This is a genomic window from Pseudomonas sp. EA_65y_Pfl2_P74 (assembly GCF_963970575.1).
Taxonomy (GTDB): domain Bacteria; phylum Pseudomonadota; class Gammaproteobacteria; order Pseudomonadales; family Pseudomonadaceae; genus Aquipseudomonas; species Aquipseudomonas baetica_A.
In genome coordinates this window covers 1-90430 of record NZ_CAXAOQ010000032.1, presented here as the reverse complement: position 1 = coordinate 90430, position 90430 = coordinate 1, and the positions used below count along the sequence as shown (strand labels likewise).

The window sequence follows — 90430 nt, the reverse complement described above, 5'->3', positions numbered from 1 at the left end:
GTCAGTATTTCGATGGGGAAAGCGGGCTGCATTACAACCGGCACCGGTATTACGACCCACGGCTGGGCAGGTATCTGACACCGGACCCGGTGAAGTTGGCGGGTGGGTTGAATCAGTATCGGTATGTACCGAATCCGACGGGGTGGGTGGATCCGTTGGGGTTGAGTTCCAATTGTCCGCCGCCGAAGAACCAGGGTTGTGAGCTGCCGGGTGGGGTTGGTGGCGCTAAGGTCGATGAGGGTGAACCACAATTACCGGACTTGATTCATGGCGTTGACCCACATTCAGTGAAGCGAACGCATGCAATTATGGGAAAAAAATCAACTAAACACGTCGAAAAAATAAGGGATCAAATGCGAGCAGGCGGCTACGATGTCAGCTATCCCATAGACGTAGCAGAACATCAGGGCAACTTCTATATTCTGGATGGACATCACCGTGCAGCAGCTGCAAAACAAACAGCAACGCCTATAACTATAAAACTGATCACAAACATCAGAGAGCACAAAGGAGAGCTCAATACGATCGAAGAAGTCATTGAATCAGCTAACAATGTCGGACACGACCGATTGGAGCATCACAGAAGAAGATGAAAAAAGACGATAAAAATCTTGGGGATCTGATAACTGACTTTCTTTCAAAAGTTGAAAGTGGAACAGAACTACTACAAAAAAAATTTGGCACTCGGAATATTTTAAGACTTTGGCGGAGCAAGCAAATCGAACGCTGCGGTGAAATAACTGATGAAATTCAGTATGAACTACACGGCATAGGGTGCGCCATTCACTTCCCATCAGAATCAGTGGACTTTGATTATGGTTCGGATAACAGAATCGACGGCTTTGATGTATGGCGCCTTTACATTTACGCTAGCGATAGGCCATCTAAATATAAAAAATACTGCGACAAAAAAACAGTTGAAAAGGAATTTCAAGAATACATCGCATCAGGTCGAATAGAAAAAATGTCGACATCAGATAACCTTTACGTACTCGTCAACCCTGACTTAACTGCCAAATAACAATATTTTTTGTCGGTTTGCTTTCGTCCGCCTTTACGTCTGTTTTACCGACCGTGACGTCGCGAGCAAACCGATCCGAATCAAAGGGCCTGAAGTACAGGCCCCGGATATTTAAATTCAGTGTGCTGCCGTTCTCGACTCTCAAGACAACTTATTGCTCATCCTCATCCTCCTCAGACTCCATATCTGCCTCATCCGAATCATCCAACGGCACCGTCGCATCATCCATCAGCGACCCCGGATCCTCATTCCCCGGATCATTGATATACGGCAGCCCACTCGGGCCTTTCTCTTCCTTGCCTTCAGTTTCGGGAGTCATGGCAAACCTCATGAATTCGGGGGAGTCTATGACGTTCGAAAAGCCCCAGGGCCAATCGTTCCAAAGACTGACCAGCAGAAACGAGAAACCCGGCACACGGCCGGGTTTGTGTTGAATCGTCAATCAATGATGTCGGTTTTTATGTTTGTTCTTATGTTTATGACCACCACCGGAATGAGACTTCCCACCATCGTCACCCAGATTATTGCCGACCGCACCACCCGCCGCGCCACCCAATCCTGCACCGATGGTTGACCCCGCGGAACCACCCAGGCTGTTACCGATCACCGAGCCGCCGGCTGCGCCGAGGCCTCCGCCAATGGCGGCTTCCGTACGATTGCGTTTATTCGCCCCGACGGCACTGCCCGCCGCGCCGCCAACGCCCGCCCCCACAGCCGCGCCTGTACTCCCGCCGAGTTGCCCGCCGACCACGTTGCCCAACGCACCACCCAGCCCGCCCCCTACAGCCGCCGTACCGTCGCCGGCAGCCATTACGCCTTGCGAAACCAGCAATCCGAAAAACAGTGCAGATAATGACAGTCGCATATGAACCTCACAGTTCCCGAATCGGGATAATCCGCCCCAAAGAGGGCCTATGTGAGATTGGAGCCGCCTGCGGAACAAACGTTCACCAACGAAAAAGCCCGATGGGGTGCACCGGGCGTTTAGGTGGAACAGGATTAAACCTATTTCAGGACGAAGACAGACGATCAGTCTCAGTGACGCTTGTGACCTTTCGACAGATTGCTGCCCACCGCACCGCCAGCCGCCCCGCCAAGACCTGCACCGATGGTCGCACCGTTCCTGCCACCGAGGCTGTTGCCGATGATCGAACCGCCGGCCGCACCGACACCGCCGCCAATGGCTGCTTTGGTCCGGCTGCCTTTACGCGCCGCCATTGCACTGCCTGCGGCGCCTGCCACGCCAGCACCAATCGCTGCACCATTGCTGCCGCCCATTTTCTGGCCGACCACATTACCCAGAGCGCCACCCAGGCCACCGCCGAGCGCAGCTGTGCCATCTCCAGCAGCCATCGCACTTTGAGCGACCAGAAGCCCAAGAACCAGAGCAGGCAGTGTTAAACGCATGACAAAAACCTCAAAAAACGCGATGAAAAAATTGGCCGGCATTCAATGCTGTCGGCACGCATTCGGCGCCGATTGGACAGCGATTTCGCAAAAGGTTTTATCGCAGGCAAAAAAAAGCCCGCTGGGGAGACGGGCTGGAGACTTGCTTTCTAACGGATGGCTTCACCCTACTTTGATAGACGTGAAAAGTTTGTGAAAGCATTGCCAAGCCACCCGTCATCTGTAGGAAATTTCCAGCCTACTCGTCAGACGCAAAAAACCCCGCTTGTTGGCGGGGTCGCTCGCTGCAGACTATTTTCGGGCACGAGTCGCGACCCTGGGCAGGAACTTCGCCTTCGGCCCTTTGGGTGCCGTGGACTTGATCTTGCCGATCTGAACCGGATCCTCGCCAAAGCCAGCCTGATAATCGGTCTGGCCGCATCGTACACAATTGTTCAATGGAAACTCAGCACCATCGTCTTCGATATACGGATCAGTCATACCTTCGCCCCTGAGAAATGGGTCGACACCAGCAAAGCGCTTTTGCCTGAAAAAATATCGACCTCCAAGACTTTTGAGACTAGCTGGTCATTCCTGGACTTGCGGTTCAGATCGACCCATGCCCGACGAGCGGCCTACACCCACTGACAACAACTTGAACACGGTGACAGCGAAATCTATCGGCCACCGAGTTTGGGCCGATAATCAGCGCAACTTGACCGCTGTCCCTGTTGCGAACACCACAACCATACCGCCCTTGCCCGCAGGCATGCTGATCTCGAAGTCCACTCCAACCAAAGCGTCCGCCTGCAAGGCACGCGCTCGTTCCTTGATCTCGTCAGTTGCCTGGATACGCGCCTCTTTCAACGCGCGCTCCAGGGTCTGGGAGCGCCCACCAAAAAAATCCCTCATCCCCGCGAACATGTCGCGAATCACGTTTACGCCCTGCACGGATTCGGCACTAACGACATCCAGATAAGCCGTTATCTGACGCCCCTCAATTGAGGGCGTGGTGGTGATAATCATCCGATCAATCCTTGTCATACTTGAAAAAAAGCGATTATCAACTGAGTCGAGCTTGAGCGCTTGCTCTGTTGATCATCACGCCTAATGCTAGGTCACGAGAAAAGTCGCTTGGATCATAACCCCTGCCTTTGCTGCCTCAGAGATATACAAAGCCGAGAACAAACCTAAAGAAGCCGGGCGCCAAGGCACTATCCTAGGTGGTGGGGCCGCTGGTGGCGCGTTGGCTGGACAGAGCATCTCGATGCTATGCGGCCACGCGCTTTCAACTTTGCGCAGGTACTGATCAATCATCGCTTTGGCAGTGGCGCCCTTGCGGCTTGCCCGCTCGATCGCACCAGGCTCATCGAGTTCCGACTTACGCGCCTACGCCTGCGCAGCCTGTTTTCGGGCGAAGGTCTGGCTCTCTTGGTAGACTTGCACCCCATCACGCTTGATGCGGATCTGAGCGGTGTAGCTCACAGACCCATCCGCCAGTTTTCTTGCCCTGATAGCTGCCATATCGAAAGTGGTACGCGTCAGTTTTGAAGTGGTACATCGTACCACCGAGACCTGAAAAACGCCTGAAAACGCCCTAAAACACGCCGAAAACACGTTGAGTAAAATGGTACAGAATCAGAGCCTTAGCCCAGTAAAACCAATGCCTACGCTGTCTCGCCGCTTCAGCGTGGCCCCGATGATGGATTGGACTGACCGCCATTGCCGGTTCTTCCTACGCCTGCTGTCGAAGAACGCCCTGCTCTACACCGAGATGGTCACCACCGGCGCGCTCCTTAACGGCGATCACGAACGTTTCCTCCGTCACAACGAAGCCGAGCATCCGCTGGCGTTGCAGTTGGGCGGTAGCGTTCCGCTGGATCTGGCCGCTTGCGCGCGGATGGCCCAGGAACACGGTTATGACGAGGTGAATCTCAATGTCGGCTGCCCAAGCGATCGTGTGCAGAACAACATGATCGGTGCGTGCCTGATGGGGCATCCGCAACTGGTGGCCGATTGTGTGAAGGCGATGCGCGATGCAGTGTCGATTCCGGTGACGGTGAAACATCGGATCGGGATCAATGGGCGCGACAGTTACGAGCAGTTGTGTGATTTCGTCGGGACGGTGCGGGATGCCGGGTGTACCAGTTTTACAGTGCATGCGCGGATTGCGATTCTGGAGGGGTTATCGCCGAAGGAAAATCGCGACATCCCGCCGTTGCGCTATGACGTTGCCGCGCAGTTGAAGGCGGATTTTCCGGCGTTGGAGATTGTACTGAACGGCGGGATCAAGACGATAGAGGCTTGCCATGAGCATTTGCAGACCTTCGACGGGGTGATGCTAGGGCGTGAGGCTTATCACAATCCGTATTTGCTGGCGGAGGTGGATCAGCAGTTGTTTGCTAGTTCAGCGCCGGTGATCAGCCGCGCTGAGGCGCTGGCGCAGTTGCGGCCTTATATTGCCGAGCATTTGCAAGCCGGGGGCTCGATGCATCACATCACGCGGCATGTGCTGGGCTTGGGCACCGGGTTCCCGGGGGCGCGCAAGTTTCGTCAGTTGTTGTCGGTGGATATTCACAAGGCCAAGGATCCGCTGGCGTTGCTGGATCAGGCGGCGGAGTTGCTTGAAGGCCGTTGATGCCCTCCCCTCAAACTGGCCAGGCGAGCTGATTCGCCTGGCTTGATCCTCATCCCGCCGCTGCCGCCGTCCAGTTCACCCAGCCGAACAGCCACGTTGCCAGTATCAGCAAGCCAAACGCGATCCGATACCAGGCGAACGCGGCGTAGCTGTGGTTGGCGATGAACTTGAGCAGGCCGCGCACGGCGATCATCGCGAAAACAAACGCAGTAACGAAGCCGAGGGCGAAGACTGGCAGGTCACTTTGCTGAAACAGGTCGCGGTACTTGTAGCCAGAGTACACGGCGGCGCCGACCATGGTCGGCATGGCGAGGAAGAACGAGAACTCGGTGGCGGCTTTGCGCGACAGACCGAACAACAGGCCGCCGATGATGGTCGAGCCGGAGCGCGAGGTGCCTGGAATCATCGCCAGGCATTGTACGAAACCGACCTTTAGCGCGTCAGACCAGTGCATGTCGTCGACGTGATCGACACTCACGACGTGATTACGCTGTTCGGCCCACAGCATCACAACACCGCCGACGACCAAAGCCACAGCGACGGTGATGGGGTTGAACAGGTATTGATGGATTTTGTCAGCGAACAATACTCCCAGTACAACGGCGGGGAGAAAGGCGATCAACAAGTTGAGGGTGAAGCGCTGAGCATTACGCTCAGTGGGCAATCCTTTGGCGATGGCGAAGATCTTCGGCCGGAACTCCCAGACGACGGCAAGAATGGCCCCCAGTTGAATAATGATGTTGAAGGCCATCGCACGTTCGCCGCCGAAATCCAGCAAGTCGGCGACGATAATCTGGTGGCCGGTACTTGAGATAGGCAGGAACTCGGTCAGGCCCTCTACCGCACCTAATATCAACACCTGGAAAAGGGTCCAGAAATCCATTAATCCTCCGTCAGAGTGCTCGTGGCGAGCGACCCGTTAAAACTGCACTCAGAAATTGAGTATCGGTATTGAAACAATTGCCGTATCGTCCCATTGCTGAGTAGGCGACGCAGAATATGCCTTATCAAAAGACACACTCAAGCCATGTTAGTAATCGTCCGCGTACGAACTACTCGAAAAATATTCAGGCACTTTAATAGAAAAAGTTTGCCAACCGGGAAAAGTGTGATCAATATCACACTCTCTTCGATGGCTAGATAATGGCAAAAGGACACAGGCCAGTAATGGCCACTGATTCAAAATAGTGGCACAATTTCATATTGCCACCATCTGGCAGCTAGTTCAGCACCTCGAGAAAATCAACTAAAAGCATGGAATGCTTAATTATTGTTATAAAACTCGGGAGCCACGTCTAAAAATCGCGTGAATGTTACCAATTGTCAGTCACAGATGAGAATTAGTGCTTTAACATCCCGATGTCAGCACTTAATTCGAGTCAATGCATGATGCTCTCAGGGAACTTGGCGACTAGAAGTCCGCGCCCGACAAACGACGAACCCGGCGTTCTCACTCTGGGTCGAACCCGTGGCGTGGCTGAACACTTTAGAGCGCTGATCGCCCGGCACATACGAAGCGATATGGCACTGGATGCCAACGCCTACACTAGTTCATATGAGCAGAATGAACACCCTGGTTCGTATCGAGCCATCTTCATTGTCATCGACAGCCCCCAGGCTCTTGAAGAGAATCTTGCGCTGGTGGAGAGCCTGCGCACTGACAACTTGAAACCTATCATTTGTGCGGTCATCACCGGTCGCGGCGCCTTCAACAAGATCAAGTATTTTCTAGCCGGGGCGGACTTTTGTATCAAGGTCAACACTCCTTGCGACGATGGCGCCGAGTCACTTGGCGAATTCTTCAACAGTGAAGAATGGCAAAGAGAAGTCAATCTGACACTCGACCCCACTCGTATCTGCCTGATGGATACCAGCAAGAAGCTGGATATTTCTTTCGCTGAAATGAAGATCCTGGAAGCCTTTGCGCAAACCAGTAATCACATCCTCAGCCACGATGAAATCGCCGATATCATGGGGCTCAATACCAATTTCTACGATCCCAGGGCGCTGGAAAAATCAATCAGCCGCTTGCGTGGAAAAATCAAGGACATGTATGGTACGAACGCGATTCAGAGCATCCGCGGCTACGGCTATCGCCTGATGCGCGGTCTGATATCGACTGCCTGACTCAAGGGCACCCTCCCTTTTGCATACTTACGAAGGATCGTCTGATGCAACCATATAGCTCTAGTTATACCTCACGCCTACTAATAACAAAGCGCTTGAATGAGCACGCCAACATAATAATAAATTCAACAACATAGCAGCAGATCGAGTGGAATTCATCGAGAGCTATCATTGGGCCCAGACCCTGCCTATCGATTACTTCCAAGGAAGTCATTGCTCGCCTGCCGATTTATCTTTTAGCCATTTTTGGTGTGTATTTAGGAGAGAGACATGGAAACTAGTACAACCCTCCCAAGAAAATATTTTGTTGTCGTGACTCACAGTACAAGTTCTCAGCGTGAACTTGAGAGCATGCTGTCCAGCAAGCGCTTCAATTCGTTTGGTACGTCTCAGGCACAAATGTTTATTGAAGGTGCTACTTCGCCCTCTTCCGCCCCCATGCTGATGGAGTTCACCTACGCAAACGGCACCCGAAGAAACGTCGCCCGCACGATTGAACATGACACACAGCGAATATTGGCCACTCTTGAGTCCGAATGGCTGGCTGCACAGTCGGCGAATCCATTTCACAGCGTTCCGGCAAACACGCCTCCAGTCATCATGGACGACACGCCTTGCAGCGAAACCTGGCATCTTGATGATGATCAGGGCGCACTGAGCAAAGAAGGCGTCGAAATCAGTCTGACTGGCCTGGAAACAGCATTGGTCAAGAAAATGCTTAACCATGAAGAGCGTGTTGTCAGTCGCGATGACCTGATCCTCAGCATCGGCCGAGAGCCGGAGCAGTATCGCGGCCTGGAGATGTGCCTGAGTCGCCTGCAAGACAAATTCAAAAGCGCCAGCAAGGGTGAGCGATTGTTCCGTGCCGTAAGAAATCGCGGTTATTGCCTCATCCAGGAAATCGTCGCGTAAACACGGCGACCGCTCCATACAAAGCAAACAGATAACAGTGCGATTACAAAAACAAGAAGAGCACTCTGTTTGACTTTACCTCCCTTCGCCAAATAAGACATCCCTGCCTCCACCCGACAACAGTAACAAAAACGACATCACCTATTCACCCCCTCCTCCACGACCTTTTCTAACACCCCTCTATTTAATTATTAAAGAGTTGGCACTATGCCACCTTGTTAGAACTCGTCAGACACCATCCCCGACAATAACTTAGTCTATTGATTGACGACAGTTCGGCCTATCGACGTTGTTACCTCAGGACACTCGTTAAAACAAAAACAATAACTCTGACTAACAACTCGGTTTTCAACTGTTGAAACCTGAATGGACGTCTTTTGGGGATATCGTATGGATCTTTCTCTTAGTATCAATCGAAGCGCAGGCCTCAAAGGACTGACCTTTTGGGGCCAATGGGCGCTGGCACAGGGCTTTGTTGTAACGCTGTTGTTCATGCTCGCTGAACAGCACACCGGTACCGTGGCGTTCTACTACCGAATGTGCGCAACGCTGGCGGTATTGGCCTCGGTCCCGGCTTACACGTTTAGCGGCGTTTATCGCAAACGCGACAATTACCTGACCGGGTTGGGTCGGCTGTTGATGGGCTGGTCCATGACCATGGCGGCGCTGGCCTTCATCGCCTTTGTCTGCAAGGCCGATGAACTCTTCTCACGACAGGTGATTCTGAGTTGGGCGGTGTATGGCTTCCTGGGTCAGGCACTGCTGTACGCGCCGCTGCATGCGTTTTCGAAGTTCTATCAGCGCTCACGTAAAAGCGAGCACAAGACCCTGATTGTAGGAACAGGCGAACTGGCACTGGGCTTGGCGAAGAAGCTCAACCAACTGGAGAACCTGCCGTTGGTGGGTCTGGTCAGCAACGGTGATCTGCCGGCCCTGGACTCGGACGCACCGCGCATCGTCGGCGCTCAGGAAGAGTTGCTGACGCTGATCGAGGCCCATGACATCCGCCGCTTGTACATCACGCTGCCGCTGTGCGAAGCGGCGAAAATCGAAGCGATGTATGTCGATTTGCTGGGGGCCAACGTGGACGTTGTCTGGGTGCCGGATCTGAACAGCCTGACGCTGCTCAATCACTCGGTGAAAGTCGTGGACGGTCTGCCGGCGATCTACCTGAACGAGAGCCCGCTGACCAGCCGCCCGACGGCGGCCCTGAGCAAAAGTCTGATGGAGAAAAGTGTGGCGCTGCTGGCCATCATCCTGCTGAGTCCGGTGCTACTGGTCATTGCGCTGGCGGTCAAACTCAACTCGCCCGGCCCGGTGTTCTTCAAGCAGGATCGCCATGGCTGGAACGGCAAGGTGATCAAGGTCTGGAAGTTCCGCTCGATGCGTATGCACGATGACCATGAAGTGAAACAGGCCAGCCGTAACGACTCGCGTATTACGGCGGTCGGCCGCTTTATCCGTCGCACATCGCTGGACGAGTTGCCGCAATTGTTCAACGTGCTGCAAGGGCATATGGCCCTGGTGGGGCCGCGTCCCCATGCTGTCGCGCACAACCATTTTTACTCGGGGAAGATCCTTGCCTACATGGCGCGTCACCGGATTAAACCGGGGATCACCGGGCTTGCTCAAATCAGCGGCTGCCGAGGCGAGACGGACACCATCGACAAGATGCAAAAGCGTGTTGAGATCGACCTGCAATACATCAATAGCTGGTCATTGTGGCTGGATCTGAAGATCCTGGTGAAGACACCGTTTACACTGCTGTCGAAGGATATTTACTGAGGTTGAAGGCTTAACACCGCGAGGGGACGAAAGTCCCCTTTTTTGTGCCTGTTGTTTTTTTTGGGGGGGGCAGGCGACATCGATGTTGAATGTGCCGACGCCTTCGCGAGCAAGCCCGCTCCCACAGGGATTCTCGGCGGGCAGCGGGGTTGGGGTTCGGCAGATAACACGGTGGGAGCGTGGCTTGCCCGCGATGGCGGTGGGTCAGGCAACATTAATGCTGGATGTGCCGACGCCGTCGCGAGCAAGCCTGCTCCACAGGGGTTCCCACCGGTTTAGCGAGGGTTACTCGGTGATCTTCTCGAAGTTGCGATAGAACATGTCCCCTTCCCGGCTATCGGTCATTGAGTGCAATTGATAGCTGCGATTGAGCCTTGCGCCACCGTCACGAGTCAGTGGCGCCCACACCAGGTTGGCGCGGCGCATGGTGGACATGCTCATCATTTCGTCGAACGGAATGGACAGGTAGATGCCTTTGTCGAAGCTACCTTCACCGTACTCGGCACTGCCGGCGGTGGTGATCGTCGCCCAGGCCCCAAAGCGTACGCCGTTGAAAAACTCACGCGAGATGTCCAGCGTGCCGCCCCAGTCGCCGGCCAGGTATCGGCCGACGCTGACGGCCGCCAGCGTGTCGTAGGGCAGGTCGGTGTAGCCCGTGATGTGCCCGGTCACTACCGAGTAGTCACGCAGCGCGAAGCCCTGATCAAAATCGCGCTGACGCACGTAGTTGAGATCCGCTCCCACCGACCAACGCTCACCCGTCGGACGGAACAGTACTTCCCCGCCAACCCCGGCAAACATCGACTCCAGATACCCGCCGTACACCATGCCATACAGGTCTTTATCCAACTGTTCGGCATGGCTGACCTGGAACAACGGCATGGTCACTTCGGAGGTGGTCAGGTATTGACGTAAATCCGTGCGCACGCGCGGCAAGCCGCTCGGCGCATCGTAGGAAAACTTGTCGAAGTTGTTCGCCAGGTTGGCGCTGAGCAGGCCGCTCCACCAGGTGTTGCGGTTGAAGCGGTATTCGGCGTCCGCATCGGCACTGAACTGATAGAGCAAACCATCGGGGCCGCCAACGTTCTGTTTGAAGCCCAATCCAACGCCATAACTGAAGTGCTGCGGTGCTTCGGTGTAGAGAGTCTTCTCGTTGCGCGGCATCGCCGGGTTGATCTCGGTGGTGCGGTGCAACGACTCCAGCGGCTCTTCGTTGTTGATCACTTCACGGAAGGTCTGGCGCGGTACGCTGGTTTCTTCCAGCGGCAGGTCGTAGCGTTTGTTGACCAGGGTGAACCAGTCGATGTCGTCGTTGACGCTGTTGTCGAGAACCCGGCTCGCACGGCCGACCGCCTTGGACGAATGGAAGTAGCGCTGTTGCTCGCCATACACGATCAACTCGCGATCGCGCTGGCTGATGCGCTCGACCTTATAGCCGGCATTCTGCTGCAGGCGTTGCGACACGTCGGCCCAATTGACCTGTTCCATCGACGTGGTCGGCATTTTTGCCGGCAACGGCTCTGGAGTGGGATCGTACGTTTTGGCCGGGGCTTTGCGGCTGACGAAATTGGTGTGGAACGTCACGCCAAACATCGCTGTATTACCACGCTCCCACGCTGCACTGAGGTCGATCGAATCGGTGACCTTGAACACCGCACCGAGGTTGATCGGCGAGTCCTGTTTGATCACGTTGTCCTTCGGTTCGCTTTTGTAATCGTTGCCTTCGTATTCGAGTTTCAGGCTGAGGCGATCCCAGGGCGTCTGGTAGCTCACGCCGCCAAAAAGCGAGGGGCTGCCGCGAAAGTACGAACCGGCGTTGACGTCACCAGTACCTTCAGTTGCCGGGCGGGTTTTGAAACGGTCATCGGCGTAGCCCAACGGGTTGTCGAAGTCGCCGCGATTGCCGATATAGCCCCACGCGATACCGGCGCTGAAATCGAAGTTGTCGTAGCGCTTGTTGGCGACGAAAAACTCACTGGAGAACAAACCCGTACCCCCGATATCCCGGAAGCCCAGCGCCACTTCGGGCGCCCAATGACTCTCCTGCCACAGCCGGACCTTGGCGTCGACCGCCTTATCCTTATAGCTCTGGCTGCCACTCAGCGCCTCGGAGCCGTATGGCCGGTTGGTGATTGCGGTGTAGCGAAAGGAACCTTCGAGCCAATCGAGCGGCTGCAACGAAACGCTGTAGCGGCTGTAAGGCTCGGTGCGGTTGGCGTTGACGCTCAACTCGCCGGCCGGCGCCATGCGCGCCGTCGGCGTTTGCAACAGCCCCGTGCCACCGAAGTCATTCTGGGTAATGCGCGGCTCGGCATGAACCAACCCGCATGGCAATAACAACACAGCTGCAAACCGTAAATTCAACGAACCACCTCAACCAACTGCGTGGCAATCAATTCAGCCAACTGCTGATTCAGCTCAGGAACAGGCGGATCAAGATCATCATTTTTTACCGGTACAAAAATCTTGCTGCCGGCAACGGGAAGCTGGCCGCTTTCGCGATTCCAGTGGGCAATGCCAACGCGCCGCGAAGTGCCGTTGGGCTGGATCAGCCACAGATAGTCGGCCTCGGCGTCGGCCAGAATCGTGCAGTCTTGCAGGTAGTCGCGAGCCTCCTGCAAGGGCTGATACGGCAAGTGGCAAGGCTCGGCGACTGCACCAAGCACTTCAACTTCGTCGACCCGCTTCGGGTAGATCAGCCGATCACCGTTGTCGAGACGAATGTTGCGCGCAAAGCCAACTTCCAATGCCACCGGATCAAGATCGGCGATCTGCCGGCCAGTGACCGGCATCTGCCGAACGTCCTCGATCAACCGCGCAGCCAGCGCTGCGCGACCCGGTCGATCGAAGAGCAAGGCCATACGCCGCAACACATCCAGATCAAACAGCACACCGGCCTTGAGCCGCGCCTGCTCTTGCAGCAGTGACTGACGCAGCAGCACACCCGCCAGCCAATAACCCTCGGCATTGGGCACGGCCTCGTTGATCACATCGAGCAAGCGCCCATTCGCCGGCAACTCGACCGGCCCGGGATTGGCGACATCGCCACTGACGGTGACGGCGGCGTGGCTCATTGCGCTGATCAACATCAGACTCGCCGATAACATACCGAGCCGCTTCACGGGATGTGCCTGCGGTCAGGCGTCAGTTGCACAATCTTCACGCGTAACTGCGAGGTCAGTTGTTGCTCGCTCTGCATAATGAAACCGTCACGCGGATCGACCCAATAACGATTGGTCGCCCGCAGGCCGATGGCCGGGGCATCAATCTGCTCATCGACACGCAGCACGGTGTAGTCCTTATCAAGAATTCTGAGGGTTTGCGTGGATCGGCGGGAGAAGCGGCTGTTGACGATGACGCCGACCTCCTGGCCTTTGTAGAGGTCGATCCAGCGCCGCGTGGTGTAGCCGTCCGCAACCTGATGCAGGCCTTGTTTGAACGGCGAATCGTCGGACTGACGCATGCCATCCAGATCGCCCTCCAGGCCCAGGCCAACGCTGCGCACGGCGAGGCCGTTACGAAGCAGCAACACCTGCTTGCCGGAGGCGACCCAGAACTGCAGATCCTCACGCTCGCGCACCAGCGCCAGCACCCCGGAGCCGGACGGCGTGGTCAGTTTGAGTTGCGGATAATTGACCCCGGCCACTTCGGCCGCCGACACGTCCACTTCATCCGGGCCGATGACCGCCGCTTTGAGGTTGTTCAACGAAGCGCTCATCAACGGGTTGCAGCCACACAACAACGTGGCCGCTATCAGGCAGACGCCCACTTTCAAGGTGTTCACAGTCGGCGGCCTTATTTGGTGTTGCTACTGTATTCGCTCCAGTTCTTCGCAGCGGAAGCGCCCGTACCGACAATCGATGCCGATGGCACCAATTGGCTGATGAAGCGGTTCCAGCGAGTCACGTTGGCAGGTCCGACATAAACAACATCCTGAGGACGCACCTGGAAGTGCGAAGCGAGCGCCATGGCGGTCGGCGATTGGGCCTCCAACTGGTAGATCTTCGCCGGCTCGACATCGAGGTTTTCCACCCCGCGAATGACGTAAACCGCGTTGCCGTTGGAGGTGGTTTGACTCAAGCCTCCGACCGAGCCGAGCACGTCCGAGAGGTTCATGGTCGAGGTCTTGAAGCTCAGTGCACGGGGCTGATTGACCTCTCCCATGACGTAGATGCGCTTGTTGTCGTTGTACGGCAGATAAAGCTTATCGCCACCCTTGAGGTAGACGTTCTGCAACTCGGAATCCGGCTGGTTGAGCGAGTCGAGATTGAGCGGATACGTTTGCCCATGGCGCGTCAGCAACAGGCCGGACAAGTCAGCGTTGCTGGTGTCGATGCCGGCTGAGCCGAGGGCCTCGACCACACTCAGTGGAGTGGTGGAAATCGCTTGTGGGCCGGCCTTGGTCACCGCGCCGGTCACCACGACTTTCTGGCTGGCGAAACGCAACACCGCGACATCCACTTGCGGCTCGGCGATGAAGGCCGACAGCCGCTGTTCGATGTCTGAGCGCAGTTGCTGAATGGTTCGCCCGGCGGCCTGGACTTCCTTGATGTAGGGGTAATAAAGCGTGCCATCGGAACGCACCAGACGGCCATTGGCGTCGATCTGTTGTTGCGCGCCGGACGGGGCCGTCAGCTCTGGGTGATCCCACACCGTGATGTACAAGACATCGTTGTTGCCGATGAGGTACTCGGACGGCGTTGCCAACAGTGCCGCCGGCACCGGCTCACGCTTTTGCGTGGCGCGGTTCATGGCAATCAGTTTGGGGGTGATCGGAATCAGCTCGACCCGGCTACTTTCACTGGCCCCTTGGCGGGTGATGTCACCGGTGCTCAGGTATTGGCCGGGGGAAAACATGCAACCTTGCAAAGCGAGACTTGCCAACATTAAAAGAGAAAAACTACGAGTCATAATGGCACTACGCTATTCAAGGGCGAATCCAAAAACAAAGTCACCCGACTTACGTCGGGCGACCTTGTACTGCACTAACAAATGTTCCTGTTAGTTGTGCGTGCCGGTGGTACCGGTGGTACCCGTCGTACCGGTGGTACCGCCGTTGGCACTGCCACCGCTGTTGGACGCCGCTACAGCACTGGCAACCATTGCAGTACTGGCTGCAGGCGCTTGAGAAGCCGCTACATTGCCACCTACATTGGTTACCGCTGTCAGCGGCGCTTCAGCGGCGGCTGCCCAGTTGCTCAACATCGTCAACAGGGCAATTGCCATCACTTTTTTCATATCAACTCCTTTCTAACATTCAACCTGATCGAAATCGGGTGTGTGCTAGAGGTGGTAGAGTTCAAGTCCGCAAAAAGCGCGAACAAGATCCGTTGTTCTTTCACAGTCTTACCCAACTGATAAAAGTCGAACGGCAGGTTTATATCTACGGACTTGCAATAAGCATTGCCAGTGTAATTTCCCGACGTTATCTAACAACCTGACTGAAAATAACATTGGGTTAAATAGCCATCATCGCAAGTAACCCTTGGGATGATTCGATTGCCAGCGCCAAGTGTCGGTGACCATGTCCTGCAAGTTGCGCGTGGCTTTCCAGCCCAGTTCTCTCGCCGCCTTGGAGGCATCGGCCCAGCTCTCGGCAATATCGCCCGAGCGACGCGGCATGACCCGATACGGAACGGGCTGCCCGCTCGCCTGCTCGAAGGCGTGCAGCACTTGCAGCACGCTGTAACCGTCACCAGTGCCCAGGTTCCAGGTATGAATGCCGGTGCGCCCGGTGATGGACTGCAAGGCCTTCAAATGCCCGTCCGCCAGATCGACGACATGGATGTAGTCGCGCACGCCCGTGCCGTCGACGGTGGGGTAATCGTCGCCGAAGATCGACAACTCTTGCAGGCTACCGACCGCCACCTGGCTGATGTAGGGCAGCAGATTGTTGGGGATGCCGCTGGGGTCCTCGCCCATATGGCCGCTGTCGTGGGCGCCGATCGGGTTGAAGTAACGCAACAGGGCGATGCTCCAGCGCGGCTCGGACTGACACAGGTCGCGCAGCACGTTCTCGACGATCAGCTTGGATTGGCCGTAGGGATTGGTCGGATTGCCGGTGGGGAAATCTTCGCGGATCGGCATTTGCTCAGGCTCGCCATACACCGTGGCCGATGAGCTGAACACCAGGTTAAACACCCCCGCCGCTGCCATCGCCTGGCACAGCGTGATGCTGCCGCTGACGTTGGTTTCGTAATACGCAAGCGGCTTGCGCACGCTCTCGCCCACCGCCTTGAGCCCGGCAAAATGCAGCACGGCCTCGATCGCGTGCTCGCGGAAAATCCGGTCGAGCAAGGCTCTGTCACAGACATCGCCTCGAATCATCCAGGCACTTTTGCCGCAGATGGCTTCTATCGCATGCAACGCCGCTTCACTGCTGTTGCACAGATTATCCAGCACGACAACTTCATAACCTGCTTCAAGCAGCGCAAGTGTGGTGTGCGAGCCAATATAGCCGGCACCACCGGTTACCAGAATTTTCATAGCGCGGTCCGTTATTGAATAAGTGCCAAGTAGCGTGTCAAGCCTCATTGTTGGATTTTGTGTGGTACACCACACAAACAAGGCGACAACAACCGAAAACAAAACTGGTTCAATGACTGGCAATAAATATCTTTGCAGGTCACACTCTATTGCCCGGTACTTATTAGCACTGCAAGTGTGCTTGTCACTATCAACAGATACCGACTAAAAATAACTAATAACGCGCTGACCGACATCTCATAACATTGCCATGTTTTACCCCCTCGATTCATTGCCATTAACAACCTGACTCAGGTATTAAAGTAGACCTTCAATCATCATTGAAACTTGCAGCCATTTGTTATGGCCTGCCATCGTCGCCTGTGTTCCATGACTGTCCAGGATACTTTTATGATTCGTAAATGTTTGTTCCCCGCTGCCGGCTATGGCACGCGTTTCTTGCCGGCCACTAAAGCGATGCCCAAGGAAATGTTGCCGATCGTCAACAAGCCGTTGATCGAGTACGCCGTTGAAGAAGCGCGGGACGCCGGTCTGCAACACATGGCCATCGTTACTGGCCGCGGCAAGCGCGCGCTGGAAGACCACTTCGACATCAGCTACGAACTCGAACACCAGATTCGCGGCACCGAGAAGGAAAAATTCCTCGCCGGCACCCGAGCGCTGATCGACACCTGCACCTTCTCCTACACCCGCCAGGTGGAAATGAAGGGCCTGGGCCACGCGATTCTCAGCGGTCGGCCACTGATCGGCGACGAACCGTTCGCCGTGGTACTGGCCGATGACTTGTGCCTGAACCTGGAAGGTGACGGCGTACTCAGCCAGATGATCCGGCTCTACAAAAAATTCCGCTGCTCGATCGTCGCCATCCAGGAAGTCCCGGCCGACCAGACGCACAAATACGGCGTGATCGCCGGTGAGTTGATTTCCGATGGCATCTACCGGGTCAACAACATGGTGGAGAAACCTGCGCCGCAGGACGCCCCCTCGAACCTGGCGATCATCGGCCGCTACATTCTGACACCGGACATCTTCGACCTGATCGCCGACACCCAGCCAGGCAAAGGTGGCGAGATCCAGATCACCGACGCGTTGATGAAACAGGCGCAGAACGGTTGCGTGCTGGCCTACAAATTCAAGGGTTTGCGCTTTGACTGCGGCGACGCCGAAGGGTATCTGCAGGCGACCAACTTCTGCTATGAAAACGTGTACCTCAAGGGCCGCTGAACCGGCCACATCCCCCGCCCACTCTCCACTTCAGGCAGACAACCATGAACATTGCACAACATTCGGCAGACATTGAACGAGAAGTGGGCAACCAAGGGGTGATGAGCTGGTTGTCACGCCATCAGCCATTGCCCAGCGCCAATGAGTCGTGGCTGGGCACGATTTTGCTGGTTGAGCGCATCGGCATGTTTCCTTCGTCCGGTGATATTCGCCGGTCGATGTCCGATCCCTATCCCCTGCTCGCGCATTTGAAAAGCATCTATGGTGAGCAGGCACTGGAGATGGATGACCGCGATGGCCTGAAAGTGATACTCAGCGACTGGCGCTTTCGCGTACGCATCTGCTGCAACGATCCAGGGATCATCATCAACGTGGAAACCCGTTGTGATACGCGGTTGATGCCGCAGAAAACCGCCGAACTGTTGAGTCAGTTGGATGCGTTCGAAAAAGCTTGAACACACAACGTTTCAAGCTGATCAAAGTGGGTTACAGGGCAGGTGTTTCGTTGCAGCTGCCTTCCCTGCCACCCACGATCCAGCGGTAGAAATAATCGGCAATCACCTTGCCGCCCGTGGCGGGCTGCGGATGGATCCTGTCCGGGCCGATCATCGTAGCGGCGTAGCGTCTGACGTCGGCGCCGAACGCACATTGCAGGTTGGCGTAACCCAGATGCTGTTCCCGTGCCCAAGGCGCTAAAACCTGTGCGTAAGCCGACATCGGATAGGCACTGGAGCGCGTGGTGTCCTGCCGCATGATCAGGTTGATGCTCGCCGCCGGTTGAATCTCGCGGATCATCCCCACCAGGCCCTGAACGTTCTGCAGATACTGCGCAGGCGTCACGCCAAAGCCCTGATCGTTGCCACCGAGCATGATCAGGTAAATATCGGCAGGGATCTTCGCCACCACGGCTTTCCACTGCATCTGCCACTGTGGATCGCGGTGATAGAAATCGGCGGACGCTGCGCCGGACGCCGCCAGTTTGGAGACGCGAATGCCGTTCTGATCGTTGCTCATCCAGACGCCGAACAGCGTGGGCGCGCCTTTCACCACTTCCAGTTTGAATGCCCAATCAGCCGCGGCCGGTGTGCCCGGCAATGGCACCTCCTGAACCCCGACACCTGCGAGCGTCAAGGGTCGCCAGTTCTCGGATGGCGTCCAGCGGTAGCGGATTTCACTGGATTGACCGTTGCCGAGGTAAAGCAACTTTGCCTGAGTAATCACGGTGTCGATGGCCGGTGTCGGGCGGGCGTCTATTTGCAGCCATGAACCGGGCCGACCGGTGAGGGTGCGGCTATCCGGGCTGGCCTGACCGAGGCCAGACACCCGCCAGTCACCACCAAAGTACTTTTCACTGCGGCGGGTGTATTTGAAATGCGTGCCGCCCAGTGCTGCGCCATGGTTGAAACCAACGTAGCCAGGCCCGGCGAAACCGACCTCCCCGGCTACTCGCTGCACCAGTTTGTTCAGATAGAAATCCTGCCCGGCGCTGTAGCTGTCGCCGATCACCGAGACCGACAACACTTTGCCGGCCTGGCCTTCTCGCCACTTTGCAAAGCGCTCGCGCGCATCACCGACCTCTATCACCGACGCCGCAACAGGCTGGCCGTCATCGACTGCAACCATGGATCAATTCCTTCAGTCTGAGATGCCCGCGAAGCTTCTAGCGATTGATCTGCGCAACCGGTGCGATGGTCGCCACCGGTTTCTTCACCGCCGCCCGCTCACCCAAAAACAGCACAGACGTGAAGTTGAATCGACTGAAAACCAGCGACAGCACCACCGGCCCCAGCAAGCCACACGCAACGCCGCCGAGTACCAGAAGGCTTTCATCCTTCACGCCCAACCGTCCCAGTACGAACCGCGACGTGGCGGCGAACAGCACATGGAACAGGAAAATCGCATAGGAATAGCCGCCCAACCACGTCAGCCACTTCGAGCGCATGTCACTCGACAACAGTGCCAAGCAAGAGACGCAGCCCACGGTCAACCCGATCAGGCTGCGACGGTCGACGATCAACGCCCGGTCCTCCGCCGCCACGTACAGCAAGGCCAGCGAAATCAGCACGAACACCAGCGGGCCGATCACCTTGAATGTCTGCTTCAACTGGCTGACGTTTGCCTGACCAATCATCCCCGCCACAAAAAACGGCAACAGGTAAAGGGCGCCATTGATGCCGAAGGCATCGAACGTGAACGGCGGCAGCAAAAACACCGCCGCCGCGAAAGCAAACAGCAGGTACAAGCGCGTTGCCGAACGCAGCAAGCCACGCCACTCCAGCAAGCCGACGAACATGAAAATGATGAACACCGCCTGCAGGAACCAGAAGTGGTTGATCGGCACCCAGAACGACAACAACGCGTCTATCACGCCGACGTCCTTGTTCACCCCAGGCCCCACCGCTTGCAATACCGAGAACGGTACGCCCACGCAGAACAACGGCACGATCAGCCGCCGCACCTTACCGGCGAAGAACGCGGAAAAGTCATTGCCGCGAATTTTGTAGAGGGCGTAGATGTATCCGGAAATGAAGGTGAACAGCGGCATGCGCACATACACCATCGAGTCGGCGATCACTCGAAACGGCGAGCCGATGTCTATTTTCAAACCACCGCCCAACGGACCGATGACGTGATAGAGCACCAACAGCAGGCATGCCAGGCCGCGCAGGGTTTCGATCTCCAGGGACTTTTTCTTGCTCGACATAAAGCACCTGCCTCAATTCAGAATTCTTGATTCGACCTGCACGGGTTTGTTGGCCCGCAGCATCAATCCCAGACCGACAAACAGCACCGGCACCACCATGGAGAAGTGCCGGGCGAAGGAACCGAAGTCCGGTTCGAACAGGCCCTGCACCAGCAAAAACGCCAGGGGTATCGCGATCAGCTCCTTGGGTTTGGTCTGGATCGGCGCACCTTTGTAGTCGGTCGAAGTGATGACTTTGAACAGCAGCAGCGCGGTCATGATCATCAATGCGACGAAGATCACCTGCCCCGGTCCGGACAACAGAATCAACTCCACCGGGAACGACAGCCGGAAGAAGATGATCATCGAGTCCAGCGCCTGCGAGACGAAGTCACCGCCACTGAGCCAGGACACGATCAACGATTTCGACCCCTCCTCGCCCGCCGTGCGCAACTCGTTGTTGCTGGCACGGATCGACGACACCGGAAACCCGAGCGCCACCTGAATGGCCATGGCGACGGCCAGGTAGAACAGGAACAGCATCAGGAAAAAAGTGAAGCGCGAGACGTACTTCTTCATCACGCAGACGCCGACCCAGGACAGCGAAAACAGAATCCAGTAGGGCCGGATCAGCACGCCGTAGATCACCGCCGACAGAAAAAACCCGCCACGGTATTTGCGCGTCAACGAGCTGAGCAAAATACTCAACACGGCCACCGACACGATGATTTCCTTGGTCAGGTTTTCCAGGAAAAACGAGCGAACGATGCCCCACAGACACAGGGTGCCGAAAATCGCCAGCGGCATGCGCCGGAACACCACCACCGGAATCGCCGTGAGGAAAAAATTGCAGAACATCCCGTAGGCCCAGGCGTTGGTCAGGTTGATCCCGGTGGGCCGCAGCAGGAACGCCGAACATTCGTAGGACGAACGATCCGGCGAGAACGGGTTCCAGAAATTGCAGTTGTCGGCACGGGCGTAGGACGACCACAACGTCATCGCATCCGGCCCCGGATCGCGGGGGATCAGCAGCGGCATGGCCACCGACAGAAACAACCCGGTGAACAAAATCAGGAACGAGATCGACGAATCGAGTTTCTTGCCACGAAACTCGATGCACGGCAGCTTCAGGCCCATGACAGCGCGGCCTTTTTCGCCCGGGTCACACGGGTCAACACGGCAATGACGCCGAGCTGAACGATGACCGCAAAGACGTTGCCCCACGCGGCGCCGTAGATCGAATAGTGCTTGATCAGCACGTAGCTGACCGGCACCGAAATCAACAGGCAAATGGCTGCACTGAGCAGTGATACGCGGCTGTTCTTCGAAGCGATCAAACCACCCCAGACGATGTCGCCAATGGCGCGCAACGCAAAGGAAAAAATCAGTACGCCGAGGATCGCGTTGTCTGGACGCGGCACAGGGGTGGCGACGTAATCGAGCACCACGTTAAAGAACAGATAAATCGCCACCGCGACCGCCGCAGACACCAGCAGCGAGCGCATCACCCATTTGTTCACGAACAATTGCTTGACCGTGAACGGCTGTTGATCGGCCTGAAACCGCTTGGCCAGTACCGGAATGCCCACCACCGCCACCACCGCGTAAGACAGAGCCTGCAAGGTGTTGGCCGCCGACCACGCGTACACGTATTTACCGAGGCTGGCGTAGGGTTCCAGATCAATGATCAGAAAGCGTTCGGCGTACTGACTCAACGCGATCAATCCGGTGCCGAGATAAAACGGCAACCCGGCCTTCCACACGGTTGCCGTGGCTAGCGTGCCGCTCGTCCGGCCTTTGTGAACGTTCACCACTATCAGGTAACCGGCGACGATCACCAGCACGTTGGCGGCAACCCACAGCCACAACACACTGACAATCCCCGAGATCCAGCCGAGCATCATCCCGCCCACCGCCAAAACCGCCCACAGCCCGGTTTTGATGAAAAACAGCAGCGCGCCCGCCGTGGCTTTCTGCGCGGAAAACACGAAGGCGTTGAGTTCAAACGACAGGTGTTCAGTGAGCAACACCAGCGTCACGCAGAGGATCAGCGCGCTCGTCGCCTCGACCTGCTGGTACAGTGAATAAATCCCCACGGTCACCAGCGACAACACCAGCCCCACCGCCAGATACAGCAGCAAGACATTGTCGACGACCCGGCGCGAACTGCCACCCACGCTGATCAACCGATTGATCTCGGAACTGAAACCGACGCTGTAGAACTTCGACGCGATCAACGAGGCCGCCACGACCACGCCGTAAAAACCCAACGCCTCGTAACCGAGGAAATGGGTGATGGCCAGCACCAGCAAAAACTTCGCGCCCAATGCTCCGCCGCGAAGCAGTAGCCGAAATATCATCGAACGACACCTTTGATGATGTCGTCCATGGCCACGGTTTTCGCCTCGATCTCGCGGCAGGTGTCAGTCAGGCGCTTGCCAAAATTCGCCAGTGCGTTCGGCGCGTAAACCGTGTCGAGGATGGTGTCGACATTGATGTCGCCACCGTTGATCACCCAGTCTTCCACGCCCATGTCCTGATAGGCGCCAAAGCCTTTGCGCTCGTAGCTGATGTGATACGCCGGAACGCCGCTGAGCAGCGATTCGATGGCGCCATGCAAACGCACGGAGATCACCAGATCCGGCTGATATTTGGCCAGCGTCGCCTTCAAGGGCAGCAGGTCTTCGGTAATGCCCAGTTCGCGATAAAACGCGCCGTCATCGTTGCCGCGAACGGCGCTCTGGACGGCGCAGACGACCTTGCTTTTGCCCTTCAACCGCTGCAGCAACAACTTCAGGTTGGCCACGTAGGCGATTTTCTTTTCCTTGCTCCACTGCGGCGGCTTGCGCAGCACCACGCAGACGGTTGCCGGCGACGACGCGCAACGGGTGAATTTCGGCTGCTGCAGGATTTTGCTGGCCAATGACTGCACCGCCAGATCCGGCGCGCGGTACACGTTTGCACAGGCGTCGAACATCGCCGAGGAGCGGTTGTCGCGCACGAACACCGCATCGGCGCTGGCGTAGTGCTCGACGATCTTGCGGCTCTCGCCATGGAAGGGCCCGATGCTTTGCGGCAGATAAATCGAAGGGACGTTACTGAGGATCGCGGTTTCCAGTTGCTTGGCGTGGCCCAGTTTCAACTTGATGTGCTCGAAGGCACTTTTGGAGCGCATGTAGCCACCGCCGACGCCGACAATCAGATCGGTTTTCTTCAGCAGGTCAGCAAGGCCTGCGTAAGACTGATTGAGGAACACAGCTTGCTTGACCCGCCCCAATCCCTTGGCCGCCATCACTGGCGCGTCAAAACGCGGGTGTGGCAGGTAGCTGAAGGACTCGGGATCGGAGGCCACGACACTGATCGCCGTGTCGTCGCCAAAATTGCGCTGCACCAGGGCAATCGCCAGATCCACGAGCAGGCCGTCACCGGAGTTGGACGCACTGTAGCCATGCAAAATCGTTACGTTCATAAGCTGAGTTCTACTTAATAAGTGGGGGCGCAATACACGTCGTAGGTCTGGCGGATCATCAACGTGGCGCTGAAGCGCTCACGCACGATGTTGCGACCTTCGTTGCCGAGGTCGAGCAATCGGGGCTTCTGGATTTTCCCCAGCACATCGGCCAGGGCCTGGTGATCTCCGGTCGGGAAGACGTAACCGGACACCTCGTTGGTAACCAGTTCGGGCAGTGACGTGCAGTTACTGGCAATCACCGGCAAGCCCATGGCCATGCCTTCCAGCGGCACCATGGCAAACCCTTCCCAGCGACTGGGCACAATCAGCGCATCGGCTTTCTGGTAGAGCGCCTGAACTTCGCTGGGCGTGACCCAAGGCAGGTATTCAACGGCGTCCATCGGTGGGCATTCGACCGAATCTTCATTAACCGCACTGCCGACCACCGTCAGTTTCAAATCGCTGCGTTGCACCTTGGCGAAGGCCTTGAGTAATACGTCGAAGCCTTTTTGGTAGTCGAGACGGCCAACAAACAGCAGATGAATCGGCTCCGGACTATCGACTTTCGGTACTTCGTCGCGTTGATGAATGCCGTTGTAGATCAGCGTCATGCGCTTGCGCTCGATGCCAAATTTCGCGGCGCTATCCAGCTCGTACTGGCTCACGCAAATGATCACGTCGGTGACCTTCTGCAGCACGCGCTCAATCCACGCATAGGCCTTCTGCTTGATTGGCGAACTTTCCATCAGGAACGAAAAGGCGTGCGGGCAGTAAACGATTTTCGGCTTGCGCCATGGCCTCAACAGCACGCACACGCAACGGCCGATCACCCCGGAAAAAGTGCTGTGCAAATGCACCACGTCGGGTTTTTCCTTGAGCATCACCTGGGCCAGACGCCAGGCGAAACGCAGCAGCGACGACACATTGCGTCCGGTTCGGGCGAAGGTGCGAATCTGAGGCGCGGGAATGCCGTGCAATTCTTTTTCCTGATCCTGCGGGACCAGGTAAACCCGTTGGTAGTTCGCCGCGTCGCCTTCGGGCGATGCCGAGATCGTCCGAATGACGGTCGCGACGCCACCTTTGATCGTCTCTGCTACGTGCAGTATTTTCTTCACAACTCACCCACTTCAAACATGTAAGGACATCTCAGGATTTGTCGGACGCGTATTCGTAGTTGTAATAGCCGTAGCCGCCATTGCCGTAGTAACTGGCTGCGCGCTTCTCGACGCCGTTGAACACCGCGCCCTTCAACTCGATACCGTTCTGGGCAAAGCGGCGAATGGTCAACTCGATCTCTTTGGCCGGGTTCACGCCAAAGCGCGTGACGATCAGGCTGATGCCGGCTTCACGGCCGACAATCGCCGCGTCGGTCACGGCCAGTAGCGGCGGCGTATCGATGATCACCACGTCATACATCTCGCTGAGTTGCGCCAGCAGTTCGCGGAAGTTGACGTGCATCAACAGCTCGGAAGGATTGGGCGGCACCTGCCCGCGACTGATGAAGTGCAGGTTGTCGACTTCGATTTTATTGATCGCCTGCTCGATGCTGCAGCGCTTGACCAGCAGGTCCGACAGACCATTGCTGATCGGGGTATTGAGGGTTTTGTGCAAATGCCCTTTGCGCATGTCGGCATCGATCAGCACCACACGCTGACCGCTCTGGGCCATGACTGCGGCGAGGTTGGAGGAGACGAACGTCTTGCCGACTTGCGGGCTCGGCCCGGAAATCATGATGCGGTTGTTGGTCGAATCCAGCCCGGCGAAGTGCAGGCAGGTGCGCAGGCTGCGGATCGACTCGATGGACAGGTCCGTGGGGTTGCGCAGGGCCAACAGGTACGCCGGTTTATCGACGCCATCACGCGCGCGACCTTTCTTACCGTCCTCCTCCTGCTGCAGGGTGCTGTAAGGGATCGACGCGTACACCGGCAAACCGAGTTGTTCAATGGCTTCTGGCCCTTCCAGGCCGCGACTCAGCGACTTGCGCAGCAACACCAGCGCGACGCCGACAAAGGCGCCCAGGAAAGTGGCGATGAGCACAATCAGGGCTTTTTTCGGTTTGACCGGACTGGTCAGGTCGACGTCCGCCGTGTCGATCAAGCGCACGTTGCCTACCGCACCCGCGCGGACGATGTCCAGCTCCTGGGATTTGTTCAGCAGTTGCGTGTAGATCTGCGAGGCGACTTCAACATCGCGGGTCAGGTTCAACAACTCCTGCTGTGTGGCCGGCAGATCGCCGACTTTGCTCTCCAGCGACTTCTGTTGCTGGGTCAGTTCGGCGATCTGCGACATCAACGCACGGTAGGCCGGATGCTGTCGGGTGAACTTGCGATCCATCTCCGCCTGCTGCATTTTCAATTCGGAGATGCGCGTGTCCAGCGCAACGGTCTGGCCCAGTACCGATTGGGTTTCCAGGGAGATGTTCACCGTTTTGCCGCGGGTCTGATAGGCGTTGAGCGCATCACTGGCCTTGGCCAGATCGCGCTTGACCTGAGGCAGTTGGCTCTGCAGGAAGGCCAGGCTCTGCGCCGCTTCCGCCGAGGTGCGCTGCACGTTCTGCTGCACATACAGCGCCGCGATCTTGTTGAGGATTTTTACGGCCTCGGGCGCGTCGGAGCTGGCCAGGGCCAGACGAATAATCCCCGACTCCTTGCCTTGCTCGGAGATATCCAGCGCATCCTGATAACCCTGGATGGTCACGATTCGAGGGTTGCGCACCACTTCGAAGCGCGTGCCGGGGTTCGCCGAGAGTTGTGCGATCAGCCCTTCAACGCCCTCTTCAACGAAGGCTTCGCCAGCCACGCCTTGCGCCAGCAGGTTGTCGTTATCATCGAACAACTGGAAACGCTGCTGTTCGCCGGCGATCAGCGTGAGCTTCTTGCCCAGCAACGCGTTCGGCAGCGTGAGCCGAGCGATCTCCACGCGTTCACCGCCCCAGGCGTAGCTGTTCAGGCCAAAACGCGGTGGCGCCACGCTGAACGCCGTCTCGCCGCGATAACGGCGAGCGAGAAAAGCGCCAATCAGCGGGAAGGTCTTGGGGGTGACATCGATATCCAGACGCAGATCGTCGACGGTTTTGCCAATCACGGCGCGGGATTTGATGATGCCGATTTCGGTCACCGACGGCGATTGCCCACCGAGCATGCTGTTGAGATCGGCGAAACCGAGCATGTCGTTCTTTTTCGGCTCGACCTGAACCAGCGCGTTCGCCAGATACACCGGCGTGGCCAGCACTGCATAGGCAACGCCGGTGACCATAAAGGCGCCGGTCAGTGCGCCAATCAACCATTTCTGGTCAATCAGACTGCCGAATATGCCGAGTAGATCAATACTGTCTTGATCATTGCTTCGGGTGCCGATTACTGACGGTAACTGCATAAGTCTGTTCTTACCATTCATTGATCTGAAGAATATTCATCAACGCGCGAGACGTTGTGCCCAAGAGCTGACAGCATCTTCAATCAATGCATGGGCATGAATAAAAGCGGCCTTGCCTTGACGGTACGGATCTTGTATTTCGCGCTCGCTCTGCCACTTACCGAGCAAAAACACTTTGCCTCTCGCATGAGAGGCCATGTTCAATACTTGTTTTACATGCTCTTTTTCCATCACCAGAATAAGGTCTGATTCATTAACGATGTCCGAGGTCAGTTGCCGCGCCTTGAAACCCTCGGCGCAATGCCCGTGGTCTTCCAGCACCTGACGGGCCGAGGCCTCTATGGATTCGCCAACCCGCGCGGCGAGGCCGGCGGAGGAAACCGTGATTGATGAGGGGGCCAGCGCGTTACGCAGCATGAGCTCTGCTGTCGGACTTCGGCATATATTGCCCACGCAGACGACAAGGATCTTTCTGAACAAGGTGTACTTTCCTGTGTAATATCAAACTGCCAACATCTAGAGCGGTTTAAATGAACCCGCTAGATCTTCCCGCACTCAGAAATAGATTCGCCCTGTTAATACAGCGTATTAAGTACCACAGCCCTAAAAGCGCCCCAACCAGAATTACCGGACCAAAAATAACTGTGATTTTCAGATAATGAATTACTGACAAAAAATAACACTCACGCACTTAGCGCTCTTGTTAGTTTCAAAACGAATGTCACGAGATCACTATTCGCTGTTGTCACTTCTCATTGGAGATCAGACATGAAATCCGCCCATCTCATACGATTCAGTGCCTCGGCGTTATTGGCGCTCAGTGCCGCCACTCACGTGCAGGCCAGTGATCTGTTTCCCAACCTTCCCGCCAGGACCATCGGTGTTCAGGTGAAGATCCAGAACTTTTCCGCCGACGACGCTGCACACATCAAAGCCGCAGGCTTCAGCTTTGTGCGTTTCGGTGTGTGGAGCGACAGTCTCAGCGCCAGGGCGTATCAGCAGCAGGTCAGCGATGCTTTTGCGGCGGCCGGTTCCGCTGGTTTGCCGGTCCTGTTGACCGTGCGCGCGATCAAACCGCTGACCGCGACGCCCGGCAACACCCGTCAACTGAAGGCCGCCGGCGATTCGTTTGCCAATGTGTTGGCGGGCCTGGAAGACGCCTACAGCGCGCAACTGGTCGCGACTGAAATCTGGAATGAACCGGACCTCGAAACCTACTGGCCGACGCGCCATTTCGACACAACATTTGTGCCGTTCATGAGCGCGGTGTGCAAATCCCTGCAAGGCAAACCCCAATCCACGCCACGGGTCGGTTACGGCTTCGCCCGCGCGCCAACGGCGGGATCGGCTTCGACCGTTGCGCTAAACCGCATCGTCAGTGAGTACCCCAAATGCCTGAACGCCATTTCCTATCACCCCTACGGCATGACGCCGGCGCAGATCAGCAACGCGCAGGCCTTTATTCAACAGAACTTCCATTTGCCGGGCGTTATCAGTGAGTGGGGTATATCGGCACTCACCTCCAACGGTGGGAACGCCGGACAAGCCAGCAAAATCAGTGCGTTCATCGCCGATGTAAAAAAGCTCAACATCCCGCTGACATCAATATACGAATGGAAGAACAGCGATTCGGGCAGCAATGATCGCGAGAAGAACTTCGGTTTTCTGACCTCGGGCGGTCAGCCGAAACCGGCGAAAACGGCCGCCGCAACGCTCTTGAATGCTCAGTAGGCGTGGCGTAACCGATCTGTGCGCAGGTCGGTTGCTTTGAACCTGTGGGCGGTTTCGCTATCGAACTCATCGATACCGCGCCCTACCTTTCAAACAATCGTTTTCAGGTTGTTGCCGCAGGGGCCGTCGATACACGCACCCGCCCTTGAGTGGCTGTCAGCGCTCGGGTAATGTCGTCAAACCCACAGGACAGAGCACACACATGACTTCCAAGCTGGAACAACTCAAACAAATCACCACCGTGGTTGCCGACACCGGCGACTTCGAAGCGATCGCCCGGGTTAAACCGGTCGATGCCACCACCAACCCATCCCTGCTGCTCAAAGCGGCAGCCATCCCCGCTTATGCCCAATTGCTGAATGCTTGCGTCAGCGACTGCAAGGGTGATGTCGGCCTGGCCAGCGACCGTTTCGGCGTCGCGGTGGGCCAGGAAATTCTCAAGGTTATCCCGGGCCGTATCTCCACCGAAGTGGATGCGCGCCTGTCGTTCGATCAGCAAGGTGTACTCAAGCGTGCGCATCGCTTGATCGAGTTGTATGACAAGGCTGGCATTGGCCGCGATCGCGTGCTGATCAAGATCGCCTCGACCTGGGAAGGTATCCGCGCTGCCGAGGTCCTCGAAAAGGAAGGCATCCAGACCAACCTGACGTTGCTGTTCTCCTTCGCTCAAGCGGCGGCATGTGCCGATGCCGGCGTGTTCCTGATCTCGCCGTTCGTAGGCCGCATCTACGACTGGTACAAGAAGGCCAACGGCAACGACTACACCGGCGCCGACGATCCGGGCGTGCAGTCCGTGACGCGCATCTACAACTACTACAAGGCCAATGACTACAAGACCGTGGTCATGGGTGCGAGCTTCCGCAACCTGAACCAGATTGAGCAACTGGCCGGTTGCGACCGTCTGACCATCAGCCCGGACCTGATCGACAAGCTGGCGGCGGACTCTGGCAAGCTTGAGCGCAAACTGGCGCCAGGCAATGCCGGTGAAGCACGTCTGAGCCTGAACGAAGCGCAATTTCGCTGGTTGTCCAACGAGGACGCGATGGCGACCGAAAAACTGGCCGAAGGTATTCGTCAGTTCGCTCGCGACCAGGAGAAGCTTGAGGCGCTGTTGCAAGCCAAACTGTGATTTGACTGAGTGAAATGCAAAAAGGGCGAACCCTAACAGGTTCGCCCTTTTTCATTGCACCAGCACTGGCAAATGTAACGTCAGATTTGACGCTTTCGCGAGCAAGCAAACTCCCGAAGGTCTTTTTTTGCTCGACACAGATCAAAAGTGGGAGCGGGCTTGCTCGCGAAGGGGCCTGGCCAGGCAACCTGATTTCAGAGGATCAATGGCGTTCGAGGGCATTCACCAGGTCATGGAAAGCTTCACGGTTGGAATCGTTCAGCCCCATGAGGATCTTGTGCGCTTCAAGCACCTTGATCCGCACCACCTCTTCCGACTGATCCTGATCAGGCAGATCGTCCAGGCACTCCGGGCAAGGCACCGGGTGATTGACGATGTTGAACACCTGCTCGAAGCCCATCGATTGCAGCAGTCGGGTGATGTCATCGTGGGTGGTGACGACGGTCGGCAGCAGGCCGACCTTCTGCCGCGACAGGATCGACAGTTTGGCCAACAGCCCCAACGTGGTGCTGTCGATGCTGCGGGTTTCGGTCAAATCGATCACGATCGCGTTGAAGTTCAGCGCGGTGAAGATTTTCTCAATAGTCGCATCCAACGCCGAACACAGGGTCAGGCGAACTTCACCGACGAACTTCAGGACGAAGGTGCCGTCCTGCTCGGCGAACTGGATTCTACCGGTACTCATTGAAGGTTCCTGCTCAACACCAACAGGGCGATATCATCCGGCATCTCCCCTAGCGTGGCCAATCCAAACACTTGCCGCAGACCATCCAGGCTGCCGCCCGCTGACTTCACCCGCTCGGGCAAAGCCGCTTCTTTTTCTTTGAGCGTAGGTTCTGGCAAAAGGTCCAGAATACCGTCAGACATCAGCGTCAGGCTGAACGTCGGTGGCAGCTCAAGTACGTGATCTTCGTAGGCGGCTTCATTGAAAAGGCCTACCGGCAGACCACGCCCTTCGAGGTAACGAACACTGTCAGGCGTGTACAACACAGGCAAAGGCAGATGGCCGCCAATGCTATAGGTCAACAAACCGGTCTCCTCGTCGATGACTCCACCGACCATTGTGACGTGTTTGCCCAGCTTACAACTGATCAGCCCCCGGTTGATATGACCAAGAACCTGCGAAGGCTTGAATTCCGGCAACGTGCCGTTGCGCTTGGACTCGAACAGCAGACGCGTGGTCATGAACTTCAGCAGCACCGTCACAAACGCTGAAGAGGCGCCATGACCTGATACATCTGCCAGGTAAAACGCGACCCGGCGCTCGTCGACACGGAAATAGTCGACAAAATCACCGGACAGGTACAGCGACGGAATGATCTGATGAGCAAACCTGAGCTCGTCAATGCTCCACGGGCTTTCCGGCAGCATGTTCATCTGCACCTGGCGACCGGCGTTCTGGTCTTCCTGGAGCAGACTCAGGCTGGCCTCAAGCTCGCGATTGGCCTTTTCCAGCTTCTCGCGGTAGCGCTGATTTTCCAGCAGCAGACGCGCGCGATCCAGGGCCCGGCGCACGGAGTGCTCGAGCACGGCCAGATCTTCGAGAGGCTTGATCAGGTAATCCGCCGCACCGAGACGCAGGGCCTCGACAGCGTCGTTCATCACGCCGGCACCGGACACCACGATCACCGGTGTTTGCGGCGATAGCTCGGTGACCTGACGGATAAGTTCGAGACCACCCATCTGCGGCATGCGCAGATCGCAGATGACCAGGTCGGGCGTGTCTTGCTCGAATACCTGAAGACCCTGTTGGCCGTTACTGGCCTGCAGGACGCTGAAACCACTGTCTTCCAAATAGGCGGCGAGGCTCGCGCGCACTACTTCGTCATCATCGATTATCAGCAGCGTGGCACTGGTTTTTGGCATGTGGGCAAACGGCGCCAGAATTAGGTTGGCGTAGCGGGCGGGGCTACAGCCCTGCACTGACTACTGGATTCGCTTTCTAGCCTCTCTGCTGCATCGCTTTCGAGCGTTTGCTCTGCACGACGATTACACCAGAGGTGCCCTTCTAAGGCGCAGACGGTACTCCCATCCGCGGGGTGTTTCAAGCATGTGCCGATGGTCGCTTGACGACTTTACTTGTCAAATCACAGAGAGTTATAAGAACAGCTCAAACCGTAACCCAATGGAAGGACGAAGCCATGAGTCAAACCGGTCGGGACTACAGCGAAAAGCGCGATTTCATCCGTATGCGGGTCGATGCCGATGTCGTATTGATTCACGCAGGTGATCAGGTGTCAGCGGTATGCATCGACCTCTCCAGCAGCGGCATGCAGGTAGAGGCGCCTAGGCAATTTGCGGTCGGCGACCGATTGAGCGTGCGCATCGACTCCGAACATGCCGCGCTCAGCGGGCTTGAAGCCGAGACCGAAGTGGTCTGGGTCCGGGCACAGGATGGCGGCGGCCAAAAGCTCGGTTTGACTATTCTGCAGATGAAATAAGCGCAAACAAAAAAAGGCGGCCCACAGGCCGCCCTCTTCATTTTATCGGTCGAGATTAAAAATCGTCGACGACCTTACCATCCTTCACCTTGAACTCGCGGTTCTGCAGGTAAGCGTTGCGAATGAAGGTGTACTTGTCGCCGCTGATCAGCTTCTCGCTCGACAGCAGGCTGGCACGGGTGTCGACGATGTTCAGGCCGAACACTGAATTACGCACCGGCACATCGTTGATGTAAGGGTAAGGACCGGTATAGCCGTCGACGTATTTAGCAGGCGCGTCACGCAGTGTGCTTGGGCCGAGCAGCGGCAGCATCACGTACGGGCCACTGCCAACCCCCCAGTAGCCGAGCGTCTGGCCAAAATCTTCGTCGCTGCGGTTCAGCCCCATCTTGGTCCCGACATCGAAGAAGCCGAGCAACCCGAACGTGGTGTTGAAGATCAGGCGCGCAGTATCAACGCCCGCCGCTGCCGGTTTGCCCTGCAGAATGTTGTTCGCCAGGTTGGTCACGTCACCCACGTTGCGGAACATGTTGTGGATGCCATCTTCCAGAAATTGCGGCGTCACGAACTCATACCCCTGCGCCAGAGGCTTCAGCGCGTAAGTATCGACGAAGTCGTTGAACCGGAAAATTGGACGGTTGACGCTTTCCCAAGGGTCTTCTTCCGTTGCAGCCTGAGTGGCGAACGGAGCCAGCAGCAGGCCGGCATATACACAAAGCTGAGCGAGCGGGTTGCTCCAGCGCATAGAAAAACTCCTTGGATTTATACTGGCGCGGGCTTCAAGGCCTAGGCGTTAAGAGCGCTAGTATAAGCGCAAAAGGTCTTTTGGGCAGTCTGCGAATGAAGCGACCTGTAGGACGATTCCTGCAACGGCTTTAACGCAGCTGTCATCCAACTGTCACCGGCAGGTCCTAGCCTTACCGCTATTTCAGGGACGTTGCCATGTCACATGCCGAAACTTTGCCCCTCAGCGCGCCCGGCCTGACCGCCGTGCTGTTCGGCCTCAGCGGATGTCTGGTGGATTTCGGTGCCCGTGCCCGCCGACAGGCGGCCATCCTGCCAGAGCACGCCGAGGCCACCCCTGGAGCAATCGATAGCCTGCACAGCTTGCAGCGCCAGCAGATACCATGCGCGTGGCTGGATGAGCTGTCCCCTGCCCTGGCGCAATCGCTGTCAGCCGCCTTACCGAACTGGATCAAACCCGCGCAACATTCAGCAACAATCAATCCATGGCCGGCGCCCAACGCTTGCTGGCAAGCGCTCATGGATTTGAATGTCCACAGTCTGGACGGATGCGTACTGGTCAGCGGCGAGCCACGACTGTTGCAAGCCGGCCTGAATGCCGGGTTATGGACAATCGGTCTCGCCTCCTGCGGCTCGTTGTGCGGCCTGGCGCCGGGGGATTGGCAAGCCTTGAGCCAAAAAGAACGGGAGCAGTTGCGCGGCAAGGCGACCATGCAGTTATTCGGACTCGGCGTGCACTCGGTGATCGATCATTTGGGTGAGCTCCAAACCTGTCTGGCGGACATCAGCCTGCGTCGCCTCAAAGGCGAAAAGCCCTGATCGGGATCATGCAGGCTGGCCGAGAGTGGATTAATCTAAAGGCCAGCCATAGACCTTTGGCGCGCGGCCGCGGTCTATGCCAATGCCTCTCGATAAAAGGAAACCACCATGCCCGCCCGCGAACTGCAAGAACAACTCAATACCCTGCGCGAGCAACTGGAGCAGAATCCACCGCTGTCTGAACATGAGCGCGCTAACCTGCACGACCTGATGCAACAGATCGAAGCGGAACTTGAACTCGAAACCAAAACCCAGGATTCCAACATCGCCGACGGCGTGACCCTGGCGGTTGAACGCTTTGAACTCAAACACCCCGGGATCGCTGGCACGCTGCGCAACATCGTTAATGCGTTGGGCAGCATGGGGATCTGACGCCCTAAACGCAAAAAGCCCTGCCAGCAATGGCAGGGCTTTTTCGTTTTCGCGATTTGAAATGCAGCCTGTTACCAAACGGGATGCTTACTGACGCACCAGTCGATGGTTCGGCAGTTGCACACTCTCAGTGCTGCGATACGGGTTGATATCCAGCCCACCGCGACGCACGTACCGCGCAAATACCGTCAATTTCTCCGGCTTCAGCAACCGCTGCAGATCGAGGAAGATCCGCTCCACGCATTGCTCATGGAAATCCGAGTGCTGGCGGAAGCTGACGATGTATTCCAGCAGACTGGCATGATCCAGCGCCGAGCCACGGTACTCCACCACCACACTGCCCCAGTCTGGCTGACTGGTCACCGGGCAGTTGGATTTGAGCAGATGACTGTGCACGCTCTCTTCGACCATCCGCGATTCATCACACCGCAACAACTCCGGCCGCGGATGCTCGTAGTTGCTGACGCTGATATCCAGATCGTCGATGCACACACCCGGCAGCGCGACGACGCCTTCGGTTTCTACGTCTTTGAGGCTGCGAACCCGCACGCCCACCGGTTTGCCGGCAGCAGCGGACAGATCTTTGGCCAGCGTTGCTTCAAGCGTGGCCACATCAGCGAACGGCGTCTGGTTCAGCGAGTTCAGGTACAGCTTGAACGACTTGGACTCGATGATGTTTGGCGAATCCGCCGGGATACTGAACTCGCCGATCGCGACCACAGGCTTGCCCGAGGGCAGCAGCCACGACAATTCGAAGCAATTCCAGAAATCCACACCTTTATAAGGCAGGGTATCGGCGGTCAGGCCCAGTTCGGCCCATTTCGCGGTGCGCGGAATCGGGAACAGCAACGACGGCGTGTAAGTGGCGATGTATTCGCTGGATTTACCCAGCGGCGAGTGTTCGGCTGCGGGATGCATGGCGGAAACCTGACTGAAGAATCAGCGGATTCTAACAGCCTTTGCTTGCACCTTTGAGTGCTTACTGACTGACAGTCAGTTTGCCGACCATCCCCGCCTGATAATGGCCGGGGATATTGCAGGCAAATTCCAGGTTGGTGGCTTTACTGAAAGTCCAGGTCAACTCAGCGGTTTTGCCCGGCTCGACCAACACACTGTTCGGGTCATCATGCTTCATGCCATGGCTCATCGCCCCGTGATCCATGCCCGCCATGTCGTGGGACATTTCTTTCATGCCGGTAGGCGTGAGCATGCCGCTTTGTTGCATCTGCAACATTTCCTGCTGGTGTTTGGCGTGCATCGCCGCGTCGCCCAGGTTGAATTCGTGCAGCAACTGGCCTTTATTCACCAGCACAAAGCGAACGGTCTCACCGGCCTTGACCTGGATCGTCTTCGGGTCGAACGACAGGTCAGCCATCACCACTTCGATGCTGCGCGTGGCTTTGGCGGCAGGCGCGGGTTCGCCGAAGGCATAGGCGTGTGCCGGCGCGGCCCACACTGGCGAGCTCAACGTCAACAGACACGCGGTCACCGCCAGGGATTTACGCAAAAACATGGTCGTACTCCAACAAGAGAGGGTTCAGCCTGTGGGAAACTTTAGCCGGCCTGCGCTGGCATCTACCTGACAGGCAGATTACAACTTTGTCAGGTTCGCGCTTACCGAGATGCCCCACGGTATAAAGCTTTCGTTCCTACACCCCGAATCAACCCGAGTCGCCCATGAAACTGTTGATCGTCGAAGACCAAGCAAAAACCGGCCAATACCTGCGCCAGGGCCTGACCGAGGCGGGGTTCAATACCCAACTGGTGGCCGACGGCAACAGCGGCCAGCAACTGGCCTTGAGCGGCGACTATGCGTTGCTGATCCTCGATGTCATGCTCCCGGGGCGCAACGGCTGGCAAATCCTGCAAGCGGTACGCAGTGCGGGTCTCGACACACCTGTGCTTTTTCTGACGGCCAAAGACGCCGTGGAAGACAGGGTTCACGGTCTCGAACTGGGTGCCGACGATTACCTGGTCAAGCCTTTCGCCTTTTCCGAGTTGCTGGCCAGAGTGCGCAGCCTGTTGCGTCGCGGCAGCGCCACCGCACAGGAGACCAGCCTGCAATTGGCGGATCTGCGCCTGGACCTGATCCGCCGCAGGGTCGAGCGTAGCGGCCAACGCATTGACCTGACTGCCAAGGAATTCGCCCTGTTGGAAATGCTCCTGCGCCGCCAGGGCGAAGTGCTGCCAAAATCGCTGATCGCCTCGCAGGTCTGGGACATGAATTTCGACAGCGACACCAATGTCATCGAAGTCGCGATTCGCCGCTTGCGCCTGAAGATCGACGACGAGTTCCCCAATAAACTGATCCACACCGTACGCGGCATGGGCTATGTGCTTGAAGAGCGCTCAGCCTGATGCGCCGGTTGTCTTTGAGCTCGCGACTGGCCTTGCTGTTTGCTGCTTGTACCGCCGTGGTGTCGCTGTGTGCCGGGGTCCTGTTCAACCACGCCAGCGAGGCACACTTCGTCGAACTCGATCAGCAGTTGCTGGACGGCAAGCTCATCGGCCTGCGCCGCGCCCTGCAGGATGTTCAACCCGGCCAACGCGAAGCGCGCCTGACCGATGAACTGAGCCGTCAGGCTGATCTGTCGCTGCGCATCAATGGCAGTGACGGCCAACACTGGTACGACAGCTCGACACAGATCCCCAAGCAATTACCGTCACACCTGGGCCTGTCGACGATCCGCAATGATGGCACTGACTACCGCGTACTCAACGCCCCACTCTACCCGGACAACACCGATTCACCGCAACTGACCCTGTTGCTGGACATCACTCATCACCAGCACTTCCTGCAACGCATGCAGCATTTGATCTGGCTGACCGTCGGCCTCTCGGCGCTGGCCACTGCGCTACTGGGCGCCTGGGCCGCACGCAGCGGCTTGCGGCCACTGCGGCAGATGAGTGCGGTGGCCCGTGGGATATCGGCGCAATCGCTCAATGCCCGACTGCCGGAAGCGCAAATGCCGCCAGAGCTTGCGGAAATGGCCCACAGCTTCAACGCCATGCTCGCACGTCTCGACGACTCTTTTCAGCGCCTCTCGGCGTTTTCTGCCGACATTGCCCATGAACTGCGCACGCCGCTTTCCAACCTGCTGACCCACACCCAGGTCACCCTCACCCGCCCACGGCCGATCGAGGATTATCGCGAAGCGCTGCACAGCAACCTCGAAGAACTGCAATGGATGGCGCAACTGGTCAACGACATGCTGTACCTGGCCAAGGCTGACCACGGCTTGCTGATGCCCAAGCGTCAACCGTTGGAACTGGCGGAAGAAGCGGATGCGTTGTTGGAGTTTTTTGCGCCGCTGGCAGAAGACGCCGGGGTGCAATTGAGCCGCGAAGGGAATGCGCGAATCGAGGGTGACCGCAGCATGTTGCGCCGGGCGCTGTCGAATCTGCTGGATAACGCGCTGCGGTTTACGCCGGCCGAAGGCCATGTACGTCTGACCATACTGGATAAGACGAATGTTGTGCGGGTGTCCGTCGAGAACAGTGGTGAAGAGGTTTCGGCTGAGCTGTTGCCACGCTTGTTCGACCGGTTTTATCGGACGGATCCGGCGCGACAGGAAGGTAGCAGTGAACATGCGGGGCTGGGGCTGGCGATTACTCAATCGATTGTCCGGGCGCATGGTGGGCAGATTCATTGCGAATCGGATCAGGGCTGGACGCGGTTTGTGATTGAGTTGCCCAAGAAAGACTGAGATTCATCGTTCCGGCCCCTTCGCGAGCAAGCCCGCACACACTGGATCTGCGTCGTACACAAATCCTCTGTGGAGGCGGGCTTGCTGGCGAAAGCGATATAACAGCTTACGAATATCTCAGCGCATGAGCCGGCTCGATCTTCGCTGCCCGCCACGCCGGATACACCGTCGCCAGGAAACTCAGGATGAACCCGGCGGAACAGATCAACAGCACATCCCCCGCCTGCAATTGCGACGGCAGATTGCTGACGAAATACACATCGGAACTGAAGATGTGCTGCCCAGTCACCCGCTCGACCCAGCCGACCATCTCACTGACGTTCAGCGCCGCGATAACGCCCAGCACGCCACCCATCAGGGTGCCGACAATCCCGATCACCGTGCCCTGCACCATGAAGATTGCCATGATCTGCCGGGGCGTAGCGCCGATGGTACGCAGGATCGCGATGTCCGCGCCCTTGTCGTTCACCACCATGATCAGGGTTGCGATGATGTTGAACGCCGCCACCGCGACGATCATCAGCAACAGCAGACCGATCATGGTTTTTTCCATTTTCATGGCACTGAACAGACTGCCTTGAGTGTGGGTCCAGTCGTCAGCCTTGAAATCGGCGCCCAGACCGGCGGCGATGTCCGCAGAGACCTTCGGCGCCGCGTACAAGTCTTTGACCGCCAGACGCACGCTCTGCACCTGATTCGGCTGCCAATGCTGCATGGTCGCCGCATCGGCGACATGGATCAGCCCCATGGAACCGTCCAGTTCAGCGCCAACCTTGAACACGCCAACCACGTTCAGGCGCTGCATACGCGGAGTGATCCCCCCCGGTGCGGTGCTGACTTCCGGCACGATCAGGGTGATCTTGTCGCCGACATTCAAACGGAAACGGCGGGCGGTGATTTCGCCGATCACCACGCCAAACTCACCGGGTTTCAAGGCATCGAGGCGGCCCTGGACGATGTGCTGGGCAACAATCGACACCTTGCCTTCCTGAGCAGGATCGACGCCGCTGATCTGGATCGGCTGCATCAAGCCCTTGTAGGAGAGCATGCCTTCCATTTCCGTGAACGGCACGGCGGCGGTCACTTCAGGATTTTTCATCGCGGCGGCGGCTACGGGCTGCCAGTCGTCAATCGGCTTGACGCCAACGATGGTCGCGTGAGGCACCATACCGAGGATGCGCGAGCTCATTTCACGCTGGAAGCCGTTCATCACCGACAGCACAACAATCATCGCCAGCACGCCGAGGGCGAGGCCGATCATCGAGGTCATCGAAATGAACGAAACAAAGCGATTGCGGCGCTTGGCTCGGGTATAGCGTGCGCCGATAAAGATCGATAACGGTCTGAACATTCGCTGGGGCACCGTATAAAAATAATAGACCCGACGCCTTTCAGACGTCGGGTTTGGGCCCAATCAGATGGGCGTCAGGCAACCTTCCTGCAAATGCAGGACGCGATCCATCTGGCGAGCCAGGTTCATGTCGTGAGTCACCACCAGAAACGCCGTGCGCATCGAAGTGCTGAGCTCCAGCATCAAATCCTGAATGCCTTGGGCGGTATGGGAATCGAGGTTGCCGGTCGGCTCATCGAGCATCACCAGGCCGGGATTGTTGACCAGGGCGCGGGCGATGGCGACACGCTGACGTTCACCACCGGACAGTTCGGCCGGCTTGTGCTCAAGACGATGACCCAACCCTACCCGCTCCAGCAACGCCGTGGCGCGCTGACGTGCTTGCGGGATCGGCGTCTTGCCGATCAACAGCGGCATGCAGACGTTTTCCAGTGCGGTGAATTCCGGCAGCAGGTGGTGAAACTGGTATACGAACCCCAGCGCACGGTTACGCAGCAGGCCGCGCTTCTTCTCGCTCAGCGCCGAGAGTTCTTCGCCATCGAGCCAGACGCTGCCCTGGGTCGGCGTGTCGAGGCCACCCAACAGGTTGAGCAAGGTACTTTTGCCCGAACCCGAGGTGCCGACGATTGCGACACGCTCGCCCGGGTGCAACTCCAGTTGCAGACCGGCCAGCACTTCTACCGACTCCGGACCTTCCTCGTAGGATTTGCCCAGGTTGCGGCAGCTCAAGATTGCTTGTTCACTCATGCCCGACTCACTCATAACGTAGCGCCTCCGCCGGCTGGGTGCGCGCGGCACGCCAGGCTGGATACAGGGTGGCGAGGAAACTCAGGACCAACGCAGCGGCGCAGACCATGACCACATCCTGGCTCTGCACCTGCGACGGAAGATAATCAATGAAATACACGTCAGCATTAAGGAATTTGTGGCCGATCAGGCCTTCAAGGGCCGAAATCGCAGCACTGACGTTAAGCGCGGCCAGGATTCCGACCACCGCGCCAATGGCGGTGCCAACCACGCCGATCACCGTGCCTTGCACCATGAACGTGCGCATGATGGTGCCCGGTGTCGCACCGAGAGTACGCAGAATGGCGATGTCGCCCTTCTTGTCGTTCACCACCATCACCAGCGTGGAAATGATGTTGAACGCCGCAACAGCGACGATCAGCAGCAACAGCAGCCCGATCATGGCTTTTTCCATACGGATCGCCTGATACAGATTGCCGTGGGTGCGCGTCCAGTCGCGAGCGTAGTAATGGTCTTCGCCAAGTTGCTGGGCGATGCTCCATGCCACGCGCGGCGCCTGGAACAGGTCGTCGAACTTCAGACGGATACCCTGCACCTGATCAGGTTTCCAGCGACGCATTTTCGCCAGATCCTGCAGGTTGGTGACGCCCAGAAAGCCGTCCAGTTCACCGGCGCCGACATGAAAAATGCCCACCACGGTGAAGCGCTTCATGCGCGGGAACATCCCGGCCGGGGTCACGCTGACCTCCGGCGCAACAAAGGTGACCTTGTCACCGAGGCCCACACCAAGCTTGGTGGCGGCCTTGTCGCCGATAACGATGCCAAAGCTGCCCGGCGTCAGGTCGTCGAGTTTGCCCTGCTTCATGAAGTTGTCGATGATCGACACGTTGCGCTCAAGCGCAGGGTCGATGGCATTGAGCAACACCTTGGAGATTTGACCGTTGTTGGTCAGCAGGCCCTGCATCTGGGTAAACGGCGCAACCGCCGCCACCTGCGGGTTCTGCTTGACCTTGGCGGCCAGGCTTTGCCAATCGTTGATCGGCTCGGTGGATTCGATGGTCGCGTGGGGCACCATGCCCAGCACGCGGGTGCGCATCTCATGATCGAAGCCGTTCATCACCGAGAGCACGACGATCATCACGACCACGCCAAGGGCGAGCCCGATCATCGAGGTCAGGGAAATGAATGACACAAAATGATTGCGACGCTTTGCACGGGTATAACGCGTGCCGATAAATACGAAGAGAGGTCTGAACATGTCGGGGCTTGTTCGGAGGGAAAAGGAACGTCCTTGTGGCGGGGGTCGATAACCAGCTTTACACTCAGACCACCGCCGCTACCATGGGTTCGCCATGTCGACATTAGATGAAGAAGATCGCCGCGAATACTACCGTATCGAGGACACGATCGCACTGGAAATTAGGCCTCTGTCTGCTCCCGAAGCCGCAGGCCAGGAAGTGTTGCAGGATGCTTCCCCACTCTTCAACCTGCTCAGCGAACTGCACCTGAGTGAATTCGAGTCGCAGCACCTGTTGCGCCAGATCAGCGAACGCGACAGGGCCATCGCTGCGTTCCTGAAATCGCAGAACAAGCGCATCGACCTGCTTAGCCAGGTGGTCGCCCTGACCGTGCTCGGCCACATCGGCGAGCCGCAACCGGTGATCATCTCCGAAGGCGGGATCGACTTTCAGTACCCGACGCCGATTGCGGTCGGTGCGCACCTGTCGGTGAAACTGGTGCTGATGCCTCAGGCGCTGGGCCTGCTACTGCGCGCCCGCGTCACCCATTGCGACCGCAAGGGTGACGGCTATGACGTCGGCACCGAGTTCGAACACCTGACCGATGCCCAGCGGCAGTTGCTCGCCCGCTATATCTTGCAGAAGCAGGCTCAGGAACGACGTCTGGCCCGCGAACAGAACGAGTCTGGCATTTAAATTAAGGAAGCACCGTGACCCTCATCTACGGCCACCGCGGCGCCAAGGGCGAAGCACCGGAAAACACCCTGACCAGCTTTCAGGAATGTCTCAAGCACGGCGTACGCCGTTGCGAACTGGATCTGCACCTGTCCAAGGACGGCGAGTTGATGGTCATCCATGACCCGACGCTCAAGCGCACCACCGAGCGGCGCGGCAAAGTGGTCGAACACACTGCCGCCGAACTGGTGACCTACGACGCGCGCAAGGGCGGCCCGGGCTGGATCAAGCCGTGCCCGATTCCGACGATGGAAGAGTTGTTCGAGAAATGCGATTTCGAACACTGGCAACTGGAAGTCAAAAGCGCTTCACGCACCCGTGCCGCGACCACGGTACTGGCGATTCGAGAAATGGCTCAACGCCACGGTTTGCTGGACAAGATCACGATTACTTCGAGTTCGCGAGAAGTATTGAAAGCGGCGCTGGATCTGGTGCCGGACGTGTCGCGCGGCCTAGTAGCCGAGTACGCCTGGCTCGATCCGTTGAAGGTCGCCCAGAATTATGGCTGTGAGATTCTGGCGCTGAACTGGACGCTGTGTACGCCGGAACGCCTGCAAAAGGCGCAGCGTCAGGGGCTGCATGTGTCGGTATGGACCGTCAACGAGCCTGCGCTGATGCGCAGACTCGCCGACTTCGGCGTTGACAGCCTGATTACAGACTTTCCCGGTTTGGCCACTGCCACCCTCGAGAATTGCTGAAATCGGTCTCCCCGGCCGGCTCAGGCCACCGGCCGGAGCCCGTCAAAAAAGCCGGTTGAGGCCATCGTACGCCGCTACCCGATAGGCTTCGGCCATGGTCGGGTAGTTGAACGTCGTGTTGACGAAGTACTTCAGGGTATTCAACTCGCCCGGCTGGCTCATGATCGCCTGACCGATGTGCACGATCTCCGACGCCTGATAACCAAAGCAGTGAACGCCCAGCACTTGCAGGGTTTCACGGTGGAACAGGATTTTCAGCATGCCTTGCGGCTCGCCGGCAATCTGCGCTCGCGCCATGCTCTTGAAGAACGCTTTGCCGACTTCGTACGGCACTTTGGCCTGGGTCAGTTCCTGCTCGTTCTTGCCGATCGAACTGATCTCCGGAATCGTGTAGATACCGGTCGGCACGTCATTTACAAAGCGCCAGCTACCATTATCAACGATGCTGCCGGCCGCCGAACGACCCTGGTCGTGGGCGGCACTGGCCAGGCTCGGCCAGCCGATCACGTCGCCCGCACCGTAAATGTTCGGCACGCAAGTGTGATATGCCTCGTCGACTTCGATCTGACCACGGCTATTGACCTTCACGCCGATGTTTTCCAGACCCAACTGATCGGTGTTGCCGGTACGGCCGTTGCACCAGAGCAAGGCGTCGGCCTTGATCTTCTTGCCGGACTTGAGGTGCAGGATCACGCCGTTATCGACGCCTTCCACACGCTCGTAGTCTTCGTTGTGGCGCACGGTGATGTTGTTGTTGCTGAAGTGGTAGCTCAACGCCTGGGAGATTTCCGAGTCGAGGAAGCTCAGCAATTGACCGCGGTTATCCACCAGCTCAACCAGTACCCCCAGACCACTGAAGATCGAAGCGTATTCGCAACCAATCACGCCCGCGCCGTAGACGATCAGTTTGCGCGGTGTGTGGCCGAGGCTGAGGATGGTGTCGCTATCGTAGATACGCGGGTGGTGGAAATCGATGTCGGCCGGGCGATAAGGACGCGAGCCGGTGGCGATGATGATGTGCTTGGCCACCAGTTTCTCGACCACACCGTTGGCGCAGACCACTTCGATGGTTTGCTCGTCGGCGAAGCTGCCAGTACCAAAGAACACGTCGACGCGGTTACGGGCGTAGTAGCCGGTACGCGAGGCGACTTGTTTGGCAATGACTTTTTCGGCGCTTTTCAACACATCCGGGAAGGAGAACCAGCGCGGCTCACCGATCGCCCGGAACATCGGGTTGGTGTTGAACTGCATGATCTGCCGCACCGAGTGACGCAGTGCCTTGGACGGGATGGTGCCGAGGTGGGTGCAGTTGCCGCCGACCTGACGACGGCTGTCGACCATCGCGACCTTGCGCCCTGCTTTGGCGGCGTTCATTGCCGCGCCTTCTCCCGCTGGGCCAGAACCCAGTACCACCACGTCGTAGTTGTAGACAGCCATGCGTACTCCTCAGAACAGGCCGAGGTGCCAGCAGCACCTGCGGCTAAATCACGCCGAATGGCGGCGCGAAGGAACAATTGGGGGCCAGTAATGAACCCGGACACAGTCTATAGAAGCGTCACCGCCGCGCACATTAACCCTTGGTCGCGTCGTAGGCTACTTTTGCCTGCACTACAACGCCAGCTTTCGTACTGTCCTCAGTCAGTTTTTGTGCCACTGAGCCGCTCGAAAGCCTGAGTGGTGCGTATGACGAAACCTGTATCGGCACGCATTACAAAGAATGCAGCAATGTCATGTTTTTCGGCATAGTCCCACGCCCTTTCAGGACCGAGAATCAGCAACAGTGTCGATAGTCCATCGGCCATCAACGCTGAAGGATGAATCACCGTGACTGACGCGAGGTCATGTAGGACCGGCGCACCGCTGCGGGCATCGAAGGTGTGGGAATAGCGCCTGCCATCGTGCAGAAAATAGTTGCGGTAGTCGCCGGAGGTGGAAACGCCGTAGCCATTGACGTTGATGATGCGCTCGGCGACTTGTTGATCATCGCGAGGCTCTTCCAGTGCGATGCGCCAGGGCGAGCCGTCGAGTTTTTTGCCCTTCGCCTTCAGCTCGCCCGTGGCCTCGGCGAGGTAATCGTGGATGCCCATGGCATCCAGCCTGGCAGCGATCGTGTCGACGGCGTAACCGGCAGCGATGCTGTTGAAGTCGACTTCAACAGCGGCGTCCTTGCACAACTGATCGCCCTCAATGCGCAGATGCTGATGGCCGACCCGCTGCATCACTTCAGCCAATGCAGCGGTGTCGGGGATTTTTTCTTCGCGACCTTGCGGGCCGAAACCCCAGAGATTCATCAGCGGTTCGACGGTGAGGTCGTAGGTGCCTTCACTTTGCTCTGCCAGTTGTTCGCCGACCCGAACCAATTCGAGCACCGACGCGGGCACGGCTCGGCAACTGTCAGCGGGCAACGCGTTGAAACGCTCGATGTCCGAGTCGCTACGGTAAGTGGACAGTTGTTGATCAACTTCGCTGAGGATGCCTTCCACTTCGCTGCGAACTATCGCCGGTTCGGCAAGACCGGCGTGGCGCACATACTTGACCGACCACGTGCTGCCCATGGCCGGGCCGCCGAAGCTTTCCATGGAATCGCCGTTGCCGCAGCCGGACAAAATGCCAGCCAGCACCACGAGCCACCCCCAGCGTCCAATTAACAATTCTTCATCTCCCTGCAAAACCGCGCCAGCCATTATGGGCTACAGACCCCGCTAGCTCCCAAACGAACGCAACGACTTCATAAAAATTCAATAGTGAGTACCTGCACATGTCCTCTACAACGGGCAAAGGCAAAGCGATTTTTCGCGTTGTCAGTGGCAACTTCCTCGAAATGTTCGACTTTATGGTCTATGGCTTCTACGCCACGGCCATCGCCAAGACCTTCTTCCCGAACGACAGCGCCTTCGCCTCCCTGATGCTTTCGCTCGCCACCTTTGGCGCCGGCTTCCTGATGCGGCCACTGGGCGCGATTTTTCTGGGCGCTTACATCGACCGCCATGGTCGTCGCAAAGGCCTGATCATTACCCTGGCGATGATGGCCGCCGGCACCGTGCTGATTGCCTGCGTACCGGGATACGCAACGCTCGGCGTCGCCGCACCGTTACTGGTGTTGTTCGGACGCCTGCTGCAGGGCTTCTCGGCGGGTGTAGAACTGGGCGGTGTCTCGGTTTATCTGGCGGAAATTTCCACCCCGGGGCGCAAGGGCTTTTTCGTTAGTTGGCAATCCGCCAGCCAACAAGCGGCCGTGGTATTTGCCGGCCTGCTTGGCGTCGGCCTCAACCACTGGCTGAGTCCGGAGCAAATGGGCGAATGGGGCTGGCGCGTGCCGTTCCTGATCGGCTGCATGATCGTTCCAATAATCTTCGTCATTCGCCGCTCGCTGGAGGAGACCCCGGAATTCCAGGCGCGCAAACATCGCCCGACCTTGCGGGAAATCGTCCGCTCGATCAGTCAGAACTTTGGCATCGTCCTCGCCGGCATGGCGCTGGTGGTGATGACCACGGTTTCGTTCTACCTCATCACCGCCTACACCCCGACCTTCGGCAAAGCTGAACTGCATCTGTCGGATCTGGATGCATTGCTGGTGACGGTGTGCATCGGCCTGTCGAACTTCTTCTGGTTGCCGGTGATGGGCTCTGTATCCGACAAGATCGGCCGCAAACCCCTATTGCTGGCGGCGACAATTCTGGCGATTCTGACGGCTTATCCGGCGCTGTCGTGGCTGGTGGCGAACCCGAGTTTCAGCCATCTGCTGATCGTCGAGTTGTGGCTGTCGTTCCTGTACGGCTCGTACAACGGCGCGATGGTGGTGGCACTGACCGAGATCATGCCGGTAGAGGTTCGTACGACCGGGTTCTCGTTGGCCTACAGCCTGGCGACGGCTACCTTCGGCGGCTTCACTCCAGCGGCGTGTACTTACCTGATCCATATATTGGGCAACAAGGCTGCGCCGGGAATCTGGCTCAGCGGTGCGGCGGTACTGGGGTTGATTGCGACGCTGGTGCTGTTTCGTGGCAATAAGCATGAACTGCGCACGGCGCAAGCCTCGGTAGTCGGCGGCGCCTGACAGGACACCTTCAACAGCCGCACAAACAAAAACGCCCCGACCAAAGTCGGGGCGTTTTCATGTGCAGCTAAGGCTTAGCGCGGGAAGGCTGGCGGGTTTACACCGGCCATGTCTTCCATCACGCGAACAACCTGGCAGCTATAACCGAACTCGTTGTCGTACCAGACGTAAAGAACAACGCGGTTGTCCTGAACGATGGTTGCTTCAGCGTCGACAACACCGGCGTGGCGCGAGCCAACGAAGTCGGTGGATACCACTTCCTGCGAGTTGACGAAGTCGATTTGCTTGTGCAGATCGGAGTGCAGCGCCATGTAGCGCAGGTACTCGTTCATCTCTTCACGGGTGGCGGCTTTCTCAAGGTTCAGGTTGAGAATGGCCATCGACACGTTTGGCGTCGGAACACGGATCGCGTTACCGGTCAGCTTGCCGGCCAACTCAGGCAGGGCCTTGGCAGCAGCGGTAGCAGCACCGGTCTCGGTGATGACCATGTTCAGCGCAGCGGAACGACCACGGCGATCGCCTTTGTGGAAGTTGTCGATCAGGTTCTGGTCGTTGGTGTACGAGTGAACAGTTTCGACGTGACCGTTGATGATGCCGAACTTGTCATTCACAGCTTTGAGCACCGGCACGATGGCGTTGGTGGTGCAGGAAGCGGCGGACACGATCTTGTCGTCAGCGGTGATTTCACCGTGGTTGATGCCGTGAACGATGTTCTTCAGCTTGCCTTTGCCAGGCGCGGTCAGAACAACGCGGTCGATGCCCGGGCACGCCAGGTGCTGACCCAGACCATCGGCGTCACGCCATACACCGGTGTTGTCCACCAGCAGCGCATCTTTGATGCCGTACTGGGTGTAATCCACCTCGGTCGGGTTCTTCGCGTAGATCACCTGGATCAGGTTACCGTTGGCGGTGATGGTGCTGTTTTCTTCATCGATGGTGATGGTGCCGTTGAACGAACCATGAACCGAGTCGCGACGCAGCAGGCTGGCGCGTTTGGTCAAGTCGTTGTCGGCGCCTTTGCGCACCACGATGGCACGCAGACGCAGACCGTCGCCACCACCGGTTTTCTCGATCAGGATGCGGGCCAGCAGACGACCGATACGACCGAAGCCGTACAGTACAACGTCGGTGCCTTTGCGGGCCGAAGCGTTTTGCTGGCCAACCACGTCAGCCATCTCTTCGCGAACGAACTGCTCGGCGGTGCGGCCATTGCCTTCGTTACGGAATTTGAACGCCAACTTGCCCAGGTCTACCGAAGCCGCGCCGAGCTTGAGCTCGCTCATGGCTTTAAGCAGAGGGAATGTTTCGTGGACGGAGAGTTCGCTGTCGTCGGAAGAACGGTGGCGCGCAAAGCGGTGAGCTTTGAGAATCGCGATGACAGACTGGTTGATCAGGCTGCGGCCATAGATCGAGCTCACCACGTTGTTATTGCGGTAAAGCTGACCGATAAGCGGAATCATCGCTTCTGCGAGTGCTTCACGGTCGATCCATTCACCAAGACACTGGTCGGGCTTCTGAGTCACGGTAACCTTCCACATGTAGGGGCAGAAAAAAGGGGCTACATTATGCCGCCGGGAGCCTCTTGTAGCAATGCGCGCTTGTCGCGCAACCGGTAACAAAATCCCGTTCAAAAAAATTACGCCCTTCTCCAGCCCAGTAAAACCGGGGCCTGCAGCGCAGTCAATTTTTCGACGACTGTTAGACGATGTCCGTAACCCTCCGTAACACCACCCGGTTTCGGCACTACATAATCATTAAAAAAGTACTCGTTTTTATGGTTACCACTACATTTTGCGCAATCAGCGAAGATAGACACAGTCTGCAACTGACAGGCAGCACCTGACGCCGCTACAATTACCGACTTTGTCGCAACGCCTGGAGCTCAACCTTCCGTGCCTGTTCTGCGTCTACCGCTTCTCCCTGCCGAGGCAGGTAAACAGCACTGGGGCAACCTGCCCGGTGCCGCCCTGAGCCTGGCGATTGCCGAGGCTGCCAGCGCTGCCAAGCGCTTCACCCTGCTACTGACCGCCGACAGCCAGAGTGCTGAACGACTGGAACAGGAGCTGAGTTTCTTCGCCCCGGATTTGCCCGTTCTGCATTTCCCCGACTGGGAAACCCTGCCCTACGATCTGTTCTCGCCGCACCAGGACATCATTTCCCAGCGCATCGCCAGCCTATATAGGCTGCCGGAACTGGAGCACGGCGTGCTGGTGGTGCCGATCACCACGGCCCTGCATCGCCTGGCACCGACCAAATTCCTGCTCGGCAGCAGCCTGGTGCTGGACGTCGGCCAGAAGCTTGATGTCGAACAGATGCGCTCGCGGCTTGAAGCCAGCGGCTATCGCTACGTCGACACCGTTTACGAACATGGCGAGTTCACCGTGCGCGGCGCGCTGATCGACCTGTTCCCGATGGGCAGCAAACTGCCGTATCGCATCGATCTGTTCGACGACGAAATCGAAACCCTGCGCACTTTCGACCCGGAAAACCAGCGCTCCATCGACAAGGTCGATTCGGTCAAGCTGCTGCCGGCCAGGGAATTCCCGCTGCAAAAAGATGCGGTGACCCGCTTCAAGGCGCGTTTTCGCGAGCGTTTCGATGTCGACTTCCGTCGCTGCCCGATCTTTCAGGACCTGAGCAGCGGCATCACGCCGGCCGGTATCGAGTACTACCTGCCGCTGTTCTTTGATGAAACCTCGACCCTGTTCGATTACCTGCCACAGGACACCCAAGTGTTCTCGCTGCCGGGCATCGAGCAAGCGGCAGAGAACTTCTGGAACGACGTGCGCAACCGCTATGAAGAACGCCGCGTCGATCCATCGCGTCCTTTATTGCCACCCGCCGAACTGTTCCTGCCGGTGGAAGACTGCTTCGCCCGCCTCAAGAACTGGCCGCGGGTGGTCGCCAGCCAGCAGGACGTGGACACTGGCGCTGGTCGCGAACGCTTCCCCGCTCAAGCGCTGCCGAATCTGGCCATCGAAGCCAAAGCCACCCAACCGCTGGCGGCGCTGGCAGCGTTCCTCGATGAGTTCCCCGGCCGCGTGCTGTTCACCGCCGAATCGGCGGGCCGTCGCGAAGTGTTGCTGGAGCTGCTGGAACGCCTGAAGTTACGGCCGAAAACCGTCGACAGTTGGCCGGACTTTGTCGAGAGCAAGGATCGCCTGGCAATTACGATTGCCCCGCTCGACGAAGGCTTGCTGCTCGACACGCCTTCGCTGGCACTGGTGGCGGAGAGTCCGCTGTTCGGCCAGCGGGTGATGCAGCGTCGTCGCCGCGAAAAGCGGACCGACGCCAACAACGACGCAGTGATCAAAAACCTCACCGAGCTGCGCGAAGGCGCACCGGTGGTGCATATCGACCATGGCGTCGGCCGCTATCTGGGCCTGACGATTCTGGAAATCGACAATCAGGCGGCGGAATTCCTCACCCTGGAATACGCCGAGAACGCCAAGCTCTACGTGCCCGTCGCCAATTTGCACCTGATTGCTCGCTACACCGGCAGCGACGATGCGCTGGCCCCACTGCACCGCCTCGGCTCCGAGACCTGGCAGAAAGCCAAACGCAAAGCCGCCGAACAAGTGCGTGATGTGGCTGCCGAACTGCTCGATATCTACGCCCGTCGTGCCGCTCGCGAAGGCTACGCCTTTGCCGACCCGAAAGCCGATTACGCGACGTTCAGCGCCGGTTTCCCGTTCGAAGAAACGCCGGATCAGCAATCGACCATCGAAGCCGTGCGCGAAGACATGCTCGCGCCGAAACCGATGGATCGACTGGTCTGCGGCGACGTGGGTTTCGGCAAGACCGAAGTGGCCATGCGCGCGGCGTTCATTGCCGTGCACGGCGGCCGCCAGGTGGCGATTCTGGTGCCGACCACCCTGCTCGCCCAGCAACACTACAACAGCTTTCGCGATCGCTTCGCCGACTGGCCGGTGACCGTGGAAGTGATGAGCCGCTTCAAATCGGCCAAGGAAGTCAACGCTGCGATTGCCGATCTGGCCGAAGGCAAGATCGACATCGTCATCGGCACCCACAAGCTACTGTCCGATGACGTAAAGATCAAAAACCTTGGGCTGGTGATCATCGACGAAGAGCACCGCTTCGGCGTGCGTCAAAAAGAACAGCTCAAAGCGCTGCGCAGCGAAGTCGACATCCTGACGCTGACCGCTACGCCGATCCCGCGCACGCTGAACATGGCGGTGTCAGGCATGCGTGACCTGTCGATCATTGCCACGCCACCGGCACGACGTCTGTCGGTGCGCACCTTCGTCATGGAGCAGAACAAGAGCACGGTCAAAGAAGCCCTGCTGCGTGAACTGCTGCGCGGCGGCCAGGTTTACTACCTGCACAACGATGTGAAAACCATCGAGAAGTGCGCCGCCGATCTGGCCGAACTGGTGCCGGAAGCGCGGATCGGCATCGGCCACGGGCAGATGCGCGAACGCGAACTCGAACAGGTGATGAGCGACTTCTACCACAAGCGTTTCAACGTGCTGATCGCCTCGACCATTATCGAGACCGGCATCGATGTGCCAAGTGCCAACACCATCATCATCGAGCGCGCCGACAAGTTCGGTCTGGCGCAGTTGCACCAGTTGCGCGGTCGCGTCGGTCGCAGTCACCACCAGGCTTACGCTTACCTGCTGACACCGCCACGCCAGCAAATCACTTCGGACGCAGAAAAGCGTCTGGAGGCGATCGCCAATACCCAGGACCTTGGCGCCGGTTTCGTACTGGCGACCAACGACCTGGAAATCCGCGGCGCAGGCGAATTGCTCGGCGATGGCCAGAGCGGTCAGATTCAAGCCGTGGGCTTCACGCTGTACATGGAGATGCTTGAGCGCGCGGTGAAATCGATCCGCAAGGGCGAGCAACCGAACCTCGATCAACCGCTCGGCGGTGGCCCGGAGGTCAATCTGCGAGTGCCGGCGCTGATTCCGGAAGATTATCTGCCGGATGTTCATGCCCGACTGATCCTGTACAAGCGCATTGCCTCGGCGACTGACGAGGAAGGCTTGAAGGACTTGCAGGTCGAGATGATCGACCGCTTCGGCCTGCTGCCGGAGCCGACCAAAAATCTGGTGCGCATCACTGCGCTGAAATTGCAGGCCGAACAACTGGGCATCAAGAAGGTCGATGGCGGGCCGCAAGGTGGACGTATCGAATTCGCCGCGCAGACGCCGGTTGACCCGATGACGTTGATCAAACTGATCCAGAGCCAGCCCAAACGCTACAAATTCGAAGGCGCCACGATGTTCAAGTTCCAGGTGCCGATGGAGCGCCCGGAAGAGCGCTTTAATACTGTAGAGGCGCTGTTCGAGCGCCTCATCCCGAAAACTGCTTGAAGGACGCCGCATGCGCCTGTTTCGCTCACTGACCTTGCTACTGACCTTGGTAGCGCCCACGGCATTTGCCGATGACACCTATCAAGTTGAAATGATTCTGGTCCGCCAGAACGCGGTTCCGGCGATTGTCAGTCGCACCGCACCGGAAGACTGGGCCGCAGGCGCCCAGCGCCTGGGCGATGATAGCAACCGCACACCTGCGCTCGGCGATGTTGCCAGCAAACTCACCGCCAGCGGCGACTACAGCGTGTTGATGCACAAAGCCTGGCAGCAGCCACTTGGCGAGGCGCCGACCAAAGTCGCTGTCAGCGACGGCAAAGAACAGTTCGGCCAGTTCCCGATCGAAGGCACGCTTGAGATGAAGCTCGGGCGTTTCACCGACGTGACGGCCGACTTCTGGGTCAATCAGATCGACGCCAATGGCCTGGTCACCTCAAGCGAACGCCTGCGACAGGACAGTCACACCAAAAACGGCCAACTCAACTATCTCGACAACGGCCACCTGGCCCTGCTGATCAAGATCACTTCCCTGACGGCTCCAGCTCCACGGCAAGCGCCTGAAGCCATTGCGGACTGACCGAAGTCCTTATGTCTGCCCCCTTAAGTAAACCGTTGGCACCCTCCTGGGTCAGCCGATTCAAGGAACAAAGCCTGGAGCGTGGCCGCCGCTACGCCCTGGAAAACCGGGTACGCATCGCCCAGGTCGGCGATGCGACCATCACCGCCAGTTGCGAAGGCTCTGGCGGTAACGTCTACCGTCAGACCATTCACTTGCGCGAGTCAGCCAAAGGCACCTTGCTGTTGGTCGACGCCGGGTGCACCTGCCCGGTTCGCATCAACTGCAAACACTGCGCAGCGGTGTTGCTGCATATACAGGAAACCCTCGATTTCCCCGCCGCCGCCAAAGACGCCGAACTGCTGGAAAAACTTCAAGCCGTACTGGAGAACCGCAGCCCCAAAGCCCCGCCGCAAGTGCTGATCGACAACGTGCAACCGCTGCCACGCCTGTGGCTGGCCAGTGTCGAGTTCAGCGCTTTCGAACCGCGCAACGGCAAAATGCAGCGCTATATTCAACATCGCGCGGCGTTGTCCTTCAGTTATCTGGACGAATACGTCAGCGGGCAGAAAAACAGCGACATCCTGATTCGCCAGGAAGCCCAGACGCTGCGGATAAAACGCCACCCGGAAATAGAACAGTCCTACCGCGAACAGTTACGAATCCTCGGCTTCCGTATCGCCACGCGACAAAGCAAAGCCTTGCCGGAAAGTGCTGGCGAACTCTATGAGATGGTCAACGACAGCGCCTGGCTGACCTTTACCCTCAATGATTTGCCGAAGCTGCGCACACACGGCTGGGAATTACAGATCGACGAAGAGTTCGGCTTCGACCTGACTGCCGTGGATGACTGGTACGCCACCGTAGAACAGGCGCCGGAGCGCGACTGGTTTGATCTGGAGCTGGGGATTATCGTCAACGGTGAGCGCCTGAGCCTGTTGCCGATCCTGCTCAACCTGATGCGCTCCCATGCTGAAATCCTCAATCCGGAACGCCTTGCACGCCGCCGCGATGACGAACTGATTCTGGTCAACGTTCCGCAACGCAACAGCGAGCACGGGCCGCTGCAAGTAGCGCTGCCGCTGGGTCGATTGAAACCGGTACTCGCGACCTTGGGCGAGTTCTATTTGCAGGAACCCGGGGAAACCACCCTTCGCCTGAGCAAGGCTGACGCCACACGCTTGAATTCGCTGGAAGGCATTCCGCTGCTTTGGGAGGGTGGCGAACAGATCCGCACCTTTGCCCAGCGTCTGCGTGACATTCGCGATTTCAGTGCAAAAGCACCAGAGGGATTGAACGCGACGTTGCGCCCCTACCAGCTCGAAGGCTTGAGCTGGATGCAATCGCTGCGGCAGCTGGAGGTCGGTGGGATTCTTGCGGACGACATGGGACTGGGTAAAACCCTGCAGACACTGGCGCATATTCTCAGCGAGAAAAATGCCGGACGCCTGAACCGCCCGTGCATGGTGGTGATGCCCACCAGCCTGATCCCGAACTGGCTTGATGAAGCGGCTCACTTCACACCGCAACTGAAAGTGGTGGCCCTGTACGGAGCCAGCCGCAAAAAGCATTTCGATCATTTGGCCGACTATGACCTGATCCTCACCACCTACGCGCTGCTGCCCAAGGACATCGAGCGTCTGGCGCAACAGCCTTTGCACGTATTGGTGCTGGACGAAGCGCAGTACATCAAGAACCCAAACAGCAAAGCGGCCCAGGCTGCGCGCGAATTGAACGCTCGCCAACGCCTGTGCCTGAGCGGCACGCCACTGGAAAACCACTTGGGTGAACTGTGGTCGCTGTTCCATTTCCTGCTGCCCGGCTGGCTCGGCGACGTCAAAAGCTTCAACGCCGATTACCGCGTACCGATCGAAAAGCGCGGGAGTGAAGTCAGACTTCAGCACCTCAACGGTCGAATAAAACCGTTTTTGCTGCGCCGCACCAAGGAGCAGGTTGCGACTGAACTGCCACCCAAAACTGAAATCATCCACTGGGTCGATCTCAACGAAGCCCAGCGCGATGTGTACGAAACCATGCGCTTGGCCATGGATAAGAAAGTCCGCGACGAGATCACCCGCAAAGGCGTGGCACGCAGTCAGATCATCATTCTTGAAGCGCTGCTGAAACTGCGTCAGGTCTGCTGTGATTTGCGCTTGGTTAACGACGCTACCCTGCCCGCTCGCGGCAGTACCTCAGGCAAACTCGACAGCTTGATGGAGATGCTGGAGGAGCTGTTCGAGGAAGGTCGGCGGATACTGCTGTTTTCGCAGTTCACTTCGATGTTGTCATTGATTGAAGACGAGCTGAAAAAACGCAATATCTCCTACGCTTTGCTGACCGGGCAGACCCGGGACCGACGTACGCCGGTGAAGGAATTTCAGAGTGGCAAGCGTCAGATTTTTCTGATCAGCCTGAAGGCCGGCGGTGTTGGCTTGAACCTGACGGAAGCGGACACAGTGATTCACTACGATCCATGGTGGAACCCGGCGACCGAGAATCAGGCGACTGACCGCGCGTATCGGATCGGCCAGGAGAAACCGGTATTCGTCTACAAGATGATTGCCCGAGGCACGGTGGAAGAGAAGATTCAGCACCTGCAGAAAGAAAAATCCGACCTGGCGGCGGGCGTGCTGGATGGGCGCAAGGCGGGGGACTGGAAATTGCAGAGCGATGACATTGAAGCGCTGTTTGCGCCGTTGCCGGATAAGTTCGAGAAGCGCTAAGACTGTCGGCGTCAGTCGGGCAGTTTTTGCGAGCAAGCCCTCTCCCAACCTGGATCTGTAGTGCTCACAACTCCAGACTGGGAACAGCGGGGCAATACTGCAAGGTTCAGCTATCAACTCCTGGGGGCAGGCAGCGGCGCAAAAAGTGCCTCAATATCGCTTTGCTCCAGCTTCCAGCCGCCAGTGGTACCGCCTTCAAGCACCGCACCGGCCAACGCCGCTTTCTCCTGCTGCATCGCCTGTATTTTTTCTTCCACCGTGCCTCGGGCAATCATTTTGTAGACGAACACCGGGTTGTTTTGCCCAATCCGGTAGGCACGGTCTGTCGCCTGATTTTCTACCGCAGGGTTCCACCACGGGTCGAAATGGATGACTGTGTCCGCCGCTGTCAGGTTCAAACCTGTGCCGCCGGCTTTCAAACTGATCAGAAACAACGGCACCTTACCGCCCTGAAAGTCTTTCACCGGTGTACGCCGATCCGTCGTTTCGCCGGTCAGCAGCGAATAGCCAAGACCACGCTGCTGCAACTCCTGCTCAATCAGGGCGAGCATCGACGTGAATTGTGAAAAGAGCAGAATTCTGCGGCCCTCACCAAGCAGCTCTTCGAGCATCTCCATCAGACTGGACAGTTTTCCGCTGCCGGAGCGAAGGGTCTTCGGCGTCAGCGGCATTTTGATCAACCGCAGATCGCAACAGACCTGGCGTAGCTTGAGCAAAGCGTCAAGGATAATGATTTGAGTGCCGCCTACACCGCTGCGGGCAATTTCCTCACGCACCTTCTTGTCCATGGCCACGCGAACCGTTTCATAAACGTCTCGTTGACCATCGCTCAGATCAACCCAATGCACAATTTCTGTTTTTGGCGGCAACTCGGTCGCCACCTGGTCTTTCTTTCGACGCAACAGAAACGGCTTTATCCTGGCCGTCAAATGTTGCATACGCTGGGCATTGCCGTGTTTTTCGATGGGCGTACGGTAGTCGCGATTGAACGATTTGCTATCACCAAGCCAGCCAGGCAATAGAAAGTGAAACTGAGACCACAACTCGCCCAGGTGGTTTTCCAGTGGTGTTCCGCTCAGGCACAACCGCTGGCGAGCCTGCAGATCACGGGCCGCCTGAGCAGCCTTGCTGACTGGATTCTTGATGTTCTGTGCCTCATCGAGAATCAGCACACTCCACATCTGCGGCTGCAGAGCGTCAAGGTCTCGCGGCAGCAGCGCGTAGGTCGTCAGTACCAAGTCGTACTCGGCAAGGCAGGCAAAATCCTTTTGACGCGTCGCGCCATGCAGCGCCAACACCTTCAATTGCGGAGTAAAACGCTGTGACTCATCCAGCCAGTTGGGTATCAGGCTTGTGGGCATCACGACGAGTGCAGGATGATCGAGCCGTCCAGCCTGCTTTTCCGTGAGTAGATGCGCCAGGGTTTGCAGGGTTTTCCCCAACCCCATGTCATCGCCAAGAATACCGCCAACCTCCAGCTCGCGCAGGGTTTGCATCCAGTTCAGACCTTCGAGCTGGTAGGGACGCAACTGCGCCTTGAGACCGGCGGGTGCAGCGACGTGCGCATGCGTCGACTCGCGCAATCGCTTTGCAAAAGCGCGCAATCGATCACCACCTTGCCAGTCGAGCGACACGCCTTCCAGTAAACTCAGACGCGCAGCATCGGGAGCACTCAAGCGCAACGCATCGCCCTGATGATTGCCCAGATACAACTCAGCAAGCGTGGCCATCAGCGGCTTGACCCTGCCATAGGGTAGCGCGACTTTTGTAGTTGCACGGGAAGCGAGGTGACCACCTCCCAGCTCGATCAAGAGTTGCTCATCATCGCTGCGCTGACCCAGGCTGGAGGGCTCGAGCAACTGTGGCTGGCTGCGTAACAAATGCAACAGGATCGGCAACAGGCTGTACCGCTCGCCGTTGACGACAATACCTAGCTGCAGATCAAACCACTGATGCCCGGACTCCTCCTCGACTTCTGCATACCACTGCTCCACAGGCTGCAAATTGAAATGAAAGCCAGGGCTGATATCGATTTTCCAGTTAGCCTCGCGCAACACCGCGAGTCCATCCTGCATAAATAATAGCCAGGCCGAATCATCGGGCAGGGCGAACATCTCGCCCGGACGGTCAATGCTACTTTTGCGCGTGGCCTTTTTAAAACCTTGCTTCGTCAAGAGCTGGCGCAAGGCTTTCTCGGCGGCGGGTTGGCGTTGAATACGCTGAGTTTCAACACCACTGAGGACCAACACTTCCGGATTTCTGTCCGTTGCTGGATGTCCGTTGTAGGTAAACGCCAATGCCGCCCGATGCTCCAGCTCATATTGCCAGCGCGCATAACGCTTGCCACTGGCGAGAGTGAGGTGAGCCTTGGGCAGAACGTTGTCGATAACACGATCAGTGAGGGCATGCGGCGGAGCAACCTGGGTCACAGCGCCCATGCGATGGCTAAACTGCATCGACTGACGAGCCGGAATTTCCGGAGCCAGCGTCAAATGACAAGCCAGTTTCTCATCCAGGTCGCTAAACAGAGGGCCGATCTGATGCCGCTCGCGGTCAAGATAGTAAAGAGGCTCCACAGCCAGTGGCGACTCCACCGCGGCTTCGTCACTGCTCCACTGAGAACGGAAACTGCCGTTTGGCTGCTCAGCCCAAGCAAAACGCCCCACCCTCCTCACGCCTTTGGTTAGAGGATGCAACACTTCAAAATCCAGGAAGAGTCGTGAGGTATTCAACAACATCTCAAGCAATTCAGCACCACTGCTACCCTCCAGAGGATAGCCGCTGTAATACGCATGATGGGAGTGCATGGCGACCAACAGCCTGGCAATGCGCAAGTCGAGTTCGGATAAGTAACCAGGTTGGCGGATCAGCAAGTCCGACAGCGAATACAGCGACTTGATATCGCGCAACTCGCCACTCTTGAGCTGATATCCCTTGAAAATCTGTACCAGCCACTTCCCTGTAGCAGGGGTTTCCTTGAGTTTGTATAACAGCCGCGTACTCGCCGCTTGCGCCAGTTCCCCGCCAGGCTTTGTCGCCGCGGGTATATCGGCGAGCCAACGCTCCAACTCACGATTGAGTTGAACCGGAGCGCGACTGTCAGATGAATTAACGGGTACTTCCTCCTTCAGGTGGTAAATAGCCGCAGCGCAGTGCTTGCAATAAAGCATGACAGGGCAAGAGCAAGAGCATTCGAGCCGCCAATGCCCCCCCGCTTTGACAAGCTCAATGACTTGCTCATACACCTCAATCCCAGAGCCGACACACGAAGCGACGACCCTTGAGTCGTCGATCTGAAGGATCGCTATCCGATCCTCGTCCGCATACTTCAGAGCCCTGTCCAGAGTGCGCTGGCTGAACACATCTTCCCAAGGCAGAGCATCCAGTTGCTCAACTATCGTAGTCACGCTGTCAACCCGCCAAAACGCGTGACAGGATCGACTTCACCGCACCCATCCCGTCCTGTAACGCCTGCTCGATCTGGGCCATGGTGATGACTTCAGTGGTCTTGCCCGCCGCCGGGTTCACCACCAGTGCCAGACAGGCGTAGTCCAGATCCAGTTCACGAGCCAGCGCCGCTTCCGGCATACCGGTCATGCCGACGATGTCGCAGCCATCACGCTCCAGACGGACGATTTCTGCGACAGTCTCCAGACGCGGGCCTTGCATGCAGGCGTAAACGCCCTGATCGCTGTATCCGCAGCCTTCGGCGGCTAACGCAGCAATCAACTGCTGACGCAACGGTTCGCTGTAGGGAAAGCTGAAGTCGATGTGGGTGACATGCTCCAGGTCATCGGCGAAATAGGTGTGCTCACGCCCACTGGTGTAATCGACGATCTGATGCGGCACGCAGAAATGCCCGGTGTCCATGGCCGGGTGAATCCCGCCGACGGCATTGACCGCGATGATTGCTTCGGCACCGGCCTGCTTCAACGCCCAAAGATTGGCGCGGTAGTTGACCTTGTGCGGCGGGAGACGGTGCGGATGGCCGTGCCGGGCGAGGAACAGCACTTCCTTGCCCGCGTATTCGCCAACCTGCACGTCGGCCGATGGCGCGCCGTAAGGCGTGTCCACCGCCAACGACTGGCGAATGCTCAAGCCTTCGAGCTGGGTCAGGCCGGTGCCACCAATGATTGCGAAAACCGCCATAACGGAAAATCCTTAATCGATCAGTTGAGCGTCTTTGAGCGCAACGATGGCGCTGAGCCAGCGCGGATCCTGACGGTAATCGGTGCTGGCGAACGCCTGACCGCGCATCCGCGCGATGCGAGCGGATGGCCTGACCTTCATACGTTGTGCAGCGCTCAGGGCCAACTCGGCCGCGGCGCGGTCGTTGCATACCAGGCCCATGTCGCAACCGGCAGTCAGTGCGGCTTCGATGCGACTGGCTGCGTCGCCGACCACGTGGGCGCCGGCCATCGACAGGTCGTCACTGAAGATCACACCGTCGAACTGCAACTCGCCGCGCAGAATGTCCTGCAGCCAGCGGCGGGAGAAACCAGCAGGCTGCGAGTCGACTTGCGGGTAGATGACGTGAGCGGGCATAACAGCAGCGAGTTGCTTGCTGAGCCGGGCGAATGGCACGAGGTCGTTGGCACGGATCTCATCGAGGCTACGCTCGTCGTTCGGGATCGCCACATGCGAATCGGCTTCCGCCCAGCCATGACCGGGGAAGTGTTTACCGGTGGCCGCCATGCCGGCGCTGTTCATGCCGCGAATAAAGGCACCGGCCAGTAATGCGGCACGTTCGGGATCGCCTTCGAACGAGCGGGTGCCGACAACGGCGCTGCGCTGATAATCCAGATCAAGTACCGGGGCGAAGCTCAGGTCGAGGCCGACCGCCAGCACTTCGGTGGCCATGATCCAGCCGCACTGCTCGGCCAGATATTCGGCATTCGGGTTGTCAGCAATGGCGCGCATGGCCGGTAGACGGACAAAACCCTGACGCAAGCGCTGGACGCGACCGCCCTCCTGATCCACGGCCAGCAGCAGGTCTGGACGTATGGCGCGAATCGATGCGCTCAGCTCGCGTACCTGACGTGGATGCTCGATGTTGCGGGCAAAAATAATAAGGCCGCCCACTTCGGGCTGACGCAACAAATGGCGATCTTCAGCCGTCAGCCAGGTACCGGCGACGTCCACCATCAACGAGCCTTGCAGGCCAGCAGTCATAGAGATTCCTTGAAAACAAAAAAACCGATCCACATGAAATCGCTACCAAGGGCGGTGCCTGGCACGTCGGCAATTTCTATGCAGAAGGGTTTCAGAACGAGAGTCGGCATGGGCAGCTAGCTTAGCGGATACAAGCTGCCGCGCCCACCCGTGCGCGGTTAAACCTTGGCGGCGACCGGCATTGATTTGCTGCGCGGACGCAGTTGAGCGGTGGCCATGGCCGCGTCGGTGACGCCGGTTTCGGCACGCATGCCCGCGGCGAGGAACGGCACCATCAGGCGCATGACTTGCTCAATGGAGGTGTTGACGCCGAAATCGGTTTCAGCAATCGCACGCAAGGCCTTGATGCCGGACATGCTGAACGCAGCAGCACCGAGCATGAAGTGCACGCGCCAGAACAACTCGATCGGAGGAATACGTGGCGCCGCCTCGTTGACCAGCAGCATATAGCGGCGGAATACCTTGCCGTACATGTCTTCCAGATAACGACGCAAGTGGCCTTGGCTCTGGCTGAATGCGAGACCAAGCAGACGCATGAAAATCGACAGGTCATTGCCGCTACGTGGCTGAACCACCAGCGCCTGCTCGACGAGGATTTCCAGCAACTCTTCAAGGGTGGGTTTGTTTTCAGGCTTGGCCTGACGCCGTTCCAGCTCTTTATCAAGGCTCGTGCAAAACGGCCCGAGGAAGCGCGAGAAGACCGCTTGAATCAGCGCTTTCTTCGAGCCGAAATGATAGTTCACCGCTGCCAGATTGACGCCGGCCTTGCTGGTGATCAAACGCAATGAGGTTTCAGCGAAACCTTTCTCCGCGAACAACTGCTCGGCAGCATCAAGAATGCGTTCAACGGTTTCCGACTGGGCCATGGCTACTCCGCCTGACAAACACTTGTTTGAAACATACGTTTCAGCCTGTGCCTTGTCAAGCCTGCCAGTTCGTTTTGGGAATGGTCGGTCAGCTATTTAACCACACAAGACCGATGCATTAATAAGCAGGCCTGCCGACCGTCCGGCGGCCTGTAAAAAAACGGGCATTGCCAAGACCGCTTCACTGTATATAATCCCAGTCACTGTATAAAAAGACAGAGCGATCAATATGCTAAAGCTGACGCCACGCCAAGCCGAGATTCTGGCCTTTATCAAACGCTGCCTTGAAGACAACGGCTACCCGCCGACCCGCGCAGAAATCGCTCAGGAACTGGGTTTCAAGTCGCCCAACGCAGCGGAAGAACATCTCAAGGCGCTGGCTCGCAAGGGCGCCATCGAGATGACCCCAGGTGCATCCCGTGGCATTCGCATCCCCGGTTTCGAAGCCAAAGCCGACGACTCGACCCTGCCAATCATCGGCCGAGTCGCTGCTGGCGCACCGATCCTCGCCCAGCAGCACATCGAAGAATCCTGCAACATCAATCCTGCATTCTTCCACCCTCGCGCCGACTATCTTCTGCGCGTACACGGCATGAGCATGAAGGACATCGGCATTTTCGATGGCGACCTTCTGGCCGTTCACACCACCCGTGAAGCGCGTAATGGTCAGGTTGTCGTCGCCCGCATCGGTGATGAAGTCACCGTCAAACGCTTCAAGCGCGAAGGCAGCAAAGTCTGGCTGATTGCAGAAAACCCTGAGTTCGCCCCCATCGAAGTCGACCTGAAAGATCAGGAACTGGTTATCGAAGGCTTGAGTGTCGGCGTAATCCGCCGTTAGTTAAAGGAGGCTTTATGCAGTTCCCACACACACCTCAACAGACACAACTGCCTTTATTCGAAGCGTTTCTAGCGCAACCGATAGCGCCGATCCTGAAAGAAGTGGTCGAGCGCCCGTGGAGTGTTGAACCGGAAGTATTCAGTGAACTGTCACTGCGCGGTGCCACCGGGAACTGCCTAAACCTGCTGGCTCCGATCCTTCGCGAACTGAGCGATGATCAGGACGCACGCTGGCTAACGCTGATTGCACCACCTGCCAGCCTGACACAAGCGTGGCTGCGGGATGCAGGGCTGAACCGCGAGCGCATTCTATTGCTGCAACCGAGGGGCACTCAAAGTGCTCAGCAACTGGCGTGCGAAGCCTTGCGCCTGGGGCGAAGTCACACTGTAGTCACTTGGCTCAATCCACTGAACACGGGTTCACGACAACAATTGATCAGCGCTGCACGCAAGGGCAACGCCCAGAGCCTGAATATTCGATTGGGTTAGCTGGCTGGTTACGGGCGCTGTTTGAAGCGCCGGGCTTCTCCAAGGATAGAGAAGCCGATCTGAAGCGACAGGACAAACAGGAAAGCAGACGGGGATCAATGAAGAACCCGCGGCCCTTCTTCCTTGTCAAAATCCCCCTCAATCATCCGACCCGCCATCTGCACACCGACGCTCAGCATCGCCTTGGCGATTTCTACATGCTGGCCCTGCAGGAATGTCTTGGCATCCTCGGAGAAATCCAGAGTCACCAGAGACCCCTCGTCCTCAGCCCTGCGCAGTTCGATTCGGCCGTCGGGTAACTCGACAATTTCTAGAAAGGACGTTGGCATATAGGTCTGTTCTCCACGAAAGGCAGGCATTATATAGACATCATCCAGGCTTCGCTCGGGATCTTGACCAGCAGCATGTTTCAGATTGCCACCGCGTCAATCTCCCTCAGCACTCATTCAAGCCTTCGCGAAAACGGATCGCCAGAGCTTTCAGGTTCTGCCGCCAGCTCTCCAACTCCTCTCGACTCAACTCATCTGGTGCCTCTTCTTCATCCAGATTAACCGCCTGGATCAGCGGCTGTGTCACATCTCCCTTGGGTTTGTGCGGTACCCTCGGCGGCTGGAACAACGCCGAATGCGCTGCTAACAGTTTGGCCAGCCAGGTTTGCGAATTGCCCGCCAACTCAACCATTTCAGCCAGTTCGGGGATAGCAATCGACTCAAGCACGTCGCACGTCAGCAGCATCTCCGCCCGGGGTTCATTTGCCTGAGGCAGACGGTAGAAACCGGCGATTTCATGACAAAGCCCCAACAAGGCACCGTAGAGGTGAAACAGCGCCGATTCACGTCCGGCCTGAATCAGCGCCAAAGAATTCATCGCCCGCCCCTCTTCAGCTCGAGCCAGAGCTTCCAGCGACAGGCCGGCAAAATAAATCTTCTGATTGGTACGGGTATAGAGTTCGTGGGCCATGACGGCTGCCTCCACAACGAAATAATTGCTTCACACAGGCCGGACAGTGTCGTGGATCAGCCAATCCCACCGCAAGCACATACTGAAAAGGCCGCATGAAAACCCAAAGGTTCTCATGCGGCCCTTTCAGTATGTGACTAACGCTTACTCAGCCTTGGCCTTTGCGCTGCGTTTGTCTTCAACCGCCCACTTGCCGCCGTCGTAGTAAGCCTTCCAACCGGTAGGCTTGCCGTCGACTTCGGTCTGTACGTATTGCTCCTTGGTCTTGCGGCTGTAGCGGATCACCGCTGGCAGACCATCAGGATCCTTCTGCGGCGCTTCACACAGGAAGTGATACTTTGGATCAATCTCGCTCTTGTGCGGCAGAATCTCGATCACCAATGGAGCACGAGTCTCACGGTTTTTCGGGAACTGACTGGCCGCCAGGAACAGACCGGACGCACCATCACGCAGGATGTAGGTGTCGTTGACTTTTTCGCATTTCAGCTCAGGCATCTTCACCGGATCCATCTTCGGCGGCGCCGCGTCTCCGCTCTTGAGCAGTTTGCGCGTGTTTTTACAGGTCGGGTTGGTGCAGCCGAAGAACTTGCCGAAACGGCCGGTTTTGAGTTGCATCTCGCTGCCGCACTTGTCGCACTCAAGGCTTGGACCTTCATAGCCCTTGATGCGATAGCTGCCTTCTTCGATTTCGTATCCGGCGCAATCCGGATTGTTACCGCAAATGTGCAGTTTGCGCTTCTCGTCGAGCAGGTATGCGTCCATCGCCGTGCTGCAGATCGGGCAGCGATGCTTGCCACGCAGTACCAGCGACTCCGACTCACCCTCGTCGTCTGCAGCGATTTCGTCTCCCGGCACCAGGTTGACGGTGGCCTTGCAGCGTTCTTTCGGTGGCAGGCTGTAGCCCGAGCAGCCGAGGAATACGCCGGTCGACGCGGTACGAATCTGCATCGGACGGCCGCACGTGGTGCACGGAATGTCGGTCATGACCGGCTGGTTGGCACGCATGCCGTTGTCCGGGTTCTCCGCCACTTCGAGTTTCTTCTTGAAGTCGCCGTAGAACTCGTCCAGCACGTTTTTCCAGTCGCGCTCGCCGTGAGCCACGTCATCGAGGTTCTCTTCCATGCCGGCGGTAAAGCCGTAGTCCATGAGATTGGAGAAGCTCTCCGACAGGCGTTCGGTGACGATGTCGCCCATTTTTTCCGAATAGAAACGACGGTTATGCAGCGTCACATAGCCGCGATCCTGAATGGTCGAAATGATCGCAGCGTAGGTCGAAGGACGACCGATGCCGCGTTTTTCCATTTCCTTGACCAGGCTGGCTTCGGAGTAACGCGCCGGTGGCTTGGTGAAGTGCTGGGACGGATCAAGCTTGATCAGCTTCATCACGTCGCCCTGTGCCATGTCCGGCAGAACATCGTCATCGCCAGGCTTGGCGATCTGCGGCATTACGCGGGTGTAGCCGTCGAACTTGAGGATACGGCCCTTGGCACGCAGCTCGAAGTCACCAGCAGCGACGCTCACGGTGGTCGACAGGTATTGCGCGGGCAGCATCTGGCAAGCGAGGAACTGGCGCCAGATCAGCTCGTAGAGGCGCTCAGCGTCACGCTCCATGCCGGCCAGCTTGCTCGGCGTGGTGTTGGCGTCGGAAGGACGGATCGCTTCGTGAGCCTCTTGTGCACCTTCTTTGCTGCTGTAGACGTTTGGTGTTTCCGGCAGGTACTTCTTGCCGAACTCGTCTTCAATGTAAGTGCGTGCCATCGTCACGGCGTCAGCCGAGAGGTTGGTCGAGTCGGTACGCATATAAGTGATGTAGCCAGCTTCGTACAAACGCTGGGCCATCATCATGGTTTTCTTCACCCCGAAGCCCAGGCGATTGCTCGCTGCCTGCTGCAGGGTGGACGTGATGAACGGTGCCGAAGGCTTGCTGCTGGTCGGCTTGTCTTCGCGCTTGACGATGCTGTAGCTGGAAGACTTCAGCTTCTCCAGCGCTGCAGTTGCCTGGGCTTCGTTCAGCGGCTTGAAGGCTTCGCCCTTCTCGCGCGCTACTTCGAAACGCACGGTCGAGCCTTTGGTGGTGCCTAAATCGGCGTGCACTTCCCAGTATTCTTCAGGGTTGAAGGCACGGATTTCGCGCTCGCGCTCGACCACCAGTTTCACCGCAACCGATTGCACACGACCGGCAGACAAGCCACGGGCGATCTTGGCCCACAGCAGTGGCGAGACCATGTAACCCACGACGCGATCGAGGAAACGACGCGCCTGCTGGGCATTCACACGATCGATGTCCAGCTCGCCCGGCTCGGAGAAGGCTTCCTGAATCGCTTTCTTGGTGATTTCGTTGAACACCACGCGCTTGTAGCGGCTGTCGTCACCACCAATGGCTTCGCGCAGGTGCCAGGCAATGGCTTCCCCCTCGCGATCCAAGTCGGTTGCGAGATAGATGGTGTCAGCGTCTTTGGCGAGCCGGCGCAGCTCTTCGATGACCTTCTCTTTACCCGGGAGGATCTCGTACTGGGCTTTCCAGCCATGATCGGGATCGACCCCCATACGCGAGACCAACTGCTTGCGCGCTTTCTCTTTCGGCGTGAGCACCGGCCCTTCGCCCGCGGCAGCCTTGCCGCGCTTGGCGGCTGGCTCTTTGCTGGCGCTAGCCGAACCGCTGGTGGGCAGGTCTCGGATATGGCCGATACTCGACTTCACCACGTATTGGTTACCCAGATACTTGTTGATGGTCTTGGCCTTAGCCGGGGATTCCACAATGACCAGCGATTTGCCCATGGATCAGAAAATTCCTGAATTCTAGAAGTGAAAGGCGGTTGGCGCCTGACGCGGCACCGCTATATATAGTTGATACAAGGTGAGGTCAAGCACAGGGTGCTGCGCGCACTCGCCTCATGCCTTGGAAAAAAGGCTCGGTTCGGCTTGCACCAAAGCAAAGCGTGGCACCTGCTCGCCGTCAACCTCGACTGACTCGAGAAACATGCTCAAAGGGCGCACCCAAAAGCCATAATCGCCATACAGGGCTTGGTAAAAGACCACTTCTTCTTCGGTCTCGGAATGCCGCGCAACATTGAATACACGGTACTGCGGACCTTTGTAATGTTGGTAGAGCCCAGGTTGTATCGGCATGCTTCGGCCCTCACTCAAATTTTTTCAAAAAAAAACAAAATAAATCCACAAAAACAAAAACCGGGGCACTTGGCCCCGGCTTCCATCAACGAGACGCTTAAACGCGTTCGAAGACGGTGGAGATGCCTTGGCCGAGACCAATGCACATAGTGGCCACCCCGAAGGTGCCGCTATTCTGCTTCATCACGTTCAGCAGGGTGCCGGAAATACGCGCACCGGAGCAACCGAACGGGTGACCCAGGGCAATCGCGCCGCCGTGCAGGTTAACCTTCTCATTCATCTTGTCGAGTACTTTCAGATCTTTCAGCACTGGCAGAGCCTGTGCGGCGAAAGCTTCATTGAGCTCAAAGAAGTCGATATCGTTAATGACAAGACCTGCACGCTTCAGGGCTTTCTGTGTAGCCGGAACTGGACCATAGCCCATGATTGCCGGATCCACACCCGCCACTGCCATCGAGCGGATCACCGCCATCGGCTGGATACCCAGGTCCTGCGCACGCTGCGCCGACATCACGATCATGCATGAAGCACCATCGGTGATCTGCGACGAAGTACCGGCAGTCACGGTGCCGCCCTTTGGATTGAAGGCAGGCTTGAGGGCCGCCAGGCTTTCCAGGGTGGTTTCCGGACGAATGGTTTCGTCGTAGTCGAACAGTTTCAGGAAACCGTTCTCGTCATATCCCTGCATCGGGATGATTTCGTCTTTGAACTTGCCTTCCACGGTGGCCTTGTGGGCGAGTTGGTGGGAACGCACGCCAAAGGCGTCTTGCTGCTCACGAGTGATGCCGTGCATCTTGCCAAGCATTTCAGCGGTCAGGCCCATCATGCCCGAGGCTTTCGCAGCGTACAGAGACATGTGCGGGTTCGGATCGACACCGTGCATCATGCTCACATGACCCATATGCTCGACGCCACCAACCACGAACACGTCACCGTTACCGGTCATGATCGCTTGTGCAGCAGTGTGCAGAGCGCTCATCGACGAGCCACACAGACGGCTGACGGTCTGGCCGGCCGAGGTGTGCGGGATCTGGGTCATCAGCGACGCCATGCGCGCAATGTTCCAGCCCTGCTCCAGGGTCTGGTTTACACAGCCCCAGATCACGTCCTCGACTTCAGCAGGATCGACCTTGGCGTTGCGCTCCAGCAATTTGCTGATCAGGTGCGCCGACATGTCTTCAGCGCGGGTGTTGCGGTGCATGCCGCCCTTGGAGCGGCCCATCGGTGTACGACCGAAGTCGACAATCACGACGTCTCTAGGATTCAAGCTCATAAGTTCACTCTCACTCTAGTTGGGGGCGCTTAACCGAAGAAGCTCTGGCCGTTTTTGGCCATTTCGCGCAGCTTCGCGGTCGGGTGGTACAGCGCGCCCAAATCAGCGTACTGGTCAGCCAGGGCAACGAACTCGGCAACACCGATCGAATCGATGTAGCGCAGCGCACCGCCACGGAATGGAGGGAAACCGATACCGTAGACCAGACCCATGTCGGCTTCGGCGGCAGTTTCAACGATGCCGTCTTCCAGGCAACGCACGGTTTCCAGGCACAGCGCAATCATCATCCAGTTGATGATGTCTTCGTCAGTGACTTCGCGCTGCTCGTAAACGATCGGCTTGAGTACTTCCAGTACCGACGGATCGGCAACTTTCTTCTGCTTGCCTTTCTTGTCGGTCTCGTAGGCGTAGAAGCCCTTACCGTTTTTCTGGCCCAGACGCTTGGCTTCGTAAAGCACGTCGACAGCCGAACGACGGTCATCCTTCATGCGATCCGGGAAGCCTTCAGCCATCACGTCACGGCCGTGGTGACCGGTGTCGATGCCGACCACATCCATCAGGTAGGCAGGCCCCATCGGCCAGCCGAATTTTTCCATGATCTTGTCGATGCGGACGAAGTCCACACCAGCGCTGACCAGCTTGGCGAAACCGCCGAAGTACGGGAACAGCACGCGGTTGACCAGGAAGCCCGGGCAATCGTTGACGACGATCGGGTTCTTGCCCATTTTCTTGGCGTAGGCAACGGTGGTGGCAACAGCCAGCTCGCTGGACTTCTCGCCACGAATCACTTCTACCAGCGGCATCATGTGCACCGGGTTGAAGAAGTGCATGCCGACAAAATTTTCCGGGCGCTTGAGGGCTTTCGCCAGCAGGCTGATGGAAATGGTCGAGGTGTTGGACGCGAGGATGGTGTCCTCTTTGACCTTGTCTTCGACTTCCGCCAGCACGGCTTGCTTGACTTTCGGGTTCTCGACGACAGCTTCAACAACCAGGTCAACGTGACCAAAATCGCCGTAGGACAGCGTCGGACGAATGCCGTTGAGCACTTCAGCCATTTTCGCGGCGGTCATACGACCTTTGTCAACGCGGCCAACCAGCAGTTTGGCGGCTTCGGCCAGACCCTGCTCGATACCGTGTTCGTTGATATCCTTCATCAGGATCGGCGTGCCTTTGGACGCCGACTGATAGGCGATACCGCCCCCCATGATGCCAGCGCCGAGTACGGCGGCCTGCTTCACGTCTTTGGCGATTTCGTCGTAGGCCTTGGCCTTCTTCTTCAGTTCCTGATCGTTCAGGAACAGACCGATCAAGCTCTGCGCGGCAGAGGTCTTGGCCAGTTTGACAAAACCTGCGGCTTCGACTTCCAGCGCCTTGTCACGACCGAAGTTGGCGGCTTTCTGGATGGTCTTGATCGCTTCGACCGGCGCCGGGTAGTTCGGGCCAGCTTGACCGGCAACAAAACCTTTAGCGGTTTCGAAAGCCATCATTTGTTCAATGGCGTTCAGCTTGAGTTTTTCCAGCTTCGGCTGACGCTTGGCCTTGAAATCGAACTCGCCGCAGATGGCACGCTTGATCAGCTCAAGGGCAGCTTCCTGCAGCTTCTCTGGAGCAACCACGGCGTCGACCGCGCTGACTTTCAGGGCGTCTTCAGGGCGGTTTTCCTTGCCGGCGGCAATCCACTCGATAGCGTTGTCGACACCGATCAGGCGCGGCAGACGCACGGTACCGCCGAAGCCTGGGTAGATGCCCAGCTTGACTTCCGGCAGACCGATTTTGGCCTTGGTCGACATGACGCGATAGTCAGCTGCCAGGCACATTTCCAGACCGCCGCCCAGGGCGATGCCGTTGATGGCCGCTACGGTCGGAACGTTGAGGTCTTCGAAATCGCTGAAGATCTTGTTGGCTTCGAGATTGCCAGCAACCAGCTCGGCATCCGGCAGCTTGAAGTTTTCGACAAATTCAGTGATGTCGGCGCCGACGATGAACACGTCCTTGCCACTGCTGACGATCACACCCTTGATCGAAGCATCTGCCTTGATGGTGTCTACGGCCTGACGCAGCTCGTTCAGGGTAAGACGGTTGAACTTGTTGACGGACTCACCCTTGAGGTCGAATTTCAATTCGACGATGCCACTTTCAAGAGCGTTAACCGTGATGGCTTTACCTTCGTAAATCATCAACTGATCTCCACGATATGGAAGCTGAACAGTACACGTCGGACGCAGGCGAATGGCTTGGCAGGACGCTTTTTCGTCGATGCTAACGCCAATCCACCCGGCACACCCGCCAACGCGATAGTCGGGATTCTGTAGGAGCGATCTGTAAGACAAACGCTCAATTCATACGCCCGTTTGATTTGGGTACGCCACCTTCACGGAATTTCCGACAATTGTCAATCGCCCAAAATACGGGTTGAAAGGCGACTTTGCGGTCATTTCCGCTCCACGAAGACCGGCAACACGCATCTGCATGTGAAGCCATTCATAGAATCAATAGTTAGAAAAGTCGCCCTAATTCTCATCGAGCCTTGTTTAAGGGGCTACGCTGGCTGGACTACAGGGAGATTCGCTGACTCCGCAAATGTGAATCAGCGATAAAAACAGTTACCGGCCTGCCTGGCCCCCGCCCGATGAATCATGTCGGGCTTTTTGTTGCTCGTCTGCCGGACGATGCGCACCATTGCAGTACGAAATGTCCGCGGGTTACGCCAGCGCTTTCAGTGTGGCATCGATATCCTGCAAAACTGCGGCTTCACCCTTTTCGCCCCAGTACAAGGCGATCATCTGCTTGTCGGCCTCGACCTTGAACACGTTGCCTGGCAACTTTTCGAAATGATTGAGCAGCGCCCGGTCTTCGCAGACTTCCTGCCATTGATTGACCCATATCCCTGGCGAATTCTGCCAGTAAGTCCAGCACGCTGGCTGACTGCCACGCCGCGGCCGATGGTATTGAGCACACGGATTGGGAGGCTCCTGAGACAGCCAGTGCGGCCACTCCTGAGGCGCCAGTTGCATAGCCAGCCCGATACGCCGCGCCTCCATGCGCAGGGCCATTCGACCGCTCTGCACACGCGATGGGCGCAACCATGCCAGCGGGCTCAGAACCACCAACAGGATTGACACCACCAACCAGACCGTCATATCTCTACTCCCGACTTAAGGTGAGCGCATTGTGTCACTTTGTTGAAACCAGCCATACTTAACAGTATTGAACCGTCACGAGGAGCACCTCATGCCCTACTCCCATATCCTGGTCGCCGTCGATCTGACCGAAGAGTGCGATCCTGTGATCCACCGCGCCCGAGAGCTGTCGGTGAGCAATGACGCCAAGCTCTCGCTGGTGCATATCGTCGAGCCGATGGCCATGGCGTTCGGCGGCGACGTGCCGATGGATCTATCACAACTGCAACAGCAGCAGTTCGATCAAGCCAAGGAACGCCTTGAGCGCCTGAAACTCAAGTATTGCGAACTCAAAGGCGCCGACTGCCACTTGACCTACGGCCAGCCACGCCAGGAAATCCACCATTTTGCCAAGGAGCATGAGTGCGATCTGATCGTGGTGGGCAGTCATGGACGCCATGGTCTGGCGCTGTTGCTCGGCTCGACCGCCAACGATGTACTGCACGGCGCGCCTTGTGACGTGCTAGCGGTGCACCTGGTCAAACAGTGAAATGCATCACCCTGAGGGACGGGCTTGCTCGCGAAAACGTCGGCACATCCAATTTGATTTCGCGTGATATACCGATATCGTGAGCAAACCCGCTCCTACCATGGATTTCAACACTACGTAAAAAGCCCGGCGCTCATGACTGAACGCCGGGCTTTTTTACATCTGGATCAATCAGGCATCCAACTCGGCCCAACGCTCCACCAGTGCATCCAGCTCGGCCTGCAATTGCTCAAGCGAGGCAATCACCTTGGCAGTCTCTGCCGCAGGACGCTGATAGAAACCGGCTTCGGCCATTTCGGCCTCTACGGCAGCGATTTGTTGCTCCTTGGCGTCAATATCACCCGGCAACGCTTCCAGTTCGCGCTGCAACTTGTAGCTCAGCTTCTTTTTTGCAGCAGGGGCAGCAACGGCAGGCGCTGCGACGGGAGCCGGCTCAGCCGTCACCACCGCCGAGTTCAGGTCAGCCTTGCCCGACTTGCTCTCGGTTACACCCAGCAGACGCGGCGAGCCGCCCTGACGAATCCAGTCTTGATAACCACCGACGTATTCGCGCACCTTGCCTTCGCCTTCGAAGACCAGGGTGCTGGTGACGACGTTGTCGAGGAATGCCCGGTCGTGGCTGACCATCAGTACAGTGCCGTTGAAGGTCAGCAGCACCTCTTCGAGCAGCTCAAGGGTTTCCACGTCGAGGTCGTTGGTCGGTTCGTCGAGTACCAACAGGTTCGCTGGTTTGCTGAACAGCTTTGCCAACAGCAGGCGAGCACGCTCACCACCCGACAACGCCTTGACAGGCGTGCGAGCACGCTGCGGGCTGAACAGGAAGTCGCCGAGGTAGCTCAGCACATGACGGCTCTGGCCATCGATATCGATAAAGTCGCGACCTTCGGCGACGTTGTCGATCACGGTCTTTTCCAGATCCAGCTGATGGCGCAATTGATCGAAGTAAGCCACATCGATCCGGGTGCCCTCTTCAACTTTACCGCTGGTCGGTTGCAGGCCGTTGAGCATCAGCTTGAGCAAGGTCGTCTTGCCGGTACCGTTGGCGCCAAGCAAACCGATACGGTCGCCGCGCTGCAGCACCATCGAGAAGTCCTTGATCAGGAACGGGCCGTCCGGGTGATGAAAGCTGACATTTTCCAGCACCATCACTTGCTTGCCAGACTTGTCGGCGGTTTCCAGCTGGATATTGGCCTTGCCGGTACGCTCACGACGTTCGCTGCGCTCGACACGCAGGGCTTTCAGGGCGCGAACGCGACCTTCGTTACGGGTACGACGCGCCTTGATGCCCTGACGGATCCACACTTCTTCCTGAGCCAGACGCTTGTCGAACAGCGCGTTGGCGGTTTCTTCAGCAGCCAGCGCGGCCTCTTTGTGGACGAGGAAGCTGGCGTAGTCGCCGTTCCAGTCGATCAGGCCGCCGCGATCCAGTTCGAGGATGCGCGTGGCAAGGTTTTGCAGAAAGGAACGGTCGTGCGTGATGAACAGCACGGCGCCCTGAAAATCTTTCAGCGCTTCTTCGAGCCAGGCAATTGCACCGATGTCCAGGTGGTTGGTGGGTTCGTCGAGCAGCAGCAGATCGGGTTCGGACACCAGTGCCTGCGCGAGCAGCACGCGACGACGCCAGCCACCGGACAATTCGGCAAGGGTCTTGTCAGCCGGCAATTGCAGGCGGCTCAGTGTGCTGTCGACCAGGGTCTGCAAGCGCCAGCCGTCACGGGCTTCGAGGTCGTGCTGAACGTGCATCAGTTTGTCCAGATCGGCATCGGTGACGATGTTCTGGCTCAGGTGATGATACTCGGCGAGCAAGGCGCCAACACCGTCGAGGCCTTCAGCCACCACGTCAAACACCGTCCGCTCGTCAGCCACCGGCAATTCTTGCGGCAATTCGCCGATTTTCAGACCGGGGGCACGCCACACCGAGCCGTCATCGGGCTTCTGGTCGCCCTTGACCAGTTTCATCATGCTGGATTTACCAGTGCCGTTGCGGCCGATGATGCACACCCGCTCACCACGGGCGATCTGCCAGGACACCTTGTCCAACAACGGCATCGCGCCGAATGCAAGGGACACATCGCTGAATTTGAGCAGGGTCATGAGCTTCTCCAAAAACCGGGCGCGCATTCTACCTGAGTTAGGGCTTCAGCAGGCCGGCAATTTGTCTGTCGAAGCACTCTGCACAACATTTGTTGCGAACTTGTGCTGTAAGGCCCGCAAAGCTTTCGCCGCTTGCTGGCAAAAGGCTAAGCTACAGACAATTCAGTGCTGATCGAGGTCAGCACTTGTCATGATTTCTCTGCCCGGATGTCTCATGCGCAGTCGCCTTTTCAGTGTTTTTTCCTGTTTCCTACTTACCGCCGCTGCCGTTCAATCCGCCCAGGCGGTGGACCTGTCCACCCAACGCCAGTATTACGATGAAGCCAAACGCGCCCTGGCCAAGGGCGACACCGGTCCGTATTTGCGTTACAGCCAGGCCCTGGCTGATTATCCGCTGGAACCGTATCTGGCTTACGACGAGCTGACCGCACGCCTGAAAACCGCGAGCAACGCGGAAATCGAGAAATTCCTCGCCGAGCACGGCGACCTGCCCCAGGCCAACTGGATGAAGCTGCGCTGGTTGCGCTGGCTCGCCGACCGTGGCGATTGGACAACCTTCGTCAAGTATTACGACCCGAAACTCAATTTCACCGAACTGGACTGCCTCAATGCGCAGTACCAGATCAGCCATAACCAAAAAGCCGAGGGATACGCCAACGCGGACAAGCTCTGGCTCACGGGCAAATCGCAACCTGCTGCGTGTGATGCGCTGTTTGGCATCTGGGCCGCTGACGGTCAGTTGACCGAGCAAAAACGCTGGCAGCGCACCAAGCTTGCAGCTCAGGCCCGCAACTTTGCATTGGCCAACAGCCTGGTGAAAGGCCTGACCACCCTCGCCCCACGCGGTCGTTTGTTGGTGGATGTGGCGCAAAAACCCGAGTTACTTAATCAACCATCACGCTTTACCCCCGCCGACGAACCGATGTCCGACGTGGTCAGCCTCGGCCTGCGCCGCCTGGCCCGCCAAGACCCTGACAAAGCCATGGCCTTGCTCGACGGCTACGCCAGCAGCATGCACTTCTCCCGCGATGAAAAAGTCGCGATCGCGCGGGAAATCGGCCTGACCCTGGCCCGGCGCTTCGACAGTCGAGCGCTGGACGTGATGACCAAATACGACCCGGAGCTACGTGACAACACGGTTTCCGAATGGCGCCTGCGCCTGCTGCTGCGTCTGGCGCGCTGGGACGACGCTTACCAATTGACCCGTCGCTTGCCGCAGGACCTGGCCACCACCAATCGCTGGCGCTACTGGCAAGCCCGCAGCCTGGAACTGGCACAGCCGCAGAACCCGCAAGTGCAGCACCTCTACAAGAGCCTGGCCCAGGAGCGCGACTTCTACGGCTTTCTTGCCGCTGACCGCTCACAGTCGCCGTATTCGCTGAACAACAAACCTTTAGTGCTCAGTCAGGCGCTGATCAACAAAGTACGCAACACCCCCGGCGTGCGGCGTGCGCTGGAATTCCACGCACGGGGACAGATCGTCGACGGCCGTCGCGAGTGGTATTACGTCAGCCGCCACTTCAATCGCGACGAAATGGTCGCCCAGGCGAAACTGGCCTATGACCTGAAATGGTACTTCCCGGCAATCCGCACCATCAGTCAGGCGAAATACTGGGACGATCTGGACATCCGCTTCCCGATGGCCCACCGCAATACCCTTGTGCGTGAATCCAAGGTTCGCGGGCTGCATTCGAGTTGGGTGTTCGCGATCACCCGCCAGGAAAGCGCCTTCATGGACGACGCCCGCTCAGGCGTTGGCGCCAGCGGTCTGATGCAACTGATGCCAGCCACCGCCAAGGAAACCGCGCGCAAGTTCAGCATTCCGCTGGCCTCGCCGAAGCAGGTGCTCGATCCGGACAAGAACATCCAACTCGGCGCGGCTTACCTGAGTCAGGTGCACAGCCAGTTCAACGGCAACCGCGTCCTCGCTTCTGCCGCTTACAACGCCGGTCCCGGCCGTGTACGCCAGTGGTTGCGTGGTGCTGATCACCTGAGCTTCGATGTCTGGGTCGAAAGCATTCCGTTCGACGAAACCCGCCAATACGTGCAGAACGTGTTGTCTTATTCGGTGATCTACGGCCAGAAGCTCAACTCGCCCCAGCCGCTGGTGGATTGGCATGAACGGTATTTTGATGGTCAGTGATCACGCAGATCACACCCGGTAAAGAAAATGCCCTTATCGCGAGATAAGGGCATTTTTCATAGCGCTCGACCGTGTCGGTGCTTAGTCGCTCATCACCTGCACGCCATCGTTGAACTGCAACGCCGCCAGCCGTGCATATAGCGGATTACTGGCAATCAATTCCTGATGCGTCCCTACCGCGACCAGTTTGCCCTGGTCCATCACGGCGATCCGGTCGGCGTTCTTCACCGTGGCCAAACGGTGGGCGATCACCAGTGTGGTGCGGTTGTGCATGAGATTGGGCAAGGCTTGCTGGATCAGGTGTTCACTTTGCGCGTCGAGTGCGCTGGTGGCTTCATCCAGCAGCAGGATTGGCGCATCCACCAACAACGCCCGGGCAATGGCCAGACGCTGGCGTTGACCACCGGAAAGTCCAAGACCGCCATCACCCAGATGGGTTTGATAGCCATCAGGCATTTGTTCGATGAAGTCATGGGCGTGGGCAATTCGGGCCGCTTCCTTGACTTGTTCCAGCGTGGCCGATGGGCAGCCATAGCGGATATTTTCCTCCACGCTGCCGAAGAACAGCGCCGGCGTCTGGGAGACCAAAGCAAAACAGCGACGCAGATCCAGCGGATCGAGGCTGGTCAACGGCACCCCATCCAGCAGAATTAGGCCTTCGCGCGGATCGTAAAAGCGCAGCAGCAAGTCATACACCGTGGATTTACCGGCACCGGATGGCCCCACCAGCGCCAGAGTTTCGCCAGCTCTGACGGTAAGATTCAACCCATCGACGGCGTAGCTTTGCGGACGCGAGGGGTAGGAAAACCTTACATCCTGCAGTTCCAGTTCGCCTTTTACTCGCGCCGGCAAGGTCACCAAACCCGTCGCTGGCGGTTGAATGATGTTTTCCGAGCGTAGTAATTCGGCAATCCGTTCAGCGGCACCGGCGGCGCGTTGCAGTTCACCAATCACTTCGCTCAATGTGCCAAAAGCGCTGCCGACAATCAGGCTGTAGAAGACGAACGCCGCCAGTTCACCGGCAGATATCCGCCCGGCAATCACATCCATGCCGCCGACCCACAACATCACCGCTACAGCGCCGAGCACCAGCACGATGACCAGAGTAATCAGCCACGCTCGCTGGAAGATTCGCTTGCGGGCCGTTTCGAAAGCCTGCTCAACCGTCGTCGCAAAGCGCTGTTCATCCTGCGCCTGATGGTTGTAAGCCTGAACGGTTTTGATCTGCCCGAGGGTTTCGGACACGTAGCTACCGATATCGGCAATCCGGTCCTGGCTCTGCCGCGACAGATTGCGCACGCGCCGCCCGAAAATCAGGATCGGCGCAATCACCAGCGGCAAGGCGATCACCACGATGCTGGTGAGTTTGGGGTTGGTGATGAACAGCAGTACAACCCCGCCGATGACCATCAGCAAGTTGCGCAGGAACAGCGACAACGACGAACCGATCACCGACTGCAGCAGAGTCGTGTCAGCCGTCAGGCGTGACTGGATTTCCGAGCTGCGATTGTCCTCGTAAAACCCCGGATGCAGGTAAACCAAATGGTTGAACACCTGCCGGCGGATGTCTGCCACCACTCGCTCACCGATCCACGACACCAGATAGAACCGGGCAAAGGTGCCGACCGCCAGGCCCAACACCAACAGCATGAATATGCCTATGGATTGGTTGAGCAAGTGCGGTGATTGGGTCATGAACCCCTGATCGACCAGCAGTTTGATCCCCTGCCCCAACGACAAGGTAATACCGGCCGTCACGATCAACGCCAGCAGCGCGCCGAAGGCCGGCCAGCGATAAGGGGCGAGAAAACGACTGGTCAGACGCAAGGCGCGCCGGTGTCGAGAGGAAAGCATCGGGATCATTGAGGTTCACGTCTGTGCTGTTGAATAGGGCCAGCCTACATACTCAAATGGGGTGGAACTCTGTAAATCACAATGAGTCAGGTTAAATATGCCCGTGACGACTAGGGCCTAGAGACTATTGGTCTAAAGTCCCGGTTGAGACGAACGGTCATTTCTGGTTGAGTGGAGATGCCGCCCCCGATAAAGCTCAGGGGATTGTCACAGCCCGGTCACGTGGCGGTTCTAACCTAGGCACACAACCTGATGAGGAGACAGGCCATGTCCTTGCAACACAGCAGCAATGACAAGATTGAAGTGATCCGCACCAAGCCCGGCCAGACTCTGGGTTGTTCGATCATTGATAAGGACGGGCGTGAAGTACCGATCACTGAAGACATGATCCAGGACGCTTGCCGCGAGCTGGAGAAGCGATTGATCAAGCCTGCCGAACAAAAGTGATATAGCCACTGTCTTCCTGACCCGGCCCCTCTGGCCGGGTTTTTTATGCGTGGCTGTCAGACCGCAGCTTGCTCGCGAACGGGCCGGTTCGGTGCCCTAGACCGCAACCGCTCCAAGTGCCGCCACGATCTGCCGCAATACAGGCGAATCTCCCTCAATCCGCACCTTCAACCCTTCAATCTCGCGCCGAACCGGATATTGCTTGCGCAGCACATCAAATGCCGCACGCTGTTCAGCGAGATTGCCTACAAGGCTGCGGCGAAAATCCGCATCGTCGCGGCGTGGGTCGTACACGCCACGGCACAACATCGCCAACGCCCAGGCAGGATCGCTGTCGGCCTGCAAGGTGACTTGCGACAACCACGGGGCAGGCAGCAAGTCACTGAGCTGGATGCTCGCAGGCTGCCCGATAAAGTCGCAGTACGCCTGATAGATCTGCGCCGTCCCGCGCTGTTTGCCATCGAGGCTGTACCCGGCAATGTGCGGCGTGGCCAGTACGCAGAGTTCGGCCAGTGCCACATCGACCTCCGGTTCTGCCTCCCAGACATCGAGCACTGCTTGCAGGTCTTCACGCGTCAGCAGCACTTTGCGCAGCGCGGCGTTATCCACCACCGGGCCACGGGCAGCATTGATGAGCCAGGCACCGGGCTTGAGTTGCTGCAAACGCTGTTGATCGAGCAGATGCCAGGTCGCCCCTTCACCGCTGCGGGTCAATGGCGTGTGCAGGCTGATCACATCGCATTGCTCGATGATCTGCTCCAGGCTGACGTAATCGCCCCCCTCGGCGGACTGACGCGGCGGATCGCAGACCTTCACGTTCCAGCCCAGACCTTTAAGGACCGTGATCAGTCGACCACCGACTTCGCCCGCACCCACCACACCGAAGGTTCGCTGAGCCAGATCGACGCCTTCGATTTCGGCCAGCGTCATCAGGCTGCCAAGCACGTAATCGACCACGCCCCGGGCATTACAGCCGGGCGCACTCGACCAGGTGATACCGGCTTGGGCGAAGTATTCAAGATCCAGATGATCAGTGCCTATGGTGCAGGTGCCAACAAAGCGCACCTTACTGCCCTCGAGCAAGGCACGGTTGACGCTGGTCACAGAACGCACCAGCAATACATCGGCCTGTTCAACCGTCGCACGGTCGATGGAACGGCCTGGAACTCGGCGGATTTCACCGAAACCGGCAAAAAAAGCATCGAGCAACGGAATATTTTCGTCGGCAACAATCAGCATGGCGGGCTCCTTTGGCGGATCGGCAGTTTAGGTGCAGACAGGCGGTTGGGCCAGCAGGCTTTGCGCTTACAAATCCGTAACAGAGGATTTTTCCTGACCAAGGCGTCAGCGGCGTAGAATGCGGCGCCCTGCGCATCAATATCTGTGGACGCTTTGCCTGTGAATTCCGTAACTGACCAACCTGTCGCCGTCGCCCTCACCCGTCCCGCCAGGGTTCGCCTGGAGATGAAAAACCTGCTCGCCCTGGCGTTGCCGATCATCATCGCGCAACTGGCAACCACGGCCATGGGTTTCGTCGACACGGTAATGGCCGGTCGCGTCGGCCCGGGGGATCTGGCGGCGGTGGCCTTGGGCAACTCGATCTGGGTACCGGTCTTCCTGCTGATGACCGGCACCCTGCTGGCGACCACGCCGAAAGTCGCCCAGCGCTTCGGCGCCGGCACTCACAGCGAGATCGGCCCGGTTGTGCGACAGGCATTGTGGCTGGCGTTGGCAGTAGGGTTAATTGCGACCGTAATGCTGCTCGGCGCCGAGCCGATCCTGCATCTGATGAACGTCGATCCCGAGCTGATTGGCCCTTGCATGCAGTATTTGCACGGCATCGCCAGCGGGCTGCCGGCGGTGGCGTTTTATCATGTACTGCGCTGCTTCAGTGATGGCCTGGGCCGCACGCGGCCGGCGATGGTGTTGGGCTTGTGCGGCCTGGCGCTCAATATCCCGCTGAACTACATCTTCATCTACGGCCACTTCGGCGTGCCGGCCATGGGCGGCGTCGGCTGCGGTTGGGCCACGGCGATCGTGATGTGGGTGATGGCGCTGGGGCTGGCCGGTTACGAGCGCTGGGCGCCAGCCTATCGTTCAAGCGAACTGTTCAGCCGTTTCGATTGGCCACAGTGGGCGGTCATCAAACGTCTGCTGGCGATCGGCCTGCCGATCGGTATCGCCGTGTTTGCCGAGTCGAGCATTTTCGCGGTCATCGCGCTACTGATCGGCAGCCTCGGCGCTACCGTGGTGGCCGGGCACCAGATTGCACTCAACGCCAGCTCGCTGGTGTTCATGATTCCTTACTCACTGGGCATGGCAGTTACCGTGCGCGTGGGCCAGGCTCTGGGCCGGGAAGAACCGCGTGAAGCGCGTTTTGCGGCGGGCGTCGGCATGGGGACCGCATTGGCCTACGCCTGCTTGTCGGCGAGCATGATGTTGCTGTTGCGCGAGCCGATTGCGGCGATCTACACCGCTGACCCGACGGTGATTCACATCGCCGCGATGCTGATTGTGTATTCGGCGCTGTTTCAGTTTTCCGACGCGATCCAGGTCACCGCCGCCGGCGCGCTGCGTGGTTATCAGGACACACGCGTAACGATGATCCTGACCCTGTTCGCCTATTGGGGCATCGGCCTGCCGGTGGGTTACGCCCTCGGCCTGACAGATTGGCTCGGCGCGCCTCGTGGCCCGAGCGGTTTGTGGCAAGGTTTGATCGTCGGCCTGAGTTGCGCGGCGTTCATGTTGTCGATTCGTCTGACCCGCAGTGCGCGCAAGCGTATCCGAATCAGCCGTTCGCTGGGCTAAGTCCACTTAAACCAAAAAAATGTGGGAGCGGGCTTGCTCGCGAAAGCGGTATCTCAGTCGCCCTTGTAGGTGACTGAAAAACTGCATTCGCGAGCAAGCCCGCTCCCACATTGGGTTTGGCCTGAGGCTCAGGCGTGCTTCTTGCGAATCCAGTACAGGTAAGTACCAGCCTCTTCATGCTGGCTAACCAGTTCATGGTCGAGAAACACGCAGAACTTGGGGATATCGCGCTTGGTCGACGGATCGGTGGCGATTACCTTGAGCAGGCCGCCGGGTGCCAGATCACGGATGTGCTGATGCAGCATCATCACCGGCTCCGGGCAATTGAGGCCCGTGGCATCGAGGGTACCGTCGACCGGCATGTCGATCATTTCACTCATGATTCACTCCTGAAACTGGCCGGCATTGTCGCGCATTGCCGGGTATATCGTCTAACCCTGTGGTGCTTCAGCGGGATTTGGGTTTTCTAACGTCATGCCGACGCAAGTGGCACGTGACCTCTTCGCGATCGTGATACAGCTGCTTGCAGCCGATATCAACCTTGATGCCGCGCGCCTTGAAACCATCGGCAATGCGCTCAAGCAGACGCTTCACTTCGGCATAACGCTGTTTCATCGGCAGCTTCAGGTTCACGACCGCCTCACGGCAATGCCCCTCGCCGATCCACTCTTCGAGCATCGCCGCGTTACGCGCCGGTTTCTCGACGATGTCGCAGACCATCCAGTCCACCGGTTGCTTGGGCTTGAAGGTAAAACCGTCAGCCATCAAATGCTGCACCAAACCCGTGTCCATCAGACTTTCGGCCATCGGACCGTTGTCGATGGCGGTCACCAGCATGCCGCGATTGACCAGTTGCCAGGTCCAGCCACCCGGCGCGGCGCCGAGATCGACGCCGGTCATGTCGCTGTGTAGACGATCTTCCCACTGATCACGCGGGATGAAGTGGTGCCAGGCCTCTTCCAGCTTCAGTGTCGAACGGCTTGGCGCCTCACGCGGAAACTTCAAACGAGGGATACCCATCGGCCACATCGCCGAGTTACCCGCGTCCGCCATACCGAGAAAAACTTCGCGGCCGCTCTTGAAGGTCAGCAACAGACGCGGCTTGCTGGCGTCTTCCACCAGTTTGCCGGCGCCGGTCAACGCTTTACGCAGCGGGCCTTCGAACTTCTTGCAGAAATTCGACAGTTCCTTGCCGTCGTTGGTGTCGACGACTTCCAGCCAAAGGCTGCCGCACACCGGGAAATCGGCCATGTGCGCGAGGATCACGCTGATACGGTCGGTTTCAGGCAGATCGATGAAAACGCCACGCGCCCATTGGCGCGGGAAGATCAGCTCGGCAAAACGCTGACCACGCATCAGGCGCTCGGCGCCGTCTTCTTCGGTGCAGACAAACTCGGCGCAGGCGGTGGCCGTTTTGGCTTTGGCGTAACCGGCCACGTTGAGTTGGGCGGCGAGGTCGGAAATCTCCGAGCAGACTTCGCCTTCGAAACCTGGCCGGCAATGCATGAATAGGGTGTTCATTCTTACTCCTGGGCAGAGGGCGGACATTCGGCCCCTGCGCGATGCTCAAGCCTTGCGTTGCGGCAAAGCCTGTCACGAAAACCGGCGCATGATAGCCGATGTCGGAACCTTGGACTTCGTCATAGAGTCCAGTTATTAGCCAGCTAATGAAAACAGGGCTAGTTTTAAAGCTCTATTCGTCCCCCGATCCGTAGCCGTGCGGATTCAAAGGAGTGATCGTAATGCCGTCCCTCGATAGTCTGAAGACGCTTAAAACACTGCAAATCGACGATAAGACCTACCACTATTTCAGCCTGCCGGATGCTGCCAAAAGCCTTGGCAACATCGACAAGCTACCGATGTCGCTGAAAGTGCTGCTGGAAAACCTGCTGCGCTGGGAAGATGAAAAAACCGTCACCGGCGCCGACCTCAGAGCGATTGCCGCCTGGCTCAAGGAGCGCCGCTCCGACCGCGAGATCCAGTACCGCCCGGCCCGGGTATTGATGCAGGATTTTACCGGTGTACCGGCCGTGGTCGATCTCGCCGCGATGCGCGCCGCCATGGCCAAGGCCGGTGGTGATCCGCAGCGGATCAATCCGCTGTCGCCGGTGGACCTGGTGATCGACCATTCGGTAATGGTCGACAAATTCGCCACCGCCAGCGCTTTCGAGCAGAACGTCGACATCGAAATGCAGCGCAACGGTGAGCGTTACGCCTTCCTGCGTTGGGGCCAGAGCGCTTTCGACAACTTCAGCGTGGTGCCGCCGGGCACCGGGATCTGTCACCAGGTCAACCTCGAATACCTCGGCCGCACGGTGTGGACCAAAGATGAAGACGGTCGTACCTATGCCTTCCCTGATACGCTGGTGGGCACCGACTCCCACACCACCATGATCAATGGCCTTGGCGTGCTGGGCTGGGGTGTCGGCGGGATCGAAGCCGAAGCGGCGATGCTTGGGCAACCGGTGTCAATGCTGATTCCGGAAGTGGTCGGTTTCAAACTCACTGGCAAACTCAAGGAAGGCATCACCGCGACCGACCTGGTGCTGACCGTCACGCAAATGCTGCGCAAGAAAGGTGTGGTGGGCAAATTCGTCGAGTTCTATGGCGACGGCCTCGCCGACCTGCCGCTGGCTGACCGCGCGACCATCGCCAACATGGCTCCGGAATATGGCGCAACATGCGGTTTCTTCCCGGTCGATGACGTGACCTTGGAATACCTGCGCCTGTCCGGACGCCCCCCGCACGTGGTGAAACTGGTCGAGGCTTACACCAAGACTCAGGGGTTGTGGCGTCTACCCGGTCAGGAGCCGGAGTTCACCGACAGCCTGGCGCTGGACATGGGTGGCGTCGAAGCGAGCCTCGCCGGGCCAAAACGACCGCAGGATCGCGTTTCATTACCCAACGTTGCGCAAGCCTTCAGCGACTTCCTCGACCTGCAATTCAAACCCACCAGTAAAGAAGAAGGACGTCTTGAAAGCGAAGGTGGCGGCGGCGTGGCCGTGGGCAATGCCGATCTCATCGGCGAAACGGAGTACGAATACGAGGGGCGCACCTATCGACTGAAAAACGGCGCGGTGGTTATCGCCGCCATCACCTCGTGTACCAACACCTCAAACCCGAGTGTGATGATGGCCGCCGGGCTCTTGGCCAAAAAAGCCGTGGAGAAGGGGCTGACCCGTAAACCGTGGGTGAAGAGTTCGCTGGCGCCGGGCTCGAAAGTGGTTACCGATTACTACAAGGCGGCGGGACTGACGCAATACCTCGACCAGCTTGGCTTTTCGCTGGTGGGTTACGGTTGCACCACCTGCATCGGCAACTCCGGCCCGCTGCCAGAGCCGATCGAGAAAGCCATTCAGAAAGCAGACCTTGCTGTCGCTTCGGTGCTGTCCGGCAACCGCAACTTCGAAGGTCGGGTGCATCCATTGGTGAAAACCAACTGGCTGGCCTCACCACCGCTGGTGGTGGCTTACGCGCTGGCCGGCACTGTTCGTACCGATATCAGCAGCGAACCGTTGGGCAATGATCCACAAGGCAATCCGGTGTATCTGCGCGATATCTGGCCGAGTAGCCAGGAAATCGCCGACGCGGTGAATCAGGTCAACACCGCGATGTTCCACAAGGAATACGCCGAAGTGTTTGCCGGCGACGAACAGTGGCAAGCCATCGAGGTGCCACAAGCGGCAACTTATGTGTGGCAGGACGATTCGACCTACATCCAGCATCCGCCGTTTTTCGACGAGATTTCTGGCCCACTGCCAGAGATCAAGGATGTAAAAGGCGCGCGGGTGTTGGCTTTGCTCGGCGATTCGGTGACCACCGACCACATCTCCCCTGCCGGCAACATCAAGACCGACAGCCCGGCCGGGCGTTACCTGCGCGAAAAAGGCGTGGAACCGCGAGACTTCAACTCCTACGGCTCGCGGCGCGGCAACCATGAAGTGATGATGCGCGGCACCTTTGCCAACATCCGCATCCGCAACGAGATGCTCGGCGGTGAAGAAGGCGGCAACACGATCTACATGCCCACGGGTGAGAAACTGGCGATCTACGACGCGGCCATGAAATATCAGGCTTCGGGAACACCCTTGGTGGTGATTGCCGGACAGGAATACGGTACCGGCTCCAGCCGTGACTGGGCGGCTAAAGGCACCAACCTGTTGGGCGTCAAAGCGGTGATTGCCGAAAGTTTCGAGCGCATCCACCGCTCCAATCTGGTGGGCATGGGCGTATTGCCGCTGCAGTTCAAGCTCGATCAAAACCGCAAGAACCTGCACCTGACCGGCAAGGAAACCTTCGAGATTAAGGGCCTGAGTGGCATTGAGCTGACGCCGCGGATGAATCTGCCGCTGGTGATCACCCGTGAAGACGGGCAGCAGGAGAAAATCGACGTGCTGTGCCGCATCGATACCTTGAATGAAGTGGAGTACTTCAAGGCGGGCGGGATCCTGCATTACGTGCTGCGGCAGCTTATCGCCTCTTGATCCACACCGTACCTGCTGGGGGGAGCTTGCTCTCTCCCCACAGTGGGTCATACCGGCACTTTTTTACGGACGAAAAAAAACCCGCCGAAGCGGGTTTTTCCCAAGACCATTATCGACTCCCTGTCGGCAGCGATCCTTGCAATGGTCGATCATCCGTGATCCTGAAGTACTCCCTGTGCTTCAGTTGATGTGTGTAGATTACGCGTGGGATCCAATCGGTAATAGTCGACATAGCTACCATCGCGTGTAGGACATTCGCTATACGACCCCTTCCGAAAACCCTTAGACGTGTCAGGCGCGGGGCTTCAAATCCGCAATGTGTTCGACTTTCAGCGGCCCATAGGCGTATTCCGGCAGAAACCATACAGCAGCCAACACCCCCAACCTCATCCACCTGCCCCCTGACGAGCCCTGGCACTGTCGATAAGAAAGTGTTCAAGGCGGCTCAACTGTTCTTCCCAGCCACGGCTGTCCATGTAATAAGCCTCCTTCTGACGAATATCCGGAATGTGCGCAAAACCTGACTCTGACACCTTCAGCAAGGTGCCTTCCTCGTAATCTTGCAGCTCAAACTTGACCAGCGTGGTGGGCTCTTGGGAATAGTCGATCTTTGGATTGACCGCATACGGATGCCAGCGGAATGAAAATAGTTGCTGCGGCTCGACTCGCTCGACCAGCACATTCCATAAAACGTGCTCAAAACCCGGATACGTGACTTGCCCTTGCGTCCATTCGCCGGCAATAAAACGCCTGCCTTCCAGTGCCACCCCAAACCACTGGCCAAACGCCTCGGCATCGACCAATGCACGCCAGACATGAGAACGTGGCGCCCTGAGCGTGATTTTGCGTTCGAAACTATTGGGTACTGGTTTCATACGTCACCTCCTGTTCTGAACAGTAGGCTTGTATGACCACATGTCCAACCTGAAGTTGTATCAAAGCAGTGCAGCGGTTCATCTGCAATGACACATCCGGCAGCGTTTCAAGCGCCTCTGAACGGTTGAAACTGATACCTTTTCCCGGGAATTGAACGAAGCAAGGAAGAGTCATGCAGCCATCCCTCACCGAACGTTATCGCGGCGCCCTGCTGGGCCTGGCTTGCGGCGACGCGGTCGGCACCACGGTTGAGTTCAAACCGCGCGGTTCATTCCAACCATTGACTGACATGCTCGGTGGTGGTCCTTTCCACTTGAAACCGGGGCAATGGACGGATGACACATCGATGGCTCTGTGCCTGGCGGAAAGTCTGCTGAGTAAAAACGGTTTCGATGCCACAGACCAGATGGGCCGCTATCTCAACTGGTGGAAATGGGGTTACCTCAGTTCGACCGGCGAATGTTTTGATATTGGCATGACCGTCAGTCAGGCGCTCTCGCATTATCAGCAAACAGGTGAACCCTTTGCTGGATCAACCGACCCGCACACCGCTGGTAATGGCTCCCTGATGCGGCTGGCACCGGTGGTGCTGTTTTACTTTCCTGACGTTGAACTGGTGCGAAAGTTTGCCGCCGACAGCTCGCGAACAACCCATGCAGCGCCTGAAGCTATCGAATGCTGCTTACTATTTGCCGAACTGATCGGCAAAACCCTGCTCGGAACAGCGAAAAACATCTTGCTCGAGCACGCCCTCACGACCTTCACACAACCCAAAGTCGTTGCGCTGGCCCGAGGTGAATACCTCGACAAACCGGCAAACGAAATACGCGGTAGCGGCTACAGCGTCGAGTCATTGGAAGCAGCATTGTGGTGCTTTCATCACACCGACAGTTTTTCAGAGGCGATCCTGCAAGCCGCGAATCTGGGCGATGATGCCGACACCACCGCCGCGATCGTTGGCCAGTTGGCCGGTGCCTTCTACGGCGTCGGGGCCATTCCTGCCAAATGGCTGGAACTGCTGCATGAAGGCGAGGAGATTACAGCGACCGCAGACCGCTTGCTTGAAGCCTCCAGACAACGAGCACCTGAATAGGAACCACGCAGTCGCTACACTACTCTGCACTTTCATCCGATATAACGAGAACTCCCATGTCCCCACGCCTGCTCCTGGCCCTGATGCCATTTCTGTTCACCCCCCTCGCCCACGCCGCCGTCGACTGTGCCAACGCCAGCGATCAGGCAACGATGAATCAATGCGCCGGCCAGGACTTCAAAGCGGCGGACAAAGAACTGAACACCGTATATCAGCAGATCACCGGGCGCTTGAAGGACAATCCGGATAGCAAGAAGCTGTTGGTCAATGCGCAAAGGGCGTGGATCGGGTTTCGCGATGCCGAGTGCGCGTTTTCGTCATCCGGGGTGGCGGGCGGCAGCGTTTACCCGCTGATTTACAGTAGCTGCATGACGGCCGTGACCAAAGTCCGGGTTGAGGCGCTGAAGCAATATTTGAAGTGTGAAGAAGGTGACATGGGTTGCCCGGTCCCCGGGGCCTGATGCGTGTAGTGAGGATTTTTTGCGCAATAACTGTGCCGCCGCGCGGAAACGGTATTGCTCGACAGCTTCCAGCACATGCTCAGCCTGCGAGAGCCTGTGCTGTCTAGCTGCTGCCGGTTAAACGTGCGGATTGCCCGGTGCTTTGGTCGGCGCGGCGTATTGCGGCTTAAGATGACCATCCTGATCAAGTAGCCAGGCGTCCATGATCTGCCGTACCACGGGACCGGCGACACGACCACCGGCTTCGCCGTTTTCGATCATCACCGAAACCGCAATCTTAGGATCTTCAGCCGGCGCAAAACCGACGAACAAGGCATTGTCGCGGTGGCGTTCGAGGGTCTTCTCACGGTTATAGCGCTCACCTTGCTTGATCGCCACCACCTGTGCCGTGCCGCTCTTGCCGGCGATTCGATATTGCGCACCTGCTGCCGCCGCGCGAGCAATGCCGCGGGGAGCGTGCATCACCATCTGCATGCCGTGGTTGACCTGCTCCCAGTCGCGCGGGTCCTTGAGCACGATATTCGGCATCGGATGCTCATCGACCGGTGCCACACCATCGACAGTCTTGGCCAAGTGCGGTCGGTTCCACACGCCTTTGTTTGCGATCAACGCGGTCGCCTGCGCCAGTTGCAAAGGTGTGACCTGCATGTAGCCTTGACCAATACCGAGGATGACCGTTTCGCCCGGGTACCAGGCCTGCCGCCGTGTCGCGCGCTTCCAGGCTTGAGATGGCATCAGACCGGGGGATTCTTCGAACATATCCAGCGAGACTTTCTCACCCAGGCCGAACATTGCCATGTAGTCGTGCAGGCGATCAATGCCGAGCTTGTGCGCCAGATCATAGAAGTAGGTGTCGTTGGAGCGCATGATCGCTGCGTCCATGTCGACCCAACCGTCACCGCTGTGGTTCCAGTTTCGGTACTTGTGATCGTAGTCCGGGAGTTGGTAGTAGCCCGGATCGAACACGCGGGTCTGCGGCGTGACAACGCCCGCATCGAGACCGGCGATCGCGACTTCCGGCTTGATCGTCGAGCCCGGCGCGTACAAGCCTCGAAGTACACGGTTGAATAGCGGCCGATCAATGGAGTCACGGAGCGCCGAATACTCCTTGGAGCTGATGCCAGTAACGAACAGGTTAGGGTCAAAACTCGGGTTGCTGACCATGGCTAACACCTCGCCACTGCTCGGATCAAGCGCCACGACGGAACCGCGGCGATCCCCCAAAGCAGCTTCGGCAGCTTCCTGCAATTTGACGTCGAGGCTCAGGACTATGTTTTTGCCCGGCTCGGGATCTGTATGTTTGAGTACCCGTAGCACTCGGCCTTGAGCGTTGGTTTCCACTTCCTCATAACCGACGTGACCGTGCAGTTGCGCTTCATAGAAGCGTTCGATACCGGTTTTGCCGATGGATTGGGTGCCGCGGTATTCCTCCGAGTCGAGGGTCTTGGATTCTTTTTCATTGATGCGGCCGACATAACCAATTGAGTGAGCGAAGTGCATGCCGAATGGGTAATGTCGAACGAACTGTGGCTCTACATCCAGGCCAGGCAAACGGAACTCATTGACCGCCAACACAGCGATTTGTTCTTCCGTCAGCTCATAGAACAGCGTTACCGGGGTGAACGGGTGGTGGGACTGCTTCAGCGCCTTGTCGAATACCGTCCGATCTTCCGCAGGTAGGTGTAAGAGATTGATAACCTCGTCCAACTCCTGATTGACGTTGGTGGCACGTTCGCGAGTGATGCTCAGGTTGTAACTGGGACGGTTATCTGCCAATAGCACGCCATTGCGGTCGTAGATCAGTCCGCGTGTGGGCGGGATCGGCAAAACATGGACGCGGTTGTTTTCTGAAATGGTTGAGTGGTAGTCGAACTCGACTACTTGCAGGATGTAAAGGCGCACCACCAGCGCACAGCTAATGACGAAGACGAAAAAGGCGCAGGCGATCAACCTTTTGTTGACCAGCCGCGTCTCTTTCTCGTGATCCTTGATCGGGATTGGTTCAGGCATTTCCACAGCAACTCTTTGACATAAATGAGTGCCGCTCCCTAGGCATGGCATCAGTCCGTGAAAAAAAGAGCTGCACCATACCAAAAACTGCCCGGTCACTTCATAACGTTTTTCCCCCAACAGAAGCTCTTGTAACAGCTAGGGGATCAACGGGCCTGAAAACTTTCCTGCGGGCAAAACAAAACCCCAACTGCTTTCGCAATTGGGGTTTCGGAATTTAATCTTGACGATGACCTACTCTCACATGGGGAAACCCCACACTACCATCGGCGATGCATCGTTTCACT

General features: G+C 57.9%; 79 protein-coding genes and 1 pseudogene. 30 read left to right on the top strand and 50 right to left on the bottom strand.

Annotated elements, in window-relative coordinates; genetic code table 11:
- Positions 1-593 (top strand): RHS repeat-associated core and ParB domain-containing protein (locus AACY18_RS23070; RefSeq protein ID WP_339466214.1); only part of this gene is annotated, 593 nt, incomplete at its 5' end.
- Positions 590-1021, top strand: coding sequence for a DUF6896 domain-containing protein (locus AACY18_RS23065; RefSeq protein ID WP_339433338.1), 432 nt, complete (start codon positions 590-592; stop codon positions 1019-1021). The genes AACY18_RS23070 and AACY18_RS23065, both read left to right, overlap by 4 nt.
- Positions 1022-1172: 151 nt before the next feature.
- Here AACY18_RS23065 and AACY18_RS23060 read toward each other — a convergent pair whose 3' ends face one another.
- The 6 genes and pseudogenes from AACY18_RS23060 to AACY18_RS23035 form a co-directional block, all read right to left on the bottom strand.
- Positions 1173-1340 carry a hypothetical protein gene (locus AACY18_RS23060; RefSeq protein ID WP_339433339.1) on the bottom strand — a complete coding sequence of 56 codons (168 nt, stop codon included), beginning with the start codon at positions 1338-1340 and terminating at the stop codon, positions 1173-1175.
- Between the two features lie 123 nt (positions 1341-1463).
- Positions 1464-1886, bottom strand: a complete 423-nt coding sequence (locus AACY18_RS23055) for a glycine zipper domain-containing protein (RefSeq protein ID WP_339433340.1) — start codon at positions 1884-1886, stop codon at positions 1464-1466.
- Positions 1887-2056: 170 nt separating this feature from the next.
- Positions 2057-2428, bottom strand: coding sequence for a glycine zipper domain-containing protein (locus tag AACY18_RS23050; RefSeq protein ID WP_339433341.1), 372 nt, complete (start codon positions 2426-2428; stop codon positions 2057-2059).
- A 291-nt stretch (positions 2429-2719) separates the two neighbouring features.
- Positions 2720-2908, bottom strand: a complete 189-nt coding sequence (locus AACY18_RS23045; protein ID WP_339466213.1) for a hypothetical protein — start codon at positions 2906-2908, stop codon at positions 2720-2722.
- A 204-nt stretch (positions 2909-3112) separates the two neighbouring features.
- Positions 3113-3433, bottom strand: coding sequence for a YbjQ family protein (locus AACY18_RS23040; protein WP_221734375.1), 321 nt, complete (start codon positions 3431-3433; stop codon positions 3113-3115).
- Between the two features lie 249 nt (positions 3434-3682).
- Positions 3683-3931: pseudogene (locus AACY18_RS23035) on the bottom strand (site-specific integrase); the annotation flags it as partial.
- A 139-nt stretch (positions 3932-4070) separates the two neighbouring features.
- Here AACY18_RS23035 and dusA point away from each other — a divergent pair.
- Positions 4071-5045, top strand: a complete 975-nt coding sequence (gene dusA / locus AACY18_RS23030; protein WP_339466212.1) for a tRNA dihydrouridine(20/20a) synthase DusA — start codon at positions 4071-4073, stop codon at positions 5043-5045.
- Positions 5046-5094: 49 nt separating this feature from the next.
- Here dusA and AACY18_RS23025 read toward each other — a convergent pair whose 3' ends face one another.
- Positions 5095-5928, bottom strand: coding sequence for an undecaprenyl-diphosphate phosphatase (locus AACY18_RS23025; RefSeq protein WP_339466211.1), 834 nt, complete (start codon positions 5926-5928; stop codon positions 5095-5097).
- A gap of 503 nt (positions 5929-6431) precedes the next feature.
- On the opposite strand from AACY18_RS23025, the gene AACY18_RS23020 reads away from it, so the two are divergent.
- The 3 genes from AACY18_RS23020 to AACY18_RS23010 all read left to right on the top strand — a co-directional run bounded on the left by AACY18_RS23020 (position 6432) and on the right by AACY18_RS23010 (position 9869).
- A complete protein-coding gene (locus AACY18_RS23020; RefSeq protein ID WP_339433345.1) occupies positions 6432-7172 on the top strand; it encodes a winged helix-turn-helix domain-containing protein in 741 nt (246 codons plus the stop codon).
- A 270-nt stretch (positions 7173-7442) separates the two neighbouring features.
- Positions 7443-8084: a winged helix-turn-helix domain-containing protein gene (locus AACY18_RS23015; protein WP_339433346.1), complete on the top strand. Its 642-nt coding sequence runs from the start codon at positions 7443-7445 to the stop codon at positions 8082-8084.
- Positions 8085-8474: 390 nt separating this feature from the next.
- Positions 8475-9869 carry an undecaprenyl-phosphate glucose phosphotransferase gene (locus AACY18_RS23010; protein ID WP_339433347.1) on the top strand — a complete coding sequence of 465 codons (1395 nt, stop codon included), beginning with the start codon at positions 8475-8477 and terminating at the stop codon, positions 9867-9869.
- 285 nt (positions 9870-10154) lie between these two features.
- Here the strand turns inward: AACY18_RS23010 and AACY18_RS23005 are convergent, their stop codons facing one another.
- The 6 genes from AACY18_RS23005 to galE all read right to left on the bottom strand — a co-directional run bounded on the left by AACY18_RS23005 (position 10155) and on the right by galE (position 16355).
- Positions 10155-12233 carry a YjbH domain-containing protein gene (locus AACY18_RS23005; protein ID WP_339433348.1) on the bottom strand — a complete coding sequence of 693 codons (2079 nt, stop codon included), beginning with the start codon at positions 12231-12233 and terminating at the stop codon, positions 10155-10157.
- Positions 12230-12991: a capsule biosynthesis GfcC family protein gene (locus AACY18_RS23000; protein ID WP_401160224.1), complete on the bottom strand. Its 762-nt coding sequence runs from the start codon at positions 12989-12991 to the stop codon at positions 12230-12232. The genes AACY18_RS23005 and AACY18_RS23000 overlap by 4 nt, the downstream gene beginning before the upstream one ends.
- Entirely contained in the window at positions 12988-13653 is a 666-nt protein-coding gene (locus AACY18_RS22995; RefSeq protein ID WP_339433350.1) for a YjbF family lipoprotein, read from the bottom strand. The genes AACY18_RS23000 and AACY18_RS22995 overlap by 4 nt, the downstream gene beginning before the upstream one ends.
- Before the next feature lie 11 nt (positions 13654-13664).
- Positions 13665-14726 (bottom strand): polysaccharide biosynthesis/export family protein, encoded by a 1062-nt coding sequence (locus tag AACY18_RS22990; RefSeq protein WP_339466209.1) that lies wholly within the window; start codon positions 14724-14726, stop codon positions 13665-13667.
- Between the two features lie 144 nt (positions 14727-14870).
- Positions 14871-15107 (bottom strand): hypothetical protein, encoded by a 237-nt coding sequence (locus tag AACY18_RS22985; RefSeq protein WP_129394762.1) that lies wholly within the window; start codon positions 15105-15107, stop codon positions 14871-14873.
- Positions 15108-15338: 231 nt separating this feature from the next.
- The gene (gene galE, locus AACY18_RS22980; protein ID WP_339433352.1) at positions 15339-16355 is read right to left on the bottom strand and encodes a UDP-glucose 4-epimerase GalE; all 1017 of its coding nucleotides are present in this window, start codon (positions 16353-16355) and stop codon (positions 15339-15341) included.
- A 390-nt stretch (positions 16356-16745) separates the two neighbouring features.
- Between galE and galU the strand changes: the two genes are divergently transcribed.
- On the top strand, positions 16746-17579 hold the full coding sequence (gene galU, locus AACY18_RS22975) for a UTP--glucose-1-phosphate uridylyltransferase GalU (protein ID WP_339433353.1): 834 nt from the start codon (positions 16746-16748) through the stop codon (positions 17577-17579).
- Positions 17580-17623: 44 nt separating this feature from the next.
- The gene (locus AACY18_RS22970) at positions 17624-18034 is read left to right on the top strand and encodes a mannose-1-phosphate guanylyltransferase (RefSeq protein WP_339433354.1); all 411 of its coding nucleotides are present in this window, start codon (positions 17624-17626) and stop codon (positions 18032-18034) included.
- Positions 18035-18065: 31 nt separating this feature from the next.
- On the opposite strand, the gene AACY18_RS22965 is transcribed toward AACY18_RS22970, so the two are convergent.
- From AACY18_RS22965 to AACY18_RS22930, 8 genes are read right to left on the bottom strand one after another with little or no spacing between them, the layout of a single operon-like run.
- On the bottom strand, positions 18066-19202 hold the full coding sequence (locus AACY18_RS22965; RefSeq protein ID WP_339466207.1) for an SGNH/GDSL hydrolase family protein: 1137 nt from the start codon (positions 19200-19202) through the stop codon (positions 18066-18068).
- Positions 19203-19239: 37 nt separating this feature from the next.
- Positions 19240-20283, bottom strand: a complete 1044-nt coding sequence (locus tag AACY18_RS22960) for an acyltransferase family protein (protein WP_339433356.1) — start codon at positions 20281-20283, stop codon at positions 19240-19242.
- Positions 20284-20295: 12 nt separating this feature from the next.
- The gene (locus AACY18_RS22955; RefSeq protein ID WP_339433357.1) at positions 20296-21399 is read right to left on the bottom strand and encodes a hypothetical protein; all 1104 of its coding nucleotides are present in this window, start codon (positions 21397-21399) and stop codon (positions 20296-20298) included.
- The gene (locus tag AACY18_RS22950; protein ID WP_339466206.1) at positions 21390-22622 is read right to left on the bottom strand and encodes a polysaccharide biosynthesis C-terminal domain-containing protein; all 1233 of its coding nucleotides are present in this window, start codon (positions 22620-22622) and stop codon (positions 21390-21392) included. The genes AACY18_RS22955 and AACY18_RS22950 overlap by 10 nt, the downstream gene beginning before the upstream one ends.
- Positions 22619-23731 carry a polysaccharide pyruvyl transferase family protein gene (locus AACY18_RS22945; protein ID WP_339433359.1) on the bottom strand — a complete coding sequence of 371 codons (1113 nt, stop codon included), beginning with the start codon at positions 23729-23731 and terminating at the stop codon, positions 22619-22621. Before AACY18_RS22945 ends, AACY18_RS22950 begins: the two co-directional genes overlap by 4 nt.
- Positions 23732-23745: 14 nt before the next feature.
- Entirely contained in the window at positions 23746-24828 is a 1083-nt protein-coding gene (locus AACY18_RS22940) for a glycosyltransferase (protein ID WP_339466205.1), read from the bottom strand.
- A gap of 31 nt (positions 24829-24859) precedes the next feature.
- Positions 24860-27088 carry a polysaccharide biosynthesis tyrosine autokinase gene (locus AACY18_RS22935; protein WP_339433361.1) on the bottom strand — a complete coding sequence of 743 codons (2229 nt, stop codon included), beginning with the start codon at positions 27086-27088 and terminating at the stop codon, positions 24860-24862.
- Between the two features lie 39 nt (positions 27089-27127).
- Positions 27128-27568, bottom strand: a complete 441-nt coding sequence (locus tag AACY18_RS22930; RefSeq protein ID WP_339433362.1) for a low molecular weight protein-tyrosine-phosphatase — start codon at positions 27566-27568, stop codon at positions 27128-27130.
- 288 nt (positions 27569-27856) lie between these two features.
- Here AACY18_RS22930 and AACY18_RS22925 point away from each other — a divergent pair, with 288 nt between their 5' ends.
- Both AACY18_RS22925 and tal read left to right on the top strand, forming a co-directional pair.
- Positions 27857-28819: a glycosyl hydrolase family 5 gene (locus tag AACY18_RS22925; RefSeq protein ID WP_339433363.1), complete on the top strand. Its 963-nt coding sequence runs from the start codon at positions 27857-27859 to the stop codon at positions 28817-28819.
- 202 nt (positions 28820-29021) lie between these two features.
- Complete coding sequence (gene tal, locus AACY18_RS22920; RefSeq protein WP_339433364.1) at positions 29022-29948, top strand: transaldolase; 927 nt, start codon at positions 29022-29024, stop codon at positions 29946-29948.
- Positions 29949-30150: 202 nt separating this feature from the next.
- Here tal and rssC read toward each other — a convergent pair whose 3' ends face one another.
- Together rssC and rssB are read right to left on the bottom strand one after the other, a co-directional pair.
- A complete protein-coding gene (rssC, locus tag AACY18_RS22915) occupies positions 30151-30633 on the bottom strand; it encodes an anti-sigma factor antagonist RssC (protein ID WP_042560140.1) in 483 nt (160 codons plus the stop codon).
- Positions 30630-31814 carry a two-component system response regulator RssB gene (gene rssB, locus AACY18_RS22910; protein ID WP_221733203.1) on the bottom strand — a complete coding sequence of 395 codons (1185 nt, stop codon included), beginning with the start codon at positions 31812-31814 and terminating at the stop codon, positions 30630-30632. Before rssB ends, rssC begins: the two co-directional genes overlap by 4 nt.
- 275 nt (positions 31815-32089) lie before the next feature.
- On the opposite strand from rssB, the gene AACY18_RS22905 reads away from it, so the two are divergent.
- Positions 32090-32389: a PilZ domain-containing protein gene (locus AACY18_RS22905; RefSeq protein WP_221733204.1), complete on the top strand. Its 300-nt coding sequence runs from the start codon at positions 32090-32092 to the stop codon at positions 32387-32389.
- A gap of 55 nt (positions 32390-32444) precedes the next feature.
- On the opposite strand, the gene AACY18_RS22900 is transcribed toward AACY18_RS22905, so the two are convergent.
- A complete protein-coding gene (locus AACY18_RS22900) occupies positions 32445-33134 on the bottom strand; it encodes an MlaA family lipoprotein (protein WP_339433365.1) in 690 nt (229 codons plus the stop codon).
- A 197-nt stretch (positions 33135-33331) separates the two neighbouring features.
- Between AACY18_RS22900 and AACY18_RS22895 the strand changes: the two genes are divergently transcribed.
- Positions 33332-33952, top strand: coding sequence for an HAD family phosphatase (locus AACY18_RS22895; protein ID WP_339466204.1), 621 nt, complete (start codon positions 33332-33334; stop codon positions 33950-33952).
- A gap of 108 nt (positions 33953-34060) precedes the next feature.
- Positions 34061-34324 (top strand): DUF4404 family protein, encoded by a 264-nt coding sequence (locus AACY18_RS22890; RefSeq protein WP_339466203.1) that lies wholly within the window; start codon positions 34061-34063, stop codon positions 34322-34324.
- A gap of 87 nt (positions 34325-34411) precedes the next feature.
- Here AACY18_RS22890 and queF read toward each other — a convergent pair whose 3' ends face one another.
- Positions 34412-35242, bottom strand: a complete 831-nt coding sequence (gene queF / locus AACY18_RS22885) for an NADPH-dependent 7-cyano-7-deazaguanine reductase QueF (RefSeq protein WP_339433368.1) — start codon at positions 35240-35242, stop codon at positions 34412-34414.
- Between the two features lie 61 nt (positions 35243-35303).
- Positions 35304-35837 (bottom strand): copper-resistant cuproprotein CopI, encoded by a 534-nt coding sequence (gene copI / locus AACY18_RS22880; protein ID WP_339466201.1) that lies wholly within the window; start codon positions 35835-35837, stop codon positions 35304-35306.
- A 164-nt stretch (positions 35838-36001) separates the two neighbouring features.
- Here copI and AACY18_RS22875 point away from each other — a divergent pair, with 164 nt between their 5' ends.
- Both AACY18_RS22875 and AACY18_RS22870 read left to right on the top strand, forming a co-directional pair.
- Positions 36002-36682, top strand: coding sequence for a heavy metal response regulator transcription factor (locus tag AACY18_RS22875; RefSeq protein ID WP_339433370.1), 681 nt, complete (start codon positions 36002-36004; stop codon positions 36680-36682).
- Positions 36682-38031 carry a heavy metal sensor histidine kinase gene (locus tag AACY18_RS22870; protein ID WP_339433371.1) on the top strand — a complete coding sequence of 450 codons (1350 nt, stop codon included), beginning with the start codon at positions 36682-36684 and terminating at the stop codon, positions 38029-38031. The genes AACY18_RS22875 and AACY18_RS22870 overlap by 1 nt, the downstream gene beginning before the upstream one ends.
- A gap of 106 nt (positions 38032-38137) precedes the next feature.
- Here AACY18_RS22870 and AACY18_RS22865 read toward each other — a convergent pair whose 3' ends face one another.
- From AACY18_RS22865 to AACY18_RS22855, 3 genes are all read right to left on the bottom strand, one after another.
- Positions 38138-39382, bottom strand: a complete 1245-nt coding sequence (locus tag AACY18_RS22865) for a lipoprotein-releasing ABC transporter permease subunit (protein WP_339433372.1) — start codon at positions 39380-39382, stop codon at positions 38138-38140.
- A gap of 63 nt (positions 39383-39445) precedes the next feature.
- The gene (lolD, locus tag AACY18_RS22860) at positions 39446-40144 is read right to left on the bottom strand and encodes a lipoprotein-releasing ABC transporter ATP-binding protein LolD (RefSeq protein ID WP_401160251.1); all 699 of its coding nucleotides are present in this window, start codon (positions 40142-40144) and stop codon (positions 39446-39448) included.
- A complete protein-coding gene (locus AACY18_RS22855) occupies positions 40137-41387 on the bottom strand; it encodes a lipoprotein-releasing ABC transporter permease subunit (RefSeq protein WP_339433374.1) in 1251 nt (416 codons plus the stop codon). Before AACY18_RS22855 ends, lolD begins: the two co-directional genes overlap by 8 nt.
- 94 nt (positions 41388-41481) lie before the next feature.
- Here AACY18_RS22855 and AACY18_RS22850 point away from each other — a divergent pair, with 94 nt between their 5' ends.
- On the top strand, positions 41482-42063 hold the full coding sequence (locus AACY18_RS22850; protein WP_339433375.1) for a PilZ domain-containing protein: 582 nt from the start codon (positions 41482-41484) through the stop codon (positions 42061-42063).
- 14 nt (positions 42064-42077) lie between these two features.
- Complete coding sequence (locus tag AACY18_RS22845; protein WP_339433376.1) at positions 42078-42800, top strand: glycerophosphodiester phosphodiesterase; 723 nt, start codon at positions 42078-42080, stop codon at positions 42798-42800.
- A gap of 42 nt (positions 42801-42842) precedes the next feature.
- Here the strand turns inward: AACY18_RS22845 and sthA are convergent, their stop codons facing one another.
- Together sthA and AACY18_RS22835 are read right to left on the bottom strand one after the other, a co-directional pair.
- A complete protein-coding gene (gene sthA, locus AACY18_RS22840; protein WP_339433377.1) occupies positions 42843-44237 on the bottom strand; it encodes a Si-specific NAD(P)(+) transhydrogenase in 1395 nt (464 codons plus the stop codon).
- Positions 44238-44434: 197 nt separating this feature from the next.
- Positions 44435-45484 carry an FAD:protein FMN transferase gene (locus tag AACY18_RS22835; RefSeq protein ID WP_339466200.1) on the bottom strand — a complete coding sequence of 350 codons (1050 nt, stop codon included), beginning with the start codon at positions 45482-45484 and terminating at the stop codon, positions 44435-44437.
- Between the two features lie 74 nt (positions 45485-45558).
- On the opposite strand from AACY18_RS22835, the gene AACY18_RS22830 reads away from it, so the two are divergent.
- A complete protein-coding gene (locus tag AACY18_RS22830) occupies positions 45559-46857 on the top strand; it encodes an MFS transporter (RefSeq protein ID WP_339433379.1) in 1299 nt (432 codons plus the stop codon).
- A gap of 74 nt (positions 46858-46931) precedes the next feature.
- Here AACY18_RS22830 and AACY18_RS22825 read toward each other — a convergent pair whose 3' ends face one another.
- Positions 46932-48395, bottom strand: a complete 1464-nt coding sequence (locus tag AACY18_RS22825; RefSeq protein ID WP_339433380.1) for a glyceraldehyde-3-phosphate dehydrogenase — start codon at positions 48393-48395, stop codon at positions 46932-46934.
- Between the two features lie 354 nt (positions 48396-48749).
- On the opposite strand from AACY18_RS22825, the gene mfd reads away from it, so the two are divergent.
- The 3 genes from mfd to AACY18_RS22810 are packed head-to-tail and all read left to right on the top strand — an operon-like array spanning position 48750 to position 55478.
- Positions 48750-52199 (top strand): transcription-repair coupling factor, encoded by a 3450-nt coding sequence (gene mfd / locus AACY18_RS22820; protein WP_339433381.1) that lies wholly within the window; start codon positions 48750-48752, stop codon positions 52197-52199.
- A gap of 10 nt (positions 52200-52209) precedes the next feature.
- Positions 52210-52776, top strand: coding sequence for a CsiV family protein (locus AACY18_RS22815; protein WP_339433382.1), 567 nt, complete (start codon positions 52210-52212; stop codon positions 52774-52776).
- Positions 52777-52787: 11 nt separating this feature from the next.
- Positions 52788-55478, top strand: coding sequence for a DEAD/DEAH box helicase (locus AACY18_RS22810; RefSeq protein WP_339466199.1), 2691 nt, complete (start codon positions 52788-52790; stop codon positions 55476-55478).
- 113 nt (positions 55479-55591) lie between these two features.
- On the opposite strand, the gene AACY18_RS22805 is transcribed toward AACY18_RS22810, so the two are convergent.
- The 4 genes from AACY18_RS22805 to AACY18_RS22790 form a co-directional block, all read right to left on the bottom strand.
- Entirely contained in the window at positions 55592-58885 is a 3294-nt protein-coding gene (locus tag AACY18_RS22805; protein ID WP_339466198.1) for a DEAD/DEAH box helicase, read from the bottom strand.
- Between the two features lie 4 nt (positions 58886-58889).
- Positions 58890-59627 carry an S-methyl-5'-thioinosine phosphorylase gene (locus AACY18_RS22800; protein ID WP_339433385.1) on the bottom strand — a complete coding sequence of 246 codons (738 nt, stop codon included), beginning with the start codon at positions 59625-59627 and terminating at the stop codon, positions 58890-58892.
- A 12-nt stretch (positions 59628-59639) separates the two neighbouring features.
- Complete coding sequence (gene nagZ, locus AACY18_RS22795; protein WP_339433386.1) at positions 59640-60650, bottom strand: beta-N-acetylhexosaminidase; 1011 nt, start codon at positions 60648-60650, stop codon at positions 59640-59642.
- A gap of 158 nt (positions 60651-60808) precedes the next feature.
- Positions 60809-61516 carry a TetR/AcrR family transcriptional regulator gene (locus AACY18_RS22790; protein ID WP_339433387.1) on the bottom strand — a complete coding sequence of 236 codons (708 nt, stop codon included), beginning with the start codon at positions 61514-61516 and terminating at the stop codon, positions 60809-60811.
- 229 nt (positions 61517-61745) lie between these two features.
- On the opposite strand from AACY18_RS22790, the gene lexA reads away from it, so the two are divergent.
- Positions 61746-62354, top strand: coding sequence for a transcriptional repressor LexA (gene lexA, locus AACY18_RS22785; protein ID WP_003226590.1), 609 nt, complete (start codon positions 61746-61748; stop codon positions 62352-62354).
- A 14-nt stretch (positions 62355-62368) separates the two neighbouring features.
- Positions 62369-62842: an SOS-induced cell division inhibitor SulA gene (sulA, locus tag AACY18_RS22780; protein ID WP_339433388.1), complete on the top strand. Its 474-nt coding sequence runs from the start codon at positions 62369-62371 to the stop codon at positions 62840-62842.
- 95 nt (positions 62843-62937) lie between these two features.
- Here sulA and AACY18_RS22775 read toward each other — a convergent pair whose 3' ends face one another.
- The 7 genes from AACY18_RS22775 to AACY18_RS22745 all read right to left on the bottom strand — a co-directional run bounded on the left by AACY18_RS22775 (position 62938) and on the right by AACY18_RS22745 (position 71344).
- On the bottom strand, positions 62938-63171 hold the full coding sequence (locus AACY18_RS22775) for a hypothetical protein (RefSeq protein WP_221733227.1): 234 nt from the start codon (positions 63169-63171) through the stop codon (positions 62938-62940).
- Between the two features lie 106 nt (positions 63172-63277).
- Positions 63278-63802, bottom strand: a complete 525-nt coding sequence (locus tag AACY18_RS22770; RefSeq protein ID WP_339466197.1) for a DUF6586 family protein — start codon at positions 63800-63802, stop codon at positions 63278-63280.
- Between the two features lie 144 nt (positions 63803-63946).
- Positions 63947-66580 carry a type I DNA topoisomerase gene (gene topA / locus AACY18_RS22765; protein ID WP_339433390.1) on the bottom strand — a complete coding sequence of 878 codons (2634 nt, stop codon included), beginning with the start codon at positions 66578-66580 and terminating at the stop codon, positions 63947-63949.
- Positions 66581-66694: 114 nt separating this feature from the next.
- The gene (locus AACY18_RS22760) at positions 66695-66931 is read right to left on the bottom strand and encodes a DUF1653 domain-containing protein (RefSeq protein ID WP_042560169.1); all 237 of its coding nucleotides are present in this window, start codon (positions 66929-66931) and stop codon (positions 66695-66697) included.
- Positions 66932-67028: 97 nt separating this feature from the next.
- Entirely contained in the window at positions 67029-68204 is a 1176-nt protein-coding gene (gene fadA / locus AACY18_RS22755; protein WP_339466195.1) for an acetyl-CoA C-acyltransferase FadA, read from the bottom strand.
- 29 nt (positions 68205-68233) lie between these two features.
- Positions 68234-70381 carry a fatty acid oxidation complex subunit alpha FadB gene (gene fadB / locus AACY18_RS22750; RefSeq protein WP_339466194.1) on the bottom strand — a complete coding sequence of 716 codons (2148 nt, stop codon included), beginning with the start codon at positions 70379-70381 and terminating at the stop codon, positions 68234-68236.
- A gap of 525 nt (positions 70382-70906) precedes the next feature.
- Positions 70907-71344: a hypothetical protein gene (locus tag AACY18_RS22745; RefSeq protein ID WP_339466192.1), complete on the bottom strand. Its 438-nt coding sequence runs from the start codon at positions 71342-71344 to the stop codon at positions 70907-70909.
- A gap of 91 nt (positions 71345-71435) precedes the next feature.
- On the opposite strand from AACY18_RS22745, the gene AACY18_RS22740 reads away from it, so the two are divergent.
- On the top strand, positions 71436-71873 hold the full coding sequence (locus AACY18_RS22740) for a universal stress protein (RefSeq protein WP_339433394.1): 438 nt from the start codon (positions 71436-71438) through the stop codon (positions 71871-71873).
- A 171-nt stretch (positions 71874-72044) separates the two neighbouring features.
- On the opposite strand, the gene AACY18_RS22735 is transcribed toward AACY18_RS22740, so the two are convergent.
- On the bottom strand, positions 72045-73967 hold the full coding sequence (locus tag AACY18_RS22735) for an ATP-binding cassette domain-containing protein (RefSeq protein ID WP_339433395.1): 1923 nt from the start codon (positions 73965-73967) through the stop codon (positions 72045-72047).
- Between the two features lie 214 nt (positions 73968-74181).
- Here AACY18_RS22735 and AACY18_RS22730 point away from each other — a divergent pair, with 214 nt between their 5' ends.
- A complete protein-coding gene (locus AACY18_RS22730; RefSeq protein ID WP_339466191.1) occupies positions 74182-76110 on the top strand; it encodes a transglycosylase SLT domain-containing protein in 1929 nt (642 codons plus the stop codon).
- Between the two features lie 81 nt (positions 76111-76191).
- Here AACY18_RS22730 and AACY18_RS22725 read toward each other — a convergent pair whose 3' ends face one another.
- The gene (locus tag AACY18_RS22725; RefSeq protein WP_339433397.1) at positions 76192-77973 is read right to left on the bottom strand and encodes an ABC transporter transmembrane domain-containing protein; all 1782 of its coding nucleotides are present in this window, start codon (positions 77971-77973) and stop codon (positions 76192-76194) included.
- A 258-nt stretch (positions 77974-78231) separates the two neighbouring features.
- Here AACY18_RS22725 and AACY18_RS22720 point away from each other — a divergent pair, with 258 nt between their 5' ends.
- The gene (locus AACY18_RS22720; protein ID WP_339433398.1) at positions 78232-78411 is read left to right on the top strand and encodes a PA1571 family protein; all 180 of its coding nucleotides are present in this window, start codon (positions 78232-78234) and stop codon (positions 78409-78411) included.
- Positions 78412-78507: 96 nt separating this feature from the next.
- Here the strand turns inward: AACY18_RS22720 and pdxB are convergent, their stop codons facing one another.
- A complete protein-coding gene (gene pdxB, locus AACY18_RS22715) occupies positions 78508-79650 on the bottom strand; it encodes a 4-phosphoerythronate dehydrogenase PdxB (RefSeq protein ID WP_339433399.1) in 1143 nt (380 codons plus the stop codon).
- Between the two features lie 159 nt (positions 79651-79809).
- Here pdxB and AACY18_RS22710 point away from each other — a divergent pair, with 159 nt between their 5' ends.
- Positions 79810-81219 carry an MATE family efflux transporter gene (locus AACY18_RS22710; RefSeq protein WP_339466190.1) on the top strand — a complete coding sequence of 470 codons (1410 nt, stop codon included), beginning with the start codon at positions 79810-79812 and terminating at the stop codon, positions 81217-81219.
- Between the two features lie 128 nt (positions 81220-81347).
- Here AACY18_RS22710 and tusA read toward each other — a convergent pair whose 3' ends face one another.
- On the bottom strand, positions 81348-81599 hold the full coding sequence (tusA, locus tag AACY18_RS22705) for a sulfurtransferase TusA (protein ID WP_339433401.1): 252 nt from the start codon (positions 81597-81599) through the stop codon (positions 81348-81350).
- Positions 81600-81666: 67 nt separating this feature from the next.
- Complete coding sequence (rlmM, locus tag AACY18_RS22700; RefSeq protein ID WP_339433402.1) at positions 81667-82740, bottom strand: 23S rRNA (cytidine(2498)-2'-O)-methyltransferase RlmM; 1074 nt, start codon at positions 82738-82740, stop codon at positions 81667-81669.
- A 221-nt stretch (positions 82741-82961) separates the two neighbouring features.
- On the opposite strand from rlmM, the gene acnA reads away from it, so the two are divergent.
- The gene (acnA, locus tag AACY18_RS22695; RefSeq protein ID WP_339466189.1) at positions 82962-85703 is read left to right on the top strand and encodes an aconitate hydratase AcnA; all 2742 of its coding nucleotides are present in this window, start codon (positions 82962-82964) and stop codon (positions 85701-85703) included.
- Between the two features lie 386 nt (positions 85704-86089).
- On the opposite strand, the gene AACY18_RS22690 is transcribed toward acnA, so the two are convergent.
- On the bottom strand, positions 86090-86578 hold the full coding sequence (locus AACY18_RS22690; RefSeq protein WP_221733243.1) for an SRPBCC family protein: 489 nt from the start codon (positions 86576-86578) through the stop codon (positions 86090-86092).
- A gap of 173 nt (positions 86579-86751) precedes the next feature.
- Here AACY18_RS22690 and AACY18_RS22685 point away from each other — a divergent pair, with 173 nt between their 5' ends.
- Both AACY18_RS22685 and AACY18_RS22680 read left to right on the top strand, forming a co-directional pair.
- Complete coding sequence (locus tag AACY18_RS22685) at positions 86752-87672, top strand: ADP-ribosylglycohydrolase family protein (RefSeq protein WP_339433404.1); 921 nt, start codon at positions 86752-86754, stop codon at positions 87670-87672.
- Between the two features lie 56 nt (positions 87673-87728).
- Positions 87729-88133: a lysozyme inhibitor LprI family protein gene (locus AACY18_RS22680; protein ID WP_339433405.1), complete on the top strand. Its 405-nt coding sequence runs from the start codon at positions 87729-87731 to the stop codon at positions 88131-88133.
- 117 nt (positions 88134-88250) lie between these two features.
- Here AACY18_RS22680 and mrdA read toward each other — a convergent pair whose 3' ends face one another.
- Positions 88251-90143: a penicillin-binding protein 2 gene (mrdA, locus tag AACY18_RS22675; RefSeq protein ID WP_339466188.1), complete on the bottom strand. Its 1893-nt coding sequence runs from the start codon at positions 90141-90143 to the stop codon at positions 88251-88253.
- Between the last annotated feature and the right edge of the window lie 287 nt (positions 90144-90430).

Coding starts and splice junctions, on each gene's coding strand:
- AACY18_RS23065 (WP_339433338.1), top strand. CDS start 590: ATGAAAAAAGACGATAAAAATCTTGGGGATCTGATAACTGACTTTCTT.
- AACY18_RS23060 (WP_339433339.1), bottom strand. CDS start 1,340: ATGACTCCCGAAACTGAAGGCAAGGAAGAGAAAGGCCCGAGTGGGCTG.
- AACY18_RS23055 (WP_339433340.1), bottom strand. CDS start 1,886: ATGCGACTGTCATTATCTGCACTGTTTTTCGGATTGCTGGTTTCGCAA.
- AACY18_RS23050 (WP_339433341.1), bottom strand. CDS start 2,428: ATGCGTTTAACACTGCCTGCTCTGGTTCTTGGGCTTCTGGTCGCTCAA.
- AACY18_RS23045 (WP_339466213.1), bottom strand. CDS start 2,908: ATGACTGATCCGTATATCGAAGACGATGGTGCTGAGTTTCCATTGAAC.
- AACY18_RS23040 (WP_221734375.1), bottom strand. CDS start 3,433: ATGATTATCACCACCACGCCCTCAATTGAGGGGCGTCAGATAACGGCT.
- dusA (WP_339466212.1), top strand. CDS start 4,071: ATGCCTACGCTGTCTCGCCGCTTCAGCGTGGCCCCGATGATGGATTGG.
- AACY18_RS23025 (WP_339466211.1), bottom strand. CDS start 5,928: ATGGATTTCTGGACCCTTTTCCAGGTGTTGATATTAGGTGCGGTAGAG.
- AACY18_RS23020 (WP_339433345.1), top strand. CDS start 6,432: ATGATGCTCTCAGGGAACTTGGCGACTAGAAGTCCGCGCCCGACAAAC.
- AACY18_RS23015 (WP_339433346.1), top strand. CDS start 7,443: ATGGAAACTAGTACAACCCTCCCAAGAAAATATTTTGTTGTCGTGACT.
- AACY18_RS23010 (WP_339433347.1), top strand. CDS start 8,475: ATGGATCTTTCTCTTAGTATCAATCGAAGCGCAGGCCTCAAAGGACTG.
- AACY18_RS22990 (WP_339466209.1), bottom strand. CDS start 14,726: ATGTTTTCCCCCGGCCAATACCTGAGCACCGGTGACATCACCCGCCAA.
- AACY18_RS22985 (WP_129394762.1), bottom strand. CDS start 15,107: ATGAAAAAAGTGATGGCAATTGCCCTGTTGACGATGTTGAGCAACTGG.
- galE (WP_339433352.1), bottom strand. CDS start 16,355: ATGAAAATTCTGGTAACCGGTGGTGCCGGCTATATTGGCTCGCACACC.
- galU (WP_339433353.1), top strand. CDS start 16,746: ATGATTCGTAAATGTTTGTTCCCCGCTGCCGGCTATGGCACGCGTTTC.
- AACY18_RS22970 (WP_339433354.1), top strand. CDS start 17,624: ATGAACATTGCACAACATTCGGCAGACATTGAACGAGAAGTGGGCAAC.
- AACY18_RS22965 (WP_339466207.1), bottom strand. CDS start 19,202: ATGGTTGCAGTCGATGACGGCCAGCCTGTTGCGGCGTCGGTGATAGAG.
- AACY18_RS22960 (WP_339433356.1), bottom strand. CDS start 20,283: ATGTCGAGCAAGAAAAAGTCCCTGGAGATCGAAACCCTGCGCGGCCTG.
- AACY18_RS22955 (WP_339433357.1), bottom strand. CDS start 21,399: ATGGGCCTGAAGCTGCCGTGCATCGAGTTTCGTGGCAAGAAACTCGAT.
- AACY18_RS22950 (WP_339466206.1), bottom strand. CDS start 22,622: ATGATATTTCGGCTACTGCTTCGCGGCGGAGCATTGGGCGCGAAGTTT.
- AACY18_RS22945 (WP_339433359.1), bottom strand. CDS start 23,731: ATGAACGTAACGATTTTGCATGGCTACAGTGCGTCCAACTCCGGTGAC.
- AACY18_RS22935 (WP_339433361.1), bottom strand. CDS start 27,088: ATGCAGTTACCGTCAGTAATCGGCACCCGAAGCAATGATCAAGACAGT.
- AACY18_RS22925 (WP_339433363.1), top strand. CDS start 27,857: ATGAAATCCGCCCATCTCATACGATTCAGTGCCTCGGCGTTATTGGCG.
- tal (WP_339433364.1), top strand. CDS start 29,022: ATGACTTCCAAGCTGGAACAACTCAAACAAATCACCACCGTGGTTGCC.
- rssC (WP_042560140.1), bottom strand. CDS start 30,633: ATGAGTACCGGTAGAATCCAGTTCGCCGAGCAGGACGGCACCTTCGTC.
- rssB (WP_221733203.1), bottom strand. CDS start 31,814: ATGCCAAAAACCAGTGCCACGCTGCTGATAATCGATGATGACGAAGTA.
- AACY18_RS22905 (WP_221733204.1), top strand. CDS start 32,090: ATGAGTCAAACCGGTCGGGACTACAGCGAAAAGCGCGATTTCATCCGT.
- AACY18_RS22900 (WP_339433365.1), bottom strand. CDS start 33,134: ATGCGCTGGAGCAACCCGCTCGCTCAGCTTTGTGTATATGCCGGCCTG.
- AACY18_RS22895 (WP_339466204.1), top strand. CDS start 33,332: ATGTCACATGCCGAAACTTTGCCCCTCAGCGCGCCCGGCCTGACCGCC.
- AACY18_RS22890 (WP_339466203.1), top strand. CDS start 34,061: ATGCCCGCCCGCGAACTGCAAGAACAACTCAATACCCTGCGCGAGCAA.
- queF (WP_339433368.1), bottom strand. CDS start 35,242: ATGCATCCCGCAGCCGAACACTCGCCGCTGGGTAAATCCAGCGAATAC.
- copI (WP_339466201.1), bottom strand. CDS start 35,837: ATGTTTTTGCGTAAATCCCTGGCGGTGACCGCGTGTCTGTTGACGTTG.
- AACY18_RS22875 (WP_339433370.1), top strand. CDS start 36,002: ATGAAACTGTTGATCGTCGAAGACCAAGCAAAAACCGGCCAATACCTG.
- AACY18_RS22870 (WP_339433371.1), top strand. CDS start 36,682: ATGCGCCGGTTGTCTTTGAGCTCGCGACTGGCCTTGCTGTTTGCTGCT.
- AACY18_RS22865 (WP_339433372.1), bottom strand. CDS start 39,382: ATGTTCAGACCGTTATCGATCTTTATCGGCGCACGCTATACCCGAGCC.
- lolD (WP_401160251.1), bottom strand. CDS start 40,144: ATGAGTGAGTCGGGCATGAGTGAACAAGCAATCTTGAGCTGCCGCAAC.
- AACY18_RS22855 (WP_339433374.1), bottom strand. CDS start 41,387: ATGTTCAGACCTCTCTTCGTATTTATCGGCACGCGTTATACCCGTGCA.
- AACY18_RS22850 (WP_339433375.1), top strand. CDS start 41,482: ATGTCGACATTAGATGAAGAAGATCGCCGCGAATACTACCGTATCGAG.
- sthA (WP_339433377.1), bottom strand. CDS start 44,237: ATGGCTGTCTACAACTACGACGTGGTGGTACTGGGTTCTGGCCCAGCG.
- AACY18_RS22835 (WP_339466200.1), bottom strand. CDS start 45,484: ATGGCTGGCGCGGTTTTGCAGGGAGATGAAGAATTGTTAATTGGACGC.
- AACY18_RS22830 (WP_339433379.1), top strand. CDS start 45,559: ATGTCCTCTACAACGGGCAAAGGCAAAGCGATTTTTCGCGTTGTCAGT.
- AACY18_RS22825 (WP_339433380.1), bottom strand. CDS start 48,395: ATGTGGAAGGTTACCGTGACTCAGAAGCCCGACCAGTGTCTTGGTGAA.
- AACY18_RS22815 (WP_339433382.1), top strand. CDS start 52,210: ATGCGCCTGTTTCGCTCACTGACCTTGCTACTGACCTTGGTAGCGCCC.
- AACY18_RS22810 (WP_339466199.1), top strand. CDS start 52,788: ATGTCTGCCCCCTTAAGTAAACCGTTGGCACCCTCCTGGGTCAGCCGA.
- AACY18_RS22800 (WP_339433385.1), bottom strand. CDS start 59,627: ATGGCGGTTTTCGCAATCATTGGTGGCACCGGCCTGACCCAGCTCGAA.
- nagZ (WP_339433386.1), bottom strand. CDS start 60,650: ATGACTGCTGGCCTGCAAGGCTCGTTGATGGTGGACGTCGCCGGTACC.
- AACY18_RS22790 (WP_339433387.1), bottom strand. CDS start 61,516: ATGGCCCAGTCGGAAACCGTTGAACGCATTCTTGATGCTGCCGAGCAG.
- lexA (WP_003226590.1), top strand. CDS start 61,746: ATGCTAAAGCTGACGCCACGCCAAGCCGAGATTCTGGCCTTTATCAAA.
- sulA (WP_339433388.1), top strand. CDS start 62,369: ATGCAGTTCCCACACACACCTCAACAGACACAACTGCCTTTATTCGAA.
- AACY18_RS22775 (WP_221733227.1), bottom strand. CDS start 63,171: ATGCCAACGTCCTTTCTAGAAATTGTCGAGTTACCCGACGGCCGAATC.
- AACY18_RS22770 (WP_339466197.1), bottom strand. CDS start 63,802: ATGGCCCACGAACTCTATACCCGTACCAATCAGAAGATTTATTTTGCC.
- topA (WP_339433390.1), bottom strand. CDS start 66,580: ATGGGCAAATCGCTGGTCATTGTGGAATCCCCGGCTAAGGCCAAGACC.
- AACY18_RS22760 (WP_042560169.1), bottom strand. CDS start 66,931: ATGCCGATACAACCTGGGCTCTACCAACATTACAAAGGTCCGCAGTAC.
- fadA (WP_339466195.1), bottom strand. CDS start 68,204: ATGAGCTTGAATCCTAGAGACGTCGTGATTGTCGACTTCGGTCGTACA.
- fadB (WP_339466194.1), bottom strand. CDS start 70,381: ATGATTTACGAAGGTAAAGCCATCACGGTTAACGCTCTTGAAAGTGGC.
- AACY18_RS22745 (WP_339466192.1), bottom strand. CDS start 71,344: ATGACGGTCTGGTTGGTGGTGTCAATCCTGTTGGTGGTTCTGAGCCCG.
- AACY18_RS22740 (WP_339433394.1), top strand. CDS start 71,436: ATGCCCTACTCCCATATCCTGGTCGCCGTCGATCTGACCGAAGAGTGC.
- AACY18_RS22735 (WP_339433395.1), bottom strand. CDS start 73,967: ATGACCCTGCTCAAATTCAGCGATGTGTCCCTTGCATTCGGCGCGATG.
- AACY18_RS22730 (WP_339466191.1), top strand. CDS start 74,182: ATGCGCAGTCGCCTTTTCAGTGTTTTTTCCTGTTTCCTACTTACCGCC.
- AACY18_RS22725 (WP_339433397.1), bottom strand. CDS start 77,973: ATGATCCCGATGCTTTCCTCTCGACACCGGCGCGCCTTGCGTCTGACC.
- AACY18_RS22720 (WP_339433398.1), top strand. CDS start 78,232: ATGTCCTTGCAACACAGCAGCAATGACAAGATTGAAGTGATCCGCACC.
- pdxB (WP_339433399.1), bottom strand. CDS start 79,650: ATGCTGATTGTTGCCGACGAAAATATTCCGTTGCTCGATGCTTTTTTT.
- tusA (WP_339433401.1), bottom strand. CDS start 81,599: ATGAGTGAAATGATCGACATGCCGGTCGACGGTACCCTCGATGCCACG.
- rlmM (WP_339433402.1), bottom strand. CDS start 82,740: ATGAACACCCTATTCATGCATTGCCGGCCAGGTTTCGAAGGCGAAGTC.
- acnA (WP_339466189.1), top strand. CDS start 82,962: ATGCCGTCCCTCGATAGTCTGAAGACGCTTAAAACACTGCAAATCGAC.
- AACY18_RS22690 (WP_221733243.1), bottom strand. CDS start 86,578: ATGAAACCAGTACCCAATAGTTTCGAACGCAAAATCACGCTCAGGGCG.
- AACY18_RS22685 (WP_339433404.1), top strand. CDS start 86,752: ATGCAGCCATCCCTCACCGAACGTTATCGCGGCGCCCTGCTGGGCCTG.
- AACY18_RS22680 (WP_339433405.1), top strand. CDS start 87,729: ATGTCCCCACGCCTGCTCCTGGCCCTGATGCCATTTCTGTTCACCCCC.
- mrdA (WP_339466188.1), bottom strand. CDS start 90,143: ATGCCTGAACCAATCCCGATCAAGGATCACGAGAAAGAGACGCGGCTG.